This window comes from Paraburkholderia sp. J41 (assembly GCF_905220235.1).
In the GTDB taxonomy this organism is placed as follows: domain Bacteria; phylum Pseudomonadota; class Gammaproteobacteria; order Burkholderiales; family Burkholderiaceae; genus Paraburkholderia.
This window is the reverse complement of sequence record NZ_CAJMZE010000017.1, coordinates 57,672-148,373: the sequence shown is the minus strand read 5'-3', so window position 1 is coordinate 148,373 and position 90,702 is coordinate 57,672. Positions and strand designations below refer to the sequence as shown.

The window sequence follows — 90,702 nt, the reverse complement described above, 5'->3', positions numbered from 1 at the left end:
AGTAAAGGCCGACGTAAATAGTCGCGCCGGACCTCGCGTTCGACGCCTCGATAGATTGGCATAAGCCGTCGGGGCTACCCCGCGGTCCGGTTCATCCCACGTGCATCGCACCGCGCCGACCGGCCGCCCGCATGCCTTCCGACGCGCCTCCTGCTGCACAAACCGATGGCGCGCACGGAACCGACTAGAATATGGGGTTCTCTGCACCTAACTCACAGATTTATGCGCTCGCGAATCGCCAAACGCCTCCCCCCTGACGCCGACAAACTTGTCGGCCTGTCGCTCGCCCTGTTCGCCTCGGGCAGCCGCACCGAAGACCGCTTCTGGGAGGCCAGGCTCGACGCGCTGCTCGCGAAAGTCGTGCGCAACGGCAATCAGACGACGCTCGACGCCGCGCTCGATCACCTTCAGCAAAACCATCCCGACGCTTACGGCGCCCTCGCCGACATGGCCGAAACGCATAGCGAGTCCTTCATCGTCGACCACGAGGGCGCGCAATACGAGGCGCTGCTGGTGGCGGCCCCCGTGCTCGCCTGGACGCGCTACGTGATTCCGTCGGGGCCGCTCAAAGCCGACTCGTCCGACGCGCTGCGCACGCACCTGCAAGCGCACGTGCTGGCAAACGGCACGCGCGTCGCCATGGCGCCCTATCTGTACAGCATCGACCAGTTGCCGCGCCATCACGTCGAAACCTGGCGTCTCGCGCAACAGCTCTCGCAAGCCGCGCTGAGCGGCGCGCCCGCGAAAATCAGCTCGGGCGAACTCCCCGAAACGTCGCCGATCCTCGCTGATCCGCGTTTCCTGCTTGCCGTCGTTGCCGCGCCCGTCGGCGCGCCGCTCTTCCGCTGGCAGGAAGAGGAGCATGGTTCGCGCATCGAGCGCGGCCAATGCCTCGAGCAATGGGCGACCCAAGGCGGCGCGAATCTTGCCGTCGTCATGCCGGGCTGCGAATTCGAGTGCCTGTTGCCGGACGCCTATTACTCGGCCTGCCGCGACGCCGACGAGCGCGTGCGCCCGCATACGATCCGCACCGCCGTGCGCTATCTGCTCGACACCATCGGCGTGGGCGCGACCGACCTGCGCGCCGTGGTCGCAGGCTTCGGCGAGCGCCGCATCGACGAATACCGCATCGGTTTCACGAAGCGCGGCAGCAACGACGTGCTCTACGGCGTGGTCTGGCCGCTCTACGGGCGCGAAAACGGCGAGGCCGACATCGACGAGGAACCGACCGAGGAAAACGTCAGCAATGGTCCGCTGGAGGAAATCGTCGCGTTGCTGAAGGAATCGGGCATCACCGACATCCGCCGCCATGCCGGCCGTTTCGAGCCGGAATATTGCGACGATTGCGGCGTGCCGCTCTACGCGGACCCGCTCGGCGAGATCGTTCACGCCGAGATGCCAGAAGATGCTGAGCCCGCACAGCCACATTTCCACTAAGCCAACGCCCAAATTCCTACCCGGTCCCGCCTCTGTGCGGGACTTTTTTTTGCCTTATGTCCTATGCCATTTGGACAGGCCGCCAGCGCCCAGCCTTTTTGTCATGATGGCTCTGTTGATTCGTTCAGCCGCCGCAGCGATACGGCAGGCGACGCACAACATTCAGAGAGATTTCGAACGACAAGGAGGGCTGTACATGCGTTTCGTTGTACTCAATCCGGATGCCGAACGGCGCGAAGGACTCAAGGCACTGTTAAGGCAAATCGATCGCCGCGCACGCTTTAACGATGCGCCGGACTGGCGAAGCGCCGAGCGCGCGATGCACCGCTTCACCGCCAACCTGATTGTGATCGACTGGCACGCTGGTATCCGGCCGGGTGAACTGCGTCAATTCGTGAGCCGGCACCGCGCGCTGCCCGTCGCCATCCTGGTCGACAGCGGCGAGCCGCCGCACATGGTCCGCCGCCTGATTGACGAAGGCGGGCGCGGCATCATCCGGCGCACGACCGACGCCATCCTGATCGTGAAATTTCTCGAACTGATCCTGCTCGGCGGCGACCATCTGCCCGCGGACGTGCTCGGTCCGTTCGACGCGTGGCCGCTGCCGCCCCGGCGCAATGCCAAAAGCACGGCGCTCGCCCGCAAGCTGCGTCCCAAGGTGCATCTCTCGCCGCGTCAGGAGCAAATTCTGCGGTGCGTCCACATGGGCAACACGAACAAGATGATCGCAAGGGCGCTGGGCATCAGCGAGGGCACGGTGAAAGTCCATCTGACAAGCATCTTTCAACAATTGGGCGCACCCAACCGCGCGGCGGCCGTCGCCATCTATAACGGGTTGCTCGCAAACCAGCTTCAGGTGCTGCGCGCGCAATGCGAGCGCGCTGCAAAGCCGAAGCACGGCGAGCATGGCCCCGTGCCGCTGCGCCCGCGCGAGGCGAGCGAGTTCGTCTATCCGTTGCTGTCTGACGACACTGAAACGCTGCTCCCCATGGCCGCGGAACCCGACACGCCATACGGCGCCGCCGCGCCCGCCCGGCAGGAACTGCCGGCGGAGACGGCCGACGCCGCGGACGACGAAACGCAGATGACGGCTCGCGTACACGTTTTGCCGTCCAACGAGTAATATTAAGCACATGGGGTTCCTATATACGCCGCTTCCGTTCTGGGTTGCCGTCGGTGCGTGGTTAGCCACCGTGGGGCTGCTCGCGTTTGCGCTATGGAAGAACCCCTTCAAACGCTTGCAGGACGCCACGCTCCAGCACGTGTGGCTCGCGATCGTCGTCGCAATCGCCGTGCTGTGGGCTAGCAACGCGTGGCTCGAAGACGGCACCGTGCTGCATCTGCTCGGCGCCACGCTCGTCGTCACGCTGTTCGACTGGGGGCTCGCGCTCGTCGCCATGGGCGCCGTGATCGGGCTCGCTGCCGTGGTCTTCGACGCGCCATGGGAAGGCATCGGTCTTACCTTCCTTGTCTTCGGCGCTTTTCCTGTGGCCGTATCGGCGTTGTTGCAGCGCGCCTGCTCCGCGTGGCTGCCGCGCAATCTCTTCATGTTCATCGTCGGCCAAGGCTTCGTCTCGCCCGCCATCGCGGTTTCGGCAGCGGCCTATCTCGCGCTCGGCGCGCATGTCGCGCTCAACGGCGGCTCCGCGCTTACCGTGCCGGCCGGTTATGCGTTCAGCGTATTTCTGCTCGCTTCGGGCGAGGCCTGGTTTACCGGCATGGCCACCGCGTTGATCGCCGTGTATCGTCCCGCATGGGTCACCACGTACGATGTGCGACGTTATCGACTTGGCGGCCCTCGCACCTGAACACGCGATTTCGAATTTTCCCTGCCTCGCGTGCGCGAATGCGCCTTCGTGGCGTCCTCGCATAAAAATAATTGTTTCGATATTGAACTCAAGCCCGCTACGCGGCATCTTACTGGGCCTGACGTTTCACACCCCTCTTCCCTAACAAGTAGATGGACTGCAACCCTGCATCCCGCCGGCTGCTGACCGTAGCCGGCCAACTGGCTGCGTGCGCCGCGACTCTTCTGATGGCCGTCGCGCCTGCCGCACACGCCGACCAGCTCGATCAGCACAACGACCTCGTCAATAACTTCGTCACGCAGATGCACGCCGATCCGCTGGTCGCCGATTGCGCGGCGCACGGCGACTTCGTCGCCAGCACGTCGGCGGCGCTCGATCACGTGGAGTTTCCGCGTAGCTCGTTCGACAGCACGCATTCGAGCATCACGCCCTGGGGCGACTCGTTCGACGAAGGCAAGCAACGCGTGAAAGTGGACACGATCGTGACCGTGGAAGGCGTGGGCGTGTCGAAAGACAGCGGCGACTCGCCTTACGATCTCAAATTCCGCTGCGGCTATGTCGGCCAGCAGATGCTCGCGTTCAGCTGGAACGATCCTGTGCCGCCCGCGCGGGCGCACAGCGAGCGCGCCGCCGCGCCGCCGGCCAGCGCGCATGCGAAGGGCAAGCATGCAACGAAGAAGGGCGTCAAGGGATCGTCGAAGAAAGCGGCGCCGGGCAAGTCCAGCCACAAGCCGTCGGCGAGCAGCGGCAAGTCGACGTCGAAGCCGTCATCCGGCAAGACCACGAAGAAAAAGAAAACGCACTGAAGCGTCGCTGCGCGCGTCGTCGATATAAAAAAGGGGAAGCGGCTGGCCGCTTCCCCTTTTCGTTTGCCGCTAGCGGGCGTATCGCCCGCGCTCGATCAGGCGAACGTTTCGACGTGATGCAGGATCGCCTGTAGCATCGCGGCGCCTAACGCGGCGCTGCGCTCGCCGTTCCAGCCCACACGTTCGTCGGGCAAATTCGCGTTGTCCTTGAACGGCATTTCGAGCGTGAGCGAGAGGCAACCGTAGCGATGGTCGATGTACTTCGACGCGAGCTTGAGCGCATCCTCGCGATAACGGCCCGATTCGTAGCCGTGCTTGTCCTGGAAGTCGGGACTCGCAAGCTTGAACGCGTCGATAAACGCCTTCTGCTCGACGCGTTGCTGGTCGGTGAAACCGGGCAGCATTTCCGAGCCGGCAACGAACACGTAGGGCAAGGTCTCGTCGCCGTGAATGTCGAAGAACAGGTCGACGCCCGTTGCCTCGATCGCCTCGCGCACCGCCAGCACTTCAGGGCTGCGCCGCGCATCGGGCTCCATCCATTCGCGATTCAGATTCGCGCCCACGGCATTGGTGCGCAGATTGCCATGCACGCTGCCGTCGGGGTTCATGTTCGGCACGATATGGAACACGGCGCGATCGTAAAGTTTGCGCGCCACCGGATCGCCCGCCCAGTCGCCCCAACCCGCAAGCCGCTTCACGAGTCCTTCGACGAACCATTCGGCCATCGTCTCGCCCGGATGCTGGCGCGCGACGATCCACACCGTCTTCTTCGGCTTGCCGTTCGCCGCGCTTTCGCCGCCCATGCCGAGCGTAAGCAGCGACATCGGCCGGCCTTCCACGCTTTGGCCCAGCTCCGTGAGCGTTGCGTGCGGCAACTGTTGCAGCGCGCCGAGAAACGCCGCGTGGCGCTCCTCGCCGTACGGCTCGAAGTACGCGTAATAAATGCTGTCGAACTCGGGCGTATGATCGATCACGAGCTGCTTGCCGTCATACGAAGTCGGCACGCGGAACCAGTTCACGCGGTCGTAGCTCGCCACGGCCTGATAGTCGCGCCAACCTTCGGGGAACGCGCATGCCGAGGCGTTTTCGAACGTCATCACGCAGCGCTCGCCGCGCACGCCGGTGAGGCGGAAATAGAACCATTGCGCGAACTCCGACTCGTTGTCGGCGCGCACGCGCAGGCGGATGTCGCCGGCGCGCGCGGAGGACAAGACCTCGATCGCGCCGGCGTCGAACTGGCTGGAAATGGCAATCGTCATGGTGCGCTCCTTCCTCGGTTTCCAGACGTTATTCTGTGGTCAATTCAATCGGCCAGGCGGCGGCGAAACACATACGTCGAATCGTTCGACGCATCGGCATCGAACGCGTAGCCTTCGCTGTCGAACGCCTTGAGCGCCTCCGGTTCGGCAATGCGATTTTCCACCGCATAGCGCGCCATCAGGCCGCGCGCGCGCTTCGCATGAAAGCTGATGATCTTGTAGCGGCCGCCCTTGAAGTCCTCGAACACGGGCGTGACGACGGGCGCGGCAAGCCGCTTCGGCTTCACGGCCTTGAAGTATTCGTTCGACGCGCAGTTCACGAGCACGCGCGGACCTTTGCGGTTGCGTTCGAGCTGCGCATTGAGCGCCTGCGTGATGCGCTCGCCCCAGAATGCGTAGAGATCCTTGCCGCGCGCGTTTTCGAACCGCGTGCCCATTTCGAGCCGATACGGCTGCAACAGATCGAGCGGACGCAGCACGCCGTACAGGCCCGACAGGACGCGCACGTGATTCTGCGCATAGTCGAGATCGGCGCGGGAAAGCGATTTGGCGTCGAAGCCTTCGTACACGTCGCCGTTGAACGCGAGCACGGCCTGCTTCGCGTTCTTGCGCGTGAAGCGCTTCGACCAGTCGGCGTAACGCTGGAAATTCAGGCGCGCGAGCGGATCGGAAATGCTCATGAGCGTGCCGATCTGCTGCGGCGAAAGGCGGCGCAGGCCTTCGATCAGCTCGGCCGCGTCGTCGACGAAATCGGGGATGGTGTGGGTGTCGATGTGCGCCGGCGTGTCATAGTCGAGCGATTTGGCCGGCGACAGAACGATTATCATAGAGGCTTGCGGGCACGGAGTGCCGATGTCCAAAGGCGAAAGCCCGATTGTAGCGAATTCACGAATGACCGGCCTCACGCCCCAGACTGCCTCCCCTGCCCCTTGCGCGAGCGCGCCCGTGCTCACCGCCGTGCTCGACTCGAACGTCTGGCTCGACATTCTGGTGTTCGACGATCCCCATACGCGGCCGATTCGCGCGGCGCTCGAACAGGGCGCGCTCGTTGCGCTGATCGACGCGCGCTGCCACGCCGAACTCGCGTTCGTGCTCGATTATCCGCATCTCGCGGCGCGCGGCGTCGCGAAAGCCGTCGTGCTCGCCACGCTGGCCACGCTCGTTTCGCTGATCGAGCCGCCCGAACTGCCTGCCGGCGCGCGCGCGCTGCCGCAATGCCGCGACCGCGACGACCAGAAGTTCCTCGAACTCGCCCGCGCGAGCGGCGCACATTGGCTCGTTTCGAAAGATCGCGCCGTGCTCAAGCTCGCGAAGCGCGTGGCGCGCGATTTCGGCTTTCGCATCGCCACGCCCGATGTCTTCGTCGCCGAATGCCTGAACGGCGGCGCCTGAACGCACATCCGAACGCACGCCCGAAGTACGTCCAAGCGTACGCCCGAACACACGCCCAACGCCTCGCCGCAAACGCAAGCGATTGGGCGAACCGCCCGCGCGGCAGGCGCGCGCCCCGCACGCGCGCCGATTTGCCTACAATCAGGCTTTCCTTCAACGAAAGCCGGCCGCTCGCGACATGAACGCTCCGCATTCCCCGAACGCCACGCAGGACGCCCTGCTCTCGCCCTCTTTTCCGTCGCGCCTGCCGAACGTCGGCACGACCATCTTCACCGTGATGAGCGCGCTAGCCGCCGAAAAAGGCGCGGTGAATCTGGGCCAGGGCTTTCCCGACTTCGATTGCGACGCGCGTATCGTCGACGCCGTGGCGCAGGCCATGCGCGACGGTCACAACCAGTATCCGCCGATGGCGGGCGTGGCCGCGCTGCGCGACGCCATCGCCGGCAAGATCGAGCAGATTTACGGCCGCCGCTACGACGCCAACAGCGAGATCACGGTAACGGCGGGCGCCACTCAGGCATTGCTCACGGCGATTCTCGCGACCGTGCATCCCGGCGACGAAGTGATCGTGGTCGAGCCGACCTACGACAGCTATCTTCCGTCGATCGAACTCGCGGGCGGCACGCCGGTGTTCGTGACGCTCGAAGCGCCCGACTACGCAATTCCGTTCGACCGGCTCGCCGCCGCCATCACGCCGAAAACGCGGCTCATCCTCATCAACACGCCGCACAACCCGACGGGCACGGTCTGGCGCGCCGAGGACATGCAAAAGCTTCAGGACATCGTGCGCGGCACCAACGTGCTGATTCTCTCCGACGAGGTCTACGAGCACATGGTCTACGACGGCCAGCCGCACGAGAGCGTCGCACGCTACCCGGAACTGGCCGCGCGCAGCTTCATCGTTTCGAGCTTCGGCAAGACGTATCACGTGACGGGCTGGAAGGTCGGCTACGTGGCCGCGCCCGCGCCGCTCACGGCGGAATTCCGCAAAGTCCACCAGTTCAACGTGTTCACCGTGAACACGCCCATGCAGCACGGTCTCGCGCACTATCTGCGCGACCCGAAGCCGTACCTCGAACTGCCCGCGTTCTATCAGCAAAAGCGCGACTTCTTCCGCGCGGGCCTCGCCAACACGCGTTTCAAACTGCTGCCCTGCGAAGGCACCTACTTCCAGTGCGTCGATTATTCGGCGATCAGCGATCTTCCCGAAGCCGAATTCTCGAAGTGGCTCACGAGCGAGATCGGCGTGGCGGCCATTCCGGTGTCGGCGTTCTATCACGAGCCGCACGAGTCGGGCGTGGTGCGCTTTTGCTTCGCCAAGCAGGAAAGCACGCTCGCGACCGCGCTCGAGCGGCTCGCGCGACTTTGAGCCGGCGCGCGCGATGAACGCGCGAACGGCGCTGCGTTCCCGGTCATCGCGCGCCGTGCCTCGCGCGCGCCCGGCATCGTCGGCACGCTCGACGCCGCGGCCACCATCGCGAAGATCAGGAAGTCGCCGCGATATACGCCTTGCGGTCGGCGCTCACGCGCTGCGCCGCCGGGCGCTCGCCGATCAGCTTGATATAAGCGCGCCAGTCGATGCCCGCGTCGGCGAGAAAATCGCTGCCGTAGATCGCCTGCGTTGCGAGGCCGACGATCGGCAGGCTCACGAACGCCGCCGCGTCGGCCACGCCGAAACTTTCGCCCGCCACATACGGCGCGAACTTCGCGAGCTGCGCGAAACCCGCCACGTAGCGGCGCAGGCGCGTTTCCATCAGCGCTTTCACGCCGTCGCTCACCTTGCCGCCGAAGAACGCCTCGGCGTAAAGCTCGCGCACGTTGAGTTCGAGATGCGTGTCGATGAACGCGATCAATTCGCGCTCTTTCGCGGCCTGCCACGCGTCGGCGGCGAAAATGCGCTTGTCGGGAAAGCGCGCCGCCAGATACTCGACGATCACCTCCGATTCGCACAGAAAGCCCGCTTCCGTTTCGATATACGGCACCTTGCCGCCCGGCGACTGCGCGAGTTGCGGCTCCGTGAGCGGCAAGGTCGTCGTCACTTCCTCGAATGCGATGCCGTGCTCCAGCATCACGAGCTTGACCTTGTTGTAGTAGTTCGAAAGCGCGAAGCCATGGAGCTTGATCATCGTAAGTGCCTCCTTTCTTGAAATTGTACGACCGTGCTATTCTAGGCCAATCAGGAGCCCAAGCGTCCAATGAATCATTTCAATATCGAGACAACCGGCGGCAATCCGCATTTCGCCGGCCTTTGCCCTTCCACCGAGGCCATGCAATGAGCGCCGAACTCCGCAGCAGCCGCCCCGCGGGCCACGAATCGACGCTCGTGCTCACGCTGTCGAATCCCGGCGCGCGCAACGCGCTGCATCCCGACATGTACGCGGCCGCCGTCGAGGCGTTCGACGCCGCCGAGCGCGATCCGTCGCTGCGCGCGATCGTGCTGACCGGCGCGGACAACTTCTTCTGCGCGGGCGGCAACCTCAACCGGCTGCTCGAAAACCGCGCGAAGGAGCCTTCGGTGCAGGCCGCCAGCATTGATCTGCTCGCCGCATGGATCACGGCGATGCGCCAGTCCAGCAAGCCGGTGATCGCGGCCGTGGAAGGCGCGGCCGCCGGCGCCGGTTTTTCGCTCGCGCTGGCCGCCGATCTGCTCGTTGCCGCCGACGACGCGAAATTCGTCATGGCCTATTCGCGCGTGGGCTTGACGCCGGACGGCGGCGGCTCGTGGTTCCTCGCCAACGCGCTGCCGCGCGCGCTCGCATTCGAACTGATGGCCGAAGGCAAGCCGATCGGCGCCGCACGGCTCGCGGAACTCGGCGTGGTGAATCGCCTTGCGAAACCTCAGGCGGCGCTCGACACCGCGCTCGCCTGGGCCGACGAACTCGCAAAAATCTCGCCGAACGCGCTCACGCGCATCAAGAACCTCACATGCGCGGCGGCGGCGCAACCGCTCGAAGCGCAACTCGCCGACGAACGCGAGAATTTCGTCGCATCGCTTCATCATCGCGACGGGCTCGAAGGCATCACCGCGTTCCTCGAAAAACGCGCGCCCGTCTACAAGTGAAGCCATGAGCGACTACGTACTGCCCGCGCGCCGCCGTCTCTACGTGATGCGCCACGGCGACGTCACTTATTTCGACGATACCGGCCGCGCGCTCGACCCGGACACCGTGCCGCTCAACGAGCGTGGCCGCGCGCAAGCAACGGCGGCCGGCGCGGCGTTCGCCCAAAGCGGCTTGCGCTTCGATCGCGTGATCGTGAGCGGGCTGCGCCGCACGGTCGAAACGGCCGAACGCGTGCTCGCGGCCACGGGCCAGTCCATCGCGCTCGAAGTCGAACCGGCGTGGCGCGAAATACGCGGCGGCGCGCTCTCGGCCCTCGCGCCGGACGAAATCGAAGACGCGTTCCTGCGCGCCTTCGACGGCGTCGTGTCCGAAAACACGCGCTTTCTCGGCGGCGAAACCATCGGCGAATTGCTCGATCGCGTGCTGCCCGCGCTCGCCGCGCTGCGCGCCGATACGTCGTGGGACACCGCGCTGCTCGTACTGCACGGCGGCGTGAACCGCGCGCTGCTCTCGCACGCGATCACCGCGGGCGGCCGCGTATTCTTCGGTCATCTCGCGCAGGCCACGGGCTGCATCAACGCGCTCGACGTCGGCGCGGCGAATCACGACTGGGTCGTGCGCACGCTCAATTACGCGCCGCCCGCGCCGCTGCATCGCGACGTGCGCAACACCACGATGGAGATGCTGTACGCGCAGTTCCTGCGCTTTCGTCCGATCGGCTAAACCTCGACCAACACGGAGACGAGCATGGATGGAGACACCGCGAAGCCCACGCAGACCGACTACTCGGCATTCGAAGGCACTCGCCCCGTGGCCGGACGCCAACGCTTCGACGCCGATGCGCTGGCCGCGTGGCTCGCCGCTCACGTCGCGGGCTTCGAAGGACCGCTTGCGGTGGAGCAGTTCGCGGGCGGGCAGTCGAATCCCACCTTCAAGCTCGTCACGCCGCGGCGCACTTACGTGATGCGCGCGAGGCCCGGCCCGAAGGCGAAGCTGCTGCCTTCGGCGCACGCCGTCGAGCGCGAGTATCGCGTGATGGAGGCGCTCGCGGCCACCGACGTGCCCGTGGCGAAGATGCTCGCGCTGTGCGAGGACGAAAGCGTGATCGGCCGCGCGTTCTACGTGATGGAGTTCGTCGAGGGCCGCGTGTTGTGGGACCCGTCCCTGCCCGGCATGAAGCGCGAGCAGCGCGGCGCGATCTACGACGAGATGAACCGCGTGATCGCCGCGCTCCACAACGTCAAGCCCGAAGCGGTCGGCCTCGCCGATTACGGCAAACCCGGCAACTACTTCGCGCGCCAGATCGACCGCTGGAGCCGCCAGTATCAAGCCTCGGAAACCGGGCCGATCGACGCGATGAACCGGCTCATCGAATGGCTGCCGCAGCATATGCCCGACGAATCCGCTGCCGGCGCGGCGCGCGTTTGTATCGTGCATGGCGACTATCGGCTCGACAATCTCATCTTTCACCCGAGCGAGCCGCGCGTGCTGGCCGTGCTCGATTGGGAGCTTTCCACGCTCGGCCATCCGCTTGCCGACTTTTCGTATCACTGCATGGCCTGGCACGTCGATCCCGCGCAGTTTCGCGGCATCGCCGGACTCGACTGGCCCACGCTCGGCATTCCCGACGAAGCGCAGTACGTCGCGCGGTATTGCGAGCGCACGGGCGTGGAAATTCGCGGCGACTGGAACTTCTATCTCGCGTACAACATGTTCCGCATTGCCGCGATCCTGCAAGGCATCATGAAGCGCGTCGCGGACGGCACGGCCGCAAGCGCGCAGGCCGTGGACGCGGGCCGCCGCGCGAAACCAATGGCCGAACTCGCCTGGCGCTACGCACAGAAAGTGCGCTGAACACGAACACGCTGGACGGCATCGCCCTTTTCTCTGTCATTGCATCGCATTGCGAGGTCACGGATGAACTTCGATTACTCCCCGAAAGTGCAGGCGCTGCGCGAGAAGCTGCTCGCGTTCTTCGACGAACACATCTACCCGAACGAAGCGACGTTCCATGCCGAAGTCGAGCGCAATCGCGCGAACGGCAACGCGTGGGTGCCCACGGAAATCGTCGAGCAATTGAAGGAGAAGGCGCGCGAAGCCGGGCTGTGGAATCTGTTCCTGCCCGAATCGGTGCGCGGCGCGGGTCTGACGAACCTCGAATACGCGCCGCTTTGCGAGATCATGGGCCGCGTGCATTGGGCGCCCGAAGTGTTCAATTGCAGCGCGCCCGACACCGGCAACATGGAAACGATCGAGCGCTACGGCAGCGAGGCGCACAAGCAGCAATGGCTCGAACCGCTGCTGCAAGGCCATATTCGTTCGGCGTTTCTGATGACGGAACCCGAGGTGGCTTCGTCGGACGCAACCAATATCCAGACGCGGATCGTGCGCGACGGCGACGACTACGTGATCAACGGCACGAAATGGTGGTCGTCGGGCGCGGGCGACCCGCGTTGCGCCATCTATATCGTGATGGGCAAAACCGATCCCGATGCGCCGCGCCACGCGCAGCAGTCGATGATTCTCGTGCCCGCCGACTCGGCCGGCATCACCGTGCGCCGCCCGCTCACGGTGTTCGGCTACGACGACGCGCCGCACGGCCACATGGAAATCACGCTCGACGACGTGCGTGTGCCCGCGTCGAACATTTTGCTCGGCGAAGGTCGCGGCTTCGAGATCGCGCAAGGCCGGCTGGGACCGGGACGCATCCACCATTGCATGCGTTTGATCGGCCTCGCGGAACGCGCGCTCGAACTCATGGCGAAGCGCGCGCTCGCGCGTGTCGCGTTCGGCAAGCCGGTGGCCGCGCAAACCGTCACGCAGGAGCGTATCGCCGAAGCACGCTGCATGATCGACCAGGCGCGCCTGCTCACGCTCAAGACCGCCTACATGATGGACACCGTGGGCAACAAGGGCGCGCGCGGCGAGATCGCCATGATCAAGGTGGTCGCGCCGAACATGGCCTGCCAGGTTATCGACTGGGCGATGCAGGTGCATGGCGCGGCGGGCGTTTCCGGCGACTTTCCGCTTGCGTACGCCTATGCGTCGGCGCGCACGCTGCGTTTCGCCGACGGCCCCGACGAAGTGCATCGCAACGCCATCGCCAAGCTCGAACTCGCGCGCTATATGGGCGCGGGCGCGGCATCGCGCGTGGAACTGCCGGTCACGCGCTCGTGACATTCCAGCGTGTTCGAAACGCGCTTGACGTGCGCTTGACGTGCCCTTGAAGCGCCGTTGAGAAGCGCCCTTGAAGCCTCGCGCTCGCGCACAAGCCCACAAGCTCAGCAGGGGCGCTCCGGCGCCTCCGGCGAACGACATCGAAGTATGCTAATTTGCGCCAGATCCAGTGCCGCGGGCTTTGCCTCCGGCGCGTACTTCATGGTGCCAGGGAGCCACGATGATCGACGTTTATAGCTGGGCCACGCCGAACGGCCACAAGGTTCACATCATGCTCGAAGAGACCGGTCTCGAGTACGACGTGCATGCAGTCGATATCGGCGCGGGCGATCAGTTCAAGCCCGAGTTTCTCGCCATTAGCCCGAACAACAAGATTCCCGCCATCACCGACTCCGAAGGCCCGCGCCGCGCCGACGGCAAGCCGTTCTCGCTGTTCGAGTCGGGCGCGATCCTGCTGTATCTCGCGGCGAAAACGGGCCGTTTTCTGCCCGAGGATCTCGCCGCGCGCTACGACGTGCTGCAATGGGTCATGTTCCAGATGGGCGGCCTCGGCCCGATGCTCGGCCAGGCGCACCACTTCCGCATTTACGCGCCCGAAAAGATCGAGTACGCGGTCAATCGCTACACGAACGAAGCGAAGCGCCTCTACAACGTGATGGAAACGCAGCTCGCCAGAACCGAATATCTGGCCGGCGACGACTACACCATCGCGGACATCGCGGCGTTCCCGTGGACACGCTCCTGGCAAAACCAGGGCATCGACCTCGACGCGCTGCCCAACGTGAAGCGCTGGCACGAAACCATCGCGGCGCGCCCGGCGGTCCAGCGCGGCGTGGAAGTGCTCGCGAGCGCGCGCAAGCCGTTGATGGACGACAAGGCGAAGGAAATGCTGTTCGGCGCGACGCAGTACGGAAAGCGCTGATCCGTCGGTCACGCTGCCGCGCCGAATCCGGCGCAAGGAAACAGGGCGCCCGCGTCATGGCGGAGCGCCCTGTTTCGTGGTTCGGCCCCTTCAAAAATAGTGCCGCGTGATGAATTCGGCGACGCATGCCGGGCGCGCGTTCTCCCCGCCCGCGCCTTCGCGCTCGATCGCGATGTCCCAGACGACTTGCAGCCCGCCGCGCTCGACGTCGCTCGCCTCCTTCACGCCGATGCGCGCACGCACCCGCGCGCCCACCGGCACCGGCTGCGTGAAGCGCACGCGATTAAGACCGTAGTTCACGCCCATGCGCTGACGAATCTCGAACGTCGATTCGAGCAGCGCCGGAATCAGCGCCAGCGTGAGGAAGCCGTGCGCGATCGGGCCACCGAACGGCGACTCGCGGCGCGCGCGTTCCGCGTCGAGATGAATCCACTGACGATCGCCTGTGGCGTCGGCGAAAGCCTGCACGTCGGCGGCGCTCACTTCACGCCACGCGCTCAGAATCGTCGCCGCGCCCGCGAGCGCGCGCAACGCAGCGGCATCGGCGATCGGCACGGCGGCCGCGTTGCCTTCGACACCGCGCACATCGCCGCTCACGCCCGTCACGGCGCCGCTCCCGGATCACGCAGCCCGAACAGCGCCTTCGAGCGCACCGTCACCAGCAGTTCGCCGTGCTGATTGCGGCCTTCCCACAATGTTTCGACGATGCCGCGATCCGGCTTGCTTGCCGAAACGCGCTTGCTCACGACAAGATTCGTCATGGTGAGCGTGTCGCCGACGCGCGTGGGCTTGAGCCAGCGAATGTCGTCGATGCCGGGCGAGCCCATCGAGGTCGAGTCCTTGAGGAAATTGCGCACGAGCATGCCCATCATCACCGAACACGTGTGCCAGCCGCTCGCGACGAGCCCGCCGAACATCGACGATTCGGCGGCCACCTCGTCGACATGAAACGGCTGCGGATCGAATTCCGACGCGAAACGCACGACTTCGTCGCGCTCGAACGTGTGCGAACCGACCTCGTAAGTCTTGCCCACTTCCAGGTCTTCGTAGCTGAGGCTCATTGGGTCTTCCTGTTTTATGAATCCGCGCCTCACGCCGCCTTCGAAAATCCGGGCAGCGAGACAAAGCGTTCGAGATGATGGTCGACGTCGCCGAGCGTCGTTTCGATGATCGCGAGACGCTTGAAGAGATGCGCCGCCGCGACTTCGTTCGTCACGCCCATGCCGCCGTGCAGTTGCACCGCCTGCTGGCCGACGAAACGCGACGCTTGACCCACGCGCACCTTGGCCGCGGAAATCGCGCGGCGCCGCGCGTCGGCCGAGTCGCTACTGTAGCGCGCGGCCGCGAGATAGGTGAGCGAACGCGCCTGCTCGGCGTGAATCAGCATCTCGGCCATGCGATGCTGGAGCGCCTGGAAACGCGCGATCGGCACGCCGAACTGCTGGCGCGTTTTCGTGTATTCGACGGTCGCGGCCGTGAGCGCGTCGATGGCGCCAATCGCTTCCGCGCAAAGCAGGAACGTCGCGTAATCGGCGATGCGATTCAACGCGGCCGCGTCCGCCGCCGGTGCCGCCTGCGCCCGCGGATCGGCGAGCCGGCGCGCGCGCGCGTTCGCGAGCGTGAGCGTCGCGGCGCGCTGGCCGTCGATCGTGCGGTAGTCGCGCACCTCGACGCCCTGCCCGTCGCGCGCGACGACGAACAACGCCACGTCGCCCGCGAGCCGCGCGGGCACGATCCAGTAGTCGGCCTGCGCACCGTGCTGCACGACCGACTTCGTGCCGCTCAGCGCGAAACCGTCGCCGCTTTCCCGCGCTTGCGTTTCGATGGCGAACAGGTCGTAGCGCGCGAGCGGCTCGTGAAACGCGACGGCCAGCTTGATCTCGCCCGCCGCGACGCGTTCGAGCAGCGCCGCGTTGTCCGGCGCCGCCGCCAGTTTCAGCGCTTCGACGCCGACGGCCGTCGCCCAGTACGGCTCGACCGCGAGCGCGCGGCCGAGCGCCTGCATGACCACGAGCATGTCGAACGGCGTGCCGTCGAAGCCGCCCTGGCCCGAAGGCACCGGCAGCGCCGTAAGCCCGAGTTCGACGAACGCTTTCCAGTGCGCATCCGACACGCCTTCAATCGACTTGACAATCGCCTGGCGCGCCTCGAATCCGTATTGCTTGTCGAGATAGCGGCGCAGCGCGTCGCCGAGTTGCTGCTGCTCCTGGGTGAAATTGAAGTCCATGCGCCGCTCCTCAAAGCCCGAGAATCATCTGCGCGATGATGTTTTTCTGGATCTCGTTCGACCCGCCGTAGATCGAGGTCTTGCGATAGTTGAAGTAATACGCGGCGAGCGGCGCGGCATCGTCGTCGCCGCCCGCCGCGTGCTCGCGTTCGCCTTCGAGAAACGGCACGTCGAACGGCGCGGCGAGCGGGCCGACCGCATCGACCATCAGTTCGGTGAGCGCCTGCTGGATTTCCGTGCCCTTGATCTTGAGCATCGACGCTTCCGGCCCGGGGCCGCGCGCGTTCGCGGCGGCGGCAATCACGCGCTCGGCCGTGACTTCGAGCGCCATCAACTCGATTTCGACGGCGGCCACGCGCGCGGCGAACACCGGATCTTCGAGCAAGGGCTTGCCGTTCTTCTTTTGCTTGAGCGCAACGCCTTTGAGAAACGCGAGTTCGCGATTCGACGCGCCCACGCGCGCGATGCCCGTACGCTCATGGCCGAGCAGATACTTCGCGTAGGTCCAGCCGCGATTCTCCTCGCCGACGCGGTTCTCGACCGGCACCTTGACGTCTTCGAAGAACACTTCGTTGACCTCACGATCCTCATCGAGCGTGATGATCGGACGCACGGTAATGCCGGGCGTTTTCATGTCGATCAGCAGAAACGAGATGCCCTCCTGCTTCTTCGCCTCGGGATCGGTGCGCACGAGGCAGAACATCATGTCGGCGTGCTGGCCGAGCGTGGTCCAGGTTTTCTGGCCGTTCACCACGTAGTGATCGCCTTCCGGGTTCAGCACCGCGCGCGTGCGCAGCGAGGCGAGGTCGGAACCCGAACCGGGTTCGGAATACCCCTGGCACCACCAGTCCTCGCCGGAGAGAATGCGCGGCAGATAGCGGCGCTGCTGCGCCTCGCTGCCGTATTTCATGAGCACGGGCGCGACCATCGACACGCCGAACGGCAGCACGATGGGCGCGCCGATGCGGCCGCATTCGGCGTCCCAGATATGGCGTTGGGTTTCGGTCCAGCCGGGGCCGCCCCATTGCGCCGGCCACGCGGGCGCGGACCAGCCCCGCTTGCCGAGCAGCGCATGCCAGCTGGCGAGATCGTCGCGGGTGAGGCGTTTGTGGTTGAGCACCTTGTCGCGCAGCGCGTGAGGCAGATTGGCCTCGAGCCAGGTGCGGATTTCGGCGCGGAATGCGTCGTCGGCGGGGGTGGTGTCCAGATCCATGCGCAGTGTCTCCTGACCGCGGCCGGTGCGAGGCGAAGCTCGCGCCGCGGCGAAGACCCACGCGGCTATTGCAGCGGACCCTTCAGCGCGGCCGGAACCGGCAGCGGCATCACGTCGATGCCTTCTTCGACGAGGGCGCGCGCATCTTCAGCCGAAGCCACGCCCCGAATATTGCGCGACGGCGCTTCGTTGTAATGCATGCGTCGCGCCTCCTCGGCGAAACGGTCGCCCACGTTCTCCGTCTTCTCCAGAACCTCGCGGATCGCGCGCATTGCGTGCGCCTGCCATTGCTCCGCCTCGTTGCGCGGCGCCGGCTTCGGCTCGCTCGCACCGGACAGATTCAGGCGCGGCGCGGACGGCAAACGGCTCACTTCGGTGGCGCCGCACATCGGACATTCGACCAGCTTGCGCGATAGCTGCGACTCGAAGTCGTCAGCGGAAGCGAACCAGCCTTCGAACCGATGGCCGTCTGGGCACTGTAAATCGAGGACCTTCATGGGGAATCGGGGCGTGCGGTGAGTGTAGCGCAAATCGTAAATTTATGAACGATCGTTCGGAAAAATTCCGGGATCGGGCGACGGGGATATCCCGAAGCTCCGAGATTGTAGCGCCGCCTCGCCGGGTGCGCTGACGGTGCTAATTGACGCCTTGACGGCACCGGAGCGCGCCTTCCTCCCGGCCCGCAAACGAAAACGGCGGCCATGCAGGCCGCCGTCCAAGGCAAGCGCCTCGCGCCCGATGCACTCAGCCTTGCTCGGGCCTCGCCAGCGGCCACGCGCCCGCGAGCGCCTTTTCGAGCCAGAAGGTGCCGATGATCGTCTTTACGTCGCTGATCTTGCCGGTGCGCACCCATTCGAGCAATTCCGGCACCGTCGCCGTAAAGGTTTCCAGGAATTCGCCCTCGTCGAGTTGCGCATCGCCCGCCGTGAGGCCGCGCGCGAGATAGATGTCGATGAATTCCGTCGAATAGGAGATCACCGGGTGGATCTGCGTGAGATAGATGTACTCGCGCGCCGTGTAGCCCGTTTCTTCCTTCAGCTCGCGAATCGCACACGCGAGCGCGCCTTCCTGCGGATCGAGCTTGCCGGCCGGGAATTCCGTCATCACCCGCGCGAGCGGATAGCGGTATTGGCGCTCCATCAGCACGCGGCCATCGTCGAACAACGGAATGACCATCACCGCGCCCGGATGCTGCACGAACTCGCGCGTGGCGTGCTTGCCGTCGGGCAGCGCAACCGTGTCGCGCTTGAGCGTGAGAAAGTTGCCCGCGTAAAGCGTCGTGCTTTCCACGCACGTTTCGGCGAGCGCCGGATCGTGTTGATGATGTTCTGGAGCCATGTTTCAGCCTCGAAAATGCTCGGGATTCGGGAAGGCGGGCGCGCCGCTCGATGGTCGAATACGCCGGCCGTGCGGGCCGGCGCGCGCATCACGCCAGACGGCGTTTGACGAGATATTGCCAGGTGAAGCCGGGAAACGCGAACACGACAAAAAGACTGAAGGTGATCGCGTAGAACTGCCAGCCCTGGTCGAAACGGTTGCCGGCGCGCGCTTCCAGCAGGAAGCCGAGCGCACCGACCACAAAATACAGCACGATCATTTCAGCGATGCGAATCCACGCGCTTTTCTTCACCGCGCGCAGCGGCACGAAACCGAACAATCGCTGATTGAAAAACGGCAGGTTGGCGCCCGCGAGCGCCAACAGCACGATGAACCAGCCCGCAGCCGACATCAGAGCGGCAGCGTGTGCGAAACCGCTTGCAGGCAGAGCGACATCAGCGGGCCCGGAATGATGCCGAGCACCAGCACCGCCGCGCCGTTGAGCGTGAGCAGCGCGCGATTGGACGCGTGGCTTTCGATGGGCGCGCTGTCCTGCGGAGCGTCGAAGTACATCAGCTTCACGATGCGCAGGTAGTAGAACGCGCCGAACAGCGAAGTCACCACAGCAAGCACCGCAAGCCACGTAAGACCGGCGTTCATGGTCGCTTCGAGCACGGCAAGCTTCGCGTAGAAACCGACCGTGGGCGGAATGCCGGCGAGCGAGAACATCATCAGCATCATGACGAACGCGAACACCGGGCTGCGCTGGTTCAAGCCCTTGAAGTCGTCGAGCGTTTCCGCTTCGAAGTCGCGGCGCGCGAGCAGCATGACGATACCGAAAGCGCCGAGCGTCGTGATCAGATAGACGATGCTGTAGAACATGGCCGAGCTGTATGCGCTGGCCGCGCCCGTTGCCTTGTTGTCGACGATGCCGGCAAGCAGGCCGAGCAGCACGAAGCCCATGTTCGAAATGGCCGAGTACGCCAGCATGCGCTTGACGTTGCGCTGCACGATACCCGTGATATTGCCGACGATCATCGAGAGCGCCGCGAGGATGATGAGCATTTCCTGCCAGTCGACGGCGAGCGGCAGCAGCCCCATCACCAGGAAACGCACGGCCCACGCGAAGGCCGCGACCTTGGGGCCGCCGCCGGTGAGCAGCGTCATGGCCGTGGGCGCGCCCTGATAGACGTCGGGCACCCACATGTGGAACGGCACCGCGCCCATCTTGAACGCCACGCCCGCCACGATGAACACCACGCCGAACAGCAGCACGATGTCGTTGATGTGGCCCGAGGCGATGGCCTTGAACACCTCGCTCAGTTCGAGCGCACCGGTCGCGCCGTACAGCATGGAAATGCCGTAGAGCAAGAAGCCCGAGGCGAGCGCGCCCAGCACGTAGTACTTCATGGCCGCTTCGTTCGACTGCGACGCGTTACGGCGCAGCGCGATCACCGCATAAAGCGAGAGCGACATCAGCTCGAGACCGAGATACAGCGTGAGGAAGTTGTTGCCCGAGATCATGCAGATCTGGCCGAGCAGCGAGAACATGCCCAGCAGGAAGAACTCGCCCCGGAACATGTCGCGGTCTTCGAGATACTTGCGCGAATAGACGATCGACACGGCGTAGCCGAGCGTGACCACCGACTTCATCGCGCTCGCGAACGCATCGACCACGTACATGCGCGTGAAGTAATAGTACACGTGCGGATCGAACGCGTTCACCGCGAACCAGATGCCGGCGACCAGCGTGGTCACCAGTGCGATGAAATAGGTCGTGCGCCGGCCCGAAGGACCGGAGAACGTATCGTTGATCCACGCAACGACGAGGCCGGCCATGACCAGCGCGTCGGGCAGCAGAGCGTTCAAGGGGGCGTTTGGCATGATCTTTTGTTCCTCCGCTCGGTATTACTGTGATAGCGGCAGTTTCGACACCGCGACGTGGGAGAGGAGGTTTTCCACGGAAACGTGCATCACATCGGTAAAGGGCTTCGGGTAGATGCCCATGAAAAGCGTGAACAGCGCGAGCACCGCCAGCATGAGGTATTCGCGACCGTTGATGTCCTTCAGCTCGCGAACATGGTCGTTCGCGACGGCGCCGAAGTACACGCGCTTGTACATCCACAACGTATAGGCCGCGCCCAGGATCAGCGTGAACGCCGCCCCGAAAGCGATCCAGAAGTTGAACTTCACTGCCGCCAGAATCACCATGAATTCGCCGACGAACCCGGAGGTGCCCGGCAACCCGCAGTTGGCCATCGCGAACAGCATGGCCAGCGCGGCGAACTTCGGCATGGTGTTGACGACGCCGCCGTAATCGGCGATGTCGCGCGTGTGCATGCGGTCGTACAGCACCCCGATGCACAGGAACATGGCGCCCGAGACGAAACCGTGCGAGATCATCTGGATGATCGCGCCTTCGATCGCGAGCTGGCTCGACGGGCCGAACATAAAGAAGCCGAGCGTGACGAAGCCCATGTGGGCGATCGACGAATACGCGACCAGCTTCTTCATGTCCGCCTGCACCATCGCCACGAGACCGATGTAGATCACGGCGATGAGCGAGAGCGTGATGATGACGGGCGCCAGATAATGACTCGCGTCCGGCGCGACCGGCAGCGAGAAGCGCAGGAAACCGTACGCGCCGAGCTTGAGCATGATGGCGGCCAGCACCACCGAGCCGCCCGTGGGCGCCTCGACGTGCGCGTCCGGCAACCACGTGTGAACCGGCCACATCGGCACCTTGACGGCGAACGCGAAGAAGAACGCGACGAACAGCAATATTTGCGGCGTCATGGCGAGCCGGGCGTTCTGCCAGGTGGCGAGGTCGAACGTACCCGTCACGCGGTAGAGATACAGCAACGCGACCAGCATCAGCAGCGAGCCGGCCAGCGTGTACAGAAAGAATTTGAACGCCGCGTACACGCGGTTCGGGCCGCCCCAGACGCCGATGATGATGTACATCGGAATGAGCGTGGCTTCGAAGAACACATAGAACAGCAGGCCGTCGGCCGCGCTGAACACGCCGATCATGAGACCCGACAGGATGAGGAACGCCGCGTAATACTGCGCGACATTCCTCGTGATGACCTGCCAGCCCGCGATCACGACGATCACGGTGATGAGCGCCGTGAGCACCACGAACCACATCGAGATGCCGTCGACGCCCAGGTGATACGCGATATTGAACCGCTCGATCCAGACCGACTTCTCTTCGAACTGCAACGCAGCCGTGGTCGTGTCGAAACCCGAAACAAGCGGAAGGGTGACGAGGAAACTAAGCACCGAACCGATGAGCGCGAGCCAGCGGTCCGCGCTCGGGTTCCGTCTGGAACCCACTACTAGAACCACGACGCCGAAAATGATCGGCATCCAGATCGCAATACTGAGAATCGGAGTTGCGTGCATGCGTTTCCTCGCCTTATTTGCCGCTGAGCGTTACAAACAGGGTAAGGAGGCCAAGCATGCCAATAATCATGGCAAATGCGTAGTGATAGATATAGCCGGATTGCAGGAATCGAATGACAGTTGCAAACCAGCCGATAAACTTGGCGCTCCCGTTCACGACGCCGTCGATCACGACGACATCGCCCTCCTTCCACAGACCGCGACCGATGGCAACCGCTCCGCGCGCGAAGACGATTTCGTTGATCTTGTCGAGGTAATACGCATTTGCCAGCAGCTTGTACACCGGCGAGAACGTGCGCTGCACGACGGCCGGCAGGTCCGGGCGCTTCATGTAGAAGAACCACGCCACCACCACACCCGCGAGCGCGAGCCACACCGGCAGACCGGCGAACGCATGCGCGCCCATCGCGGCCCAGCCCTGGAATTCCTTGCCCATCTCGGCGAGCGCTTCATGGTTTTCGCCGATGAAGATCACGTTCTGGGACGCAACGCCATTCTGGAAGAAGCTGCCGTAGAGCAACGGCCCGATCGCCACCGCGCCGGCGATCACCGAAGGGATCGCGAGCAGGACGAGCGGCACCCAGACGACCCACGGCGACTCGTGCGGAACATGCACGTGGTGACCGTCGTGGCCATGATCGCCATGATGGCCTTGACCATGCGCGGCGGCTTCGGCGCCCATCGGCGAGTCGGGATGCTTCGGATCGCGGAAGCGCTCCTTGCCGTGGAACACGAGGAAGTACATACGGAACGAGTACAGCGCCGTGACGAACACGCTCGCGACCACCGCGAAATACGCGAAGCCCGAGCCCGGCAGATGCGAGAGCTTCACCGCGTCGATGATCGAGTCCTTCGAGTAGAAGCCCGAGAAGAACGGCGTGCCGATCAGCGCGAGCGAGCCGATGAGCGACGTGATCCACGTGACCGGCATGTACTTGCGCAGGCCGCCCATGTTGCGCATGTCCTGATCGTGGTGCATGCCCATGATGACCGAACCCGCGCCGAGGAACAGCAGCGCCTTGAAGAACGCGTGCGTCATCAGGTGGAAGATCGCGACCGGATACGCCGACACGCCGAGCGCGACCGTCATGTAGCCGAGCTGCGAGAGCGTGGAATAAGCGACCACGCGCTTGATGTCGTTCTGCACGACGCCGAGAAAGCCCATGAACAGCGCGGTGATCGAGCCGATCACGACGATGAACGAGAGCGCCGCTTCGGAAAGCTCGAACAGCGGCGACATGCGCGCGACCATGAAAATGCCGGCCGTCACCATGGTGGCGGCGTGGATCAGCGCGGAGATCGGCGTCGGGCCTTCCATCGAATCGGGCAGCCAGACGTGCAGCGGGAACTGCGCCGACTTGCCCATCGCGCCGATGAAGAGGCAGATGCACGCGGCCGTGAGCAGGTTCCACGAGGTGCCGGGGAACGTCAGCGCGGCGAGTTCGTGGCTTTTCGCGAACACGTCGTTGTAGTTGAGCGAGCCGCCGTACGCGAGCAGCAGACCGATGCCCAGCAGGAAGCCGAAGTCGCCCACGCGGTTCACGAGGAACGCCTTCATGTTCGCGTAGATGGCGCTTTCACGCTTGAAGTAGAAGCCGATCAGCAGGTACGAAACGAGACCCACCGCTTCCCAGCCGAAGAACAGTTGCAGGAAGTTGTTGCTCATCACGAGCATCAGCATCGAGAACGTGAACAGCGCGATGTACGAGAAGAAGCGCTGGTAGCCCTCTTCTTCCGCCATGTAGCCGATCGTGTAGACGTGGACCATCAGCGATACGAAAGTCACGACGATCATCATGAGCGCCGTCAACGAGTCGATCAGGAAGCCGACTTCGAACTTCAGGCCGCCGACCGACATCCATTCGTAGACGGTGCCGTTGTAGCTCGCGCCGTTCAGCACGTCGAAGAACGTGATGCACGAGAGCACGAACGCGATCGCCACGCCCAGAATGGTTACCGTATGCGCGCCCGCGCGCCCGACGGTCTTGCCGAACAAGCCGGCAATGAGAGAACCGGCGAGTGGCGCCAGCGGGATCGCCAGCAATAAGGTTTCGTTGAGTGTTGTTGCCATAGCAGCCTGCCTTAGCCTTTGAGCTGATCGAGGTCCTCGACGTTGATCGTGTCGAGGCTGCGGAACAGAGTCACAAGAATAGCCAGACCAATCGCGGCTTCCGCTGCCGCAACAGTTAGCACGAAGAACACGAAAATCTGTCCGTGAACGTCACCGAGATAATGCGAGAACGCGACGAAATTCGTGTTCACCGCCAACAGCATCAGCTCAATCGCCATCAGGATGATGATGACGTTGCGCCGATTCAAAAAGATTCCGACGATCGAGATCGCGAAGAGGATCGCGCCGAGCACGAGGTAATGGGCCAGTGTCAACATGGTGGTTCGCTCCTTGGCGCTTAGCTCTTGGTGCCCGAGCCCGACGGCACCGGCGCGGCCACGCCGGTGGCTTCGGCCGCGGCCGCGTCGGTCTGCGCGACTTCCGGGATTTCCTTGACCGCATCCATCTTCACGAGGCGCACGCGGTCCTGGCGGCGCACGTTGACCTGCTTCGACACGTTCTGGCGCTTGCTGTCCTTCGGCTCGCGCACCGTGAGCGCGATGGCCGCGACGATCGCCACCAGCAGCACGAGGCCGGCGATTTCGAACGCGAAGATGTAATCCGTGTAGATGATCTTGCCGATCAGATGCGTGTTCGAGACCGAAGCCGCCGCCACCGCCGTGGTGTCGGGCACCGGCGTGCTGGTCGCACCATAGCCGTGCCAGAGGATCAGCGCCGTTTCGATCACGATGATCGCGCCCACGATGGTCGCGACGGGAATGAAGCGCTTGAAGTCGCGGCTCAGCACGTCGATGTTGATGTCCAGCATCATCACCACGAACAGGAACAGCACCATCACCGCGCCCACGTAGACGAGCACCAGCAGGATCGCGAGGAATTCGGCCTCGAGCAGCATCCAGATCGCGGCCGCGTTGAAGAACGCGAGCACGAGAAAGAGCGCGGACGAGACAGGATTGCGCGAGGTGATCACCTTCAGCCCTGACAGCGTGAGCAGCAGCGCGAAGATGTAGAACAGGACGGTGGTGAATTCCATGATTACGGGTTCATCGTTGAGGCCATCGTAAGGCGGAGTGCGCGGCGCATTCTGGCGGCCAGACCAGGGAGCGTCGCGCCGCGGCGGTCAGGCTGCGGCTTCGCGGTTTTTTTCAGCACACGCGTTCCCCGCAGCCGGCCCGAACCGCGGGCCGATGCAGCGTCAAACAGAAGATCAACGGTACGGTGCATCCGCTGCCTTGTTCGCCGCGATCTGCGCTTCATAGCGGTCGCCGACGGCCAGCAGCATATCCTTGGTGAAATACAGGTCGCCGCGCTTCTCGCCGTGGTACTCGAGAATGTGCGTTTCGACGATCGAATCGACCGGGCAGCTTTCCTCGCAAAAACCGCAGAAGATGCACTTGGTCAGGTCGATGTCGTAGCGCGTCGTGCGGCGCGTATTGTCCTCGCGCACTTCCGATTCGATCGTGATCGCGAGCGCGGGGCACACGGCCTCGCACAGCTTGCACGCGATGCAGCGCTCTTCGCCATTTTCATAGCGGCGCAGCGCATGCAATCCGCGGAAACGAGGCGACATTGGGGTCTTTTCTTCCGGGAACTGCACCGTGACCTTGCGCTTGAAGGTGTAGCGGCCCGTGAGCGCGAGGCCCTTGAGCAGTTCCGTGAGGAAGAAAGTCTTGAAAAAATTCTGGATAGCGTTCATTTCATCGCCTCCTTATTTCCAGATGCTCAGCGGCGACATGTACCAGAAACCCACCACGATGAGCCACACCACGCAGACCGGAATGAACACCTTCCAGCCGAGGCGCATGATCTGGTCATAGCGGTAGCGCGGGAACGTCGCGCGAGCCCAGATGAACACCGACAGGAGGAAGAAGACCTTCAGCACCAGCCAGAACACGCCCGGAATGAAATCGAGGAAGCCGAACGGCGCGCTCCAGCCGCCGAGGAACAGCACCGAGGCCAGCGCCGAGATCACGATCATGTTGATGTACTCGGCGAGGAAGAACAGCGCGAAGCCCATCCCCGAATAGTCGATCATGTGACCCGCGACGATCTCCGACTCCCCTTCCACCACGTCGAACGGGTGGCGGTTCGTTTCGGCGATGCCCGAGATGAAGTAGACGACGAACATCGGCAGCAGCGGCAGCCAGTTCCACGAGAGGAACGTGATGCCCCAGTTGGCGAACATGCCGCGCATCTGGCCCTGAACGATGTCCGAGAGGTTCAGGCTGCCCGACACCATCAGCACGACGACGAGCGCGAAGCCCATCGCGATTTCGTACGAAACCATTTGCGCCGCAGCGCGCATCGCGCCGAGGAACGCATACTTCGAATTCGAGGCCCAGCCCGCGAGAATCACGCCGTAGACGCCGATCGACGAGATCGCCATCACGTAGAGCAAGCCCGCGTTGATGTTGCCGAGCACCGCGCCCGCCTGGAACGGAATCACGGCCCAGACCGCGAAGGCCGGCACCACCACCATGATCGGCGCGATCATGTAGATCCACCGGCTCGCCTGCGCGGGCTGAATCACTTCCTTGAGCAGCAGCTTCAGCACGTCGGCGATCGGCTGCAACAAGCCGCCGGGACCGACGCGGTTCGGGCCGAGACGCACGTGCATCCAGCCGATCAGCTTGCGCTCCCAGAGGATCAGGTACGCGACGCACAGCAGGATCACCACCGCCACGACGAGAATGCGCACCAGCGCCCACACCGTGGGCCACGCCACGCCGAGCACCTGGGTGCCGCCTGCATTGATCGTATCGAACAAGCTCATTTACGCCTTCTCCACCAGCAGTTCACCGAACAGGCTGCCGAGTTGCGCACCCGCCGCCGTGGCCGCCGACACGCGCACCACCGTCGGCGCGAGATTCGCGTCGCGCGTGGCCGGCGCCGTCACCAAAAGTTCGCCCTGGCGCACGCGCACGGCGTCGCCTTCCTTGAGGCCGAGCTGATCGAACAACGCAGCCGGCAGGCCGACCGCGTTCGCCACGCGCGCGGCGGTGGTCAGTTGCAGCGCTTCGCCGCGACGCACGATGGGGTCGGCGTGATAGATGGGCACGTCGGCGACGCGCTCGAAGCGGCCTTCCGCGGCCTTCGCCACGCTGCCGCGCGCGACCGTTGCGCTCGCCCGGTTCGACAGACGGCTTTCCAGCTCGCCGTCGCCGAGCGCCTTGCGGCGGACTTCCTCGGCCGTGTCGTATTCGAAGCCCTGGGCGCCGAGCAACGTGCCCAGCACGCGCAGCACCTTCCACGCCGGACGCGTGTCGCCGAGGGGGCGCACGACGCCGTTGAAGGTTTGCGCGGTGCCTTCGGCGTTGACGAAGGTGCCCGAGGTTTCGGTGAACGGCGCGACGGGCAGCAGCACGTCGGCGTAATCGAGGCCGGTCTTGTACGGCGAGAACACGGCCACCATTTCGGCCTGCGCGAGCGCGGCACGTGCCGCGGCCGGATTGAGCGTGTCGAATTCCGGCTCGAGGTTGAACAGCAGATAGCCCTTGCGCGGCTGCTCGAACGCTTCGCGCGCGTTCAGGCCGTCGCGGCCCGGCAGCGCGCCCGCGAGGTGCGCGCCGACCGTGTTGGCCGCTTCCGTCAGGAAGCCGAGCGTCGCGCCCGTGGTGTCGGCAATGAACTGCGCCGCCGCGTGCAGACGCGAGAATTCGGGATGCTGAACCGCCGCGTTGCCAAGCAACACATAGCGGCGCTCGCCGTTCGAGAGCGAGGCAGCCAGCGCTTTGGCGGCGTCGGTTGCCTGCGCGCCCGCGAAGCCTTCCGGCACCGCGACGCCCTTCGCTTCGGCCGCCGCCGCCGCGATCGACGCGAGTTCGTCGAGCCACGCCGAAGGCGCCGCGACGATACGTTGCGCGTTCGGGATCAGTGAACCGTCGGCCGTGGCGTTAAGCAGCGTGACCTGCGCGCCGCCCTTGGCGGCCTGGCGCAGACGCGCGGCGAACAGCGCGTGATCGCGGCGCAGGAACGAGCCGATCACGAAGGCCGAATCGGCATACGAGAGTTCGGCGATTTTCGTGCCGAGCCACGGCGCGCCCGCGAGCGGCGCGGAGAAGTCGCTCTGGCGCAGGCGGAAGTCGACGTTCGGCGTGCCGATGGCGTCCGCGAACTGCTTCGCGAGATAGAGTTCTTCGAGCGTGCTGTGCGGGCTCGCGAGCAGCGCGAGCTGGTTCTCGCCGTGCTCGTCGGCGATGCCCTTGATGCCCTTGATCACGTACTCGAGCGCGGTCTGCCAGTCGGTTTCCACCCACTCGCCGCCTTGCTTGATCATCGGGCGTGTGAGGCGGTCTTCGCTGTTCAGGCCTTCGTAGGAGAAACGGTCCTTGTCCGAGATCCAGCATTCGTTGATGGCTTCGTTCTCGAACGGCAGCACGCGCATCACGCGGTTGTTCTTCACCTGCACGACAAGATTCGCACCCGTCGCGTCGTGCGGGCTCACCGACTTGCGGCGCGACAGTTCCCACGTCCGCGCCGAGAAGCGGAACGGCTTGCTCGTCAGCGCGCCGACCGGGCACAGGTCGATCATGTTGCCCGAGAGTTCCGAGTCGACGGTCTTGCCGACGAACGAGGTGATTTCCGAATGCTCGCCGCGGCCGAGCATGCCAAGCTCCATCACGCCCGCGATTTCGTCGCCGAAGCGCACGCAGCGCGTGCAGTGAATGCAGCGCGACATCTCTTCCATCGAGATGAGCGGACCGACGTTCTTGTGGAACACCACGCGCTTTTCTTCGCTGTAGCGCGACGCCGACTTGCCGTAACCCACGGCCAGATCCTGGAGCTGGCATTCGCCGCCCTGGTCGCAGATCGGGCAATCGAGCGGGTGGTTGATCAGCAGGAATTCCATCACGGCTTGCTGGCCCTGCACCGCCTTCTCGGACATCGTGCGCACGACCATGCCTTGCGAAACCGGCGTCGCGCATGCGGGCACGGCCTTCGGCATCTTCTCGACGTCGACGAGACACATCCGGCAGTTGGCCGCGATGGACAGCTTCTTGTGATAGCAGAAGTGCGGGATATACGTGTCCACCCGCTGCGCAGCCTGGATCACCATGCTGCCCTCGGGCACCTGCACCTTCTTGCCGTCTATTTCAAGTTCAACCATGATGGTTAATCGTCCCTAACCTGTTACCGCTCAATTTCCGAGCGGCATTCCCCGTTGCGTCGTGCTACGCGGATCGCGCATGACACGCTGTCCTGTGAGCGCCGCGCCGGCGCTCGCCCTCGCTCGCCATTCAGGCAGCCACGGTTTCCGTGGCCGCGTGCGAGCCGGCATGACCGCCGACCAGACAGCGCTTGTTGTGCACGTGATATTCGAATTCGTCCCAGTAATGCTTGAGCATGCCGCGCACCGGCATGGCCGCCGCGTCGCCCAGCGCGCAGATCGTGCGACCCATGATGTTGCCCGCGACCGAGTTCAGCAGATCCAGGTCTTCCTGGCGGCCCTGACCGTGCTCGATGCGATTCACCACGCGATACAGCCAGCCCGTGCCCTCGCGGCACGGCGTACACTGGCCGCACGACTCTTCGTAATAGAAGTACGACAGACGCAGCAGCGAGCGCACCATGCAACGCGTTTCGTCCATGACGATGACCGCGCCCGAGCCGAGCATGGAGCCCTGCTTGGCGATGGAGTCATAGTCCATGTCGGTCTGCATCATCAGGTCGCCCGGAATGACCGGCGCCGACGAACCGCCCGGAATCACGGCCTTCAGCTTCTTGCCGCCGCGCATGCCGCCGGCCAGCTCCATGAGCTTGGCGAACGGCGTGCCGAGCGGAATCTCGTAGTTGCCCGGACGCTCCACGTCGCCGGAAACCGAGAAAATCTTCGTGCCGCCGTTGTTCGGCTTGCCCAGCTCCATGTAGGTCTGCGGACCCACGCTCAGCAGGAAGGGCACGGCCGCGAAGGTTTCCGTGTTGTTGATCGTCGTGGGCTTGCCGTACACGCCGAAACTCGCCGGGAACGGCGGCTTGAAGCGCGGCTGACCCTTCTTGCCTTCGAGCGATTCGAGCAGCGCCGTTTCCTCGCCGCAGATGTACGCGCCATAGCCATGGTGCGCGTGCAACTGGAACGAGAAGTCGGTGCCCAGAATGTTGTCGCCGAGATAACCGGCCGCGCGCGCTTCGTCGAGCGCGGCTTCGAAGCGGCGATACACCTCGAAAATCTCGCCGTGGATATAGTTGTAGCCCACGGTGATGCCCATCGCGTACGCGCCGATCGCCATGCCTTCGATCACGCTATGCGGATTCCAGCGCAGGATGTCGCGATCCTTGAACGTGCCCGGCTCGCCTTCGTCGGAATTGCAGACGAGATACTTCTGCCCCGGGAACTGGCGCGGCATGAAGCTCCACTTCAAACCGGTCGGAAAGCCCGCGCCGCCGCGGCCGCGCAGACCGCCGGCCTTGACGTCGGCGATCACCTGCTCGGGCGCGATCTTCTCTTCGAGAATGCGGCGCAGCTGCTTGTAGCCGCCGCGCGCCACGTAATCTTCCAGATGCCAGTTCTCGCCGTTGAGGCCCGCGAGAATCAGCGGCTTGATGTGACGGTCGTGCAACGAAGTCATTTCGAAAGCTCCTCGAGCAGCTGGTCGATCTTCTGGCGGCTCATGAAGCTGCACATGCGGTGATTGTTCACGAGCATCACCGGCGCATCGCCGCACGCGCCCATGCACTCACCTTCCTTCAAGGTGAACTTGCCGTCGGGCGTGGTTTCGCCGAAGTCGATTCCGAGCTTCTGCTTCAGGTATTCGGCGGCGCTCTCCGAGCCGCCTTCCGGGCCGAGCTGGCACGGCAGATTCGTGCAGAGCGTGATCTTGTGCTTGCCGACCGGCCTGGTCTCGAACATCGTGTAGAACGTGGCGACTTCCTGCACGGCCACCGGCGGCATGCTGATGTAGTCGGCCACGAACTGCATGAGTTCGGGGGACAGCCAGCCGTGCTCTTCTTGAGCCACGGCCAACGCCGCCATCACGGCGGACTGTCGTTGATCGGCGGGATACTTCGTCAACGCGCGATCGATTTCTTTCAGGCCTTCAGCTGAGATCATTTTCAGACACGACTCTTTCAATTCCTACCGAACGAAAACCTGCCGCGGGTTTCATACACTCGCTGCGGCAGACGTGGCGTTCCATGCTGCGTGCGCCCGGGACCGGGCGTACCTTGCTGCGCACCGCTTGGGCGCTCGGTCAGCGGTCAATCTCGCCGAACACGATGTCTTGCGTGCCGATGATCGTGACCGCGTCGGCAATCATGTGCCCGCGCGCCATTTCATCGAGCGCCGCCAGATGCGCATAGCCCGGCGCGCGGATTTTCAGACGATACGGCTTGTTCGCGCCATCCGACACCAGGTAGATGCCGAACTCGCCCTTCGGATGCTCGACCGCGGCGTACGCCTCGCCTTCCGGCACATGGAAGCCTTCCGTAAAGAGCTTGAAGTGGTGAATCAGCTCTTCCATGTTCGACTTCATGTTCACGCGCGAGGGCGGCGCAACCTTGTGATTGTCGACCATCACCGGACCCGGATTCTTGCGCAGCCACTCAATGCACTGTTTCGCAATGCGCGTGGATTGACGCATTTCCTCGACGCGCACGAGATAGCGGTCGTAGCAGTCGCCGTTCACGCCCACGGGAATGTCAAAGTCCAGTTGATCGTAAACTTCGTACGGCTGCTTCTTGCGCAAATCCCATTCGATGCCCGAACCACGCAGCATCGCGCCGGAAAGACCAAGCTGCATCGCGCGCTCGGGGCTCACCACGCCGATGCCCACGAGACGCTGCTTCCAGATGCGGTTGTCGGTGAGGAGCGTTTCGTACTCGTCGACGCAACCGGGAAAGCGCGTGAAGAAGTCGTCGATGAAATCCAGCAGCGAGCCCTGGCGCGCCTCGTTCATCTTCGCCAGCGCTTTCTCGTTGTGGATTTTCGACGCCTTGTATTGCGGCATTGCGTCGGGCAGGTCGCGGTACACGCCGCCCGGCCGGTAGTAAGCCGCATGCATGCGCGCACCCGACACCGCCTCGTAGACGTCCATCAGGTCTTCGCGCTCGCGAAACGCGTAGAGGAACACCGCCATCGCGCCGACGTCGAGCGCGTGCGAGCCGATCCACATGAGGTGGTTCAGCACGCGCGTGATTTCGTCGAACAGCACGCGGATGTACTTCGCGCGCACCGGCACGTCGAGGCCGAGCAGCTTTTCGATGGCCATCACGTAGCCGTGCTCGTTGACCATCATCGACACGTAGTCGAGACGGTCCATGTACGGCACCGACTGGATGAACGTCTTGCTCTCGGCGAGCTTTTCGGTCGCGCGATGCAAGAGGCCGATATGCGGATCGGCGCGCTGGATCACTTCGCCGTCAAGCTCGAGCACGAGGCGCAGCACACCGTGCGCTGCCGGGTGCTGCGGGCCGAAGTTGAGCGTGTAGTTCTTGATCTCTGACATGCGACCCTCTTAGTGTTTCCTCAGACCGCCGTAACGATCCTCGCGGATCACGCGCGGCGTGATTTCGCGCGGCTCGATAGTAACCGGCTGGTAGACCACGCGCTTCTGTTCCGGGTCGTAACGCATTTCGACATAGCCCGAAACCGGGAAGTCCTTGCGGAACGGATGGCCGATGAAGCCGTAGTCGGTCAGGATGCGGCGCAGGTCGGGATGGCCTTCGAAGACGATGCCGAACAGGTCGAATGCTTCGCGCTCGTACCAGTTGGCCGAACTCCAGATTTCGACGACCGAGGGAACGATGGGCACGTCGTCGTCCGGCGCGAACACGCGCAGACGCAAACGCCAGTTGTTGGTGAGAGAAAGCAGATGCGAGACGGCCGCGAAGCGCGGGCCTTCCCACGCACCGTCGCCGTACGTCTGATAATCGACGCCGGACAGGTCCATGAGTTGCTCGAAACGCAGCGACGGATTGTCGCGGAGTTCCAGGGCAACGTTCAGGTAATCTACCGCTTTTATGACCAAGGTCAACTCACCGAGCGCTTCGGTGAGGCTGACGACGCGCGCACCAAGGGTCGCTTCGAGGTTCGCTTTCAGGGTCTCGAGTTTGCTTGCCATATTGTGAGGAGGCGCTCGGCCTTTATTGACGGGCGATGGTGCTGGTGCGGCGAATCTTCGCCTGCAACTGGATCACCCCGTACACCAGGGCTTCCGCTGTCGGCGGGCAACCCGGCACGTAGACGTCGACGGGCACGATGCGATCGCAGCCGCGCACGACGGAATACGAATAGTGATAGTAGCCGCCGCCGTTCGCGCACGATCCCATCGAGATCACCCAGCGCGGCTCGGCCATCTGGTCGTAGACCTTGCGCAGCGCGGGCGCCATCTTGTTGCAGAGCGTGCCGGCCACGATCATCACGTCCGATTGACGCGGGCTCGGGCGGAACACCACGCCAAAACGGTCGAGGTCGTAGCGGGCCGCGCCCGCGTGCATCATTTCGACCGCACAACACGCCAGGCCGAACGTCATCGGCCACAGGGAGCCGGTGCGCGTCCAGTTGATCAGCTTGTCAGCCGTGGTGGTGACAAACCCTTCCTTCAAGACCCCTTCGATACTCATGTGCTTTCCACTCCAGACGAACGGCCCGCAGTGTCGCGTCCTGCAGTGCCGCCGATGCTATCCGGCGATTGATCCATTATTCCCAGTCGAGACCGCCTTTCTTCCAGATGTAGGCGAAGCCCAGCAGGAATTCGAGCAGAAACAGCATCATCGACAGGAAACCGGGCCAGCCGATATCGCGCAGGGCCACGCCCCACGGAAACAGGAACGCCGTTTCGAGGTCGAAGATGATGAAAAGGATGGCCACGAGGTAATAGCGTACGTCGAACTTCATGCGCGCGTCTTCGAACGCTTCGAAGCCGCACTCGTACGGCGAATTCTTTTCGCTGTCGGGCCGGTTGGGACCGAGGATCTTGCCGATGGTGACCAGCGCTATGCCCAGACCGAGACCCACGAGGAGGAACAGGAGAACGGGGTAATAGGCAGCGAGGTTCAAGGCTATCCTCTATCGGTTGGTTCTGAGGTTCCGCGGAACTTCGATCGCTCCGCGGGAGTCACTTCACATACTTCGCGCTGCGAACAGAAAACAAACACGACGTAAGAAGCAAAAATGCCAGCCGAAGCTGAAGCAAGCGGCTGGCATCTTTTAGATAACATTGGTGCCGACGGCGAGACTCGAACTCGCACAGCTTTCGCCACTACCCCCTCAAGATAGCGTGTCTACCAATTTCACCACGTCGGCACTACATGCAATCCGGGACAACAAATCCTTGCAACCCGCGAATCGCTTCAAGACTTAAATTCTAACTTGTTTTCGCTCTTTGTTCAACGCACAAAAACAAGTTTTTAAAATTTTACTTCGGTACGTCGTTGCCCGGATTCGACGCTGCCGCGGGAGCCGCTGCTGCCGAAGAAACCGGCGACGCCGCTACCGGAGCCGAGGCTGCCGAGGCCGGAACGACGGGGGCCGAAGCCACGACAGGAGCCGAAGCCGCGGCGCCCAGTAAGCCCGCCGAAGGCTTCGAATGATACGACCCCAGGTACGTTAATGCAAGCGTGGACACGAAAAACACCGTTGCGAGAACGGCCGTGGTACGCGACAAAAAGTTGGCCGAACCGCTCGCGCCGAACAGGCTGCCCGAGGCGCCGCTGCCGAATGCGGCGCCCATGTCCGCGCCCTTGCCGTGCTGCAACAACACGAGGCCGATCACCCCGAGCGCCGACAGAAGCTGAACGACGATAATCAACGTTTTCAAATACAGCATCACACTCACCTGAGTCCTGGTTGAAACGCCCCGCCCTCGCGGACAAGACGCATAAGCAGCCCGCGCGACGCCGACGCGCCGCCCGCAAGCCTTTAGCCCGCGACGCTTTCGCCCGCCGCAGCGGCCGTGCAAATCGCGAGGAAATCCCCTTCTTTCAACGACGCGCCGCCGATCAGGCCGCCGTCGATGTCTTCCTGGCGGAAGAGTTCCGCCGCATTTTCGGGCTTCACGCTGCCGCCGTAGAGCAGCGGCACGTTCGCCACCGCCGCACCCTTGGCCGCGAGACGCGCGCGCAGAAAGGCATGCACCTCCTGCGCCTGTTCCGAAGTCGCGCTCTTGCCGGTGCCGATCGCCCAGACCGGCTCGTAAGCCACGACGATGCGCGCCGCCTCTTGTTCCGAAAGCGCCGCCAGCACCGCGTCGAGCTGCGCGCCAACCACACGCGCCGTTTCGCCCGACTCACGCTGGGCGAGCGTTTCGCCCACGCAGACGATCGGCGTCAAGCCCGCTGTCAGCGCGCGCAACGCCTTCTGCGCAACCACTTCCGAGCTTTCGGCGTGATACGCGCGGCGCTCGGAGTGACCCACGATCGCATAAGCGGCTTCGAAGTCGACGATCATGCCCGCGGCGATCTCGCCCGTGTAAGCGCCCTGCTCGTGCGCGGACACGTCCTGCGCGCCCCACGCGACCCGGCTGCCGCCGAGCAGCGCCTGCGCCTGCGCGAGATAGGGAAACGGCACGCATACACCGACCTGCACGCCCGCGGGCAGCGCTTGCGCGCCGCGCGCGACGCCCTGGAGCAGCGCCGCGTTGGCCGCCAGGCGGCCATGCATCTTCCAGTTACCGACTACAAGCTTCGATCGTAGTTTCGTCATTGTTCCGGTTGCTGTTAAAAGCGGACGCAAAACACATAATTTTACTGCGTGAAATCCGCGCGGGTCAAACCAGGACGCCTTCGCTGCGCGAAAAACGTCCGGAAAATCAAGTGCAACCCCTCATGCGGCGTTCCAGTCCAGCATGATCTTGCCGATATGCTCGCTGCTTTCCATCAGCGCATGGGCCTCGGCGGCTTGCGCTGCGGGAAACACGCGGAACACGACCGGCTTGATACGGCCCTCTTCCACGAGCGGCCAGACGGTTTGCTTCAGCTCCTGCGCGATCCGGGCCTTGAAGTCGACCGAGCGCGCGCGCAGCGTCGACCCGGTGATCGTCAGGCGCCGGCGCATGATTTCGGCCATGTTGACTTCGGCTTTCGCGCCGCCGAGGGTCGCGATCAGCACGAGGCGGCCGCCGTCGGCCAGCGCGGAAAGCTCGCGCGGCACATAGCCGCCCGCCACCATGTCGAGGATCACGTCCACGCCGCGGTCGTTCGTGAGCGCCTTCACCACTTCGACGAAATCGCCGTCGCGGTAATTGATCGCGCGCTCCGCGCCCAGCTCCTCGCATGCGCGGCATTTGTCGTCCGAGCCGGCCGTCGCGAACACGCGAAAACCCAGCGCATGCGCGATCTGGATCGCCGTGACGCCGATGCCGCTCGAACCGCCTTGCACGAGCAGCGTTTCGTTCTGGCCGCCCTCGCCGCGCCCGAGTTGCGCGCGTTGGAACACGTTGCTCCAGACCGTAAAAAAGGTCTCGGGCAGCGACGCCGCCTCGACGTCGCTCAAACCCTTCGGCACCGGCAGACACTGGCCGAGCGGGGCGATGGCATATTCGGCATAACCGCCGCCCGCGATCAGCGCGCACACGCGGTCGCCGACCTTGAGGCCGAAAGGATTGTTTTTCTCGTCGATATTACCGCCGACGATCTCGCCCGCCACCTCCAGCCCAGGCAGATCGGAGATGCCGGGCGGCGGCGCGTACGAGCCCTTGCGCTGAAACACGTCGGGACGGTTCACGCCCGAGGCGCTCACCTTGATCAGCACTTCCCCGGCTTTCGGCTCGGGGGTCGGCCGTTCGGCCAGCTTGAGCACGTCCGGCGCACCGAATTCCGTAATCTCGACTGCCTTCATCTTGCTTCTCCCTTGCGCGTGGCGTTCCGGTCTGGATGGCATGGCGCCCGCCGTGCAGGCGCCATGCCATCCCTGCTTCACATTCTCAGCACATTCTCATAAAAAAACGGCCGGCGCGTATTGCACGCTGCCGGCCGTTCGAGCTTACCGCGTTACTGCTGCGGCTCGCCCTGCGGAGCACCGCCGTTCTGCTCGTTGAGCAGCGCCTTGGCGGACAGGCGCACGCGGCCCTTCTCGTCCGTCTGGATAACCTTGACCTTCACGACCTGGCCTTCCTTCAGGTAGTCGTTGATGTCCTTGATGCGCTCGTTGGCGATTTCGGAAATGTGCAGCAGGCCGTCCTTGCCCGGCAGCAGGTTCACGATCGCGCCGAAATCGAGCAGCTTGAGGACCGCGCCTTCGTACACCTGGCCCACTTCGATTTCGGCCGTGATGTTTTCGATGCGCTTCTTCGCTTCGGCCATGCCTTCGCTCGACGTCGAAGCGATGGTCACCACGCCGTCGTCCGAGATGTCGATGGTCGTGCCGGTTTCTTCCGTCAGCGCGCGGATCACCGAACCGCCCTTGCCGATCACGTCACGGATCTTTTCCGGGTTGATCTTGATGGTGATCATGCGCGGAGCGTACGCCGACAGCTCCGTGTTCACGCCCGAGACCGCCGAGGTCATCTTGCCGAGAATGTGCATGCGGCCTTCCTTCGCCTGCGCGAGCGCGACCTGCATGATTTCCTTCGTGATGCCCTGGATCTTGATGTCCATCTGGAGCGCGGTCACGCCGGCTTCGGTGCCCGCCACCTTGAAGTCCATGTCGCCGAGGTGATCTTCGTCGCCGAGGATGTCGGTCAGCACGGCGAACTTGTTGCCTTCGAGGATCAGGCCCATCGCGATGCCGGCGACGTGCGCCTTCATCGGCACGCCGGCGTCCATCAGCGCGAGGCAGCCGCCGCACACCGAAGCCATCGACGACGAACCATTCGATTCGGTGATTTCCGACACCACGCGGATCGAGTAGCCGAACTCTTCGGCGCTCGGCAGGCACGCGACGAGCGCGCGCTTCGCGAGACGGCCGTGGCCGATTTCACGGCGCTTGGGCGAGCCGACACGGCCCGTTTCGCCGGTCGCGAACGGAGGCATGTTGTAGTGGAGCATGAAGCGGTCGCGGTACTCGCCTTCGAGCGCGTCGATGATCTGCTCGTCGCCCTTGGTGCCGAGCGTGGCCACCACCAGCGCCTGCGTTTCGCCGCGCGTGAACAGCGCCGAACCGTGGGTGCGCGGCAGGACGCCCGTGCGGATTTCGATCGGGCGCACCGTGCGCGTGTCGCGGCCGTCGATACGCGGCTCGCCGTTCAGGATCTGCGAGCGGACGATCTTCGCTTCGAGGTCGAACACGATGTTGCCGACGGTCGCCTTGTCGGCCGCCGTGGCGCCGGCCGCCGACGCCTGCGCTTCGAGCTTCGCCGACGTGGCCGCGTAGACTTCCTTCAGCTTGGCCGAACGCTGCTGCTTGTCGCGCAACTGGTACGCGGCGAGCAGGTCGTTGTAGGCGATGTCGGTGACGCGCGCGATCAGCGCTTCGTCCTTCGGCGCCGGCGTCCAGTCCCATTCGGGCTTGCCGCCGTCGCGCACGAGTTCGTGGATCGCGTCGATGGCCGTTTGCATCTGCTCGTGACCGAATACCACCGCGCCGAGCATCACGTCTTCGGGCAACTGGTCCGCTTCCGATTCCACCATCAGCACGGCGCGCTCGGTGCCGGCCACGACCAGGTCGAGGCGCGAATCCTTGATCTGCGCGCGCGTCGGGTTCAGCACGTATTCGTTGTTGATGTACGCGACGCGTGCCGCGCCCACCGGGCCGTTGAACGGCAGGCCCGACACGGCCAGCGCCGCCGAAGCACCGATCAGCGCGGGAATGTCAGCCGGGATTTCCGGGTTGATCGACAGGACGTGGATCACGACCTGCACTTCGTTGTAATAGCCTTCCGGGAACAGCGGGCGCAGCGGACGGTCGATCAGGCGCGAGATCAGCGTTTCGCCTTCCGACGGGCGGCCTTCGCGGCGGAAGAAGCCGCCCGGAATCTTGCCGGCCGAATAGGTCTTTTCGATGTAATCGACGGTGAGCGGGAAGAAGTCCTGGCCCGGCTTGGCGGTCTTCGCGCCAACGACGGTCGCGAGCACGACGGTATCTTCGACGTCGACGATCACCGCGCCGCTGGCTTGACGGGCGATCTCGCCCGTTTCGAGGCGAACGTTGTGCTGGCCCCACTTGAATTCTTTCACGACCTTATTGAATATCGTCATAGTCACTCACTCCTTACTCATTGTTTATGCGGCGCTCGCACACGCGAACGTCGCGGCAAGACAGGACCGGCACCGCGCAGGAAGAGGAGTGTTATGCCATTCCAGCGGAACGCGCGGTTGCGACAGTTGCGCACGGTCTGCTGGAATGACACAGAGCTCTGCCCCGTGGCTTGGCCTGCTGCTCATTTGCTGCTTGCTACGGCTCAGTACGTCTGAAACTTCGGTGTTGCGCAATCCTGTTAAACGATACGCATCGCGTGAAGCGTGCCGTTCAAAAACAAAATGCCTGCATCAGCGGAAACTGACACAGGCATCTTTGTGGAAGACCTTCCGGTTACTTGCGCAGACCCAGCTTTTCGATCAGCGCGCGGTAACGGTCAGCGTCCTTGCCCTTCAGGTAGTCGAGCAGCTTGCGGCGACGGCTCACCATGCGCAGCAGACCGCGGCGGCTGTGGTGATCCTTGGCGTGCGACTTGAAGTGCGCGGTCAGTTCGTTGATGCGCGACGTGAGCAGCGCAACCTGAACTTCGGGCGAACCCGTGTCATTCGTGCCGCGCGCGAATTGCGCGACGACTTCGGACTTCTTGATGTTTGCTACGGACATGTGCTTTTCCTTGGTTTCTCACAGGCGGTCACGGAAGAATGGCCGTGCCGTGTTTGACGAACGCTTGCCATGAAAATACGGCAAGACGCGCATTGTAGCACAGCGCACATGCGCCGCGAACCGCGCATGTGCGTGGCGATTCAGGCGCGGAGCAACGCGGATTCACGACGGCTTCGAAGCCGCTTCAAGGCAACATCGAAGCCACCGCGAAGCAACCTCGAAGCAACCTCGAAGCCGCTTCAGGGCCGCTTCATCCGGCAGACCGTGGCGGGCGCGGTGCGCTCGGCGGGCAGCGCGAGAACCGTGCGAAAACCGTAGCCCGAACCTTCGTTGTCGTAGCGAACGTCGCTCGCGCCCTGTTTGTCCATCTGCATCACGTAAAGGGGCTGGATCGCCTGATGGTCGTCGGCGCGCATCCACATCGGATGGAAACTTTTTTGCGCCCCCTCGAAGCGCAAGCCCTCCAGCGCCTTCGCCACGGCCTGCGGGTCGGCCGTGCCCGCCTTCGTCATTGCCTGCGCGAGCATTTCCACCATCATCGACATGCGCAGCACCGGGTAATCGTCCCGGGCCGCCGGAAAGCGCGCGCGATACGCCTTGTACCAGGCGTCCGAAGCCGCGCCGCCCGCATTCGGGTGCCAGTCGGCGACGGCGATCACGCGCTGCACGCCCGCGTCGCCGAGCGCGGCCGGCGCGCCCAGACTGTTGCCATAGAACGTGTAGAACTTCGTGTCGAGCCCCTGTTCGCGCGCGGCCTTCACGAGCAGCGTGAGGTCGTTGCCCCAGTTGCCCGTGATCACGGCGTCGGCGCCCGCGGCGCGAATCTTGGCGATATAGGGCGCGAAGTCCTTCACGCGGCCGATCGGGTGGAATTCGTCGCCCACGACGGCGATATCGGGCCGATCCTTCGCCAGCGCCGCGCGCGCGAGCGTGCTCACGTCATGGCCGAAGCTGTAGTCTTGGTTGAGCAGATAGACCTTCCTGACCGATGGATCGGCGGCGATCACGTCCGCGAGCGCGTCCATGCGCATGCCCGCGTGGGCGTCGAAGCGAAAGTGCCAGAAACTGCAATTGGCGTTGGTGAGCGCGGGGTCGTCGGCGGAATAATTGAGAAACAACTCGCGATTGCCGGGCTCGCGCGCGTTCTGCCGGTCGATGGCGGTGACGAGCGCGGCCGCGACCGCCGAACTATTGCCCTGCATCACATAACCGATGTGCCGGTCCTGCGCGGCGCGTAGCTGCACGAGCGCCGCTTCGGTGCTGCCCTTGCTGTCGAGCACCACGAGTTCGAGCGGATGCCGCCCGTCGCGCAACGGCACGCCGCCCTGCGCGTTGACTCGCTCCACGCCGAAGCGCAGATTGCGCTCGACGGCCGCGCCCGCATCCGCGAACGGCCCGGACATGCCTTCGATCAGCGCGAGCGGAATGGGCGCTGCGGTTGCCGATGCGGTCGGCGCGGCCGCCTGCGCCGTGGCGGCGTTGAGCGTGGCCGCCAGCATCGCCGCCATGACCAGCCCGCGCGTCGTTGTTGCCTTCATGCGTTTTTTCCTGCGATGGATCAAGTTCGAGTCGAAGCGCGGATCATAGGACGCCCCGGCGCCCGCCGGCAACAACGCCGCTGCGCGCCGCGCCGGGCGCCGTGTCAAAATAAGCGACCGAAATCGGGAGACACCATGCTGATCCGCTTTTCTCAGGCGCTCGCGGCTCGCGCGCGCCTCGCCTTCCTGGCCGGCGCGCTCGCGCTCGCCGGTTGCGCGCAGCCGTGGCAGCAGTTCCACGCCGGCGACGACGCGCAAGCCGTCATCGCGCGCTTCGGGCCGCCGCGCGAAGTCTACGATCTGCCCAACGGCGGCAAGCGACTGATGTGGCCCACCCAGCCGATGGGCGAAACCACCACCGCCGCCGACATCGACGCCAACGGCAAGGTCGTCGACCTGCGCCAGGTGTTGCAGGTGAACGAGTTCTATCGCGCCGAAATCGGCAAGTGGACGCGCACCGACGTGCTCGTGAACTTCGGCCGCCCCGTCGAGACTTCGTATTTCCCGCTGATGAAGCGCAACGTCTGGACGTATCGCTACGAGGAAGACAACGTCTGGTATTTCCTCTACAGCTTCTATTTCGACGACGACGGCATTCTGCGCCTCACGCAGAAAACGCCCGATCCGCTGCACGACCCGGATCGCCGCAGCCTGTTCTGAAGCCGCCGCGCCACGAAAAACCCCTGCAATTTTTGCGATTGCAGGGGTTTTTTATCGCCCGCAGCCCGGCGCGCGTGACGCGACGCCAGGCGCCGCCGCTTACGAGCGCTGCGGGTTGAGCTTGTCGGAATCCGACGAATAGAGCTTGTTGAGCGCCGAGATATACGCCTTGGCCGATGCCGCGACGATATCCGGGTCCGTGCCCACGCCGTTGACGATGCGGCCCGCCTTCGAAAGACGCACCGTCACTTCGCCCTGCGCCTGGGTGCCCGTCGTGATCGCGTTCACCGAGTAGAGCAGCAGTTCCGAGCCGCTGCCCACTTCGGTTTCGATCGCGTTGAGCGTGGCGTCGACAGGACCGTTGCCCGCCGCCTCGCCCGTCACTTCCTTGCCGTCGGCCGAAAACACGATGCGCGCGTGCGGACGTTCGCCCGTTTCCGAGCGCTGCGCGAGCGAGATGAACTTGTAATGCTCCTTCTCCTGCGCTTCGGCCGACTCTTCCGTCACGATGGCGATGATGTCTTCGTCGAAGATTTCGGCCTTGCGGTCGGCGAGTTCCTTGAAGCGCGCGAATGCGCCGTTGAGTTCGGCTTCGCTTTCGAGCTGCACGCCGAGTTCCTGGAGGCGCTGCTTGAACGCGTTGCGGCCCGAGAGCTTGCCGAGCACGATCTTGTTCGCGCTCCAGCCCACGTCTTCCGCGCGCATGATTTCGTAGGTGTCGCGCGCCTTGAGCACGCCGTCCTGGTGAATGCCCGAGGCGTGTGCGAACGCGTTCGCGCCCACGACCGCCTTGTTCGGCTGCACGACGAAACCCGTGATTTGCGAGACGAGCTTGGAGGCCGGCACGATCTGCGTGGTGTCGATGCCGAGATCGAGGCCGAAGTAGTCCTTGCGCGTTTTCACGGCCATGACGATTTCTTCGAGCGACGTGTTGCCCGCGCGCTCGCCGAGACCGTTGATCGTGCATTCCACCTGGCGCGCGCCGCCGATCTGCACGCCGGCCAGCGAGTTGGCCACGGCCATGCCGAGGTCGTTGTGGCAATGCACGGAGAACACGGCCTTGTCCGAATTCGGAATGCGCTCGCGCAGCGTCTTCACGAGGTTGCCGTAGAGTTCCGGCACGCCGTAACCGACCGTATCGGCGATATTGATCGTGGTCGCGCCTTCGTTGATGACGGCTTCGAGCACGCGGCACAGGAAGTCCATGTCCGAGCGGCTGCCGTCTTCGGGCGAGAATTCCACGTCGTTGGTGAACTTGCGCGCGAAACGCACGGCCAGCTTCGCCTGTTCGAGCACCTGCTCCGGCGACATGCGCAGCTTCTTCTCCATGTGCAGCGGCGACGTGGCGATGAAGGTGTGGATGCGGAAGTGGTCGGCGGGCTTGAGCGCGTCGGCGGCGCGCTGGATGTCCTTGTCGTTGGCGCGCGCGAGCGAGCAGATCGTGCTGTCCTTCACCATGCCGGCGATCGTGTGGATCGCGTCGAAGTCGCCGTTCGAGCTGGCGGCGAAGCCCGCTTCGATGATGTCGACCTTCATGCGCTCGAGTTGCTTTGCGATGCGGATTTTCTCTTCCTTCGTCATCGACGCGCCGGGCGACTGTTCGCCGTCACGCAACGTGGTATCGAAGATGATGAGCTTTTCTGCTGCCATTTCGGGTCTCCAGGGGGGACTTGTTCAGTGTCTACAAACGGATTTTGAGTGTTCGCGCCACCGTTGGCGACGCTGACAATGAACGAAGCGGACGGAGGGCGAGCGAGATCAGCGCGGCAGGCGCGCTAGCGCTAGCGTGCGTAGGGGCGCGCCGGCTTGAAGGGGAAAGAGGGGGAACGTGATCGTTGCCATGCCGCCGACTATAGCCGGAATCCGCTGATAGCGCAATCCGGGCAAGCGCCGCCCGCGCCCCGCTTCGCGCCCGCCGACGGGCTCAAAGCGGGCACAAAGTAGCCACAAAGACGGCAACGAAGCGGCCACGCAAAAACAAAAAGGGCCACGCTCGCGCGCAGCCCTTTCTTCGCTTGGTGGTTCGCGCGCCCTAGCGCTCGCGTGGCGACGAACGCGCCGGATTCGCGCGGCCCCGCACCGCCTGGTACGCCCAGAACACGTAGCCCGACAAACCGTACAGCACGAACAAGCCGAACAGCATGAGCGGCGGATCGGACGACACGAGCACGAACGCCACCACCACGAGCAGCGTGGCCGCGAACGGCACGCGATGGCGCACGTCGAGCGCCTTGCCGCTGTAGAACGGCGCGTTCGACACCATGGTCACGCCCGCGTAGATCGTCAGCACGAACGCGACCCACGGCAGCCATGCGAGCTTCACCGGCACGCGGTTGTCGGTGGCGAGCCAGACGAAGCCCGCGATCAGCGCGGCCGCGGCCGGGCTCGGCAGGCCCTGGAAGAAGCGTTTATCGACTGAACCGATGTTCGTGTTGAAGCGCGCGAGACGCAGCGCCGCCCCGGAACAGTAGACGAACGCCGCGAGCCAGCCCCAGCGCCCGAGGTCCTTGAGCACCCATTCGTACATCACGAGCGCGGGCGCCACGCCGAACGACACCATGTCGGAGAGGCTGTCGAACTGCTCGCCGAACGCGCTTTGCGAATGCGTCATGCGCGCGACGCGCCCGTCCATGCCGTCGAGCACCATCGCCACGAAAATGGCGATGGCCGCCACTTCGAAGCGCACGTTCATGGCCTGCACGACCGCGAAGAAACCGCAAAAAAGCGCGGCGGTCGTGAACGCGTTGGGCAGCAGATAGATGCCGCGCTTCTTCAGGAACTCCTGACGCGCCGCGCGCCGGCCCGCGGCCACGCCGACGGGCTCCTGCACGGACTTGTTGCGGCGAAACGGCCGCGGCAGCGGCGCGCCGGGCGCATTACGGGGTCGACGCTTGAAACCGGCCATCGCAGCCCTCCTTTATGCCGATTGCGTCGGCAGTTCGGCGAGGATCGTCGACGAAGCGGAGACCTTTTCGCCGATCGACACGCGCGGACGGCTGCCCACCGGCAGGTACACGTCGACCCGCGAGCCGAAGCGGATGAAGCCGTAGCGCTGGCCCCGCGCAAGCGGCTCGCCCGCGCGCACGTAGCAAAGAATGCGGCGCGCGATGAGGCCCGCGATCTGCACCGAGGTGACGGCCGTGCCGTCGGCCATGGTCAGCACGACGGCGTTGCGCTCGTTCTCGGTCGACGCCTTGTCGATGGCGGCGTTCAGGTACGCGCCGGGGAAATATTCGACCTTGGCGACGGCGCCATCCACGGGCGAGCGTTGCGAATGCACGTTGAACACGTTCATGAACACGCTGATCTTGAGCGCTTCCCGGTTGGCATACGGATCATGCGCGGTTTCCACGGCCACGATGCGGCCGTCGGCCGGGCACAGCACGGCGTTGGGCTGGGTGGGAATCGGGCGCGGCGGATCGCGGAAGAACTGGACGACGAAAATCAGGATGAGCCAGAACGGCCATGCGAGTCCGAAGCCTGCGACCGCATGGATCAAGAGCGCCACGACGGCCGCAATGGCGATGAACGGCCAGCCTTCGCGCGCGATGATCGGATGAGGGTAATTCATGGTGGCTTCGCTGTTATTTTAAAACCCGTAGGATAGCAAAAGCCGCCCAGGGAACGTCCCACCTGGGCGGCTTTTTCGGGTCCGACGCGGGAACGATTGCTGCGCAGCAACGCGATACCGCGTCGCGGAACGCGGCAATCGAACCAGGGATGTCAGATTAGTTCTTCGACTGGTCGACGAGCTTGTTCGCGGCGATCCACGGCATCATCGCGCGCAGCTTCGCACCGACCACTTCGATCTGGTGCTCGGCGCCAAGCCGGCGGCGCGATTGCAGCGTCGGCGCGCCGGCCTTGTTTTCGAGGATGAAGCTCTTGGCGTATTCGCCCGTCTGGATGTCCTTCAGGACTTCCTTCATGACCTTCTTCGTTTCGGCCGTGATCACGCGCGGACCCGTCACGTACTCGCCGTATTCGGCGTTGTTCGAGATCGAGTAGTTCATGTTCGCGATGCCGCCTTCGTAGATCAGGTCGACGATCAGCTTCAGTTCGTGCAGGCACTCGAAGTACGCCATTTCCGGCGCATAGCCCGCTTCCACCAGCGTTTCGAAACCGGCCTTGATGAGGTCGACCGTACCGCCGCACAGCACGGCTTGCTCGCCGAACAGGTCGGTTTCGGTTTCTTCGCGGAAGTTCGTTTCGATGATGCCGGCACGGCCACCGCCGTTGGCCGCCGCGTACGACAGCGCGATGTCACGCGCCGAACCCGACTTGTCCTGATGCACCGCGATCAGGTGGGGCACGCCGCCGCCTTGCGAGTACGTGCCGCGCACCGTGTGGCCCGGCGCCTTCGGCGCGATCATGATGACGTCCAGATCCGAGCGCGGGATCACCTGGCCGTAGTGAACGTTGAAGCCGTGCGCGAACGCGAGGGCTGCGCCGTTCTTGATGTTCGCGTGAACTTCCTTCGCGTAGACATCGGCGATCTGCTCGTCGGGCAGAAGCATCATGACGACGTCGGCGTTCTTCACCGCTTCGGCCACTTCCTTGACCTGGAGGCCGGCGTTCTCGGCCTTGCTCCACGAGGCGCCGTTCTTGCGCAGGCCGACCGTGACGTTCACGCCGCTGTCCTTCAGGTTCAGCGCGTGGGCGTGGCCTTGCGAGCCGTAACCGATGATGGTGATCTGCTTGCCCTTGATGAGAGAGAGATCGGCGTCCTTGTCGTAGAAAACTTTCATGTTGGTTCCTTGGCGAGATACAGGTGAATTCGGTACTGCTTGTTAGCTTGTGCTGCACGCCGGATGCGTCACAGGTTGCGCCACATCCGGTTCAAGTTCCGGTGCAAGATCGACTGGGTCGGGTCACACCTTCAGAATGCGCTCTCCGCGCCCGATGCCCGAGCCGCCCGTACGGACGGTTTCGAGAATCGCGGTCGCGTCGATCGCCTCGATGAACGCGTCGAGCTTGTCGCTCGCACCCGTCAGTTCGATCGTGTAGGTCTTTTCGGTGACGTCGATGATGCGGCCGCGGAAAATATCCGCCATCCGCTTCATCTCTTCACGCTCCTTGCCGACCGCCCTTACCTTGATCAGCATCAGCTCGCGTTCGATGTGGGCGCCCTCGGTCAGGTCGACCACTTTCACCACCTCGATCAGGCGGTTCAGATGCTTCGTGATCTGTTCGATCACGTCGTCCGAGCCAATGGAAACGATGGTCATGCGCGACAGCGAACGGTCTTCGGTCGGCGCCACCGTCAAGGTTTCGATGTTGTAGCCGCGTGCGGAGAAGAGGCCGACCACGCGCGAAAGCGCGCCCGGCTCGTTTTCCAGCAGAACGGAAATGATGTGTCTCATGATGTGATCCGCGATTTGTCCAGTTAGCGTGTGCCGCCCTTCCCCGCGAACCCGCGCGCCCGTTGTGTGGGCGCGCGCCGCGCAAGGTACGAACGGCGCCGTGCAAATACCGTTAGAGGTCTTCCGAGCCGAGCAGCATCTCGGTGATGCCCTTGCCGGCCTGAACCATCGGCCAGACGTTTTCGGAAGGGTCGGTCTGGAAATCGAGGAACACCGTGCGGTCCTTCAAACGCAGCGCTTCCTTGAGCGCCGGCTCGACGTCCGCCGTCTTTTCGATCCGCATGCCGACGTGGCCATACGCTTCGGCGAGCTTCACGAAGTCAGGCAGCGCATCCATGTACGAATGCGAATAGCGCTTGCTGTATTCGATCTGCTGCCACTGGCGGACCATGCCGAGGTAGCGGTTGTTGAGCGAAATGATCTTCACGGGCGTGTCGTACTGCTTGCAGGTCGACAGCTCCTGAATGCACATCTGGATCGAGCCTTCGCCCGTGATGCACAGCACGTCGTCGTCGGGGTGCGCCATCTTCACGCCCATCGCCGCGGGCAGGCCGAAGCCCATCGTGCCGAGACCGCCCGAGTTGATCCAGCGGCGCGGCTGGTTGAAGCGGTAGAACTGCGCGGCCCACATCTGGTGCTGGCCGACGTCGGAGCACACGAAGGCGTTGCCGCCCGTGAGTTCCCACGCCTTTTCCACCACGTACTGCGGCTTGATGATCTCGCTCGAACGGTCGAACTTCAGGCAGTTCTTCTCGCGCCAGCCTTCGATGTCCTTCCACCAGTCGGCGAGCGCGGCCGCGTCCGGGCCGTGTTCGGCGTGCTGAAGCTGCTCGATGAGCTCCTTGAGCACTTCCTTCACGTCGCCGACGATGGGAATGTCGACCTTCACGCGCTTGCTGATCGACGAAGGGTCGATGTCGATGTGGATGATCTTGCGCGGCCGCGAGGCGAAGTGCGCCGGGTCGCCGATCACGCGGTCGTCGAAGCGCGCGCCGATCGCGATCAGCACGTCGCAGTGCTGCATCGCCATGTTGGCTTCGTAGGTGCCGTGCATGCCGAGCATGCCGAGGAACTTGCGGTCGCTCGCGCGATAGCCGCCCAGACCCATGAGCGTGTTCGTGACCGGATAGCCGAGCAGGTCGGCGAACTGGTTCAGCTCGCGCGACGCGTCCGCGAGGATGATGCCGCCGCCGGTGTAGATATACGGACGCCTGGCCGAGAGGAGCAGCGAAACCGCCTTGCGGATCTGCCCCGAATGGCCCTTGGTGACCGGGTTGTACGAACGCAATGCGACGTTCTTCACCGGTTCATACGCGCACGGCGTCTTCGACACGTCCTTCGGAATGTCGATCAGCACGGGGCCGGGACGGCCGGTGCGCGCAATGTAGAAAGCTTTTTTGACGGTGGCGGCGAGGTCGCGCACGTCCTTCACGAGGAAGTTGTGCTTCACGCAAGGACGCGTGATGCCGACCGTGTCGCACTCCTGGAAGGCGTCCTGACCAATCGCGGCGGTAGGCACCTGGCCGCTGATGATCACCATCGGGATCGAGTCCATGTAGGCCGTCGCGATGCCCGTCACCGCATTGGTGACGCCAGGTCCCGAGGTCACGAGGCACACGCCGACCTTGCCGGTCGAACGCGCGTAGGCGTCGGCCGCATGCACGGCAGCTTGCTCGTGGCGCACGAGAACGTGCTGGATCTTGTCCTGCTTGTACAGCTCGTCGTAAATGTAGAGCACCGAGCCGCCGGGATAGCCCCAGATGAAATCGACCTGCTCGTCGGCGAGCGCCTTCATCAGCACGGTTCCGCCGATGGAGGTGTGAGCTTGAGGGTCAGATTCTTGCGAGGGGGGGACCGACGTGGAGAATTCCGCGCTGGGCATATTCATCATTCACCTTTCGAATTTTCGGCAAAAAATTGATCGGGTGCTCTCTGCCGGGCTTGTGGCTCGGGTTCAAGCGGCGCGTCCAGTTGACAGATGAGCTTCTTGGGCTCATCTCAATTGAGACAGGTCACTTATGTTGCGAACCGTCGAAGATAGCGGCTCGATGCTGTTCGGTCAAGCAATTATTGAGAAGCCCGGCATGAACATTGCGGCCGCGCCGGCCTTCCTCGCTGCGCCGTCGGTAAAATAGGGAAACGGCGACGCTTTTTCGCATCGGGGCAAAGTCCTCGCAAACCCCGCTGCCGCAGGCTTCGCCCCATGGCGCGACACGGCGGTGTGACCCTTCGCTAACCGGTGGGCGCGAAAATTTGCTAGCATCCGCCAGTTTTACGACATTTTTCGAACGATAACGCGTACGCTGGTGGCGACGCCCTGCAACGGATGGCTTCAGACAAGGAACTCGCCGATTTCCTGGCGGGCGTCGAAAGACGCGCGTTCAAGCAGACGGTCTACGCCGTGAGGGACGACGACGCCTCGCTCGACATCGTGCAAGACGCGATGATCAAGCTCGCGGAAAAATACGGCGACCGTCCCGCCGCCGAACTCCCCCTGCTCTTTCAGCGTATTTTGCAAAATACGATGCACGACTATTTTCGTCGGCAGAAAGTGCGCAATACGTGGGTGAGCTTGTTCTCGTCGCTCGGCGGCGCCGACGACGAGGATTTCGATCCGCTCGAAACCTTCGAGGCGGCGCAGGGATCGGCTGGCGCGGAGAGCAGCGAGCAGCAGATCGAGCGCGCCCAGGTGCTCCAGCTCATCGACGACGAAATCCAGAAGTTGCCGGCACGTCAACGGGAGGCGTTTCTGATGCGTTACTGGGAAGATATGGATGTCGCCGAGACTGCCGCCGCCATGGGCTGCTCCGAGGGCAGCGTGAAAACGCACTGCTCGCGGGCCACCCACACGTTGGCGCAGGCGCTCAAGGCCAAAGGAATCACGCTATGAGCTCCTCCCTCGAAAATAAAGAATTCGAATTCGGGCGGGAAATGCGTCGCGCGCTCGACGAGAGCGCCGCCAATCTGCCCGCTCCCACCACCGCCCGCCTTGCCGCCGCCCGCCAGGCCGCGCTCGCCCGCAAGAAAGCCGAACCGGTGTTCGTGCGCGCGCCCGCGCTGGCCGCGGCCGGCGTCGGCAGTCTGGCCGGCGCGCCCAGCCCGCTGCCCGCGCGGCGCCGCTCGGCGCTCGGGCGCTTCGCGCTCGCATGGCCGCTCGCCGCGCTCGTGGCGGGGCTGTTCGCCATCGCGTACTTCGAAGATCAGCAACGCACCGCTGAACTCGCCGATATCGACGCGGCCATGCTGAGCGACGACCTGCCGCTCACGGCCTATCTCGATCACGGATTCAACGCGTATCTGACGCGCGCGCACTGAGCGAAAGCATCGGCCGGGAATCAGGAAACGGAAAGCCACTGAGAGAGCAGGAGACCGACGGGGTGAGTTACAAGCGCGGCCTGGCCGTAGTCATTGGATGCGTGGTCGCGGTGCTGGTCTCGTACGCGGCGACCTACCCGCGCTTTCATCCCGAGCCGGCCGGCGAGCCCGCGTCCGGCGCAGGCGTTCAAGCCAAGGCGCCGGCCGCCGACAGCCCGCTCGCCGCCGACTTTTCGCCGCCGCTGCCCGGTCAGAACGACCCGCTTGCGTGGTCGCGCCTGACCGCCGCGCAGCACGAAGCGCTCGAGCCTTTCGCCACGCAGTGGGATCGCTTCAGCGCCGAGCGCAAGCGCAAATGGCTGAAGATCGCCGCGCGTTACCCGAAACTACCGCCTGAAGCACAAAAGCGCCTGCATGAGCGCATGGCCGAATGGGTACGCATGACGCCCGAGCAGCGGCGCGTCGCGCGCGAGAATTATCAGGCCTCGAAGGAACTGCCCCCGCAGGCGCGCCAACGCGCGTGGAAGGCCTACCAGCAGTTGCCCGAGGACCAGAAGGCGCGGCTCGCCGCGACCGAGCGCAAGCGCCGGCCCACTGTCGTGAGCGCGCCGCCGAGCGGCAACAAAAGCGAAATCCGCGACATCCAGCGCCTTGTCAATGAACGCGACCGCCGCGGCGGATCGCATGCGCCGGGTGCGGCTTCGGGTGCGGCGCCCGCCAGCACCACGGGTTCGGCCATTCCCGCGCCGGGCTCGCCCGCGGCAGCGGCCGCGGCGGCCATCGCCTCCGGCATTCCCGCGGCCGGCAGTTTCGTGCCCGCCACGCCCATTCCCGTTTCTCCCGCCGAAGCGCCCGCCGCCTACAAAGGCTCGTAGGCAAGCGCATGGGCAAAGCCTCGCGAAAAGGCGCGTAAACCCCGTCGAGCGGCCTGCGCGTTCGCGGTTATGCTTCGGAAATCCCGCTTTACGTTCTCTTCCGAATCGACCGCACCGTGTCCGAAAGCGCCCCGGCCTCGACCCTCCCGACGCCCGCGAACGCCGATAGCGGCGCCGCGCCGCCGCCTTCATCGCCTTCGCCGCCTTCGCCTTTGCCCGTCTCCATCCGCCGCCGTCTTGCCGCGCTGCTCTACGAGAGCGTGCTGCTGTTCGGCGTGATCTTCGCCGCCGGCCTCGCCTTTAGCCTCGTGCTTCAGCAGCGCAACGGCTACACGCATCACAACCTCATGGCCGGGTGGATCGTGCTCGTCGCGGGCGCGTACTTCGCGGGTTTCTGGCACAAGAGCGGCCAAACCTTGCCGATGAAAACCTGGCGCCTGCGCGTGGTCGGCCCGGACGGCACGCCGCCTTCCGTCGCGCGCGCGATCGCGCGTTATGCGGCCGCGTGGCTGTGGTTCCTGCCGCCGCTCGCGCTGCATCCCCTCTTCGATCTGTCGATTCCGCACACGCTCGCGCTCGAAGCCGCGTGGTTCGCGATCTGGGCCGCTAGCGCGCGTTTCGCGGCCGACCGGCAGTTCCCGCACGACCGCATCGCGGGCACGCGCATCGTCGCCGTCGCGCGCACGCACACGCGCACCTGAGCCGGCGCCGCGCCGCCCGCAAGGCGCACGTAACAAGACCTTCTTGTGACTGTCACGGCACGGTCACGCCCGCAGGTTGGAATGCGCGTATTGCAACCTGCCGCGTGTGCCATGGCCCAGAAGACGTCCGCGACCGCCCTGTTCCGGCAAACCACCGGCCGAGGCACCGACCCCGCCGACTTTGATCCGCTTCCGAACGTCGCGCCCTTCTCCCCACCGCTTGCTCCCGCTTCGGCGCTCGACGCCGCGCCCGCCACCGGCGGCTCCGACGACGATCATCCCGATCCCACCCGCTACCGCACCATCTGGCTCTCCGACATCCATCTGGGCACGGGCGGCTGCCAGGCGTCGTATCTGCTCGACTTCCTGCGCCACAACGAGTCGGAATATCTGTACCTCGTGGGCGACATCATCGACGGATGGCAACTGCGCAAAGGCTGGTACTGGCCGCAGGCGCACAACGACGTCGTGCAGAAAATCCTGCGCAAGGCGCGCAAGGGCACCCAGGTCGTCTACATCCCCGGCAATCACGACGAAGCCGCGCGCCAGTTCTGCAATCTCGCGTTCGGCGACATCCACGTGCGCGAGGAAGCGTTTCACACGACGCTCTCGGGCAAGCGTCTCTGGGTCGTGCACGGCGATCTCTTCGACGGCGTGATCCAGCATGCGAAGTGGCTCGCGTATCTCGGCGACTCCGCATACACGCTGATCCTGCTGCTCAACCGCTGGTTCAACCGCATTCGCGCCAGGCTCGGCTTCCAGTACTGGTCGCTCTCGCAGTACCTCAAGCATCAGGTGAAGAACGCCGTGAACTTCATCTCGTCGTTCGAGCGCGTGATGACCGACGAAGCGCGCCGCCGCGGCTGCGACGGCGTGGTGTGCGGGCACATTCACAAGGCCGAAATCCGCGAGATCGACGGCGTGCTGTATTGCAACGACGGCGATTGGGTCGAAAGCCTCACCGCGCTCGTCGAAACCTTCGAGGGCGAATTGCGCATCGTCAACTGGACGGTGATGAAAGCTCCGCAAGTGCAGGCGTCCACGCGCAAGGCGCGGGTCAGCGCCTGAGCGCGCAGGGCGGCCCGAACGGCTCGAATCGTCAAGGACGCGCATGTTGGGCGCGCCCGGCCTCGCCGATCGACCGCGAGCACGCGCCGACGCTGGCGCAGCGAAGCGGCCACGAAGCGGCCACGAAGCGCGCATGAAGCGCCCAGGAAGCGCGCATCAAGCGCACCGGAAACCGCACCGAAAAACCGCATCAAAAACCGCATCAAAAACCGCATCAGCAACGCAGTCACAACACCACCGAGCACTATCCGAGGGCCGCAGACCGATGAAGATCATGATCGTGACCGATGCATGGGAGCCGCAAGTCAACGGCGTGGTTCGAACGCTGAAGAACACCACGCGCGAGCTGACCGCGCTCGGGCATCAGGTCGAATTGCTCACGCCGCTCGAATTCCGCACGGTGCCGTGCCCCACGTATCCCGAGATCCGCCTCTCGCTGCTGCCGCGGCGCCACCTGCGCGAGCGCATTGCCGCGTTCGGCCCCGACGCGATCCATATCGCGACCGAAGGGCCGCTCGGTCTTGCCGCGCGCCGCTACGCGATCGACCACGACCTGCCGTTCACCACGGCGTACCACACGCGCTTTCCCGAGTACGTGCAGGCGCGCTTCGGCATTCCGCTTTCGGCGACCTATCGCTTCCTGCGCTGGTTCCACAAGCCGTCGCTCGCGGTGATGGCGCCCACGCCCGTCGTGAAGGCGGACCTCGAGAAGTTCGGCTTCACCAATGTCGTGCTGTGGACGCGCGGCGTGGATCTCGACATTTTCCGGCCGATGGAGTCGAAGGTGCTCAACACCGCGCGGCCGATTTTCCTCTACGTGGGCCGCGTGGCCGTCGAGAAGAACGTCGAAGCGTTTCTCAGGCTCGATCTGCCCGGCTCGAAGTGGGTGTGCGGCGAAGGCCCCGCGCTCGCCGAGCTGAAGTCGCGCTATCCGCAGGCGAACTATCTGGGCGTGCTGAGCCAGCCCGAGCTCGCAAAGGTCTATGCCGCCGCCGACGTATTCGTGTTCCCGAGCCGCACCGACACCTTCGGCCTCGTGCTGCTCGAAGCGCTCGCGACCGGCACGCCGGTGGCGGCGTATCCGGTCACGGGTCCGATCGACGTGCTCGGCGAGCACAGCAACGCCGGAGCGATGAACGAGGACCTGCGCGAAGCGTGTCTCGAAGCGCTCAAGATAGATCGCGCCGACGCGCGCGCCTGGGCCGAGCGTTTCTCGTGGCGCGCGGCGTCGGAGCAGTTCGCCTCGCATCTCAAGCCGCGCCCGAGTTCGACGATGCAGACGAAAAGCGCGGCGGCCTAAGCGCGAGGCCGCCCACCCGCATGACCCGCCATTCGACCGTCAGGCAAGCCGCGGACGCCGCGCGCGAAGCCAACCCGCAGGACGCGCGCGGCGCAAGCCCCTCGCACGAGTGCGATACTCGCTCTCACGGGGGCGATACTGGGCGCGATACTGGGCGCAATACGGCGTGCGATACCGGCTGCGGTACTGAGTGCGGTAGCGGCGGCTGCGATACCGGCTCCCACGCAAGCGAGACTCACCCGCACGCGCGCGGAACCGGCTCGCACGCGAGCGCTACCGCAACCCCCACGCGCACCGTCATGACGCCACGACCGCCTCCTCCGCTGCGTTCCGCGAACGCGCCGGCGCGCCCGAGCGCCGCGCGCGCGGGCGCCTCCTCCTCCACGCGCAGGCAGCAGGAAGCGCAGGAGCCGCCGCATCTGCACGAACCGCTCGGCCCCGACGATCCGCTCGCGCCGCTGCCCTTCAACCCGTACAAGGGCAATCGCGGCATCACGCGCGCGTGGCATGCGCTCAAGTATTCGATCAAGGGTTTTCGCGTGGCGATTCGCGAGGAAAGCGCGTTCCGCCAGGAACTCACGCTCGCGGCGATTCTCGTGCCGGCGGGCGTGTTCATTCCCGTCGAGCCGGTCGAGCGCGTGCTGCTGCTCGGCTCCGTCATGCTTGTGCTGATCGTCGAGCTGCTCAATTCGAGCATCGAAAATGCCGTCGATCGCATCGGCCTCGAACGCAACGAGCTGTCCGGGCGCGCGAAGGACCTCGGCAGCGCGGCCGTGACTGTCGCGCTCGCGCTCTGCGTCATGACGTGGGGCCTCATCCTCGTGCCGCACTACGGGCCGCCGCTGCTGCGCTGGCTGCAAGCGCTATAGGCACTGCGAGCGCCCGAAGCGCGGCAAGCGCCTCCGGCTATCGGGTCACGGGTCACGGGCTCGGGGTCACGGGTCACGCCTCGCGCTTTTCCCCGCATCGTTTTCCGCCCGGCACGCGCCGCCGCGACTCACGCCCGCCCACGCTCGCCGTTTCGCGCCAGGCCGTCGGTTTATAATCGAACGACAGTCTTAAAAAAGACCAACCGCATCCGGGCCACGCGCGCAGCCATTGCGAGCGTTTTGGCCCGGTACTGCTTTTTCAGGGCCGGACGACATGGAAGCCAAACCTCCCCGCCGTACACGCGAACGGATTCTCGAGCTGTCGCTGAAACTGTTCAACGAGATCGGCGAGCCGAACGTCACCACGACGACCATCGCCGAGGAAATGGAGATCAGTCCAGGCAACCTGTACTACCACTTCCGCAACAAAGACGACATCATCAACAGCATCTTCAGCCAGTTCGAGCAGGAGATCGAAAAGCGTCTGCGTTTCCCCGAGGACCATCGCGCCACCATCGACGAAATGTGGGCATACCTGCAATACATGGTCGATTTCACCTGGCGCTACCGCTTCCTCTATCGCGACCTGAACGATCTCCTCGCGCGCAACCGCACGCTGGAAATGCACTTCAAGCAGATCATCAGCCACAAGGTACACTTCGCGCAGCAGTTCTGCGAACAACTGCTCGAGGACGGCGACATGGTGGCCACGCCCGCCGAGATTGCCGTGATCGCCACCAATATCGGCGTGATCGCCACGTACTGGCTCTCGTACCAGTTCGTGATGAACCCGCGCAAGTACAACGACCAGGAAGCGATTCGCGACGAACTGCATCAGGTGAGCGTGCAGATCGTCTCGCTGATGGCGCCGTACCTGCGCGGCCGCGCGCGCGAACTCTTCGACGACCTGGTTTCCGGCAAGCTCGCCAAGCGCGAGTTCTACGACTACCTGCCGCCGCGCGAAGGCGCGAGCGCCGCCGGCGCCAAGGACAATCGCGGCTGAAGCCGCCGCACGTTTCCCGCATACAGGACAGCACACGCATGAAAGCCGTTTGCGTTTATTGCGGCTCCTCGCACGGAGCCAGACCGCTTTATACCGAAGCCGCGCAGGCGTTCGGCCGCGCGCTCGTCGCCGCGGACCTCGCGCTCGTTTACGGCGGCGGCAAGGTCGGCCTGATGGGCGTGATCGCCGACACGGTCATGCAGAACGGCGGACGCGCCATCGGCGTGATTCCCGAGCTGCTGGTCGACAAGGAAGTGGGCCACGCGGGCCTCACCGAGCTGCACGTCGTGCCCGACATGCATCATCGCAAGAAGATGATGGCCGACCTTTCGGACGCCTTCGTGGCGATGCCGGGCGGCGCGGGCACGCTCGAGGAACTGTTCGAGGTCTATACGTGGGCGCAGCTCGGCTATCACCGCAAGCCGGTGGGCGTGCTCAACATCGGCGGCTTTTACGATCCGCTCATGGCGTTGCTCGACCACACCGTGCGCGAAGGCTTCATGCGCGAAACCTACCGCGAGATGCTGCAAGTGGACGCCGATCCCGCGGCGCTGCTCGCGAAGCTCTCGCGGTATCACGCGCCGGCGAAGGACAAGTGGGCCGATTTGCGCGAGAACGTGTAGGCGCGCGTCAGCCGGCGCGAGCACGCCGTTTCCTCAACCGCATCGCAACAATGGGCGCATCGCCATGAGCAAGGTCGTTCTGATCACGGGCGCCGCGCGCGGCATTGGCCGCGCGACGGCGCAACTGCTGGGCGCGCAGGGCTGGACCGTAGGCGTCAACTATCTGCGCAACGAACCGGCCGCCGACGAAACCGCCGCCGAAGTCGGCCGCGCCGGCGGCCGCGCGCGCGTGCTGCGCGGCGACGTGGCGAGCGAAGCCGACGTGATCGCCATGTTCGACGCGCTCGAAACGGCATACGGACGCATCGACGCGCTCGTGAACAACGCGGGCATCGTCGCGCCGGGCAGCCAGGTCGCGGACATGAGCGCCGAGCGCCTCAAGCGCATATTCGACGTGAACGTGTACGGCGCGTTCCTGTGCGCGCGCGAAGCGGCGCGGCGCATGTCGAAGGATCGCGGCGGCGACGGCGGGTCCATCGTGAACGTGTCGTCGGCGGCGGCACGGCTGGGCGCACCGAACGAATATGTCGATTACGCGTCGTCCAAGGGCGCCGTCGACACCATGACGCTCGGGCTGGCGAAGGAACTCGGGCCGCAAGGCGTGCGCGTGAACGCCGTGCGCCCCGGCCTGATCGACACCGAGATTCACGCGAGCGGCGGCCGCCCCGACCGCGCTGCCGTGCTCGGCGCGCAAACGCCGCTCGGCCGCCCGGGCAGTGCCGAGGAAGTAGCGCAAACGATCGTGTGGTTGTTGAGCGACGCCGCTTCGTACGTGACGGGCGCGATCCTCGACGTAAGCGGCGGGCGTTGATTCGGGCCGCCGGTTTTAGCCGCCGGTTTTAGCTGCTGGTTTTAGCCGCTGGTTTCGGCCGTTGATTTTAGCCAGCGGTTCCGCCGCCGCTTTCGCCGCCGCTTCCACCGCCGCGCGGCGCTCGCCTCAAAACCGCGAACCGGGCTCGCGCAGGAATGCGAGTTCGGCTTCTGTCGATGCGCGCCCCAGCAACGCATTGCGGTGCGGAAAGCGCCCGAAGCGCTCGATCACTTCGGCATGGCGGCGCGCGTAATCGTAAAAACCCGCCAGGCCCGGCGCCGGCTGTTTCGCCAGCTCGCCGAAAAGGCGCAGCGACTCGCGCTGCATTTCCATCGACTCCGCATGCTCGAACGGCATATAGGCGAATACGCGGTGATACGCGTCGGGCAGCCGCCGGTCCGCGCCGCTTTCGACCATCGCGCACGCAACGGCGAGCGCCTTGGCATCGGCGGAAAAGGCTTGCGGCGTGCCGCGCAGGCAATTGCGCGAAAACTGGTCGAGCACGATCACGAGCGCGAGCGCACCTTCGGGCGTCGCGCACCACGCGTCGCATTCGCCCGCGCGCGCCGCTTCGAGCAACGCGCCGAAGCGCTCGCGCAGTTGCACGTCGAACGCCTCGCGCTTGCGAAACCAGAGCTTGCGCTCCCGGCCGCGCTCGGGCGAACCCGCCGCGCCGAACCAGAAGTCGAGCACCTCGCGCGCCCGCGCATCGAGCGCGTTGCCGCTCACGCGAGTTCCAGCACGAGGCGGCGCGTGCGCGCGCTTTTCTTCTCCAGCTTCGCGACGCGCAACGCGCCGATTTCCTCCGTGTTTCGCACGTGCGTGCCGCCGCACGGCTGCAAATCCACGTTTTCGATGCGCAGCAAACGCACGCGCCCGAGTCCCATCGGCGGCTTCACGCTCATCGTGCGCACGAGTTCCGGGCGCTGCGCCATTTCGTCGTCGGTGATCCATTCGGTCGCCACCGTATGCTTGCCCGCGACGAGTTCGGCAAGCCGGGCTTCCACCTGTTCGCGCCCGATCGGCTCGACCGTCGCGAAGTCCAGACGCGCGTAGTCGGTCGTGATGCTGCACCCGTCCACGGCATACGGCAGCACCGCGCACATCAGGTGGCTCGCCGTATGCAGACGCATATGCCGATGGCGGCGCGCCCAGTCGATCTCGGCGCGCACGCGCTCGCCCGCCGCGAGACGCGCGAGCAGCGCTTCCTGGCCCGGCGCGGGAACGTGCAGCGCGTCGTCGGGCGTGGCGCCTTCGAATTTTGCCTTGCGCGTATCGGCGATCACGATGCGCTCGCCGCTCTCGAGCACGAGCGCGCCGCTGTCGCCCGCCTGGCCGCCGCCGAGCGGATAGAACACGGTCTGGTCGAGCCGCACGCCGTCCTCGCCGACAGCGAGCACGGTGGCGTCGCAGTGCGTGAGATAGGCGTCGTCGCGAAAGAGCGCGCGGGTGGTCGTCATCGTGGGTCTCCTGTCATGCATGTTGATGGGCTCGCCGAGCGCGAGCGGCCGGTGTTATCGACTGGCTCGATCGAAGCGGCGCGATCGAAGCGCCGAGCGCGAGCGGCCATTATGGGCACATCGCTTAACCGGCCGCCGAACGGCCCGCGCGTGCCGCTGCCGGACTGTACCGGCGCGCACGCCGGCACACTTGGCCATCGACGCCGATCAACCCGGCCGGTTGCGCATCCAGTCGGCGGTATCGAAAAACGAATGCAGCAGGCGTTCGCGCAGCGGCTCGGGCAAGCCGATGTCCTGCATCGCCCACGCCATGCAGCGCAGCCACTGGTCGCGCTCCGAGGAGGCGATCGCGAACGGCAGGTGGCGCGCGCGCAAGCGCGGATGCCCGAAGCGCTCGATATAGTGGTCCGGGCCGCCGAGCCAGCCGCACAGGAACCAGAAGGTTTTGTCGCGCGAGCCGTCGAGCGTTGGCGGATGCAGCGCGCGAATGCCCGCGAATTCGGCCTCGAGGTCCATCAGGTCATAGAAACGGTCGACGAGTTCGCGCACGCGCGCCTCGCCGCCGATGAGTTCGAACGCGGTGGGTTGCGTCGGCGCTTCGTCGGCTGGATCGGTCATACGGTTTCATCACGGCAAAAGGGAGAGCAGCGGCGCACGCGTTCACGCATATTCGCGCACATTCATGCACATCCGCGCGCGCCGCTGCGAATCCGCGATTTTCGCATAGCGGCGCGCGGCCGGTCAGCGTGCGCTCCACGCGCATTTCACGCCGCCGCGCGCGCGAGCACCCGATGACGATCGTCGACGAAAAGCGCCACGGTCGTGCCGACCGGCAACGCCGCATCGAGCCGCGCGATCACGACCACGCCGCCCGCCGTGCGCACCCTCGCGAGACAGACGTCGCCCGCAGAGCCGGCGTCCACGCGGCGACGCACCACCGTGGTTTCCTCGATCACGCCCCGCGGCGCATCCTGGCTCGCGAACCCGGCCGCGCCGCAATGCGGGCAGCGATAACGCGCCGGAAACAGCACCTCGCCGCCCGCGATCGAGACCGCGGCCGCATCGTGCCCTCCTTCGTCGTTCATCGTGATCGCCTTGACAGTCGAATATTTTCATTATCCAATAAAAAACATGAATTTTCATATATTCGCATCTAAAGGGTTAACGCGTAGTTAGCGCGTAGCTACCGCATAGTTATCGCGAGAATCCACGCAGCCTCGCGCTGCGTCGACGCAACCGCCGTGCAACCCAACGCGGCAAGGAGACGCCCCATGACACCCGCCTTCGCTCGAGGAGCCACGGCATGAGCGCAGCCCATCCTGCCGGCAGCTTCGAGGTCATCGTCGAAGCCGTCACGCCGCTCACCGCGCACGTCAGCGCGTTTCGCCTGCGCGCCGTCAACGGCCGCGCGCTGCCGGGCTACCGCGCGGGCGCGCATGTTCGCGTGCAGGTCCGCACGCCGCAAGGCGAGGACTGGCGCGCGTATTCGCTCGTCAACCTCGCGCCGCACACGCAAGCGCAAACGGCGCCCGATCACTATTTGCTGGCCGTGCGCCGTGAAGACCGCGGTGCGGGCGGTTCGCTGCATATGCACACCCAAGTGCGCGCCGGAGACACACTGCGCATCACCGCCCCTGTGAATGCGTTTGCGCTCGACGAACAAGACAACGCGGTGCTGATCGCGGGCGGCATCGGCATCACGCCGATTGCGTCGATGGCAAGCGCGCTGCTCGCGCAACGACGCAAGTTCGCGCTGCATTACACGGGACGCGCGAAGGCGCAGCTCGCTTTCGCCGGCGAACTGCGCGCGCTGTGCAACGAGGCGCTGCATCTTTACGGCGACGATGAGCAGTCCGAACTGGATCGATTCGATCTCGCGCGGCTGCTCGACACGCTCGAGCCCGCGCAACCGATCTACGTGTGCGGCCCGCAAGGTTTGATCGACGCAACGATTGCGCTCGCCACGGCGCGCGGCTGGCCGCGCGAGCGCATCCGCTCGGAACTGTTCGCCGCCGGCGCGCCTCAAGACAGCGACACGGCTTTCGAAGTCGAATGCCGGCAGTCGAACGTCACGTTGCGCGTGGCACCCGCGCAATCCATTCTCGATGCCATGCTCGACGCCGGACTCGACCCGCTCTACGACTGCAAACGCGGCGAATGCGGCGTATGCCAGGTCGGCGTAATCGAAGGCGAAGTCGATCATCGCGATTACTGCCTGAGCGAAAGCGAAAAGCGCGCGGGCAAGGTCATGCACGTTTGCGTGTCGCGTTCGCGCGCGGCGCGGCTCGTGATCGACGCATAAAGACGCCCAGGCTTCACGCATCAGCCCGGCGCCAAACCCGCCGCGCCCTTTCCCCACGGGAGATTCTCATGCCACGCTACCGCGAAGATCACGCCGCGCTTGCCGCGCTCGTTGAGCCGGACCAGGTGCATCGCGACGTCTATCTCGACCAGGAAGTGTTCGACCTGGAAATGGAGCGGCTATTCAGCCGCACCTGGATTTACGTCGGTCACGCGAGCCAGGTGCCTCATGCGGGCGACTATCTGAGCGTCGATATCGCGAAACAACCGCTCGTGATGGTGCGTCAGGCCGACGGCAGCCTGCGCGTGCTGATGAACCGCTGCGCGCATAAAGGCGCGAAACTCGTCGGCGCGCCCAGCGGCAACACCGGGAAATTCTTTCGGTGTCCGTATCATGCCTGGACCTATAGAACCGATGGAAAGCCGCTCGCCATTCCGCTCAAGAGCGGCTACGAAACCACGCGCCTGAACGAATGTCCCTCCGGGCAAGGACTAACCGCCCTCGCCAACGTGCAAACCTACCGCGGCTTCGTGTTCGTGCGCCTTGCCGAAGAAGGCCCGAGTTTTCTCGATTATTTTGGCGACTCGCTCTCGTCCATCGACAACATGGCCGACCGTTCGCCCGAAGGCGAACTCGAAATCGCGGGCGGCTGCCTGCGCTACGTACACAACTGCAACTGGAAGATGTTCGTCGAAAATCTCAACGACACGATGCATCCGATGGTCGCGCACGAGTCCTCGGCTGGCACCGCCAAAAAGCTTTGGGAGGGCAAGCCCGCCGACGAGCCCAAGCCCATGGCCATCGAGCAGTTCGTGCCCTTCGTTTCCGATTACGCGTTCTTCGACGGCATGGGCGTGCGCGTGTTCGAAAACGGCCATAGCTACACGGGCGTGAACTTCTCGATCCATTCGAGCTATTCGTCGCTGCCCGAATACGAGCAACAGCTCGTGGAAGCCTGGGGCGAAGCCAAGGCGCAAAGCGTGCTCGGCACCTCGCGCCACAACACCGTCTATTACCCGAGCCTCACGATCAAGGGCGCGATTCAGGCAATACGCGTGGTGCGGCCCATCGCGCCAGACAAAACGGTGATCGAGTCGTGGACGTTTCGCCTCAAGGGCGCGCCCGACGCGCTGCTGCAACGCACGCTCACCTACTCGCGCCTCATCAACTCGCCGATGTCCGTGGTCGGCCACGACGACCTGCACGCGTACCGCGCGATCCAGGAAGGACTTGCCGCGAACGGCAACGACTGGGTCAGCCTGCACCGCGACTATCGTCCCGAAGAAACCGGCGCGAAAGACCTGACCGTGAACGGCACGAGCGAAATCTCGATGCGCAACCAGTTTCGTGCGTGGGCGCGCTACATGGCCCCGCACGCGCACGACTAAACGCGGAGCCCTTGATGACGATCTCCCACGACACCTTGATCGACTTCGTGTACCGCGAAGCGCGCCTGCTCGACGAGAAACGCTTCGACGCATGGTACGAACTCTTCGCCGAAAACGGCCTTTACTGGGTTCCGCTCGTACACGATCAGCAGGACGGCCTCAACCACGCCTCGCTGATGTACGAGGATCGCCTGCTGCTCAAGCTGCGCATCGAACGCCTCAAGCAGCCGCGCGCCTATTCGCAGCAGCCGGAAAGCCGTTGCCAGCACGTCCTGCAACGGCCCGAGATCGAACTTGCGAGCGCCGAGGGCTATCGCCTGCGCACGCCGTTCTTTTATGCCGAAGCGCGCGCGGACGAACAACTCGTGCTCACGGGCGTCGCGCGTCATCATCTCGTCGACGAAAACGGCACGCTGCGCCTGCGCGAAAAGCGCGTCGACCTGCTCAACTGCGAAGCGGCGCTGCCCTCCGTTCAGCTTTTTCTGTGAGGCCCGCGTGAGCGATACGCTTTCCTTTCCCTCCGTGCATACCGCGTTCGCGGCGAGCGCCGCACGCTTTCCCGACCACGACTTCCTCGTGGTGCTGCCCTGACGAAAGGAGCGACACGATGCAAACGACCTCAACCTTGGCGGCAATCGTCACCGGCGGCAACGCGGGCATCGGCCGCGCGATCGTCGAACATCTGCTCGCGGCGGGCTACGAAGTGATCTCGCTCGACCGGCGCAGCAACGCGCCGGGCCACGCGCGGCTGCACGCGCTCGAAGTCGATCTCTGCGATGCCCGAGCCACGCGCGAGGCCGCCGCCGAAGTCGCCGCGAGCCGTGCGCACCACGCGCCCACCACGTTGATCCACAACGCGGGCGTGATTCGCCCCGCGCTGCTGGCCGATGTCTCGCACGACGATCTCGGCGCGCTCACGAACCTGCACCTGGGCGCGCCCATCGCGCTCGCGCAGGCCATGCTGCCCGCGATGCAGGCCGCGCATTTTGGCCGCCTCGTGCTGATCTCGTCGCGCGCGGCGCTCGGCCTCGCCACGCGCACCGTGTATTCGGCAACGAAGGCCGGCATGCTCGGCCTCGTGCGCACCTGGGCGCTCGAACTCGGGCCGCTCGGCGTGACCGCAAACGCCATCGCGCCCGGCCCGGTCCAGACCGGCATGTTCCATGAGATCGTGCCCGCTGGCAGCCCGAAAGTCGCGCAGATCGCCGCCGGCATTCCCGTCGGCCGCCTCGGCCAACCCGACGACGTCGCGCGCGCCGCGATGTTTTTCGCCGCGCCCGAAAACGGCTTCATCACGGGGCAAACGCTTTACGTGTGCGGCGGCACGAGCACGGGCAGTCTCGCGCTTTGAACGGCCGCCGGCGTCACCTTGAATGCTGCGCGATCAGTTGACGCAGCACGTCGATGAAAATCTGCGTGGTTTCGGCCGGAAACGGCAGCAGCACCGAAGCTTCGTGCTCCAGCGCGAGCGCCACGAGTTCGGCGGCCAGCGCGCCGCCTTTGGCCGTGAGCGCGACCAGCGTGCGGCGGCGGCTCGCGGGATCTTCCTGGCGCTCGACGAGCCCCGCCGCTTCCATGCGGTCGACGAGCTTGCTCACGGTCGGCTGCTTCGCGAGGATAAAGCGGCCGAGATCGCCCATCGGCAATGGCCCGTCGGAAAGACACGCGAGCACGCGCCATTGCAGCGCGGGGATTTTCTTGCGCGCGAGCGTGGCGTGAAATTCGTCGGAAATGAGGCTGCTGGCGCGCGCGAGCAGTGCGGCCAGATAGGTGTCGAGAAAGCGCGCGGGCGCGGCTTGGGTCGCGGCTTGGGTCGCGGCTTCGGGCGCGGCTTCGGGCGCGGCTTCGGGCGCGGCTTCGGTTGCGGTTCGGGCGCGGGCGGCCGCGGCCTTCGCGCGGCGCGGCTTGATCGTTTCGGTGGTCATGGCATGGGCGGAAGAAGCCCCGGCATCATACACGCAGCGCGGCGCGCCAGGACCGCGCCATCGTCTGCGCCCTCATGCATCGTCAGGCGTCGCGCAACGACTGCAACGCGGGCCGCGCGAGCACGTGCCGCAGGCTGATCCAGCCGCCCACGCCCGCGCACAGCACGCCCGCCGCCACGCCGGCCGGCACGAGCCAAGGATCGAACGCGAGATAAAACTCGAACACGCGCGTGGCCAGTATCGACCCGACGACCTGCGCGCCGGTCGCGGCCATCAAGCCCGCCAGCGCGCCCACGCAAAGGAACTCGGCCACCTGCACCGCGCGCACCTGCCGATGCGATGCGCCCAGCGCGCGCAGCAGCGCCGACTCGCGCATGCGCTCGTCGCGCGTGCCCGCGAGCGCCGCATAGAGCACGAGCACGCCCGCCGCGAGCGTGAAGAGAAACAGGAACTGCACCGCGCCGATCACCTGTTCGAGCACGCGCTCGATCTGCGCGAGAATCGGCGCGATGTCGATGGCGGTCACGTTCGGATATTGCGCGACGAGCCCGTCGACCACGCCGCGCCGCGCGGGCGGCAAGTGGAAGCTCGTGATGTAGGTGGCCGGAAAATCGTGCAGCAGCGCGGGCGGCATCAGCACGAAGAAGTTGACCTTGAACGAGCCCCAGTCGAGCTTGCGCACGCTCGTCACGGGCGCCGACACTTCGAGCCCGGTCACGTCGAACTTGAGCACGTCGCCGGGCTTCACGCCGAGGATTTTCGCGAGCCCCTGCTCGATCGAAAGCTGCGGCGCGCTCGAATCGCCGTACCACGCGCCCGCCGTCAGGCGGTTGTCGTCGGGCAGCTTGGTCGTGTACGAGAGATTGAACTCGCGGTCCACGAGCCGGCGCGCCTGCTCGTCCTTGTACTGATCGGGATTCACGGCGCGGCCGTTGATGGCGATGAGGCGGCCGCGCACCATCGGCTCCAGCGCGCTGTCGCCGATGCCGTGCGAGGCGAGCCACGCGGCCACGGCGTCGCGCTGATCGGGCTGGATGTCGATGAGGAATTCGTTGGGCGCATCAGGCGGCGTGGACTTGCGCCAGCCTTCGACGAGATCGTTGCGCGTCATCGCGATCAGCAGCAGGCACATGAGGCCGATGGCAAGCGCCGTGATCTGCAAGGCGCTCGCACCCGGCCGCCGCTCCAGCGAAGCCAGCGCGTAACGCCAGCCCACGCCCGCGCGCCCCTGCCCGCCCAGCCGCTCGCTGCGCGCCACGCGCGCCGCGCACCAGAGCGCAATGCGCGCGATGCCGGCAAACACCAGCAGCCCGATGGCGAAACCGCCGGCGACGATGCCGCCGAGCTTCAACTCGCCCGCCGCGACCACGAGCAGGCCCGCGAACAGCGCGATGCCCACGCCATACGCGGCCCACGCGGCGCGCCCTTCGTCGCCCCACTCGCGGCGCAGCACGCGCACGGGCGGCACGCGCGTGAGCGGCAGCAGCGGCGGCAGCGCGAAGCCCAGCAACAGCACGAGACCGGCGGCGATGCCTTCGATCGCGGGCAGCGGCCCCGGATACGGCAGCACGACGTCGATGAGATTGCCGAGCCACGCGAGCAGCGCAAGGTGCCCCGCATAGCCGAGCGCCACGCCGATCGCGCCGCCCGCGAGACCGAGCCCGGCGAATTCGAGCACGAAGATCGAGCGCAGCGTGCGCTGGCTCGCGCCGAGGCAGCGCATGGCCGCGCAGCCGTCGAGATGGCGGCGCGTATAGCGATGCGCGGCCATGGCGATCGCCACGGCCGCGAGCAGCGCCGTCAGCAGCGAAACGAGCGTGAGGAAATGGCGCGCGCGATCGAGCGTCTGGCGCACCTGCGGCTGGCCGTCCTGCAAGGACTCGAGCACGACGCCGCGCATCTTGCCGCCGTCCGCCTGGGTGTGGGCGAACGCGGCGAAGCGCGCCACGTTCGCGTCGGCGCCCGCCACCAGCAGGCGGTAGGTCACGCGGCTGCCGTAGCCGGTCAAGCCCGTCGACGCGATCTCGTCCGCGCGGATCATCAGGCGCGGCGAAAAGTTGACGAACGAGAAGCCGCGATCGAGTTCGCGCGTGATGATCGCGCTGATGACGAAGCTGCGTGTGCCGACCTTCACCGCATCGCCGACATGCAGCTTGAGCGCGTCGAGCAGTTCGTCGTCGACCCAGACGGTGCCGGGCGGCGGAATGCCCTGCGCTTCGCGGTCGGGGCCGCCGGGTCGATCGGCGATACGCAAGGCGCCGCGCAACGGATAGCCCGCCGAAACGGCCTTGACCGCCGCAAGGCGCGTGGGAGCCTGGACGTTCGGGGCCGCGCCGGCCTGGGTATTGAGTCGTGCGTTTGCTTGTGCGTTTGCTTGTGCGTTTGCCTGCGGGTTTGGCTTTGCGTTTGCTCCTGCGTTTGCCCGCGCGTTCGAATCCGCGTTCGAATCCGCGTTCGACGAAGCAGCGCGATGGCTCGCGCCCGCGCTCACCATGCTCGGGAAAATCGCCGTGGTCGCGGTGCGCAAGTCCAGCGACTTCGCCTCGTTCGCGAAAGCCGGATCGACGGGATGATCGGCGCGCACGATGAAGTCGGCCGCGATCATGCGGCGCGCGTCGCGTTCGAGACCGCGCTGCAACCTATCGGCGAGAAAACCCACGCTCGCGAGCGCCGCCACGGCAAGCACGAGCGCGAGCAGCAGCATCGTCAGCTCGCCCGCGCGCCAGTCGCGCGCCGTCATTTGCGCGGCAAGGCGCACGAGATCGGGCCAGGAGGGCGTCGGGCGCAGGGCCGCGCGGCGCGGCCCGGACGTGGACGAGCCGGGCGAGGAGGAACCGCTCAATCGTGACGCCCTCGCAAGGACAGGCGCGAGACCATGTGCGTGGCCATGCCGCGAAAGCCGCCCTGCACGCCGCGCCACAGGCGCGGCAGCGCCCACGCGGCCAGCACGAGGAAACCCACGACCATCACGAGGAACAGCAGCGGCACGAAGAAGGCGAGCAACACGCCGACGAAGGTCAGGCCGTCCTCGGCGGTGGAGGTCACGACGTTCGACACCGGTTCGGGCGACAGATTGATGAGCGCGCGCGTGCCCGCCTTGGCGAGATGCGCGGTGCCGGCGAGCGTGCCGCCCGCGAGCGCGGCGACGGTGAGCAGCGCCGGGTCGGCGTGGCCGAGCGCGCCGGCCGCGAGCACGGCGCCCGCCGGAATCCGGATGAAGGTATGCACGGCGTCCCACAGCGAGTCGAGCGCGGGGACTTTATCGGCGAGAAATTCGAGCACCGTGAGCGCGCCCGCGATGCCGATCACCCACGGCGAACCCAGCACGGCGAGCGTGTCGGGAAGATGGATGAAGCCCAGGCGCTGCAATACGCCCGCCATCAATACGGTGAGGTAGAGGCGCAGGCCGCTGCCCCACGACAGGCCCGCCGCGAGCGAAAGTGGTTCCAGCATGGCTGCCTCCTCGCGTGGCGTGGCCGGGGCCTTGCGCCGCGCCGCCTGGCGGGCGCCGGCGCCCTCGGGAGGACGCGCGCGCCCGCCGCACGAAGCGGCACGGAAAGTTTTCGGGATATGACGGTTCCATTATAGCCACGCTCGCCGCCGCACCGCCGCCGTGTTGCGCACGCGCGCCAGTGCGCGTGGCGCCCGCGTCGGCACCGGCGCCGCAGCGGCGCGGGGCGCGGCGGCGCGATTTCAGCGCGCGCGGCTGGCGGTCTCAGGCGGCCGACGTCAGCTTAAGGCCAACGATGCCGAGCACGATCAGCGTCGCGCTGGCGATCCGCGCCGCGCTCACCGCCTCGCCCATCATGACGATGCCGAACACGAACGCGCCCACCGCGCCGATGCCCGTCCACACCGCATAGGCGGTGCCCAGCGGCAATTGGCGCATGGCCATCGCGAGCAGCCCGAAGCTGACGAGCGCCGTCACGACCGTGAAAACGGACGGCCAGAGCCGCGTGAAACCTTCAGAGGTCTTGAGACCGGCCGCCCATGCCACTTCGAGCAGGCCGGCGATGAGAAGAAGAAACCAGCACACGAGAGACGCTCCACCAAAAAATGGGGCCGTCCCCGGTTTGAGAAAATGCGCAAGGCCGTCCTTACAGTGACGTAATTTAACACAACCTGCGCTTTCGCCGCGCTTTCTCGTCCTTTTCTCGCTCTTTTCCCGCCCTTTTACGCCGATCCGCTGCAAACGTCTACCTACTGCGCGCCGACGAGCCGATAACCCACGCCCGTTTCGGTGACGATGTGCTCGGGCTGCGCGGGGTCGCGTTCGAGCTTTTGCCGCAGATGCGCCATGTAGATGCGCAGATAGTGGCTGCTCTCCACATGCGACGGCCCCCACACCTCGCGCAGCAATTGCCGGTGCGTGAGCACGCGCCCGGCATCGCGCACGAGCGTGGCGAGCAGACGGTATTCGATCGGCGTGAGATGCACGGGCGCGCCTTCGCGCGTGACCCGGCGCAAACCCAGATCGACGCTCACCGCGCCGAAGCTCACGAGCGGCGCCTCGGTCGCGTTGCTGCGATTGCGCCGCCGCAACTGCGCACGGATGCGCGCGAGCAATTCCGACACCCCGAACGGCTTGGTGAGGTAATCGTCGGCGCCGGCGTCGAGCGCGGCCACTTTCTCGGTTTCCTGCGTGCGCGCGGAAAGCACGATCACGGGCAAGTCGCTCCAGCCGCGCAGTTCGCGGATCACGTCGAGGCCGTCGGTGTCGGGCAAACCGAGATCGACGATCACGAGATCGGGCTTGCGCGTGGCCGCCTCCACGAGCCCCTGCTTGCCGGTTTCGGCGTCGTGTACCACCATGCCCTCGCCTTCGAGCGAGGCGCGCACGAAACGGCGAATCTGCTTTTCGTCTTCGATCAGGACGACGGAGACGCTCGGATCACTCATGAATGTGTTTGGGATCGGCGGGTTGAGCGGCAGGTTGAGTGGCAGGTTCCGCGGCGGCGCGGCGCTCCGCGCCGACATCGACATCGACATCGACATCGGAAGCGGAAGCGGCTTGCGCTGCGGCATCGGCATCGGCCTCCAGATCGGCGGCGTCGCTCGGCAACGGCGGCGGCGGCTCGACGGGCAGCGTGAACCAGAACGACACGCCCTGCACGCGGCCGTCGGCCGTCACGCGATTGGCCGCGCCGATTGTACCGCCGTGCGCCTCCACGATCGCGCGGCAGATCGCGAGCCCGAGCCCGATGCCCGGTTTCGCCGACTCCTTCTCGCCGCGCGTGAACTTCTCGAACACGCGCTCGCCCATGCCGGGCGGCAAGCCGGGCCCGTTGTCGTCGATCGACACGCGCACGCGCGGCGCGCCGTCCGCCGCCTCCACGCGCCGCGCCGCGATGGTCAGCGGCGTGTCGGCGGGCGTGTATTTGGCCGCGTTTTCGAGCAGGTTCGCGAACAGGCGCTCCATCAGCACGGCGTCGAGTTGCAGCAGCGGCAGCCCCGCTTCCAGATTCACGCGCACCGGATGACGCGCGAGCACGCGGCGGCACGCGGCCAGCGCCGCGCCCACGGTTTCCTCCAGCAGCGTCCACTGGCGGTTGAGCTTGAGGCTGCCCGCCTGAAGGCGCGCCATGTCCAGCAGATTCGTGACGATGCCGGTCATGCGCAGCGCCTCGTCGTGGATCGCCTCGATCAGTTCGCTCTCGCGCGGGTCGCGCGCGTCGGCGGGCTCGTGCGTTTGCGCGAGCATCGACGAAAACCCGACGATCGACGTGAGCGGCGTGCGCAAGTCGTGCGAAATGGCCGAAAGCAGCGAGTTGCGCAGGCGCTCGGACTCCATGCTGACGAGCGCGTCGCGCGCGATGTCGACGTAATGCACGCGTTCGAGCGCGAGCGCGATCTGCGCGGCGAACGCGTCGAGCATGCGCTGCTGCTCGGGCACCCGAAGCTCGCCCGCGTCGCGCGGAATCACGGCCAGCACGCCGCGCGTGCGCATGGGCGCCTTGAGCGGCAGGTAGCGCGCGGCGGCGGCGGGCAGCGTGTCGGTGCCGCGTCCGGCCGGCTTTTGCTGGTCGTAGACCCACTGGCCGACGTCCACGTCGAGACTCGCCGCGTCGAGCATGATCTGCGGATCGGGCTCCTCCACTTTCTGCTGGACCTTGTCGGCGCTATCGGGCAGCAACAGCGCCACGCGCGCGCCGAACACCTCGCTCACGTGCCGGCTGCCGATCGCGACGATCTGCTCGGTGGTGAGCGCCGCGGCCAGTTCGCGCGCCATCGCGTACATCGCGCCGGTGCGCTGCTCGCGGCGGTGCGCGACGCTCGCTTCGCGGCGCAGGCTCGACGTGAGATGGCTGATGACGAGCGACGTGAGCAGCATGCCGACGAACGTGAGCAGATATTGCGTGTCCGTGACCGACAGCGACATGCGCGGCGGCACGAAGAAAAAGTCGAAGGCCGCCACGCTCGCGAACGAGAGCATCACGCCGGGACCGCGCCCGAGCTTGACCGCCGCGAAAATCACGCCGAGCAGATACAGCATGACGAGATTCGCGAGATCGATGCGGTCGATCAACTGGCTCGCCACGACCGTCACGCAGGCGCAGATCACGAGCGCCGCCGCATAAGCGCGCGGCGGCGAACGCTGCGCGCCGCCCGCCGCGAGCGCGTCGCGCCAGGCGCCGGCCGCCCGCGCGGCGGCATGGGGCGCGCGAGACTCGCCGGCGCGGGCGGCGCCTTCGTTCGCCCGCACGAGCGTGAGGTCGATATCGCCGGCCTTCGCGGCCAGACGCTCGACGAACGGGCGCTTGAGCCAGCGCGAAAAACCCGCGCGCACCGCCCCGCCCGCGACCAGCTTCGACACGTTGCGCAGCCGCGCATAGCCGACCAGCGTGGCGGCGGCGTCATCGCCCGCGAGCGTGGCCGTTTCCGCGCCCAGTTCGGAGGCGAGCTTGAGTGCGCCGAGCGTGCGCTCGCGAATCGCGTCGGGCAGGCGCTGGAGCCTGGGCGTTTCCACGTACACGGCAATCCAGTCGGCCCGCAGGCTGGCCGCGAGCCGCGCCGCCGCGCGCACGAGCGCATGGGCCTCGCCGCCCGGCCCCACGCACACGAGCAAACGCTCGCGCGCCTGCCACACGCGCTGGATGGAGCGGTCGGCGCGATATTCGCGCATCTGCGCGTCCACGCGGTCGGCGGTGCGACGCAGCGCGAGTTCGCGCAGCGCGATCAGGTTGCCCTTGCGAAAGAAGTTGCGCACCGCGCGCTCGGCCTGCGCGGGCAGATACACCTTGCCGTCGCGCATGCGGTCGAGCAGTTCCTCGGCCGGCAGATCGACGAGCGTCACTTCGTCGGCGTGATCGAACACGCGGTCGGGCACGGTTTCCATCACCCGGATGCCGGTGATTTGCCCGACCACGTCGTTGAGACTTTCGAGGTGCTGCACGTTGACGGTCGTGTACACGTCGATGCCCGCGTCGAGCAGTTCGACCACGTCCTGCCAGCGTTTCAGGTGGCGCGCGCCCGGCACGTTCGAGTGCGCCAGTTCGTCGACGAGCATCAACTGCGGCTTGCGCGCGAGCGCCGCGTCGAGATCGAATTCGTCGATCCGCCGCCCGCGATAGGCGAGGCGCTGGCGCGGCAGCACGTCGAGCCCTTGCGTGAGCGCGGCGGTTTCGCCGCGCCCGTGCGTTTCGACGATACCGACCGCGACGTCCACGCCGTCGTCCGCGAGCCGGCGCGCGGCCTGCAACATCGCATAGGTCTTGCCGACGCCCGCCGAAGCGCCGAAGAAAATCTTCAGCTTGCCGCGGCGGCGCTTTTCCTCGTCGCGTTGCAGACGGTCGAGCAGTTCGTCGGGATCGGGGCGATTCATGCGGGGTCGATGGATTTGCGCGGATTGAAAAAAGCGCCACGAGCGATCGTCTCACCGTGGCGCGCAATTGGCAAACAGGCTGTGAAAAGGCTCGTAAAACCGCCGCGAAACCGCAGCTGGACCGCGCGCGGTCATCGGGTGCCGCGCGCCGTCATCGGATACCGCGCGCGGTATGCGTCATGGCCGCATCAGCTCGCGGCTTTGCCGTCGAGCGCGAGATTGAGTTCGAGCACGTTCACGCGCGGCTCGCCGAACACGCCGAACTGGCGGCCTTTCGTGTAGCGGTCCACGAGCGCCTGCACGTCGTTCGCGTTCATGTGCCGCGCCTGCGCCACGCGCGCGACCTGATAAGCGGCGGCGGCCGGCGAAATCTCGGGATCGAGACCGCTGCCCGACGAGGTGACGAGATCGGCGGGAACCGGCTGCGAGACATCGGTGCCCGCGGCCTTGAGCGCGGCGATACGGCCTTTCACCTCGTCGGCGAGCGCGGGGTTGGTCGGCCCGAAATTCGAGCCCGACGAGCCCTGCGCGTTGTACGGCATCGGCGAGGTCGCCGAGAGGCGGCCCCAGAAGTAGCGCGGCGCGTCGAACTGCTGGCCGATCAGCGCGCTGCCCACGACCTTGCCGTCCGCTTCCAGGAGGCTGCCGTTGGCCTCGCGATGGAACACCGCCTGGCCGAACGCCGTCATCACGCCCGGATACACGAGCCCCGTGACGACCGTGAGCACGGCGAAGATCACGATCAAGGGGCGAATCTGCGATTTCATTTCGAAGTCCTTATATTCCGTGGAGGCCTTGAACGGCTTAGACCCAGCCGAACGCCGCGAGCACCATGTCGATCAGCTTGATGCCCGCGAAGGGCACGAGAATGCCGCCGAGACCGTAGATCAGCAGATTGCGGCGCAGCAGGACCGCGGCGCCGAGCGGCCGGTACTTCACGCCCTTGAGCGCGAGCGGAATCAGCAGCACGATGATGAGCGCGTTGAAGATCACCGCCGAAAGGATCGCCGACGCGGGCGTGGCGAGATGCATCACGTTGAGCGCGTTCAGTTGCGGATAGGTCGTGGCGAACGCGGCCGGAATGATCGCGAAGTATTTGGCGACGTCGTTGGCGATGGAAAACGTCGTGAGCGAGCCGCGCGTCATGAGCATCTGCTTGCCGATCTCGACGATCTCGATGAGCTTGGTCGGGTTCGAATCGAGATCGACCATGTTGCCCGCTTCCTTCGCCGCCTGCGTGCCCGTGTTCATCGCCACGGCCACGTCGGCTTGCGCGAGCGCGGGCGCGTCGTTGGTGCCGTCGCCCGTCATCGCCACGAGCTTGCCTTGCGCCTGATGTTCGCGAATGGTCGCGAGCTTGGTTTCGGGCGTGGCCTGGGCGAGAAAGTCGTCCACGCCGGCTTCGGCGGCGATCGCGGCGGCGGTCAGGCGGTTGTCGCCCGTCACCATCACGGTCTTGATGCCCATCTTGCGCAGCTCGGCGAAGCGCTCCTTGATGCCGCCCTTCACCACGTCCTTCAGTTCGATCACGCCCAGCACGCGCGCCGCGCCGTCGTGCTTCTCGGCGACCACGAGCGGCGTGCTGCCGCGCCGCGCCACGTCGTCCACGGCATGGCTCACGTCGGCCGGGAAGCGGCCGCCGTTGGCTTCGACGTAGTTTTTCACGGCGTCGGCGGCGCCCTTGCGGATTTCGCGATCGGCGAGGTCCACGCCGCTCATGCGCGTTTGCGCGCTGAACGCGAGGAAAGTCGCCTGCAACGCGTGCATGTCGCGCTGGCGAATGTTGAAGCGCTGCTTGGCGAGCACGACGATGCTGCGGCCTTCGGGCGTTTCGTCCGCGAGCGACGAGAGCTGCGCGGCGTCGGCGAGCGCTTCTTCCGTCACGCCGGGCGCGGCCACGAACTGCGACGCCTGGCGGTTGCCGAGCGTGATCGTGCCGGTCTTGTCGAGCAGCAGCACGTCCACGTCGCCGGCGGCTTCCACGGCGCGGCCCGACGTGGCGATCACGTTGGCCTGCATCATGCGGCTCGTGCCCGCCACGCCGATGGCCGAGAGCAGGCCGCCGATCGTCGTGGGAATCAGGCACACGAGCAGCGCCGTGAGCGCCGTGATCGTCACCACGTGGCCCATCTTCGCCGCTTCCACCGAGAACATGGAGAACGGCAGCAGCGTGGCCGTGGCCAGCAGCAGCACGATCGTGAGCGCGACGAGCAGAATGGTCAGCGCGATCTCGTTGGGCGTTTTCTGGCGCTTCGCGCCTTCGACCATCGCGATCATCCGGTCGAGGAACGCCTCGCCGGGGTTCGCCGTCACGCGCACCACGATCCAGTCGGAGAGCACGCGCGTGCCGCCCGTCACCGAGGAAAAATCGCCGCCCGACTCGCGGATCACCGGCGCCGATTCGCCCGTGATCGCCGATTCGTCCACCGAGGCCACGCCTTCGATCACCTCGCCGTCGGCGGGAATCGTGTCGCCGGTTTCGACCAGCACCACGTCGCCGCGCCGCAAGTCGGAGGCCGTCATGATGCGGATGGGCGCCTTCGGATGCGGCTCGTTGAGCTTCTTCGCCATCACGTCCTTCTTCGCCTGGCGCAGCGAAGCGGCCTGCGCCTTCGAGCGCCCTTCCGCGAGCGCTTCGGCGAAGTTCGCGAACAGCACCGTGAACCACAGCCACAGCGCGACCGCGAGGATGAAGCCCGCGGGCGCCTCGGCCTGGCCCGCGAGCGCCGCGACCCAGAGGATCGACGTGAGCACGCTGCCCACGTAGACGCAGAACATCACCGGGTTGCGCAACTGCGTGCGCGGATTGAGTTTGCGGAACGCGTCGACGACGGCCGGCCGCACCAGCGCCGGATCGAACATCGAACGCGTCGCACTATGCTGGTTCATTTTCATTTCGCTCATGTTGCGAGGTTCCCCGTTCAATGCACGCCCATCATGATCAGATGCTCCACGCCGGGCCCGAGCGCGAGCGCGGGCACATACGTGAGCGCACCGACCAGCAGCACCGTGCCGAGCAGCAGCACGACGAACAGCGGGCCGTGCGTGGGCAGCGTGCCGCCCGTCACCGCAATGCGCTTTTTCGCCGCGAGCGAACCCGCGATGGCGAGCACCGGCACGATGGTGCCGAAGCGGCCGAACCACATCGCGACGCCGAGCAACCAGTTGTAGAACGGCGTGCTCACGGTGAGGCCCGCGAACGCGCTGCCGTTGTTGTTCGCGGCCGAACTGAACGCGTAGAGGATTTCGGAGAAGCCGTGCGCGCCGGGGTTCGCGATGCCGGCCTTGCCCGCGTCGGCGAGCACGGCGATGGAGGCGCCCACGAGCACGAGCAGCGGCGTGAGCAGCACGACGATCGACACCATCTTCATCTCGAACGACTCGATCTTCTTGCCCACGTATTCGGGCGTGCGGCCGATCATGAGCCCCGCCACGAACACCGCGAGCAACGCGAACACCAGCATGCCGTAGAGCCCCGATCCCACGCCGCCGAAGATGACTTCGCCGAGCTGGATGAAAAGCATCGGCACGAGGCCGCCGAGCGGCGTGAGCGAGTCGTGCATCGCATTGACGGCGCCGCACGAAGCCGCCGTCGTCGTGACGACGAAGAGGCCCGTTTGCGCGATGCCGAAGCGCGTTTCCTTGCCTTCCATGTTGCCGCCCGCCTGCAAGGCGCTCGCGTGCTGGTCGACGTCGAGCGAGGCGTAGAGCGGATTGCCCGCCTGCTCGGCCGACAGCTCGCAGCCCACGGCCACCGCGAACGCGATGGTCATGACCGCGAGCACGGCGACGCCCTGCCGCCGATCGCCCACGACGCTCCCGAACACCAGGCACAGCGCCGCGGGAATGATCAGGATCGCTAACATCTGGACGGTGTTGGAGAACGGCGTCGGGTTTTCGAACGGATGCGCGGAATTCGCGTTGAAGAAGCCGCCGCCGTTGGTGCCGAGCATCTTGATCGCTTCCTGCGAGGCGACCGGCCCCATTCCGACCGTTTGCGACGTGACCTTCGTTTCCACGGTGACGGCATTGCCCTGCGCGTCCTTCACGGCATTGCCCTGGGCGTCGAGCCTGGGCGCCGCATAGGTCGTGGTTTGCAGAACGGGCACGTCCTCGTAGGCCTTGAAGTTCTGGATCACGCCCTGGCTCATGAACAGCGCCGCGACGATCGCCGACATCGGCACGAGAATGTAGAGCGTGGTGCGCGTGAGATCGACCCAGAAGTTGCCGATGGTCTGCGCGGAATGGCGCGCGAAGCCGCGTATCAGCGCCATCACCACGACAATGCCCGTGGCCGCCGAAAGGAAGTTTTGCACCGTGAGGCCGAGCATCTGCGTGAGATAGCTGACCGTTTGCTCCGGCGAATAGTCCTGCCAGTTCGTGTTGGTGACGAAGCTCACGGCGGTGTTGAACGCGCCGTCCGCCGTCATCGCGCCGAATTGCTGCGGATTGCCGGGCAACCAGCCTTGCACGCGCAGCAGCAGATAGAGCGCGCCGACGCCCAGCACGTTGAACGAAAGGGTGGCGAACGCATAACGTTTCCAGTCCATCTCGGCCTGCGGATCGACGCCGGCCACGCGATACAGGAGGTTTTCCACGGGCGCGAAAAGACGCACGACGCGCGAGCGCCCGTCGAGCACGCGCGCGATATAACCCGCGACAGGCACCGCCAGCGCGAGCAGAACGACGAGGAAGATCCCCGTTTGCAGCAGATTGTTGGCGTTCATTCGATATCCTCCGCGCGCAGCAGCGCATGGACGAGATAGACGAACAGCAACGCCGTCGCCGCGCCGGCCAGCCACAGAATCCAGTTCATGAGCGCGCTCCCCGGTCGCCGCGGCGCAACTGCATCAGCTTCGCGCAGCCCGCGATCAATGCGTAGGTGAGCGCCGCGAATACCGCCAGGCCCCCGATATACAGCACATCCATTGTCGTTTTCTCCATTCACGGACGGATGGCTGAACGGTAAGCGTTATCGCGTTAATACCGGATTAAAGGTTTCGAGGCATGTATAAAAATCGTGTAAACGCACGACGAAGGCGGTCGAAGCGCGCGCGGCGGTGCGTTGCGGCGCGGCCCGATTTCGCCGCACCATCCCAAAAATATCGCCTATATTATCGGTGCCCCGCGCACGCTTTCCCACGGCTCTCCACGCCATGCCGACTTCACGCATCCATCTCTGCATCTTGCAGCCCGCCGGGCACGTACACGCGCTCGGATTCATCGATCAGGCGAGATTTTTCCGCTATCAGTTTCGCCGGCTGGGCGCCGAGGTCAGCATCGGCAAGAATCGCCTGCGGCACGATGCGATCAATTTTGTTTTCGGCAGTCATGCCGGCTTCGACGAATCGCTCAAGGCACGCTTTCGCTGCGTGTTCGTGAATCTGGAGCAACTGGGCGCGGGCGGCGCCGCCGTCGCGCCGGCGTATCTGCATCTGCTCGCCACGTCGGCCGTGGTCGATTACGACAGCGCCAATGTGCAGGCCTACCGAGGCGCCGACCTTACCGCCAACCTCACCGCCGGCCACGGCGCCGGCCGCAGCGCCGACGTCCCGCTCGTCTCGTTCGGCCACGCGCCGTATCTGCATGACGAACACGTTTTGCCGCTGGAGCAGCGCCCCATCGACGTGCTGTTCTACGGTTCCACGAACGAACGCCGCCTGCAACTGTTGCGGCAGATCGAAGCCACCGGCTGCAAGGTCGGCATGCTGAAGTTCGGCATCTTCGGCCCCGAGCGCGACGAGGAAATCCGCCGTGCGAAAGCCGTCTTCAACTGCCACTTCTACGACACCGCGCGTTTCGAGCAGGCGCGGGCGTTTCAGTGCCTCTCGCTCGGCACGCCGATGGTCAGCGAACGCACGCCGTTCACCACGTCGCCCGCCCAATTCGACGACAGCGTGTTCTGGGTGGAGACGGAGCACATCCAGTCGTTCTTTGCAAAAGAATTCGGCGCGGCGGATTTCACCGCTCGGGCGCGCGAAAAACTCGCGGCCTTTTCCGCGCACGACGTGCTCGACCAATACGCGGCCGTGCTCGACCATGCGCGCAATTACTTCGGAAACCGAACGATTTCGTCCGCGCCGTGGCAGCCCGAGCGGCTGCATATCGGCTCCGGCAGGCAATATATGCCCGGCTGGTTCAACGTCGACATTCTCGCGCAAGCCGAACCCGACGCCCTGCTCGATCTCTCGCAGCCGCTCGAACTGCCCGCTCGCATCGAGAGCCCGATGCTCGGGCCGGTCGAACTGCGCGCCGGATCGCTCGACTTCGTCTACGCGAACAATGTGCTCGAACACGTGGGCGATCTGCCGCGCCTGATGACGAACTGCCTGCATCTCCTGCGCGAAGGCGGCCAGATGCTGATCGAAGTGCCGTACGAAAAGTCGCTGGGCGCATGGCAAGATCCCACGCACGTGCGCGCCTTCAACGAGAACTCGTGGACCTACTACGCGCAATGGTTCTGGTATCTCGGCTGGTTCGAAGCACGCTTCGAGATGGTGTCGTTCGACTACCTCGACGAGAAACTCGCGGTCTGCGCGCGCGAGGCGGCGCACTTCATGCGCGTGTGCTTGCAAAAAGTGGCGACGACGGCGGAGGAACGCTCGACCGCGCGTTCGGTGCGCGCCGACTTCGGCGGTCTGCCCGACGACGAAATCGCCTGATCCCGCCGGCAAGCGATGCGGCCGCGACCGGGCGGGCGCATCGCACGCGCGTCACTTACGGCAGCAGAATGGTCGATCCGGTCGTCTTGCGCGCTTCGAGATCGGCGTGCGCCTGCCCCACGTCCTGCAACGCATAGCGCTGATTGATCGACGTCTTCACCTTGCCCGAGGCCACGACCTCGAACAGCTCGGCCGCGTTCTCTTCGTAGACGGCGCGCTTCGCGATATACGTAAATAGCGTGGGCCGCGTGAAAAACAGCGAGCCGCGCCCCGCGAACTCCGACGAGTCGATCGGCGGCAAGGGTCCCGACGCATTGCCGAAGCTCACGAACATGCCGAGCGGCGCGAGGCAGTCGAGCGACTTCGTGAAGGTGTCCTTGCCGATCGAGTCGTACACCACGGGCACGCCCGCGCCGTGCGTGATCTCGCGCACGCGCGCCGTGAAGTCCTCGCGGTTGTAGTTGACCGGATAGTCGCAGCCATGCGCCTTCGCCACCGCGGCTTTCTCGTCGGAGCCCACGGTGCCGATCACGGTCGCGCCCAGCGCCTTCGCCCACTGGCACACGAGCAGGCCCACGCCGCCCGCGGCCGCCTGGATCAGGATCGTGTCGCCGGGTTGCACGCGGTAGGTGCGGCGCAACAGATACTGCGCGGTCAGACCTTGCAGCATGATCGACGCGGCCGCTTCGTCGCTGATGGCGTCCGGCAGCTTGATGAGCTGGTCGGCGCGCAGCACGCGCTCCTGCGCATACGCGCCTGGCGGTCGCGCCACGTACGCCACGCGGTCGCCGGCCTTGAGCGAGGTGACGCCCGCGCCCACCGCCGCCACCTCGCCCGCCGCCTCCATGCCAAGCCCGGCCGGCAACGCCTGCGGATACAGCCCGGTGCGGAAATACACGTCGATATAGTTCAGCCCGCACGCGGTCTGGCGCACGCGCACCTCGCCCTCGCCCGGATCGCCCACTTCGACGTCCACCCACTTCATCACCTCGGGACCGCCGGTCTTGTCGTATCGGATTGCCTTCATCATGTCTCCTTGCTTCGCAATGCGGGTTGGCGCGCAGCGGCCTCGCGGCCCGCGCGGGAATGCGGCGCTCAGATCACGGCTTGCTGACGCAGCGTAAGCACCTCGAGAATCATGCGCGCCGTGGAAATATTGGTCGCGCACGGAATGTCGTGTACGTCGCAGGCGCGCACGAGCGCGTTGATGTCGGGTTCGTGCGGCTGCGGCGTCATCGGGTCGCGCAGGAAAATCACCACGTCGAGGTTGCCTTCGGCAAGGCGCGCGCCGATCTGGAGGTCGCCGCCGTGCGGCCCCGAGAGCATGCGCTCGATCTTCAGCCCGTGCGCGGCCTCGATGCGCGAGCCCGTCGTGCCGGTGGCAATCAGTTCGCATTGGCGCAACGTATCGACGTATTCGCCGGCCAGCTTGACGATGTCGTCCTTCTTGTGGTCGTGCGCGATCAATGCGACGCGGGTTGGCATGGTGGTCTCCGTAGAATGGGTTGCGATGAATCGTTCGGCAATGCGCGGGCTAGAACGTGCCCGGAAAGGCGCCGCCGTCGATCAGCCAGTTCTGCCCGGTGATGTAGCCCGCATGCACGCTGCAAAGGAACGCGCAGGCGCGGCCGAATTCGTCGGGCGTGCCGAGGCGTCGCGCCGGAATCGACTTGAGGCGGCGCGCGCGCACTTCGTCCTGCGTGAGGTTCGACGCCTTCGCCTGCGCGGCGACGGTGTCGCGAATGCGGTCGGTGTCGAACGTGCCGGGCAGCAGATTGTTGATCGTCACGCCGGTGGACGCCACCTGGCGCGCCACGCCCGCGACGAAGCCCGTGAGCCCCGAGCGTGCGCCATTCGAAAGCCCGAGCACGTCGATCGGCGCTTTCACGGACGAACTCGTGATGTTGACGATGCGCCCGAAGCCGCGCGCCGACATGGCGTCGATGGTGGCCTGGATCAGCGCGATCGGCGTGAGCATGTTGGCTTCGAGCGCGGCGATCCACGCTTCGTGCGTGTAGCCGCGGAAGTCGCCCGGCGGCGGGCCGCCCGCGTTGTTTACGAGAATGTCCGGCGACGGGCACGCGGCCAGCGCGGCGGCGCGGCCCGCTTCGGTGGTGATGTCGCAGGCCACGGCCTTGACCTCGACGCCCGTGCTCGCACGAATCGACGCGGCGGTTTCCTCCAGCGTCTGCGCGGTGCGCGCGACGATCGTCACGTTGACGCCTTCGGCGGCGAGCGCCTCGGCGCAGCCGCGCCCCAGGCCCTTGCTGGCCGCGCAGACCAGCGCGGTGCGTCCTGCGATACCCATGTCCATCGCGTGTTGTCCTGTGGTGAATGTGGTTTGCCGGGAACGGCGAGAGCGGCGCCGGCTTGCCGGCCGGGAAATGCCGACGGGCCGGCCAGAAACGCCGAACGGCAATCCAGGCGAGATTCCCGGAACGAACGCTCGCGCCCCCATATGTTCGCGATTCTAGAAGAATCGCGCGCGCCGCGCCGGGCGAGACTTCGGCGCTCGCGGCCGGGTTCACGTCCCGCCGCCGCGCGGTTTCGTTCCGGTTTCGTTGCGGTTTCGTTCCGGTTTCGTTGCGGTTTCGCTCCGGTTTGGCTTCGGTTTCGTTGCAGTTTCGTTCGGTTTGGCTCCGGTTTCCGCCGGGTGCGCCCCGTTGTGGTTCGCCGCCGCTCCATCGCCGCCTCAAACGGCGTGCCGTTACCGGTATACTTGCGCGTGTAGCGCGGCCCGGCGCTTTCGCGCATCCTTCCCGGTGCCGCAGCCGGGCCGCGCCGCCGTCACCGCGCGGTCCGGGCTAGGTTCCAGCCCGCGCGGCGGCGCGACCGATTTCCCGAATTCCTTGCAGCCTTGTGCGCCCCGCCATGAAACAGGACAGCCGTTTCCCGAATCTTTTCATCCTCGATCACCCGCTGATCCAGCACAAGCTCAGCCACATGCGCGACCGCGACACGTCCACGCGCACGTTCCGCGAGCTGCTGCGCGAAATCACGCTGCTGATGGGCTACGAAATCACGCGCGATCTGCCGATGGCCACGCGCCGCGTGCAAACGCCGCTCGTCGAGATCGACGCGCCCGTGATCGCCGGCAAGAAGCTCGCGATCGTGCCCGTTCTGCGCGCGGGCGTGGGCATGTCGGACGGCCTGCTGGAACTCGTGCCGTCGGCGCGCGTGGGCCATATCGGCGTGTATCGCGCGGAGGATCATCGCCCGGTCGAATATCTCGTGCGCCTGCCCGATCTCGAAGACCGCACCTTCATCCTCTGCGATCCGATGGTCGCGACGGGCTACTCCGCCGCGCACGCCATCGACGTGCTCAAGCGCCGCGGCGTGCCGGGCGAGCGCATCCTGTTCCTCGCGCTCGTGGCCGCGCCCGAAGGCGTCGAAGTGTTCCAGACCGCGCACCCCGATGTGAAACTCTTCGTCGCCTCGCTCGATTCGCATCTGAACGACCACGCCTACATCATTCCGGGTCTCGGCGACGCCGGCGACCGTCTGTTCGGCACGAAAAACTGAGGCCGGGACGGCAGCGCGGCGCGCCGTGCGCCGCCCGCCCGCGCTCTCAGCCACGCTGTCAGCCACGCTTTCGTCCACGATCTTTCCCGCGCGCTCCGGCGCTTTTTCCCTTCCTTGCGCGGCGCGATGCGCATTGGCTGCATTCCGCAAAGCGCCGGAAATGCGCGCGAACCCTGCCGAAATTACGCGTTTCGCCGCGTTCTCTCGCGTAGGCGGGCGAAGCCGGACCGTCCCGGCGTGATAAAATTCAGATCCTCCTGAACGAGCGTCCCGGCACCGGCCCGAACAGGGCAGGCCAGACGAACAGGCAGCCTCAATGCCGCATGCGGCCGATTGCAGGCGCCGCGCCCGTCGTGCCCCGCACGTTCCGGCACTGCCGCGCCGTGCGTGCGCCGCAGCCGGGCGGTTCGCGCGTAGCGGGCCGGCGTTCAGGCAAGGCTTGCGCCACGGAACACGGCAGCACCCGGCAGGGCACGCCGGCTCGCGCGCCGCGCACACCGCGCGATGCGGCGCCTGCACGCGAGAACCGCGCCCCGCAAGCGCAACGACAACAGCACACTGGTTACTGCACGCGCCCGCGCGCGTGCCACGGAGAAAGGTATGGCGGGTCATTCGAAATGGGCCAACATCAAACACAAGAAAGCCGCTGCTGATGCCAAGCGCGGCAAGGTCTGGACGCGGCTCATCAAGGAAATCCAGGTCGCGGCGCGTATGGGCGGCGGCGACGCCGACACGAACCCGCGTCTGCGTCTGGCCGTCGACAAGGCCTACGACGCCAACATGCCCAAGGACAACATCAACCGCGCGATCCAGCGCGGCGTGGGCGGCGTCGACGGCGCGAACTACGAGGAAATCCGCTACGAAGGCTACGGCATCGGCGGCGCGGCCGTGATCGTCGACACCATGACGGACAACCGCACCCGCACCGTCGCCGAAGTGCGCCACGCGTTCTCGAAGTTCGGCGGCAACATGGGCACGGACGGCTCGGTCGCGTTCATGTTCGATCACGTCGGCCAGTTCGTGTTCGCGCCGGGCACCTCCGAGGACGAGCTGATGAACGCCGCGCTCGAAGCGGGCGCCGACGACGTCGTGACCAACGACGACGGCTCGATCGAAGTGGTCTGCCCGCCGTTCGAATTCCCGAAGGTGAAGGCCGCGCTCGAAGCCGCGGGCTTCAAGGCGGAAATGGCCGAAGTGACCATGAAGCCGCAAAGCGAAGTGGAATTCACCGGCGACGACGCCGTGAAGATGCAAAAGCTGCTCGACGCGCTCGAGAACCTGGACGACGTCCAGGACGTGTACACCAACGCGTCGATCGCCGGCGAATAAGCTCCGGCGTGGCCGCGCAGGCCCAGGCGATTTTCACGGCCGGCCAACCGGGCTCAAGCGCCCTGCGCGGCGCGCCGGCCACAACTGTTTCTGGTTCAGGTCTTTCGGGGATTCACATGAAGTTACTCGTCGTCGGTTCTGGCGGCCGCGAACATGCGCTGGCATGGAAGCTCGCGCAGGCGCAGCGCGTTCAGCGCGTCTACGTCGCACCCGGCAACGGCGGCACCGCGCAGGACGAGCGGCTCGCCAATGTCGACATCACGGACATCAATGCGCTGGCCGATTTCGCCGAGCGCGAGCAGATCGCGCTCACCGTGGTGGGCCCGGAAGCGCCGCTCGCGGCGGGCATCGTCAACGTGTTCCGCTCGCGCGGCCTGAAGGTGTTCGGCCCGACGAAGGAAGCCGCGCAGCTCGAAAGCTCGAAGGACTTCGCCAAGGCGTTCATGAAGCGCCACAACATCCCGACCGCCGCCTACGAAACGTTCGCGGACGCCGCGGCCGCGCACGCCTACGTCGAGCAAAACGGCGCGCCCATCGTCATCAAGGCCGACGGGCTGGCCGCCGGCAAGGGCGTGGTGGTGGCGATGTCGCTGGAAGAGGCGCATCAGGCCATCGACATGATGCTCGCCGACAACAAGCTCGGCGACGCCGGCGCACGCGTCGTGATCGAGGAATTCCTCGCGGGCGAGGAAGCCAGCTTCATCGTGATGGTCGACGGCAAGCACGTGCTCGCGCTGGCCTCGAGCCAGGATCACAAGCGCCTGCAAGACGCCGATCAGGGCCCGAACACGGGCGGCATGGGCGCCTACTCGCCCGCGCCCATCGTCACGCCGCAACTGCACGCGCGCGTGATGCGCGAAATCATCCTGCCGACGGTCGCGGGCATGGAGAAGGAAGGCATCCGCTATACGGGCTTCCTCTACGCGGGCCTGATGATCGACGCGCAAGGCAACCCGAAAACGCTCGAATTCAACTGCCGCATGGGCGACCCGGAAACGCAGCCGATCATGGCGCGCCTGAAGGGCGACTTCTCGAAGGTCGTGGAGCACGCCATCGCCGGCACGCTCAACCAGATCGAACTGGAATGGGACCGCCGCACGGCGCTGGGCGTGGTGCTGGCCGCGTACAACTACCCGGACACGCCGCGCAAGGGCGACCGCATCAGCGACATTCCCGCGGAAACGGCCGATTCGGTCACGTTCCACGCGGGCACGCAAATCGTCGACGGCAAGCTCGTGACCTCGGGCGGCCGCGTGCTGTGCGTGGTCGGTCTCGCCGATTCGGTGCGCAGCGCGCAGAACGTGGCGTACGAAACGGTGAACCGCATTTCGTTCGACGGCATGCAGTATCGCCACGACATCGGCTACCGCGCCGCCGGGCGCAAGCAGTAAGACGGCACACGCGCGGCGCGCCAGTCCGGCGTCATGCCGGGCCGCGCGCCGCGCGGTTTTTTTGAGCGCGCGAGTTGCGGCGGTGTGCGAGGTGCGGCGATGCGCGGTGCGCGCTGCCGTGCGGCGGCGGCCGCAGTCGTCGGCGAGGTGCTGGCGAGTCGTCGGCGAGGTACTGGCGCGGCGATGTCGCGGCGATGTCGCTGTGGCATTGGCGCCCGGCCATCGGGATGATCGCCGCCGCGCCAGAACCGCGCCGCGCGCCGGCCCGCGCCTTTCGGCATCCGCCGAATGCCGTACCGCGCAGCGGCGGACGCCGTGCCGATCGGCGCTACACTGCCGCTTACGGCGTTGCGCAGCCATGACCGCGCCCGAAACGCGCCATGAAAAGCACCGCGAACGCACCGTCCGCGCGCCATGAACGCAACCGGGCGCAACGAGCGCGCCGCAACGTTTTCCCCGTGACCCATCGCGTCGCCGGAACCGGACTTCGAGCCGGACCCGCGCCGCCAGCAATCAGCGATGACCGATAACCGATTTAGCGAACCCGCCGGCGCATCCGCCAGCACCGCGAACGGCGCGACGGCCGACAGCGCCGCCGTGCGCGCATGGCTCGCGGGCCTGCAAACGCAGATCGCCGACACGCTCGGCGCCTTCGACGGCACGCCGTTCGCCGCCGACCACTGGCAGCGCCCGCCCGGCGAAAAGCTGCGCGGCGGCGGCTGCACGCGCATCCTCGAAAACGGCGGGTTCTTCGAGCGCGGCGGCATCGGCTTCTCCGACGTGCAGGGCGACGCCCTGCCGCCCTCGGCCACGGCCGCGCGCGCGCAGCTCGCCGGGCGCGGCTTCGAGGCGATGGGCGTCTCGCTCGTGCTGCATCCGCGCAATCCGTATTGCCCGACCGTTCACATGAACGTGCGCCTGCTGCTCGCGACCAAGGCGGGCGAAGCGCCCGTGTTCTGGTTCGGCGGGGGCATGGATCTCACGCCCTACTACGGTTTCGAGGAAGACGCGCGGCACTTTCACCGCGTTTGCCGCGATGCGCTCGCGCCCACCGGCGCGGGCCTCTACCCGCGCTTCAAGCAGTGGTGCGACGACTACTTCTTCCTCAAGCACCGCAACGAGGCGCGCGGCGTGGGCGGCATCTTCTTCGACGACTACGCCGAAGGCGGCTTCGACGCGGCCTTCGCGATGGTCAAGCGCGTGGGCGAAGGCTTTCTCGCCGCCTATCTGCCGATCATCGAAAAACGCCGCGACATGCCCTACGGCGAAGCCGAGCGCGAATTCCAGGCGTACCGGCGCGGCCGTTATGTCGAATTCAATCTGGTCTGGGACCGCGGCACGCATTTCGGCCTGCAAAGCGGCGGCCGCACCGAGTCGATCCTGATGTCGATGCCGCCCGGCGCGACCTGGCGCTACGACTGGCAACCGCAGCCGGGCACGCCCGAAGCGCGACTGTACAGCGACTTCCTGCCCGTGCGCGAGTGGATCTGACACCGTGACGCCTTCCTTCGCCGCACCGCAAAACGCATCGCAACCCGCACCGCAACAGGCATCGCAACCCGCGTTGCCGCGCCGCGTCGGGCTGCTCGGCGGCACCTTCGATCCGATCCACGAGGGCCACCTCGCGCTCGCGCGCCGCCTCGCGGGCGTGCTGGGTCTGAACGAGCTGATCCTGCTGCCCGCCGGCCAGCCGTGGCAGAAGCCGGGCGTGACCGCCGCCGAGCATCGTCTCGCGATGACGCGCGCGGCAGCCGCCTCGCTCGCGCTGCCGGGCGTGAGGGTGAGCGTGGACGCCGACGAAATCGAGCACGACGGCCCGACTTACACGGTGGAAACGCTGCGCCGCTGGCGCGAGAAAAGCGCGAGCAACGGCGGCGCGGCGCTCACGCTGCTGATGGGCGCCGATCAATTGCTGCATCTCGATTCCTGGCACGCATGGCGCGCGCTGTTCGACCTCGCGCATCTGGGCGTGGCGAGCCGTCCCGGTTTCGATTTCGCCACATTGCCGCCCGCCGTGGCCGCCGAAGTCGCGGCGCGGCGCGCGCCGGCCGCCACGCTGGCCGCGACGCCGCACGGCCATCTGCTGATCGACGAAACGCTCGCGCTCGACGTTTCGGCCACTGCAATCCGCCGCGCGCTGCCCGCCTGCGTGGCCGCGCGGCAACGTTCCGGCACAGCCGCCGACCAGCTTCCCGCGGCCGTGTGGGACTATATCCTTCAACATCATCTCTATTTGCAGCACGGGTAAACATGGACATTCGCAAACTCCAACGCGTCATCGTCGACGCGCTCGAAGACGTCAAGGCACAGGACATCAAGGTCTTCAACACGAGTCATCTGACCGAACTGTTCGACCGCGTGATCGTCGCGAGCGGCACCTCGAACCGTCAGACCAAGGCGCTCGCCTCCAGCGTGCGCGAGAGCGTCAAGGAAGCCGGCGGCGACATCGTCAGCACGGAAGGCGAGGACATCGGCGAATGGGTGCTCGTGGATTGCGGCGACGCCGTGGTACACATCCTCCAGCCCGCGCTGCGCCAGTACTACAACCTCGAGGAAATCTGGGGCGACAAGCCGGTGCGCGTGAAGCTCGCGGGCAATACCGGGTTCGCGGGCGCGCGCCCGAGCGAGCCGCTCGACGACGAGGACAACGAGGACGAAGAAGAAGCCGCGCCGGCCGCGAAGAAAACGGCCCGCAAGACCGCCGCGCGCAAGAGCGCGAAGTAAGCGGCCGCGTCACGAGCTTCGTTCAGCACGATGAAACTGCATATCGTCGCCGTCGGCCACAAGATGCCGGACTGGATCGCCGAGGGCTTCGAGGAATACGCGAAGCGCATGCCGCCGGAGCTGCGCATCGAATTGCGCGAAGTGAAGCCGGAGCAGCGCTCCTCGGGGCGCCCGGCCGAAAGCGTGATGGCGGCCGAGCGCACGCGCATCGAGGCCGCGCTGCCGAAGAACGCGCGCATCGTCGCGCTCGACGAGCGCGGCAAGGACTGGACCACGATGCAGCTCGCCAAAACGCTGCCGCTCTGGCAGCAGGACGGCCGCGACGTGGCGTTCCTGATCGGCGGCGCGGACGGGCTCGATCCCGAGCTGAAGTCGCGCGCCGACACGCTGCTGCGCCTGTCCTCCCTCACGCTGCCGCATGCGATGGTGCGCGTGCTGCTCGCCGAGCAGCTTTACCGCGCCTGGACCATCACGCAGAATCACCCCTATCATCGCGTTTGAAAGGCTTTTCAAACGCGCTTAACGTGTCCGAAGCGCGTAGCGCGCGCGGCCGGCGCGCGGTGCGGGCGCGGCACGCGCAGGCACCGCGCAGGCCGGCCGTTCCGCCGATGCCGTTCGTGCTGCCGACATCGACGATATTGACGACGTCGCCGCGGCGGACGATAGCGGCTCCATGCGCGTTGACGCCGTCGCCCATAGCGCCGATGCCGCGCCGCACGCGCCGTCGGCTTTTCGTGGACGTGCGCGCGCCTGCGTGCAAATTCGCGCCGCCCCGCACGAATCCGCGCGCGAGCAGCACGCCCCATTTCCGATCGACCCAACCCGCCCAAGACGCTCCGATGCCCACTTCCGCGCCCTATCCGTTCGTCTATCTCGCCTCGCAAAGCCCGCGCCGCCAGGAATTGCTGCAACAACTCGGCGTGCGCTTCGAACTGCTGCTGCCGCGCCCCGACGAAGACGCCGAAGCGCTCGAAACCGTGTTGCCCGGCGAGCGCGCCGACGTCTACGTGGAGCGCGTATGCGCCGCGAAAGCCGATGCGGCGCGCGCGCGCCTCGTCGCCGGTTCGCATGCGCATGCGCCGATCCTCACCGCGGACACCACGGTCTCCATCGACGGCCATATTCTCGGCAAGCCGCAAGACGCCGCCGACGCCTACGCAATGCTCGAACGCCTCGCCGGCCGCGAGCACGAGGTGTTCACGGCGGTCGCCGTCGTCAACGCCGAAGGCGTCTGCCTGCCCATTGCGCTCTCGCGCTCGCGCGTGCGCTTCGCGCCGGTGCTGCCCGCGGCGCTCGCGCGCTACGTCGCGAGCGGCGAGCCGCTCGGCAAGGCCGGCGCGTATGGCATCCAGGGCCGCGCGGCGGAATTCGTGGAGCGAATCGACGGGTCCTATTCGGGTATCATGGGTTTGCCATTGTTCGAAACGGCCGCCCTCCTGCGCGCCGCGGGCATCGACTTCCAATAAGACCATGAACGAAGAAATCCTGATCAACGTCACGCCGCAGGAGACGCGCGTCGCATTGGTCCAGCAGGGCGCCGTGCAGGAGCTTCACGTCGAGCGCACGCTCTCGCGCGGGCGCGTCGGCAACGTCTATCTCGGCAAGGTCGTGCGCGTGCTGCCCGGCATGCAGTCGGCGTTCATCGACATCGGGCTCGAACGCGCCGCGTTCCTGCACGTCGCCGATATCTGGCATCCGCGCATTGCGGGCGAAACGCACGCCAACGTTCACCATCAGCCGATCGAAAAGACCGTGTTCGAAGGGCAAACGCTCATGGTGCAGGTCGTGAAAGACCCCATCGGCACCAAGGGCGCGCGGCTTTCCACGCAGGTGAGCATCGCCGGGCGCACGCTCGTGTATCTGCCGCAGGAGCCGCACATCGGCATCTCGCAGAAGATCGAAAGCGAAGCCGAGCGCGAAGCGGTGCGCGCGCGTCTCACGGCCGTGCTGCCCGCCGACGAGAAAGGCGGCTACATCGTGCGCACGATCGCCGAGGACGCCACGAGCGAGGAACTCGCCGCCGACGTCGCGTACCTGCGCAAGACGTGGGCGACGATTCTCGCGCAAGGCCAGCGCATGCCCGCGACCAGCCTGCTCTATCAAGACCTCAATCTCGCGCAGCGCGTGCTGCGCGATTTCGTCAACGACGAAACCTCCCGCATTCAGGTGGACTCGCGCGAAACCTTCCAGAAGCTCAGCGAATTCGCCGCCGAATTCACGCCGGCCGTCTCGCCGAAGCTGCATCACTACTCGGGCGAGCGGCCGCTGTTCGATCTCTACAA

At 65.7% G+C, this 90,702-nt stretch carries 91 protein-coding genes and 1 tRNA gene (1 of these 92 cut by a window edge); 36 read left to right on the top strand and 56 right to left on the bottom strand.

The window, feature by feature from the left end; translation table 11 throughout:
• Window positions 1–222: 222 nt before the first annotated feature.
• From U5805_RS19105 to U5805_RS19090, 4 genes are all read left to right on the top strand, one after another.
• Window positions 223–1,437 carry a DUF2863 family protein gene (locus U5805_RS19105; RefSeq protein ID WP_322105054.1) on the top strand — a complete coding sequence of 405 codons (1,215 nt, stop codon included), beginning with the start codon at window positions 223–225 and terminating at the stop codon, window positions 1,435–1,437.
• 196 nt (window positions 1,438–1,633) lie between these two features.
• The gene (locus U5805_RS19100) at window positions 1,634–2,560 is read left to right on the top strand and encodes a response regulator transcription factor (RefSeq protein WP_322105053.1); all 927 of its coding nucleotides are present in this window, start codon (window positions 1,634–1,636) and stop codon (window positions 2,558–2,560) included.
• A 10-nt stretch (window positions 2,561–2,570) separates the two neighbouring features.
• Window positions 2,571–3,245, top strand: coding sequence for an energy-coupling factor ABC transporter permease (locus U5805_RS19095; protein ID WP_322105052.1), 675 nt, complete (start codon window positions 2,571–2,573; stop codon window positions 3,243–3,245).
• A gap of 152 nt (window positions 3,246–3,397) precedes the next feature.
• The gene (locus U5805_RS19090) at window positions 3,398–4,051 is read left to right on the top strand and encodes a BspC domain-containing protein (protein WP_322105051.1); all 654 of its coding nucleotides are present in this window, start codon (window positions 3,398–3,400) and stop codon (window positions 4,049–4,051) included.
• 95 nt (window positions 4,052–4,146) lie between these two features.
• On the opposite strand, the gene U5805_RS19085 is transcribed toward U5805_RS19090, so the two are convergent.
• Window positions 4,147–5,310, bottom strand: a complete 1,164-nt coding sequence (locus U5805_RS19085) for a M14-type cytosolic carboxypeptidase (RefSeq protein WP_322105050.1) — start codon at window positions 5,308–5,310, stop codon at window positions 4,147–4,149.
• Window positions 5,311–5,354: 44 nt separating this feature from the next.
• Complete coding sequence (gene yaaA / locus U5805_RS19080) at window positions 5,355–6,137, bottom strand: peroxide stress protein YaaA (RefSeq protein WP_322105049.1); 783 nt, start codon at window positions 6,135–6,137, stop codon at window positions 5,355–5,357.
• A 64-nt stretch (window positions 6,138–6,201) separates the two neighbouring features.
• Here yaaA and U5805_RS19075 point away from each other — a divergent pair, with 64 nt between their 5' ends.
• Window positions 6,202–6,702, top strand: coding sequence for a putative toxin-antitoxin system toxin component, PIN family (locus U5805_RS19075; protein WP_322105063.1), 501 nt, complete (start codon window positions 6,202–6,204; stop codon window positions 6,700–6,702).
• 178 nt (window positions 6,703–6,880) lie between these two features.
• On the top strand, window positions 6,881–8,071 hold the full coding sequence (locus U5805_RS19070; protein WP_322105048.1) for a pyridoxal phosphate-dependent aminotransferase: 1,191 nt from the start codon (window positions 6,881–6,883) through the stop codon (window positions 8,069–8,071).
• Between the two features lie 115 nt (window positions 8,072–8,186).
• Here U5805_RS19070 and U5805_RS19065 read toward each other — a convergent pair whose 3' ends face one another.
• Window positions 8,187–8,828: a glutathione S-transferase gene (locus U5805_RS19065; protein ID WP_322105047.1), complete on the bottom strand. Its 642-nt coding sequence runs from the start codon at window positions 8,826–8,828 to the stop codon at window positions 8,187–8,189.
• A 146-nt stretch (window positions 8,829–8,974) separates the two neighbouring features.
• Here U5805_RS19065 and U5805_RS19060 point away from each other — a divergent pair, with 146 nt between their 5' ends.
• The 5 genes from U5805_RS19060 to U5805_RS19040 all read left to right on the top strand — a co-directional run bounded on the left by U5805_RS19060 (window position 8,975) and on the right by U5805_RS19040 (window position 13,863).
• Window positions 8,975–9,763, top strand: a complete 789-nt coding sequence (locus tag U5805_RS19060) for an oxepin-CoA hydrolase, alternative type (protein WP_322105046.1) — start codon at window positions 8,975–8,977, stop codon at window positions 9,761–9,763.
• A gap of 4 nt (window positions 9,764–9,767) precedes the next feature.
• On the top strand, window positions 9,768–10,487 hold the full coding sequence (locus U5805_RS19055) for a histidine phosphatase family protein (protein WP_322105045.1): 720 nt from the start codon (window positions 9,768–9,770) through the stop codon (window positions 10,485–10,487).
• Between the two features lie 24 nt (window positions 10,488–10,511).
• Window positions 10,512–11,618 (top strand): phosphotransferase, encoded by a 1,107-nt coding sequence (locus tag U5805_RS19050; RefSeq protein WP_322105044.1) that lies wholly within the window; start codon window positions 10,512–10,514, stop codon window positions 11,616–11,618.
• A 63-nt stretch (window positions 11,619–11,681) separates the two neighbouring features.
• Entirely contained in the window at window positions 11,682–12,941 is a 1,260-nt protein-coding gene (locus U5805_RS19045; RefSeq protein WP_322105043.1) for an acyl-CoA dehydrogenase family protein, read from the top strand.
• 220 nt (window positions 12,942–13,161) lie between these two features.
• Window positions 13,162–13,863, top strand: coding sequence for a glutathione binding-like protein (locus tag U5805_RS19040; RefSeq protein ID WP_322105042.1), 702 nt, complete (start codon window positions 13,162–13,164; stop codon window positions 13,861–13,863).
• A gap of 90 nt (window positions 13,864–13,953) precedes the next feature.
• On the opposite strand, the gene U5805_RS19035 is transcribed toward U5805_RS19040, so the two are convergent.
• From U5805_RS19035 to U5805_RS18900, 28 genes are all read right to left on the bottom strand, one after another.
• On the bottom strand, window positions 13,954–14,460 hold the full coding sequence (locus tag U5805_RS19035; protein WP_322105062.1) for a MaoC family dehydratase: 507 nt from the start codon (window positions 14,458–14,460) through the stop codon (window positions 13,954–13,956).
• A 5-nt stretch (window positions 14,461–14,465) separates the two neighbouring features.
• The gene (locus tag U5805_RS19030; RefSeq protein WP_322105041.1) at window positions 14,466–14,924 is read right to left on the bottom strand and encodes a MaoC family dehydratase; all 459 of its coding nucleotides are present in this window, start codon (window positions 14,922–14,924) and stop codon (window positions 14,466–14,468) included.
• Window positions 14,925–14,953: 29 nt separating this feature from the next.
• Window positions 14,954–16,090 carry an acyl-CoA dehydrogenase gene (locus U5805_RS19025; RefSeq protein WP_322105040.1) on the bottom strand — a complete coding sequence of 379 codons (1,137 nt, stop codon included), beginning with the start codon at window positions 16,088–16,090 and terminating at the stop codon, window positions 14,954–14,956.
• Between the two features lie 10 nt (window positions 16,091–16,100).
• On the bottom strand, window positions 16,101–17,303 hold the full coding sequence (locus U5805_RS19020) for an acyl-CoA dehydrogenase family protein (protein WP_322105039.1): 1,203 nt from the start codon (window positions 17,301–17,303) through the stop codon (window positions 16,101–16,103).
• A 65-nt stretch (window positions 17,304–17,368) separates the two neighbouring features.
• A complete protein-coding gene (locus tag U5805_RS19015; RefSeq protein ID WP_322105038.1) occupies window positions 17,369–17,800 on the bottom strand; it encodes a DUF1178 family protein in 432 nt (143 codons plus the stop codon).
• Between the two features lie 247 nt (window positions 17,801–18,047).
• Window positions 18,048–18,641, bottom strand: a complete 594-nt coding sequence (locus tag U5805_RS19010) for an NUDIX hydrolase (protein ID WP_322105037.1) — start codon at window positions 18,639–18,641, stop codon at window positions 18,048–18,050.
• An 88-nt stretch (window positions 18,642–18,729) separates the two neighbouring features.
• On the bottom strand, window positions 18,730–19,032 hold the full coding sequence (locus U5805_RS19005; RefSeq protein WP_322105036.1) for a DUF2818 family protein: 303 nt from the start codon (window positions 19,030–19,032) through the stop codon (window positions 18,730–18,732).
• Complete coding sequence (gene nuoN, locus U5805_RS19000; RefSeq protein ID WP_322105035.1) at window positions 19,032–20,504, bottom strand: NADH-quinone oxidoreductase subunit NuoN; 1,473 nt, start codon at window positions 20,502–20,504, stop codon at window positions 19,032–19,034. Before nuoN ends, U5805_RS19005 begins: the two co-directional genes overlap by 1 nt.
• 24 nt (window positions 20,505–20,528) lie before the next feature.
• Window positions 20,529–22,028, bottom strand: coding sequence for an NADH-quinone oxidoreductase subunit M (locus tag U5805_RS18995; protein WP_322105034.1), 1,500 nt, complete (start codon window positions 22,026–22,028; stop codon window positions 20,529–20,531).
• A gap of 13 nt (window positions 22,029–22,041) precedes the next feature.
• Window positions 22,042–24,099 (bottom strand): NADH-quinone oxidoreductase subunit L, encoded by a 2,058-nt coding sequence (gene nuoL, locus U5805_RS18990; RefSeq protein ID WP_322105033.1) that lies wholly within the window; start codon window positions 24,097–24,099, stop codon window positions 22,042–22,044.
• 11 nt (window positions 24,100–24,110) lie between these two features.
• Window positions 24,111–24,416 (bottom strand): NADH-quinone oxidoreductase subunit NuoK, encoded by a 306-nt coding sequence (nuoK, locus tag U5805_RS18985; RefSeq protein WP_006052894.1) that lies wholly within the window; start codon window positions 24,414–24,416, stop codon window positions 24,111–24,113.
• A 20-nt stretch (window positions 24,417–24,436) separates the two neighbouring features.
• Complete coding sequence (locus tag U5805_RS18980; RefSeq protein ID WP_322105032.1) at window positions 24,437–25,132, bottom strand: NADH-quinone oxidoreductase subunit J; 696 nt, start codon at window positions 25,130–25,132, stop codon at window positions 24,437–24,439.
• Between the two features lie 174 nt (window positions 25,133–25,306).
• Window positions 25,307–25,795 carry an NADH-quinone oxidoreductase subunit NuoI gene (nuoI, locus tag U5805_RS18975; protein ID WP_322105031.1) on the bottom strand — a complete coding sequence of 163 codons (489 nt, stop codon included), beginning with the start codon at window positions 25,793–25,795 and terminating at the stop codon, window positions 25,307–25,309.
• Between the two features lie 12 nt (window positions 25,796–25,807).
• Window positions 25,808–26,872, bottom strand: coding sequence for an NADH-quinone oxidoreductase subunit NuoH (gene nuoH, locus U5805_RS18970; protein ID WP_322105030.1), 1,065 nt, complete (start codon window positions 26,870–26,872; stop codon window positions 25,808–25,810).
• The gene (nuoG, locus tag U5805_RS18965) at window positions 26,873–29,206 is read right to left on the bottom strand and encodes an NADH-quinone oxidoreductase subunit NuoG (RefSeq protein ID WP_322105029.1); all 2,334 of its coding nucleotides are present in this window, start codon (window positions 29,204–29,206) and stop codon (window positions 26,873–26,875) included.
• Between the two features lie 130 nt (window positions 29,207–29,336).
• Window positions 29,337–30,665: an NADH-quinone oxidoreductase subunit NuoF gene (gene nuoF, locus U5805_RS18960; RefSeq protein WP_322105028.1), complete on the bottom strand. Its 1,329-nt coding sequence runs from the start codon at window positions 30,663–30,665 to the stop codon at window positions 29,337–29,339.
• Window positions 30,662–31,147 carry an NADH-quinone oxidoreductase subunit NuoE gene (gene nuoE / locus U5805_RS18955; RefSeq protein ID WP_322105027.1) on the bottom strand — a complete coding sequence of 162 codons (486 nt, stop codon included), beginning with the start codon at window positions 31,145–31,147 and terminating at the stop codon, window positions 30,662–30,664. The genes nuoF and nuoE overlap by 4 nt, the downstream gene beginning before the upstream one ends.
• A 139-nt stretch (window positions 31,148–31,286) precedes the next feature.
• Complete coding sequence (locus tag U5805_RS18950) at window positions 31,287–32,540, bottom strand: NADH-quinone oxidoreductase subunit D (protein WP_322105026.1); 1,254 nt, start codon at window positions 32,538–32,540, stop codon at window positions 31,287–31,289.
• Between the two features lie 9 nt (window positions 32,541–32,549).
• Window positions 32,550–33,155, bottom strand: coding sequence for an NADH-quinone oxidoreductase subunit C (locus tag U5805_RS18945; protein WP_322105025.1), 606 nt, complete (start codon window positions 33,153–33,155; stop codon window positions 32,550–32,552).
• Between the two features lie 22 nt (window positions 33,156–33,177).
• Window positions 33,178–33,657, bottom strand: coding sequence for a NuoB/complex I 20 kDa subunit family protein (locus U5805_RS18940; RefSeq protein ID WP_027819582.1), 480 nt, complete (start codon window positions 33,655–33,657; stop codon window positions 33,178–33,180).
• Between the two features lie 76 nt (window positions 33,658–33,733).
• Window positions 33,734–34,093 carry an NADH-quinone oxidoreductase subunit A gene (locus U5805_RS18935; protein WP_322105024.1) on the bottom strand — a complete coding sequence of 120 codons (360 nt, stop codon included), beginning with the start codon at window positions 34,091–34,093 and terminating at the stop codon, window positions 33,734–33,736.
• Between the two features lie 161 nt (window positions 34,094–34,254).
• Window positions 34,255–34,339 (bottom strand) — tRNA-Leu (locus U5805_RS18930).
• Window positions 34,340–34,451: 112 nt separating this feature from the next.
• Window positions 34,452–34,862 carry a preprotein translocase subunit SecG gene (gene secG / locus U5805_RS18925; protein ID WP_322105023.1) on the bottom strand — a complete coding sequence of 137 codons (411 nt, stop codon included), beginning with the start codon at window positions 34,860–34,862 and terminating at the stop codon, window positions 34,452–34,454.
• A 92-nt stretch (window positions 34,863–34,954) separates the two neighbouring features.
• Window positions 34,955–35,737 (bottom strand): triose-phosphate isomerase, encoded by a 783-nt coding sequence (gene tpiA / locus U5805_RS18920; protein WP_322105022.1) that lies wholly within the window; start codon window positions 35,735–35,737, stop codon window positions 34,955–34,957.
• Between the two features lie 120 nt (window positions 35,738–35,857).
• Window positions 35,858–36,871: an NAD(P)H-quinone oxidoreductase gene (locus tag U5805_RS18915; protein WP_322105021.1), complete on the bottom strand. Its 1,014-nt coding sequence runs from the start codon at window positions 36,869–36,871 to the stop codon at window positions 35,858–35,860.
• A 152-nt stretch (window positions 36,872–37,023) separates the two neighbouring features.
• Entirely contained in the window at window positions 37,024–39,168 is a 2,145-nt protein-coding gene (gene pnp / locus U5805_RS18910) for a polyribonucleotide nucleotidyltransferase (protein ID WP_322105020.1), read from the bottom strand.
• Between the two features lie 334 nt (window positions 39,169–39,502).
• Window positions 39,503–39,772, bottom strand: a complete 270-nt coding sequence (gene rpsO / locus U5805_RS18905; protein ID WP_322105019.1) for a 30S ribosomal protein S15 — start codon at window positions 39,770–39,772, stop codon at window positions 39,503–39,505.
• Between the two features lie 239 nt (window positions 39,773–40,011).
• Window positions 40,012–41,271 (bottom strand): branched-chain amino acid ABC transporter substrate-binding protein, encoded by a 1,260-nt coding sequence (locus U5805_RS18900; protein WP_322105061.1) that lies wholly within the window; start codon window positions 41,269–41,271, stop codon window positions 40,012–40,014.
• A 174-nt stretch (window positions 41,272–41,445) separates the two neighbouring features.
• Between U5805_RS18900 and U5805_RS18895 the strand changes: the two genes are divergently transcribed.
• Window positions 41,446–41,970: a hypothetical protein gene (locus U5805_RS18895; RefSeq protein WP_322105018.1), complete on the top strand. Its 525-nt coding sequence runs from the start codon at window positions 41,446–41,448 to the stop codon at window positions 41,968–41,970.
• A gap of 99 nt (window positions 41,971–42,069) precedes the next feature.
• Here U5805_RS18895 and U5805_RS18890 read toward each other — a convergent pair whose 3' ends face one another.
• The 6 genes from U5805_RS18890 to U5805_RS18865 all read right to left on the bottom strand — a co-directional run bounded on the left by U5805_RS18890 (window position 42,070) and on the right by U5805_RS18865 (window position 49,218).
• Window positions 42,070–43,620, bottom strand: a complete 1,551-nt coding sequence (locus U5805_RS18890; protein ID WP_322105017.1) for a 2-isopropylmalate synthase — start codon at window positions 43,618–43,620, stop codon at window positions 42,070–42,072.
• 382 nt (window positions 43,621–44,002) lie between these two features.
• The gene (pssA, locus tag U5805_RS18885) at window positions 44,003–44,875 is read right to left on the bottom strand and encodes a CDP-diacylglycerol--serine O-phosphatidyltransferase (RefSeq protein ID WP_322105016.1); all 873 of its coding nucleotides are present in this window, start codon (window positions 44,873–44,875) and stop codon (window positions 44,003–44,005) included.
• A gap of 12 nt (window positions 44,876–44,887) precedes the next feature.
• On the bottom strand, window positions 44,888–45,541 hold the full coding sequence (locus tag U5805_RS18880) for a phosphatidylserine decarboxylase (protein ID WP_322105015.1): 654 nt from the start codon (window positions 45,539–45,541) through the stop codon (window positions 44,888–44,890).
• A 157-nt stretch (window positions 45,542–45,698) separates the two neighbouring features.
• Window positions 45,699–46,715 (bottom strand): ketol-acid reductoisomerase, encoded by a 1,017-nt coding sequence (gene ilvC, locus U5805_RS18875; protein ID WP_322105014.1) that lies wholly within the window; start codon window positions 46,713–46,715, stop codon window positions 45,699–45,701.
• 123 nt (window positions 46,716–46,838) lie between these two features.
• On the bottom strand, window positions 46,839–47,330 hold the full coding sequence (ilvN, locus tag U5805_RS18870) for an acetolactate synthase small subunit (RefSeq protein WP_027795483.1): 492 nt from the start codon (window positions 47,328–47,330) through the stop codon (window positions 46,839–46,841).
• Window positions 47,331–47,442: 112 nt separating this feature from the next.
• Window positions 47,443–49,218 (bottom strand): acetolactate synthase 3 catalytic subunit, encoded by a 1,776-nt coding sequence (locus tag U5805_RS18865; RefSeq protein WP_322105060.1) that lies wholly within the window; start codon window positions 49,216–49,218, stop codon window positions 47,443–47,445.
• Between the two features lie 438 nt (window positions 49,219–49,656).
• Between U5805_RS18865 and U5805_RS18860 the strand changes: the two genes are divergently transcribed.
• The 10 genes from U5805_RS18860 (at window position 49,657) to U5805_RS18815 (ending at window position 57,895) form a co-directional block, all read left to right on the top strand.
• The gene (locus U5805_RS18860; protein WP_322105013.1) at window positions 49,657–50,220 is read left to right on the top strand and encodes an RNA polymerase sigma factor; all 564 of its coding nucleotides are present in this window, start codon (window positions 49,657–49,659) and stop codon (window positions 50,218–50,220) included.
• Window positions 50,217–50,645, top strand: a complete 429-nt coding sequence (locus U5805_RS18855; RefSeq protein WP_322105012.1) for a DUF3619 family protein — start codon at window positions 50,217–50,219, stop codon at window positions 50,643–50,645. The genes U5805_RS18860 and U5805_RS18855 overlap by 4 nt, the downstream gene beginning before the upstream one ends.
• A 62-nt stretch (window positions 50,646–50,707) precedes the next feature.
• Window positions 50,708–51,520: a DUF3106 domain-containing protein gene (locus tag U5805_RS18850; protein ID WP_322105011.1), complete on the top strand. Its 813-nt coding sequence runs from the start codon at window positions 50,708–50,710 to the stop codon at window positions 51,518–51,520.
• Between the two features lie 116 nt (window positions 51,521–51,636).
• Complete coding sequence (locus U5805_RS18845; RefSeq protein WP_415914629.1) at window positions 51,637–52,221, top strand: RDD family protein; 585 nt, start codon at window positions 51,637–51,639, stop codon at window positions 52,219–52,221.
• A 111-nt stretch (window positions 52,222–52,332) separates the two neighbouring features.
• On the top strand, window positions 52,333–53,289 hold the full coding sequence (locus U5805_RS18840) for a UDP-2,3-diacylglucosamine diphosphatase (RefSeq protein WP_322105010.1): 957 nt from the start codon (window positions 52,333–52,335) through the stop codon (window positions 53,287–53,289).
• A gap of 265 nt (window positions 53,290–53,554) precedes the next feature.
• The gene (locus U5805_RS18835; protein WP_322105009.1) at window positions 53,555–54,589 is read left to right on the top strand and encodes a glycosyltransferase family 1 protein; all 1,035 of its coding nucleotides are present in this window, start codon (window positions 53,555–53,557) and stop codon (window positions 54,587–54,589) included.
• A 299-nt stretch (window positions 54,590–54,888) separates the two neighbouring features.
• Window positions 54,889–55,458 carry a diacylglycerol kinase gene (locus tag U5805_RS18830; RefSeq protein ID WP_322105008.1) on the top strand — a complete coding sequence of 190 codons (570 nt, stop codon included), beginning with the start codon at window positions 54,889–54,891 and terminating at the stop codon, window positions 55,456–55,458.
• A 274-nt stretch (window positions 55,459–55,732) separates the two neighbouring features.
• Complete coding sequence (locus U5805_RS18825) at window positions 55,733–56,461, top strand: TetR/AcrR family transcriptional regulator (protein WP_322105007.1); 729 nt, start codon at window positions 55,733–55,735, stop codon at window positions 56,459–56,461.
• A 38-nt stretch (window positions 56,462–56,499) separates the two neighbouring features.
• Entirely contained in the window at window positions 56,500–57,084 is a 585-nt protein-coding gene (locus U5805_RS18820) for a TIGR00730 family Rossman fold protein (RefSeq protein WP_322105006.1), read from the top strand.
• Between the two features lie 64 nt (window positions 57,085–57,148).
• The gene (locus U5805_RS18815; RefSeq protein ID WP_322105005.1) at window positions 57,149–57,895 is read left to right on the top strand and encodes an SDR family oxidoreductase; all 747 of its coding nucleotides are present in this window, start codon (window positions 57,149–57,151) and stop codon (window positions 57,893–57,895) included.
• A gap of 126 nt (window positions 57,896–58,021) precedes the next feature.
• Here U5805_RS18815 and U5805_RS18810 read toward each other — a convergent pair whose 3' ends face one another.
• From U5805_RS18810 to U5805_RS18795, 4 genes are all read right to left on the bottom strand, one after another.
• Window positions 58,022–58,624, bottom strand: coding sequence for a DUF924 family protein (locus U5805_RS18810; protein WP_322105004.1), 603 nt, complete (start codon window positions 58,622–58,624; stop codon window positions 58,022–58,024).
• Complete coding sequence (locus U5805_RS18805) at window positions 58,621–59,355, bottom strand: alanyl-tRNA editing protein (protein WP_322105003.1); 735 nt, start codon at window positions 59,353–59,355, stop codon at window positions 58,621–58,623. The genes U5805_RS18810 and U5805_RS18805 overlap by 4 nt, the downstream gene beginning before the upstream one ends.
• 207 nt (window positions 59,356–59,562) lie before the next feature.
• On the bottom strand, window positions 59,563–59,973 hold the full coding sequence (locus tag U5805_RS18800) for a group II truncated hemoglobin (protein ID WP_322105002.1): 411 nt from the start codon (window positions 59,971–59,973) through the stop codon (window positions 59,563–59,565).
• A 146-nt stretch (window positions 59,974–60,119) separates the two neighbouring features.
• Window positions 60,120–60,440, bottom strand: coding sequence for a DNA-binding protein (locus U5805_RS18795; protein ID WP_322105001.1), 321 nt, complete (start codon window positions 60,438–60,440; stop codon window positions 60,120–60,122).
• A gap of 218 nt (window positions 60,441–60,658) precedes the next feature.
• Here U5805_RS18795 and U5805_RS18790 point away from each other — a divergent pair, with 218 nt between their 5' ends.
• From U5805_RS18790 to U5805_RS18775, 4 genes are all read left to right on the top strand, one after another.
• Entirely contained in the window at window positions 60,659–61,657 is a 999-nt protein-coding gene (locus U5805_RS18790) for a PDR/VanB family oxidoreductase (protein WP_322105000.1), read from the top strand.
• 68 nt (window positions 61,658–61,725) lie between these two features.
• A complete protein-coding gene (locus U5805_RS18785) occupies window positions 61,726–63,045 on the top strand; it encodes an aromatic ring-hydroxylating dioxygenase subunit alpha (RefSeq protein ID WP_322104999.1) in 1,320 nt (439 codons plus the stop codon).
• A 14-nt stretch (window positions 63,046–63,059) separates the two neighbouring features.
• Window positions 63,060–63,533 carry an aromatic-ring-hydroxylating dioxygenase subunit beta gene (locus tag U5805_RS18780; protein WP_322104998.1) on the top strand — a complete coding sequence of 158 codons (474 nt, stop codon included), beginning with the start codon at window positions 63,060–63,062 and terminating at the stop codon, window positions 63,531–63,533.
• 119 nt (window positions 63,534–63,652) lie between these two features.
• A complete protein-coding gene (locus U5805_RS18775) occupies window positions 63,653–64,396 on the top strand; it encodes an SDR family NAD(P)-dependent oxidoreductase (protein ID WP_322104997.1) in 744 nt (247 codons plus the stop codon).
• A 13-nt stretch (window positions 64,397–64,409) separates the two neighbouring features.
• On the opposite strand, the gene U5805_RS18770 is transcribed toward U5805_RS18775, so the two are convergent.
• From U5805_RS18770 to U5805_RS18720, 11 genes are all read right to left on the bottom strand, one after another.
• A complete protein-coding gene (locus U5805_RS18770; protein WP_322104996.1) occupies window positions 64,410–64,970 on the bottom strand; it encodes a MarR family winged helix-turn-helix transcriptional regulator in 561 nt (186 codons plus the stop codon).
• Between the two features lie 82 nt (window positions 64,971–65,052).
• Window positions 65,053–67,710, bottom strand: coding sequence for an ABC transporter permease (locus U5805_RS18765; protein ID WP_322105058.1), 2,658 nt, complete (start codon window positions 67,708–67,710; stop codon window positions 65,053–65,055).
• Between the two features lie 98 nt (window positions 67,711–67,808).
• Entirely contained in the window at window positions 67,809–68,423 is a 615-nt protein-coding gene (locus tag U5805_RS18760) for a DUF4126 domain-containing protein (RefSeq protein ID WP_322104995.1), read from the bottom strand.
• A gap of 262 nt (window positions 68,424–68,685) precedes the next feature.
• Complete coding sequence (gene sugE, locus U5805_RS18755; protein ID WP_322105057.1) at window positions 68,686–69,006, bottom strand: quaternary ammonium compound efflux SMR transporter SugE; 321 nt, start codon at window positions 69,004–69,006, stop codon at window positions 68,686–68,688.
• 164 nt (window positions 69,007–69,170) lie between these two features.
• The gene (gene kdpE, locus U5805_RS18750) at window positions 69,171–69,869 is read right to left on the bottom strand and encodes a two-component system response regulator KdpE (protein WP_322104994.1); all 699 of its coding nucleotides are present in this window, start codon (window positions 69,867–69,869) and stop codon (window positions 69,171–69,173) included.
• Window positions 69,862–72,792, bottom strand: coding sequence for a DUF4118 domain-containing protein (locus U5805_RS18745; RefSeq protein ID WP_322104993.1), 2,931 nt, complete (start codon window positions 72,790–72,792; stop codon window positions 69,862–69,864). Before U5805_RS18745 ends, kdpE begins: the two co-directional genes overlap by 8 nt.
• 188 nt (window positions 72,793–72,980) lie before the next feature.
• Entirely contained in the window at window positions 72,981–73,559 is a 579-nt protein-coding gene (gene kdpC / locus U5805_RS18740; protein WP_322104992.1) for a potassium-transporting ATPase subunit KdpC, read from the bottom strand.
• 37 nt (window positions 73,560–73,596) lie between these two features.
• Complete coding sequence (gene kdpB, locus U5805_RS18735) at window positions 73,597–75,681, bottom strand: potassium-transporting ATPase subunit KdpB (protein ID WP_322105056.1); 2,085 nt, start codon at window positions 75,679–75,681, stop codon at window positions 73,597–73,599.
• A gap of 32 nt (window positions 75,682–75,713) precedes the next feature.
• Window positions 75,714–77,519 carry a potassium-transporting ATPase subunit KdpA gene (kdpA, locus tag U5805_RS18730; protein WP_322104991.1) on the bottom strand — a complete coding sequence of 602 codons (1,806 nt, stop codon included), beginning with the start codon at window positions 77,517–77,519 and terminating at the stop codon, window positions 75,714–75,716.
• On the bottom strand, window positions 77,516–77,608 hold the full coding sequence (locus U5805_RS18725; RefSeq protein ID WP_322104990.1) for a potassium-transporting ATPase subunit F: 93 nt from the start codon (window positions 77,606–77,608) through the stop codon (window positions 77,516–77,518). The genes kdpA and U5805_RS18725 overlap by 4 nt, the downstream gene beginning before the upstream one ends.
• Window positions 77,605–77,721, bottom strand: a complete 117-nt coding sequence (locus U5805_RS18720; protein ID WP_322104989.1) for a potassium ABC transporter ATPase — start codon at window positions 77,719–77,721, stop codon at window positions 77,605–77,607. The genes U5805_RS18725 and U5805_RS18720 overlap by 4 nt, the downstream gene beginning before the upstream one ends.
• Window positions 77,722–77,948: 227 nt before the next feature.
• Between U5805_RS18720 and U5805_RS18715 the strand changes: the two genes are divergently transcribed.
• Complete coding sequence (locus U5805_RS18715; RefSeq protein WP_322104988.1) at window positions 77,949–79,454, top strand: class I SAM-dependent methyltransferase; 1,506 nt, start codon at window positions 77,949–77,951, stop codon at window positions 79,452–79,454.
• A 55-nt stretch (window positions 79,455–79,509) separates the two neighbouring features.
• Here the strand turns inward: U5805_RS18715 and U5805_RS18710 are convergent, their stop codons facing one another.
• The 3 genes from U5805_RS18710 to U5805_RS18700 form a co-directional block, all read right to left on the bottom strand.
• Window positions 79,510–80,484, bottom strand: a complete 975-nt coding sequence (locus U5805_RS18710) for a quinone oxidoreductase (RefSeq protein ID WP_322104987.1) — start codon at window positions 80,482–80,484, stop codon at window positions 79,510–79,512.
• 65 nt (window positions 80,485–80,549) lie between these two features.
• Window positions 80,550–80,939: a methylglyoxal synthase gene (locus U5805_RS18705; RefSeq protein WP_322104986.1), complete on the bottom strand. Its 390-nt coding sequence runs from the start codon at window positions 80,937–80,939 to the stop codon at window positions 80,550–80,552.
• 49 nt (window positions 80,940–80,988) lie between these two features.
• Window positions 80,989–81,768: an SDR family oxidoreductase gene (locus U5805_RS18700; protein WP_322104985.1), complete on the bottom strand. Its 780-nt coding sequence runs from the start codon at window positions 81,766–81,768 to the stop codon at window positions 80,989–80,991.
• Between the two features lie 557 nt (window positions 81,769–82,325).
• Between U5805_RS18700 and upp the strand changes: the two genes are divergently transcribed.
• From upp to rlmH, 7 genes are all read left to right on the top strand, one after another.
• A complete protein-coding gene (gene upp / locus U5805_RS18695; RefSeq protein ID WP_322104984.1) occupies window positions 82,326–82,976 on the top strand; it encodes a uracil phosphoribosyltransferase in 651 nt (216 codons plus the stop codon).
• Window positions 82,977–83,576: 600 nt separating this feature from the next.
• Window positions 83,577–84,305: a YebC/PmpR family DNA-binding transcriptional regulator gene (locus tag U5805_RS18690; RefSeq protein ID WP_322104983.1), complete on the top strand. Its 729-nt coding sequence runs from the start codon at window positions 83,577–83,579 to the stop codon at window positions 84,303–84,305.
• 116 nt (window positions 84,306–84,421) lie between these two features.
• Window positions 84,422–85,696, top strand: a complete 1,275-nt coding sequence (gene purD, locus U5805_RS18685) for a phosphoribosylamine--glycine ligase (protein WP_322104982.1) — start codon at window positions 84,422–84,424, stop codon at window positions 85,694–85,696.
• Between the two features lie 519 nt (window positions 85,697–86,215).
• Window positions 86,216–87,187, top strand: a complete 972-nt coding sequence (gene hemF, locus U5805_RS18680; RefSeq protein WP_322104981.1) for an oxygen-dependent coproporphyrinogen oxidase — start codon at window positions 86,216–86,218, stop codon at window positions 87,185–87,187.
• Window positions 87,188–87,191: 4 nt separating this feature from the next.
• On the top strand, window positions 87,192–87,944 hold the full coding sequence (locus U5805_RS18675) for a nicotinate-nucleotide adenylyltransferase (protein ID WP_322104980.1): 753 nt from the start codon (window positions 87,192–87,194) through the stop codon (window positions 87,942–87,944).
• 2 nt (window positions 87,945–87,946) lie between these two features.
• Entirely contained in the window at window positions 87,947–88,420 is a 474-nt protein-coding gene (gene rsfS, locus U5805_RS18670; protein WP_322104979.1) for a ribosome silencing factor, read from the top strand.
• A 30-nt stretch (window positions 88,421–88,450) separates the two neighbouring features.
• Window positions 88,451–88,921 carry a 23S rRNA (pseudouridine(1915)-N(3))-methyltransferase RlmH gene (gene rlmH / locus U5805_RS18665; RefSeq protein ID WP_322104978.1) on the top strand — a complete coding sequence of 157 codons (471 nt, stop codon included), beginning with the start codon at window positions 88,451–88,453 and terminating at the stop codon, window positions 88,919–88,921.
• Here the strand turns inward: rlmH and U5805_RS18660 are convergent.
• On the bottom strand, window positions 88,890–89,219 hold the full coding sequence (locus U5805_RS18660) for a hypothetical protein (protein WP_322104977.1): 330 nt from the start codon (window positions 89,217–89,219) through the stop codon (window positions 88,890–88,892). The genes rlmH and U5805_RS18660 overlap by 32 nt on opposite strands.
• Before the next feature lie 40 nt (window positions 89,220–89,259).
• Here U5805_RS18660 and U5805_RS18655 point away from each other — a divergent pair, with 40 nt between their 5' ends.
• Both U5805_RS18655 and rng read left to right on the top strand, forming a co-directional pair.
• On the top strand, window positions 89,260–89,886 hold the full coding sequence (locus U5805_RS18655; RefSeq protein ID WP_322104976.1) for a Maf family protein: 627 nt from the start codon (window positions 89,260–89,262) through the stop codon (window positions 89,884–89,886).
• A gap of 4 nt (window positions 89,887–89,890) precedes the next feature.
• Window positions 89,891–90,702 carry the 5' portion of a ribonuclease G gene (gene rng / locus U5805_RS18650; protein ID WP_322104975.1) on the top strand. The gene runs 658 nt beyond the window's last position, so the window shows 812 of its 1,470 coding nt (coding positions 1–812); its start codon is at window positions 89,891–89,893; its stop codon lies off the right edge, out of view.

Bases quoted from the DNA above. Each gene is read 5' to 3' on its own strand.
- U5805_RS19105 (WP_322105054.1), top strand. From the start codon at position 223: ATGCGCTCGCGAATCGCCAAACGCCTCCCCCCTGACGCCGACAAACTT.
- U5805_RS19100 (WP_322105053.1), top strand. From the start codon at position 1,634: ATGCGTTTCGTTGTACTCAATCCGGATGCCGAACGGCGCGAAGGACTC.
- U5805_RS19095 (WP_322105052.1), top strand. From the start codon at position 2,571: ATGGGGTTCCTATATACGCCGCTTCCGTTCTGGGTTGCCGTCGGTGCG.
- U5805_RS19090 (WP_322105051.1), top strand. From the start codon at position 3,398: ATGGACTGCAACCCTGCATCCCGCCGGCTGCTGACCGTAGCCGGCCAA.
- U5805_RS19085 (WP_322105050.1), bottom strand. From the start codon at position 5,310: ATGACGATTGCCATTTCCAGCCAGTTCGACGCCGGCGCGATCGAGGTC.
- yaaA (WP_322105049.1), bottom strand. From the start codon at position 6,137: ATGATAATCGTTCTGTCGCCGGCCAAATCGCTCGACTATGACACGCCG.
- U5805_RS19075 (WP_322105063.1), top strand. From the start codon at position 6,202: ATGACCGGCCTCACGCCCCAGACTGCCTCCCCTGCCCCTTGCGCGAGC.
- U5805_RS19070 (WP_322105048.1), top strand. From the start codon at position 6,881: ATGAACGCTCCGCATTCCCCGAACGCCACGCAGGACGCCCTGCTCTCG.
- U5805_RS19065 (WP_322105047.1), bottom strand. From the start codon at position 8,828: ATGATCAAGCTCCATGGCTTCGCGCTTTCGAACTACTACAACAAGGTC.
- U5805_RS19060 (WP_322105046.1), top strand. From the start codon at position 8,975: ATGAGCGCCGAACTCCGCAGCAGCCGCCCCGCGGGCCACGAATCGACG.
- U5805_RS19055 (WP_322105045.1), top strand. From the start codon at position 9,768: ATGAGCGACTACGTACTGCCCGCGCGCCGCCGTCTCTACGTGATGCGC.
- U5805_RS19050 (WP_322105044.1), top strand. From the start codon at position 10,512: ATGGATGGAGACACCGCGAAGCCCACGCAGACCGACTACTCGGCATTC.
- U5805_RS19045 (WP_322105043.1), top strand. From the start codon at position 11,682: ATGAACTTCGATTACTCCCCGAAAGTGCAGGCGCTGCGCGAGAAGCTG.
- U5805_RS19040 (WP_322105042.1), top strand. From the start codon at position 13,162: ATGATCGACGTTTATAGCTGGGCCACGCCGAACGGCCACAAGGTTCAC.
- U5805_RS19030 (WP_322105041.1), bottom strand. From the start codon at position 14,924: ATGAGCCTCAGCTACGAAGACCTGGAAGTGGGCAAGACTTACGAGGTC.
- U5805_RS19025 (WP_322105040.1), bottom strand. From the start codon at position 16,090: ATGGACTTCAATTTCACCCAGGAGCAGCAGCAACTCGGCGACGCGCTG.
- U5805_RS19020 (WP_322105039.1), bottom strand. From the start codon at position 17,303: ATGGATCTGGACACCACCCCCGCCGACGACGCATTCCGCGCCGAAATC.
- U5805_RS19015 (WP_322105038.1), bottom strand. From the start codon at position 17,800: ATGAAGGTCCTCGATTTACAGTGCCCAGACGGCCATCGGTTCGAAGGC.
- U5805_RS19010 (WP_322105037.1), bottom strand. From the start codon at position 18,641: ATGGCTCCAGAACATCATCAACACGATCCGGCGCTCGCCGAAACGTGC.
- U5805_RS19005 (WP_322105036.1), bottom strand. From the start codon at position 19,032: ATGTCGGCTGCGGGCTGGTTCATCGTGCTGTTGGCGCTCGCGGGCGCC.
- nuoN (WP_322105035.1), bottom strand. From the start codon at position 20,504: ATGCCAAACGCCCCCTTGAACGCTCTGCTGCCCGACGCGCTGGTCATG.
- U5805_RS18995 (WP_322105034.1), bottom strand. From the start codon at position 22,028: ATGCACGCAACTCCGATTCTCAGTATTGCGATCTGGATGCCGATCATT.
- nuoL (WP_322105033.1), bottom strand. From the start codon at position 24,099: ATGGCAACAACACTCAACGAAACCTTATTGCTGGCGATCCCGCTGGCG.
- nuoK (WP_006052894.1), bottom strand. From the start codon at position 24,416: ATGTTGACACTGGCCCATTACCTCGTGCTCGGCGCGATCCTCTTCGCG.
- U5805_RS18980 (WP_322105032.1), bottom strand. From the start codon at position 25,132: ATGGAATTCACCACCGTCCTGTTCTACATCTTCGCGCTGCTGCTCACG.
- nuoI (WP_322105031.1), bottom strand. From the start codon at position 25,795: ATGAACGCTATCCAGAATTTTTTCAAGACTTTCTTCCTCACGGAACTG.
- nuoH (WP_322105030.1), bottom strand. From the start codon at position 26,872: ATGAGCTTGTTCGATACGATCAATGCAGGCGGCACCCAGGTGCTCGGC.
- nuoG (WP_322105029.1), bottom strand. From the start codon at position 29,206: ATGGTTGAACTTGAAATAGACGGCAAGAAGGTGCAGGTGCCCGAGGGC.
- nuoF (WP_322105028.1), bottom strand. From the start codon at position 30,665: ATGACTTCGTTGCACGACCGTCACATCAAGCCGCTGATTCTCGCGGGC.
- nuoE (WP_322105027.1), bottom strand. From the start codon at position 31,147: ATGATCTCAGCTGAAGGCCTGAAAGAAATCGATCGCGCGTTGACGAAG.
- U5805_RS18950 (WP_322105026.1), bottom strand. From the start codon at position 32,540: ATGTCAGAGATCAAGAACTACACGCTCAACTTCGGCCCGCAGCACCCG.
- U5805_RS18945 (WP_322105025.1), bottom strand. From the start codon at position 33,155: ATGGCAAGCAAACTCGAGACCCTGAAAGCGAACCTCGAAGCGACCCTT.
- U5805_RS18940 (WP_027819582.1), bottom strand. From the start codon at position 33,657: ATGAGTATCGAAGGGGTCTTGAAGGAAGGGTTTGTCACCACCACGGCT.
- secG (WP_322105023.1), bottom strand. From the start codon at position 34,862: ATGCTGTATTTGAAAACGTTGATTATCGTCGTTCAGCTTCTGTCGGCG.
- tpiA (WP_322105022.1), bottom strand. From the start codon at position 35,737: ATGACGAAACTACGATCGAAGCTTGTAGTCGGTAACTGGAAGATGCAT.
- U5805_RS18915 (WP_322105021.1), bottom strand. From the start codon at position 36,871: ATGAAGGCAGTCGAGATTACGGAATTCGGTGCGCCGGACGTGCTCAAG.
- pnp (WP_322105020.1), bottom strand. From the start codon at position 39,168: ATGACGATATTCAATAAGGTCGTGAAAGAATTCAAGTGGGGCCAGCAC.
- rpsO (WP_322105019.1), bottom strand. From the start codon at position 39,772: ATGTCCGTAGCAAACATCAAGAAGTCCGAAGTCGTCGCGCAATTCGCG.
- U5805_RS18900 (WP_322105061.1), bottom strand. From the start codon at position 41,271: ATGCTGGCGGCCACGCTCAACGCCGCCACGGCGCAGGCGGCCGCGCCG.
- U5805_RS18895 (WP_322105018.1), top strand. From the start codon at position 41,446: ATGCTGATCCGCTTTTCTCAGGCGCTCGCGGCTCGCGCGCGCCTCGCC.
- U5805_RS18890 (WP_322105017.1), bottom strand. From the start codon at position 43,620: ATGGCAGCAGAAAAGCTCATCATCTTCGATACCACGTTGCGTGACGGC.
- pssA (WP_322105016.1), bottom strand. From the start codon at position 44,875: ATGGCCGGTTTCAAGCGTCGACCCCGTAATGCGCCCGGCGCGCCGCTG.
- U5805_RS18880 (WP_322105015.1), bottom strand. From the start codon at position 45,541: ATGAATTACCCTCATCCGATCATCGCGCGCGAAGGCTGGCCGTTCATC.
- ilvC (WP_322105014.1), bottom strand. From the start codon at position 46,715: ATGAAAGTTTTCTACGACAAGGACGCCGATCTCTCTCTCATCAAGGGC.
- ilvN (WP_027795483.1), bottom strand. From the start codon at position 47,330: ATGAGACACATCATTTCCGTTCTGCTGGAAAACGAGCCGGGCGCGCTT.
- U5805_RS18865 (WP_322105060.1), bottom strand. From the start codon at position 49,218: ATGAATATGCCCAGCGCGGAATTCTCCACGTCGGTCCCCCCCTCGCAA.
- U5805_RS18860 (WP_322105013.1), top strand. From the start codon at position 49,657: ATGGCTTCAGACAAGGAACTCGCCGATTTCCTGGCGGGCGTCGAAAGA.
- U5805_RS18855 (WP_322105012.1), top strand. From the start codon at position 50,217: ATGAGCTCCTCCCTCGAAAATAAAGAATTCGAATTCGGGCGGGAAATG.
- U5805_RS18840 (WP_322105010.1), top strand. From the start codon at position 52,333: ATGGCCCAGAAGACGTCCGCGACCGCCCTGTTCCGGCAAACCACCGGC.
- U5805_RS18835 (WP_322105009.1), top strand. From the start codon at position 53,555: ATGAAGATCATGATCGTGACCGATGCATGGGAGCCGCAAGTCAACGGC.
- U5805_RS18830 (WP_322105008.1), top strand. From the start codon at position 54,889: ATGACGCCACGACCGCCTCCTCCGCTGCGTTCCGCGAACGCGCCGGCG.
- U5805_RS18825 (WP_322105007.1), top strand. From the start codon at position 55,733: ATGGAAGCCAAACCTCCCCGCCGTACACGCGAACGGATTCTCGAGCTG.
- U5805_RS18820 (WP_322105006.1), top strand. From the start codon at position 56,500: ATGAAAGCCGTTTGCGTTTATTGCGGCTCCTCGCACGGAGCCAGACCG.
- U5805_RS18815 (WP_322105005.1), top strand. From the start codon at position 57,149: ATGAGCAAGGTCGTTCTGATCACGGGCGCCGCGCGCGGCATTGGCCGC.
- U5805_RS18805 (WP_322105003.1), bottom strand. From the start codon at position 59,355: ATGACGACCACCCGCGCGCTCTTTCGCGACGACGCCTATCTCACGCAC.
- U5805_RS18800 (WP_322105002.1), bottom strand. From the start codon at position 59,973: ATGACCGATCCAGCCGACGAAGCGCCGACGCAACCCACCGCGTTCGAA.
- U5805_RS18795 (WP_322105001.1), bottom strand. From the start codon at position 60,440: ATGAACGACGAAGGAGGGCACGATGCGGCCGCGGTCTCGATCGCGGGC.
- U5805_RS18790 (WP_322105000.1), top strand. From the start codon at position 60,659: ATGAGCGCAGCCCATCCTGCCGGCAGCTTCGAGGTCATCGTCGAAGCC.
- U5805_RS18785 (WP_322104999.1), top strand. From the start codon at position 61,726: ATGCCACGCTACCGCGAAGATCACGCCGCGCTTGCCGCGCTCGTTGAG.
- U5805_RS18780 (WP_322104998.1), top strand. From the start codon at position 63,060: ATGACGATCTCCCACGACACCTTGATCGACTTCGTGTACCGCGAAGCG.
- U5805_RS18775 (WP_322104997.1), top strand. From the start codon at position 63,653: ATGCAAACGACCTCAACCTTGGCGGCAATCGTCACCGGCGGCAACGCG.
- U5805_RS18770 (WP_322104996.1), bottom strand. From the start codon at position 64,970: ATGACCACCGAAACGATCAAGCCGCGCCGCGCGAAGGCCGCGGCCGCC.
- U5805_RS18765 (WP_322105058.1), bottom strand. From the start codon at position 67,710: ATGACGGCGCGCGACTGGCGCGCGGGCGAGCTGACGATGCTGCTGCTC.
- U5805_RS18760 (WP_322104995.1), bottom strand. From the start codon at position 68,423: ATGCTGGAACCACTTTCGCTCGCGGCGGGCCTGTCGTGGGGCAGCGGC.
- kdpE (WP_322104994.1), bottom strand. From the start codon at position 69,869: ATGAGTGATCCGAGCGTCTCCGTCGTCCTGATCGAAGACGAAAAGCAG.
- U5805_RS18745 (WP_322104993.1), bottom strand. From the start codon at position 72,792: ATGAATCGCCCCGATCCCGACGAACTGCTCGACCGTCTGCAACGCGAC.
- kdpC (WP_322104992.1), bottom strand. From the start codon at position 73,559: ATGAAATCGCAGATTCGCCCCTTGATCGTGATCTTCGCCGTGCTCACG.
- kdpB (WP_322105056.1), bottom strand. From the start codon at position 75,681: ATGAACCAGCATAGTGCGACGCGTTCGATGTTCGATCCGGCGCTGGTG.
- kdpA (WP_322104991.1), bottom strand. From the start codon at position 77,519: ATGAACGCCAACAATCTGCTGCAAACGGGGATCTTCCTCGTCGTTCTG.
- U5805_RS18725 (WP_322104990.1), bottom strand. From the start codon at position 77,608: ATGAACTGGATTCTGTGGCTGGCCGGCGCGGCGACGGCGTTGCTGTTC.
- U5805_RS18720 (WP_322104989.1), bottom strand. From the start codon at position 77,721: ATGGATGTGCTGTATATCGGGGGCCTGGCGGTATTCGCGGCGCTCACC.
- U5805_RS18715 (WP_322104988.1), top strand. From the start codon at position 77,949: ATGCCGACTTCACGCATCCATCTCTGCATCTTGCAGCCCGCCGGGCAC.
- U5805_RS18710 (WP_322104987.1), bottom strand. From the start codon at position 80,484: ATGATGAAGGCAATCCGATACGACAAGACCGGCGGTCCCGAGGTGATG.
- U5805_RS18705 (WP_322104986.1), bottom strand. From the start codon at position 80,939: ATGCCAACCCGCGTCGCATTGATCGCGCACGACCACAAGAAGGACGAC.
- U5805_RS18700 (WP_322104985.1), bottom strand. From the start codon at position 81,768: ATGGACATGGGTATCGCAGGACGCACCGCGCTGGTCTGCGCGGCCAGC.
- upp (WP_322104984.1), top strand. From the start codon at position 82,326: ATGAAACAGGACAGCCGTTTCCCGAATCTTTTCATCCTCGATCACCCG.
- U5805_RS18690 (WP_322104983.1), top strand. From the start codon at position 83,577: ATGGCGGGTCATTCGAAATGGGCCAACATCAAACACAAGAAAGCCGCT.
- purD (WP_322104982.1), top strand. From the start codon at position 84,422: ATGAAGTTACTCGTCGTCGGTTCTGGCGGCCGCGAACATGCGCTGGCA.
- hemF (WP_322104981.1), top strand. From the start codon at position 86,216: ATGACCGATAACCGATTTAGCGAACCCGCCGGCGCATCCGCCAGCACC.
- rsfS (WP_322104979.1), top strand. From the start codon at position 87,947: ATGGACATTCGCAAACTCCAACGCGTCATCGTCGACGCGCTCGAAGAC.
- rlmH (WP_322104978.1), top strand. From the start codon at position 88,451: ATGAAACTGCATATCGTCGCCGTCGGCCACAAGATGCCGGACTGGATC.
- U5805_RS18655 (WP_322104976.1), top strand. From the start codon at position 89,260: ATGCCCACTTCCGCGCCCTATCCGTTCGTCTATCTCGCCTCGCAAAGC.